The organism is Peribacillus sp. FSL K6-5616 (assembly GCF_038008245.1).
Lineage (GTDB): Bacteria > Bacillota > Bacilli > Bacillales > DSM-1321 > Peribacillus > Peribacillus frigoritolerans.
Genome location: NZ_JBBOYT010000001.1, coordinates 1 through 115,343, shown reverse-complemented (window position 1 = coordinate 115,343; position 115,343 = coordinate 1). Strand labels below are relative to the sequence as shown.

Annotated in this window: 109 protein-coding genes, 1 pseudogene, 3 riboswitches and 1 other annotated feature; of the genes and pseudogenes, 38 read left to right on the top strand and 72 right to left on the bottom strand. The window is 41.2% G+C overall.

The window, feature by feature from the left end; translation table 11 throughout:
- Positions 1 to 334: 334 nt before the first annotated feature.
- Complete coding sequence (gene rpoN, locus MHB45_RS00550) at positions 335 to 1,690, top strand: RNA polymerase factor sigma-54 (RefSeq protein WP_048685054.1); 1,356 nt, start codon at positions 335 to 337, stop codon at positions 1,688 to 1,690.
- Positions 1,691 to 1,809: 119 nt separating this feature from the next.
- Here rpoN and bluB read toward each other — a convergent pair whose 3' ends face one another.
- The 3 genes from bluB to dacB form a co-directional block, all read right to left on the bottom strand.
- The gene (gene bluB, locus MHB45_RS00545; protein WP_048685051.1) at positions 1,810 to 2,451 is read right to left on the bottom strand and encodes a 5,6-dimethylbenzimidazole synthase; all 642 of its coding nucleotides are present in this window, start codon (positions 2,449 to 2,451) and stop codon (positions 1,810 to 1,812) included.
- Positions 2,452 to 2,542: 91 nt separating this feature from the next.
- Positions 2,543 to 3,154: a uridine kinase family protein gene (locus MHB45_RS00540; RefSeq protein WP_048685048.1), complete on the bottom strand. Its 612-nt coding sequence runs from the start codon at positions 3,152 to 3,154 to the stop codon at positions 2,543 to 2,545.
- 464 nt (positions 3,155 to 3,618) lie between these two features.
- Positions 3,619 to 5,040, bottom strand: coding sequence for a D-alanyl-D-alanine carboxypeptidase/D-alanyl-D-alanine endopeptidase (gene dacB, locus MHB45_RS00535; RefSeq protein ID WP_081088502.1), 1,422 nt, complete (start codon positions 5,038 to 5,040; stop codon positions 3,619 to 3,621).
- A 304-nt stretch (positions 5,041 to 5,344) separates the two neighbouring features.
- Between dacB and MHB45_RS00530 the strand changes: the two genes are divergently transcribed.
- The 4 genes from MHB45_RS00530 to MHB45_RS00515 all read left to right on the top strand — a co-directional run bounded on the left by MHB45_RS00530 (position 5,345) and on the right by MHB45_RS00515 (position 9,499).
- On the top strand, positions 5,345 to 5,839 hold the full coding sequence (locus MHB45_RS00530; RefSeq protein ID WP_034305830.1) for a PH domain-containing protein: 495 nt from the start codon (positions 5,345 to 5,347) through the stop codon (positions 5,837 to 5,839).
- A complete protein-coding gene (locus MHB45_RS00525; RefSeq protein ID WP_048685042.1) occupies positions 5,839 to 7,305 on the top strand; it encodes a PH domain-containing protein in 1,467 nt (488 codons plus the stop codon). Before MHB45_RS00530 ends, MHB45_RS00525 begins: the two co-directional genes overlap by 1 nt.
- Before the next feature lie 199 nt (positions 7,306 to 7,504).
- Complete coding sequence (locus MHB45_RS00520; protein WP_072272362.1) at positions 7,505 to 8,917, top strand: methyl-accepting chemotaxis protein; 1,413 nt, start codon at positions 7,505 to 7,507, stop codon at positions 8,915 to 8,917.
- Positions 8,918 to 8,920: 3 nt separating this feature from the next.
- A complete protein-coding gene (locus MHB45_RS00515) occupies positions 8,921 to 9,499 on the top strand; it encodes a methyl-accepting chemotaxis protein (protein WP_072272361.1) in 579 nt (192 codons plus the stop codon).
- Between the two features lie 50 nt (positions 9,500 to 9,549).
- On the opposite strand, the gene MHB45_RS00510 is transcribed toward MHB45_RS00515, so the two are convergent.
- On the bottom strand, positions 9,550 to 10,056 hold the full coding sequence (locus MHB45_RS00510) for a general stress protein (protein ID WP_048685038.1): 507 nt from the start codon (positions 10,054 to 10,056) through the stop codon (positions 9,550 to 9,552).
- 163 nt (positions 10,057 to 10,219) lie between these two features.
- Here MHB45_RS00510 and MHB45_RS00505 point away from each other — a divergent pair, with 163 nt between their 5' ends.
- The 5 genes from MHB45_RS00505 (at position 10,220) to MHB45_RS00485 (ending at position 16,670) form a co-directional block, all read left to right on the top strand.
- Positions 10,220 to 11,284 (top strand): M20 family metallopeptidase, encoded by a 1,065-nt coding sequence (locus tag MHB45_RS00505; RefSeq protein ID WP_048685036.1) that lies wholly within the window; start codon positions 10,220 to 10,222, stop codon positions 11,282 to 11,284.
- 645 nt (positions 11,285 to 11,929) lie between these two features.
- Positions 11,930 to 12,487, top strand: coding sequence for a 3D domain-containing protein (locus MHB45_RS00500; protein ID WP_048685034.1), 558 nt, complete (start codon positions 11,930 to 11,932; stop codon positions 12,485 to 12,487).
- A 147-nt stretch (positions 12,488 to 12,634) separates the two neighbouring features.
- Positions 12,635 to 13,555: a ketopantoate reductase family protein gene (locus MHB45_RS00495; protein WP_309247756.1), complete on the top strand. Its 921-nt coding sequence runs from the start codon at positions 12,635 to 12,637 to the stop codon at positions 13,553 to 13,555.
- Positions 13,556 to 13,774: 219 nt separating this feature from the next.
- Positions 13,775 to 15,043, top strand: a complete 1,269-nt coding sequence (locus MHB45_RS00490; RefSeq protein ID WP_048685030.1) for a dicarboxylate/amino acid:cation symporter — start codon at positions 13,775 to 13,777, stop codon at positions 15,041 to 15,043.
- 208 nt (positions 15,044 to 15,251) lie between these two features.
- Complete coding sequence (locus MHB45_RS00485; protein WP_048685027.1) at positions 15,252 to 16,670, top strand: NAD-dependent succinate-semialdehyde dehydrogenase; 1,419 nt, start codon at positions 15,252 to 15,254, stop codon at positions 16,668 to 16,670.
- Between the two features lie 41 nt (positions 16,671 to 16,711).
- Here the strand turns inward: MHB45_RS00485 and MHB45_RS00480 are convergent, their stop codons facing one another.
- From MHB45_RS00480 to MHB45_RS00440, 9 genes are all read right to left on the bottom strand, one after another.
- A complete protein-coding gene (locus MHB45_RS00480) occupies positions 16,712 to 17,818 on the bottom strand; it encodes an AI-2E family transporter (protein WP_034305852.1) in 1,107 nt (368 codons plus the stop codon).
- A 387-nt stretch (positions 17,819 to 18,205) separates the two neighbouring features.
- Entirely contained in the window at positions 18,206 to 19,732 is a 1,527-nt protein-coding gene (locus MHB45_RS00475) for an acetyl-CoA hydrolase/transferase family protein (RefSeq protein ID WP_048685023.1), read from the bottom strand.
- Between the two features lie 130 nt (positions 19,733 to 19,862).
- Entirely contained in the window at positions 19,863 to 20,513 is a 651-nt protein-coding gene (locus MHB45_RS00470; RefSeq protein ID WP_048685020.1) for a LytTR family DNA-binding domain-containing protein, read from the bottom strand.
- 571 nt (positions 20,514 to 21,084) lie between these two features.
- A complete protein-coding gene (locus MHB45_RS00465; RefSeq protein WP_048685015.1) occupies positions 21,085 to 21,447 on the bottom strand; it encodes a P-II family nitrogen regulator in 363 nt (120 codons plus the stop codon).
- A gap of 15 nt (positions 21,448 to 21,462) precedes the next feature.
- On the bottom strand, positions 21,463 to 22,677 hold the full coding sequence (locus MHB45_RS00460; RefSeq protein WP_048685013.1) for an ammonium transporter: 1,215 nt from the start codon (positions 22,675 to 22,677) through the stop codon (positions 21,463 to 21,465).
- A 297-nt stretch (positions 22,678 to 22,974) separates the two neighbouring features.
- Positions 22,975 to 23,178: a YbdD/YjiX family protein gene (locus MHB45_RS00455; protein ID WP_048685010.1), complete on the bottom strand. Its 204-nt coding sequence runs from the start codon at positions 23,176 to 23,178 to the stop codon at positions 22,975 to 22,977.
- 13 nt (positions 23,179 to 23,191) lie between these two features.
- A complete protein-coding gene (locus MHB45_RS00450) occupies positions 23,192 to 25,246 on the bottom strand; it encodes a carbon starvation CstA family protein (RefSeq protein ID WP_048685007.1) in 2,055 nt (684 codons plus the stop codon).
- A 376-nt stretch (positions 25,247 to 25,622) separates the two neighbouring features.
- The gene (locus MHB45_RS00445; RefSeq protein WP_237766583.1) at positions 25,623 to 27,413 is read right to left on the bottom strand and encodes an ABC transporter ATP-binding protein; all 1,791 of its coding nucleotides are present in this window, start codon (positions 27,411 to 27,413) and stop codon (positions 25,623 to 25,625) included.
- Positions 27,388 to 29,136, bottom strand: a complete 1,749-nt coding sequence (locus MHB45_RS00440; protein WP_072272357.1) for an ABC transporter ATP-binding protein — start codon at positions 29,134 to 29,136, stop codon at positions 27,388 to 27,390. The genes MHB45_RS00445 and MHB45_RS00440 overlap by 26 nt, the downstream gene beginning before the upstream one ends.
- Before the next feature lie 446 nt (positions 29,137 to 29,582).
- Between MHB45_RS00440 and MHB45_RS00435 the strand changes: the two genes are divergently transcribed.
- Positions 29,583 to 30,143: a nitroreductase family protein gene (locus MHB45_RS00435; RefSeq protein ID WP_072272356.1), complete on the top strand. Its 561-nt coding sequence runs from the start codon at positions 29,583 to 29,585 to the stop codon at positions 30,141 to 30,143.
- A gap of 596 nt (positions 30,144 to 30,739) precedes the next feature.
- On the opposite strand, the gene MHB45_RS00430 is transcribed toward MHB45_RS00435, so the two are convergent.
- Positions 30,740 to 32,086: an aspartate kinase gene (locus tag MHB45_RS00430; RefSeq protein ID WP_048684996.1), complete on the bottom strand. Its 1,347-nt coding sequence runs from the start codon at positions 32,084 to 32,086 to the stop codon at positions 30,740 to 30,742.
- A 203-nt stretch (positions 32,087 to 32,289) separates the two neighbouring features.
- The gene (queF, locus tag MHB45_RS00425) at positions 32,290 to 32,790 is read right to left on the bottom strand and encodes a preQ(1) synthase (RefSeq protein WP_072272355.1); all 501 of its coding nucleotides are present in this window, start codon (positions 32,788 to 32,790) and stop codon (positions 32,290 to 32,292) included.
- 104 nt (positions 32,791 to 32,894) lie between these two features.
- Positions 32,895 to 32,940: riboswitch (PreQ1 riboswitch) on the bottom strand.
- A gap of 130 nt (positions 32,941 to 33,070) precedes the next feature.
- Here queF and MHB45_RS00420 point away from each other — a divergent pair.
- Positions 33,071 to 33,928 carry an EamA family transporter gene (locus MHB45_RS00420; protein ID WP_226990471.1) on the top strand — a complete coding sequence of 286 codons (858 nt, stop codon included), beginning with the start codon at positions 33,071 to 33,073 and terminating at the stop codon, positions 33,926 to 33,928.
- Positions 33,929 to 34,023: 95 nt separating this feature from the next.
- Positions 34,024 to 34,311, top strand: a complete 288-nt coding sequence (locus MHB45_RS00415) for a BA3454 family stress response protein (protein ID WP_072272354.1) — start codon at positions 34,024 to 34,026, stop codon at positions 34,309 to 34,311.
- 482 nt (positions 34,312 to 34,793) lie between these two features.
- Here MHB45_RS00415 and MHB45_RS00410 read toward each other — a convergent pair whose 3' ends face one another.
- The 8 genes from MHB45_RS00410 to MHB45_RS00375 all read right to left on the bottom strand — a co-directional run bounded on the left by MHB45_RS00410 (position 34,794) and on the right by MHB45_RS00375 (position 43,173).
- Positions 34,794 to 35,243 (bottom strand): YfmQ family protein, encoded by a 450-nt coding sequence (locus tag MHB45_RS00410; protein WP_048684984.1) that lies wholly within the window; start codon positions 35,241 to 35,243, stop codon positions 34,794 to 34,796.
- A 299-nt stretch (positions 35,244 to 35,542) separates the two neighbouring features.
- Positions 35,543 to 35,827 carry a cytochrome aa3 quinol oxidase subunit IV gene (qoxD, locus tag MHB45_RS00405; RefSeq protein WP_048684982.1) on the bottom strand — a complete coding sequence of 95 codons (285 nt, stop codon included), beginning with the start codon at positions 35,825 to 35,827 and terminating at the stop codon, positions 35,543 to 35,545.
- 1 nt (position 35,828) lies between these two features.
- Entirely contained in the window at positions 35,829 to 36,425 is a 597-nt protein-coding gene (gene qoxC / locus MHB45_RS00400) for a cytochrome aa3 quinol oxidase subunit III (RefSeq protein WP_048684979.1), read from the bottom strand.
- Positions 36,425 to 38,371: a cytochrome aa3 quinol oxidase subunit I gene (qoxB, locus tag MHB45_RS00395; protein WP_048684976.1), complete on the bottom strand. Its 1,947-nt coding sequence runs from the start codon at positions 38,369 to 38,371 to the stop codon at positions 36,425 to 36,427. Before qoxB ends, qoxC begins: the two co-directional genes overlap by 1 nt.
- Before the next feature lie 74 nt (positions 38,372 to 38,445).
- A complete protein-coding gene (qoxA, locus tag MHB45_RS00390; protein ID WP_072272352.1) occupies positions 38,446 to 39,375 on the bottom strand; it encodes a cytochrome aa3 quinol oxidase subunit II in 930 nt (309 codons plus the stop codon).
- A gap of 1,121 nt (positions 39,376 to 40,496) precedes the next feature.
- A complete protein-coding gene (locus MHB45_RS00385) occupies positions 40,497 to 40,811 on the bottom strand; it encodes a hypothetical protein (protein ID WP_048684972.1) in 315 nt (104 codons plus the stop codon).
- A gap of 255 nt (positions 40,812 to 41,066) precedes the next feature.
- Complete coding sequence (locus MHB45_RS00380; protein ID WP_072272351.1) at positions 41,067 to 42,302, bottom strand: S1C family serine protease; 1,236 nt, start codon at positions 42,300 to 42,302, stop codon at positions 41,067 to 41,069.
- Between the two features lie 190 nt (positions 42,303 to 42,492).
- On the bottom strand, positions 42,493 to 43,173 hold the full coding sequence (locus MHB45_RS00375) for a hypothetical protein (RefSeq protein ID WP_048684969.1): 681 nt from the start codon (positions 43,171 to 43,173) through the stop codon (positions 42,493 to 42,495).
- Positions 43,174 to 43,362: 189 nt separating this feature from the next.
- On the opposite strand from MHB45_RS00375, the gene MHB45_RS00370 reads away from it, so the two are divergent.
- Positions 43,363 to 43,719: a hypothetical protein gene (locus MHB45_RS00370; protein WP_048684962.1), complete on the top strand. Its 357-nt coding sequence runs from the start codon at positions 43,363 to 43,365 to the stop codon at positions 43,717 to 43,719.
- A gap of 109 nt (positions 43,720 to 43,828) precedes the next feature.
- On the opposite strand, the gene MHB45_RS00365 is transcribed toward MHB45_RS00370, so the two are convergent.
- A complete protein-coding gene (locus MHB45_RS00365; RefSeq protein WP_072272349.1) occupies positions 43,829 to 44,281 on the bottom strand; it encodes a helix-turn-helix domain-containing protein in 453 nt (150 codons plus the stop codon).
- Between the two features lie 698 nt (positions 44,282 to 44,979).
- Between MHB45_RS00365 and MHB45_RS00360 the strand changes: the two genes are divergently transcribed.
- Entirely contained in the window at positions 44,980 to 46,197 is a 1,218-nt protein-coding gene (locus tag MHB45_RS00360; protein ID WP_072272348.1) for an IS110 family transposase, read from the top strand.
- A 369-nt stretch (positions 46,198 to 46,566) separates the two neighbouring features.
- Here the strand turns inward: MHB45_RS00360 and MHB45_RS00355 are convergent, their stop codons facing one another.
- Positions 46,567 to 47,550: a ketoacyl-ACP synthase III gene (locus MHB45_RS00355; protein WP_048685547.1), complete on the bottom strand. Its 984-nt coding sequence runs from the start codon at positions 47,548 to 47,550 to the stop codon at positions 46,567 to 46,569.
- 284 nt (positions 47,551 to 47,834) lie between these two features.
- Positions 47,835 to 48,185 (bottom strand): winged helix-turn-helix transcriptional regulator, encoded by a 351-nt coding sequence (locus MHB45_RS00350; protein WP_034305903.1) that lies wholly within the window; start codon positions 48,183 to 48,185, stop codon positions 47,835 to 47,837.
- A gap of 124 nt (positions 48,186 to 48,309) precedes the next feature.
- Here MHB45_RS00350 and MHB45_RS00345 point away from each other — a divergent pair, with 124 nt between their 5' ends.
- Entirely contained in the window at positions 48,310 to 48,933 is a 624-nt protein-coding gene (locus MHB45_RS00345) for a nitroreductase family protein (protein WP_048685545.1), read from the top strand.
- Between the two features lie 82 nt (positions 48,934 to 49,015).
- Here the strand turns inward: MHB45_RS00345 and MHB45_RS00340 are convergent.
- Positions 49,016 to 49,353 (bottom strand): annotated as a pseudogene (locus MHB45_RS00340) (ABC transporter permease); the annotation flags it as partial.
- A gap of 353 nt (positions 49,354 to 49,706) precedes the next feature.
- Here MHB45_RS00340 and MHB45_RS00335 point away from each other — a divergent pair.
- On the top strand, positions 49,707 to 50,237 hold the full coding sequence (locus MHB45_RS00335; protein WP_048685539.1) for an NAD(P)H-dependent oxidoreductase: 531 nt from the start codon (positions 49,707 to 49,709) through the stop codon (positions 50,235 to 50,237).
- 71 nt (positions 50,238 to 50,308) lie between these two features.
- On the opposite strand, the gene MHB45_RS00330 is transcribed toward MHB45_RS00335, so the two are convergent.
- The 6 genes from MHB45_RS00330 to MHB45_RS00305 form a co-directional block, all read right to left on the bottom strand.
- Positions 50,309 to 50,668 (bottom strand): winged helix-turn-helix transcriptional regulator, encoded by a 360-nt coding sequence (locus MHB45_RS00330; RefSeq protein ID WP_034305910.1) that lies wholly within the window; start codon positions 50,666 to 50,668, stop codon positions 50,309 to 50,311.
- 283 nt (positions 50,669 to 50,951) lie between these two features.
- Positions 50,952 to 51,956 carry an ABC transporter permease gene (locus MHB45_RS00325; protein WP_048685534.1) on the bottom strand — a complete coding sequence of 335 codons (1,005 nt, stop codon included), beginning with the start codon at positions 51,954 to 51,956 and terminating at the stop codon, positions 50,952 to 50,954.
- A 1-nt stretch (position 51,957) separates the two neighbouring features.
- The gene (locus MHB45_RS00320; RefSeq protein WP_048685532.1) at positions 51,958 to 53,460 is read right to left on the bottom strand and encodes a sugar ABC transporter ATP-binding protein; all 1,503 of its coding nucleotides are present in this window, start codon (positions 53,458 to 53,460) and stop codon (positions 51,958 to 51,960) included.
- A 56-nt stretch (positions 53,461 to 53,516) separates the two neighbouring features.
- On the bottom strand, positions 53,517 to 54,629 hold the full coding sequence (locus MHB45_RS00315; protein ID WP_048685529.1) for a sugar ABC transporter substrate-binding protein: 1,113 nt from the start codon (positions 54,627 to 54,629) through the stop codon (positions 53,517 to 53,519).
- A 115-nt stretch (positions 54,630 to 54,744) separates the two neighbouring features.
- A riboswitch (SAM riboswitch) is annotated at positions 54,745 to 54,850 on the bottom strand.
- Positions 54,851 to 54,944: 94 nt separating this feature from the next.
- On the bottom strand, positions 54,945 to 57,686 hold the full coding sequence (locus tag MHB45_RS00310; RefSeq protein ID WP_340907182.1) for a GTPase domain-containing protein: 2,742 nt from the start codon (positions 57,684 to 57,686) through the stop codon (positions 54,945 to 54,947).
- A 495-nt stretch (positions 57,687 to 58,181) separates the two neighbouring features.
- Entirely contained in the window at positions 58,182 to 58,355 is a 174-nt protein-coding gene (locus tag MHB45_RS00305; protein ID WP_164468807.1) for a hypothetical protein, read from the bottom strand.
- Positions 58,356 to 58,561: 206 nt separating this feature from the next.
- Positions 58,562 to 58,808 (top strand) — a binding site (T-box leader).
- Positions 58,809 to 58,906: 98 nt separating this feature from the next.
- Between MHB45_RS00305 and brnQ the strand changes: the two genes are divergently transcribed.
- From brnQ to rluF, 4 genes are all read left to right on the top strand, one after another.
- Entirely contained in the window at positions 58,907 to 60,238 is a 1,332-nt protein-coding gene (gene brnQ, locus MHB45_RS00300) for a branched-chain amino acid transport system II carrier protein (RefSeq protein ID WP_072272347.1), read from the top strand.
- Positions 60,239 to 60,360: 122 nt separating this feature from the next.
- Positions 60,361 to 61,293, top strand: a complete 933-nt coding sequence (locus tag MHB45_RS00295; protein WP_048685523.1) for an aldo/keto reductase — start codon at positions 60,361 to 60,363, stop codon at positions 61,291 to 61,293.
- Between the two features lie 129 nt (positions 61,294 to 61,422).
- Positions 61,423 to 62,322 (top strand): DMT family transporter, encoded by a 900-nt coding sequence (locus tag MHB45_RS00290; protein WP_048685520.1) that lies wholly within the window; start codon positions 61,423 to 61,425, stop codon positions 62,320 to 62,322.
- Positions 62,323 to 62,439: 117 nt separating this feature from the next.
- Complete coding sequence (gene rluF, locus MHB45_RS00285) at positions 62,440 to 63,147, top strand: 23S rRNA pseudouridine(2604) synthase RluF (protein WP_034305927.1); 708 nt, start codon at positions 62,440 to 62,442, stop codon at positions 63,145 to 63,147.
- A 449-nt stretch (positions 63,148 to 63,596) separates the two neighbouring features.
- Here the strand turns inward: rluF and MHB45_RS00280 are convergent, their stop codons facing one another.
- The 4 genes from MHB45_RS00280 to MHB45_RS00265 all read right to left on the bottom strand — a co-directional run bounded on the left by MHB45_RS00280 (position 63,597) and on the right by MHB45_RS00265 (position 66,046).
- Positions 63,597 to 64,346 carry an ABC transporter permease gene (locus MHB45_RS00280; RefSeq protein WP_340907177.1) on the bottom strand — a complete coding sequence of 250 codons (750 nt, stop codon included), beginning with the start codon at positions 64,344 to 64,346 and terminating at the stop codon, positions 63,597 to 63,599.
- Positions 64,347 to 65,108: an ABC transporter ATP-binding protein gene (locus tag MHB45_RS00275; RefSeq protein ID WP_072272346.1), complete on the bottom strand. Its 762-nt coding sequence runs from the start codon at positions 65,106 to 65,108 to the stop codon at positions 64,347 to 64,349.
- Positions 65,109 to 65,306: 198 nt separating this feature from the next.
- Positions 65,307 to 65,660, bottom strand: coding sequence for a DUF1048 domain-containing protein (locus MHB45_RS00270; protein ID WP_034305937.1), 354 nt, complete (start codon positions 65,658 to 65,660; stop codon positions 65,307 to 65,309).
- 65 nt (positions 65,661 to 65,725) lie between these two features.
- Positions 65,726 to 66,046, bottom strand: a complete 321-nt coding sequence (locus MHB45_RS00265; protein WP_016131412.1) for a PadR family transcriptional regulator — start codon at positions 66,044 to 66,046, stop codon at positions 65,726 to 65,728.
- A gap of 245 nt (positions 66,047 to 66,291) precedes the next feature.
- Between MHB45_RS00265 and MHB45_RS00260 the strand changes: the two genes are divergently transcribed.
- On the top strand, positions 66,292 to 66,564 hold the full coding sequence (locus tag MHB45_RS00260) for a hypothetical protein (RefSeq protein WP_161922012.1): 273 nt from the start codon (positions 66,292 to 66,294) through the stop codon (positions 66,562 to 66,564).
- Positions 66,565 to 66,586: 22 nt separating this feature from the next.
- Here MHB45_RS00260 and MHB45_RS00255 read toward each other — a convergent pair whose 3' ends face one another.
- From MHB45_RS00255 to MHB45_RS00210, 10 genes are all read right to left on the bottom strand, one after another.
- Positions 66,587 to 67,555, bottom strand: coding sequence for a sugar phosphate isomerase/epimerase family protein (locus MHB45_RS00255; RefSeq protein WP_048686708.1), 969 nt, complete (start codon positions 67,553 to 67,555; stop codon positions 66,587 to 66,589).
- Positions 67,556 to 67,576: 21 nt separating this feature from the next.
- A complete protein-coding gene (locus MHB45_RS00250; protein ID WP_034305944.1) occupies positions 67,577 to 68,617 on the bottom strand; it encodes a Gfo/Idh/MocA family protein in 1,041 nt (346 codons plus the stop codon).
- 17 nt (positions 68,618 to 68,634) lie between these two features.
- A complete protein-coding gene (locus tag MHB45_RS00245; RefSeq protein WP_048686706.1) occupies positions 68,635 to 69,657 on the bottom strand; it encodes a Gfo/Idh/MocA family protein in 1,023 nt (340 codons plus the stop codon).
- 13 nt (positions 69,658 to 69,670) lie between these two features.
- Positions 69,671 to 70,399 carry a ThuA domain-containing protein gene (locus MHB45_RS00240; protein WP_034305948.1) on the bottom strand — a complete coding sequence of 243 codons (729 nt, stop codon included), beginning with the start codon at positions 70,397 to 70,399 and terminating at the stop codon, positions 69,671 to 69,673.
- 218 nt (positions 70,400 to 70,617) lie between these two features.
- Positions 70,618 to 71,652: a LacI family DNA-binding transcriptional regulator gene (locus MHB45_RS00235; protein ID WP_034306559.1), complete on the bottom strand. Its 1,035-nt coding sequence runs from the start codon at positions 71,650 to 71,652 to the stop codon at positions 70,618 to 70,620.
- Positions 71,653 to 71,709: 57 nt separating this feature from the next.
- Positions 71,710 to 72,528 (bottom strand): carbohydrate ABC transporter permease, encoded by an 819-nt coding sequence (locus tag MHB45_RS00230; protein WP_034305951.1) that lies wholly within the window; start codon positions 72,526 to 72,528, stop codon positions 71,710 to 71,712.
- Positions 72,528 to 73,388, bottom strand: coding sequence for a carbohydrate ABC transporter permease (locus tag MHB45_RS00225; protein WP_034305954.1), 861 nt, complete (start codon positions 73,386 to 73,388; stop codon positions 72,528 to 72,530). Before MHB45_RS00225 ends, MHB45_RS00230 begins: the two co-directional genes overlap by 1 nt.
- Before the next feature lie 148 nt (positions 73,389 to 73,536).
- Positions 73,537 to 74,826: an ABC transporter substrate-binding protein gene (locus MHB45_RS00220; RefSeq protein WP_048686702.1), complete on the bottom strand. Its 1,290-nt coding sequence runs from the start codon at positions 74,824 to 74,826 to the stop codon at positions 73,537 to 73,539.
- Between the two features lie 359 nt (positions 74,827 to 75,185).
- Positions 75,186 to 75,371 carry a hypothetical protein gene (locus MHB45_RS00215; protein WP_034305959.1) on the bottom strand — a complete coding sequence of 62 codons (186 nt, stop codon included), beginning with the start codon at positions 75,369 to 75,371 and terminating at the stop codon, positions 75,186 to 75,188.
- A 154-nt stretch (positions 75,372 to 75,525) separates the two neighbouring features.
- Entirely contained in the window at positions 75,526 to 76,365 is an 840-nt protein-coding gene (locus MHB45_RS00210) for a YitT family protein (protein ID WP_034305961.1), read from the bottom strand.
- Positions 76,366 to 76,789: 424 nt separating this feature from the next.
- Between MHB45_RS00210 and bioF the strand changes: the two genes are divergently transcribed.
- The 3 genes from bioF to bioC are packed head-to-tail and all read left to right on the top strand — an operon-like array spanning position 76,790 to position 79,546.
- The gene (gene bioF, locus MHB45_RS00205; RefSeq protein WP_053087430.1) at positions 76,790 to 77,989 is read left to right on the top strand and encodes an 8-amino-7-oxononanoate synthase; all 1,200 of its coding nucleotides are present in this window, start codon (positions 76,790 to 76,792) and stop codon (positions 77,987 to 77,989) included.
- The gene (locus tag MHB45_RS00200; protein WP_072272345.1) at positions 77,986 to 78,735 is read left to right on the top strand and encodes an alpha/beta hydrolase; all 750 of its coding nucleotides are present in this window, start codon (positions 77,986 to 77,988) and stop codon (positions 78,733 to 78,735) included. Before bioF ends, MHB45_RS00200 begins: the two co-directional genes overlap by 4 nt.
- Positions 78,725 to 79,546 carry a malonyl-ACP O-methyltransferase BioC gene (gene bioC / locus MHB45_RS00195; RefSeq protein WP_072272344.1) on the top strand — a complete coding sequence of 274 codons (822 nt, stop codon included), beginning with the start codon at positions 78,725 to 78,727 and terminating at the stop codon, positions 79,544 to 79,546. The genes MHB45_RS00200 and bioC overlap by 11 nt, the downstream gene beginning before the upstream one ends.
- Before the next feature lie 177 nt (positions 79,547 to 79,723).
- Here bioC and MHB45_RS00190 read toward each other — a convergent pair whose 3' ends face one another.
- The 4 genes from MHB45_RS00190 to MHB45_RS00175 form a co-directional block, all read right to left on the bottom strand.
- Positions 79,724 to 80,401, bottom strand: coding sequence for an ABC transporter ATP-binding protein (locus tag MHB45_RS00190; RefSeq protein WP_072272343.1), 678 nt, complete (start codon positions 80,399 to 80,401; stop codon positions 79,724 to 79,726).
- Positions 80,398 to 81,504 carry an ABC transporter permease gene (locus MHB45_RS00185; protein WP_072272342.1) on the bottom strand — a complete coding sequence of 369 codons (1,107 nt, stop codon included), beginning with the start codon at positions 81,502 to 81,504 and terminating at the stop codon, positions 80,398 to 80,400. Before MHB45_RS00185 ends, MHB45_RS00190 begins: the two co-directional genes overlap by 4 nt.
- A 98-nt stretch (positions 81,505 to 81,602) precedes the next feature.
- Entirely contained in the window at positions 81,603 to 82,982 is a 1,380-nt protein-coding gene (locus MHB45_RS00180; protein ID WP_072272341.1) for a sensor histidine kinase, read from the bottom strand.
- Complete coding sequence (locus MHB45_RS00175; RefSeq protein WP_072272340.1) at positions 82,979 to 83,656, bottom strand: response regulator transcription factor; 678 nt, start codon at positions 83,654 to 83,656, stop codon at positions 82,979 to 82,981. Before MHB45_RS00175 ends, MHB45_RS00180 begins: the two co-directional genes overlap by 4 nt.
- Before the next feature lie 320 nt (positions 83,657 to 83,976).
- On the opposite strand from MHB45_RS00175, the gene MHB45_RS00170 reads away from it, so the two are divergent.
- From MHB45_RS00170 to MHB45_RS00160, 3 genes are all read left to right on the top strand, one after another.
- Positions 83,977 to 84,954, top strand: coding sequence for a bile acid:sodium symporter family protein (locus MHB45_RS00170; protein WP_053533624.1), 978 nt, complete (start codon positions 83,977 to 83,979; stop codon positions 84,952 to 84,954).
- A gap of 336 nt (positions 84,955 to 85,290) precedes the next feature.
- Positions 85,291 to 85,431, top strand: coding sequence for a hypothetical protein (locus MHB45_RS00165; protein WP_161922013.1), 141 nt, complete (start codon positions 85,291 to 85,293; stop codon positions 85,429 to 85,431).
- A 352-nt stretch (positions 85,432 to 85,783) separates the two neighbouring features.
- Positions 85,784 to 87,040 carry a DUF445 domain-containing protein gene (locus MHB45_RS00160; RefSeq protein WP_142953045.1) on the top strand — a complete coding sequence of 419 codons (1,257 nt, stop codon included), beginning with the start codon at positions 85,784 to 85,786 and terminating at the stop codon, positions 87,038 to 87,040.
- A gap of 516 nt (positions 87,041 to 87,556) precedes the next feature.
- Here the strand turns inward: MHB45_RS00160 and MHB45_RS00155 are convergent.
- The 11 genes from MHB45_RS00155 to MHB45_RS00105 form a co-directional block, all read right to left on the bottom strand.
- A complete protein-coding gene (locus MHB45_RS00155) occupies positions 87,557 to 87,937 on the bottom strand; it encodes a hypothetical protein (RefSeq protein WP_072272338.1) in 381 nt (126 codons plus the stop codon).
- Positions 87,938 to 87,964: 27 nt separating this feature from the next.
- Positions 87,965 to 88,240 (bottom strand): hypothetical protein, encoded by a 276-nt coding sequence (locus tag MHB45_RS00150; protein WP_072272337.1) that lies wholly within the window; start codon positions 88,238 to 88,240, stop codon positions 87,965 to 87,967.
- Between the two features lie 107 nt (positions 88,241 to 88,347).
- Entirely contained in the window at positions 88,348 to 88,737 is a 390-nt protein-coding gene (locus MHB45_RS00145) for a hypothetical protein (protein WP_072272336.1), read from the bottom strand.
- A 73-nt stretch (positions 88,738 to 88,810) separates the two neighbouring features.
- Positions 88,811 to 88,990: a hypothetical protein gene (locus MHB45_RS00140; RefSeq protein ID WP_072272335.1), complete on the bottom strand. Its 180-nt coding sequence runs from the start codon at positions 88,988 to 88,990 to the stop codon at positions 88,811 to 88,813.
- Positions 88,991 to 89,359: 369 nt separating this feature from the next.
- Complete coding sequence (locus MHB45_RS00135; protein ID WP_237766581.1) at positions 89,360 to 89,473, bottom strand: Imm3 family immunity protein; 114 nt, start codon at positions 89,471 to 89,473, stop codon at positions 89,360 to 89,362.
- A gap of 27 nt (positions 89,474 to 89,500) precedes the next feature.
- Complete coding sequence (locus tag MHB45_RS00130) at positions 89,501 to 89,776, bottom strand: deaminase domain-containing protein (RefSeq protein ID WP_081088500.1); 276 nt, start codon at positions 89,774 to 89,776, stop codon at positions 89,501 to 89,503.
- A gap of 258 nt (positions 89,777 to 90,034) precedes the next feature.
- Positions 90,035 to 90,505, bottom strand: a complete 471-nt coding sequence (locus tag MHB45_RS00125; protein ID WP_048678695.1) for a hypothetical protein — start codon at positions 90,503 to 90,505, stop codon at positions 90,035 to 90,037.
- A gap of 12 nt (positions 90,506 to 90,517) precedes the next feature.
- Positions 90,518 to 92,410, bottom strand: coding sequence for a ribonuclease YeeF family protein (locus MHB45_RS00120; RefSeq protein ID WP_053111012.1), 1,893 nt, complete (start codon positions 92,408 to 92,410; stop codon positions 90,518 to 90,520).
- On the bottom strand, positions 92,407 to 92,694 hold the full coding sequence (locus MHB45_RS00115) for a YwqI/YxiC family protein (RefSeq protein ID WP_034306007.1): 288 nt from the start codon (positions 92,692 to 92,694) through the stop codon (positions 92,407 to 92,409). Before MHB45_RS00115 ends, MHB45_RS00120 begins: the two co-directional genes overlap by 4 nt.
- Positions 92,694 to 93,119: a YwqH-like family protein gene (locus MHB45_RS00110; protein ID WP_048686212.1), complete on the bottom strand. Its 426-nt coding sequence runs from the start codon at positions 93,117 to 93,119 to the stop codon at positions 92,694 to 92,696. Before MHB45_RS00110 ends, MHB45_RS00115 begins: the two co-directional genes overlap by 1 nt.
- Positions 93,120 to 93,356: 237 nt before the next feature.
- Positions 93,357 to 94,760 carry a M28 family peptidase gene (locus MHB45_RS00105; RefSeq protein ID WP_072272333.1) on the bottom strand — a complete coding sequence of 468 codons (1,404 nt, stop codon included), beginning with the start codon at positions 94,758 to 94,760 and terminating at the stop codon, positions 93,357 to 93,359.
- Positions 94,761 to 95,031: 271 nt separating this feature from the next.
- On the opposite strand from MHB45_RS00105, the gene MHB45_RS00100 reads away from it, so the two are divergent.
- Genes MHB45_RS00100 through MHB45_RS00090 form a run of 3 tightly spaced genes read left to right on the top strand, consistent with a single transcriptional unit; the run spans position 95,032 to position 99,238 of the window.
- Entirely contained in the window at positions 95,032 to 96,180 is a 1,149-nt protein-coding gene (locus tag MHB45_RS00100; RefSeq protein ID WP_048686208.1) for an iron-containing alcohol dehydrogenase, read from the top strand.
- 12 nt (positions 96,181 to 96,192) lie between these two features.
- The gene (locus MHB45_RS00095; protein ID WP_072272332.1) at positions 96,193 to 97,806 is read left to right on the top strand and encodes a GAF domain-containing sensor histidine kinase; all 1,614 of its coding nucleotides are present in this window, start codon (positions 96,193 to 96,195) and stop codon (positions 97,804 to 97,806) included.
- A 4-nt stretch (positions 97,807 to 97,810) separates the two neighbouring features.
- Positions 97,811 to 99,238 carry a sigma-54-dependent transcriptional regulator gene (locus tag MHB45_RS00090; protein WP_072272331.1) on the top strand — a complete coding sequence of 476 codons (1,428 nt, stop codon included), beginning with the start codon at positions 97,811 to 97,813 and terminating at the stop codon, positions 99,236 to 99,238.
- Between the two features lie 42 nt (positions 99,239 to 99,280).
- On the opposite strand, the gene adhP is transcribed toward MHB45_RS00090, so the two are convergent.
- A complete protein-coding gene (adhP, locus tag MHB45_RS00085; protein WP_048686219.1) occupies positions 99,281 to 100,294 on the bottom strand; it encodes an alcohol dehydrogenase AdhP in 1,014 nt (337 codons plus the stop codon).
- Positions 100,295 to 100,599: 305 nt separating this feature from the next.
- Here adhP and MHB45_RS00080 point away from each other — a divergent pair, with 305 nt between their 5' ends.
- On the top strand, positions 100,600 to 100,899 hold the full coding sequence (locus MHB45_RS00080) for a DUF3892 domain-containing protein (RefSeq protein WP_034306021.1): 300 nt from the start codon (positions 100,600 to 100,602) through the stop codon (positions 100,897 to 100,899).
- 83 nt (positions 100,900 to 100,982) lie between these two features.
- Here the strand turns inward: MHB45_RS00080 and MHB45_RS00075 are convergent, their stop codons facing one another.
- Together MHB45_RS00075 and MHB45_RS00070 are read right to left on the bottom strand one after the other, a co-directional pair.
- The gene (locus tag MHB45_RS00075) at positions 100,983 to 101,795 is read right to left on the bottom strand and encodes a hypothetical protein (RefSeq protein ID WP_048686200.1); all 813 of its coding nucleotides are present in this window, start codon (positions 101,793 to 101,795) and stop codon (positions 100,983 to 100,985) included.
- Between the two features lie 109 nt (positions 101,796 to 101,904).
- Positions 101,905 to 102,426: a YbaK/EbsC family protein gene (locus MHB45_RS00070; protein WP_048686199.1), complete on the bottom strand. Its 522-nt coding sequence runs from the start codon at positions 102,424 to 102,426 to the stop codon at positions 101,905 to 101,907.
- A gap of 172 nt (positions 102,427 to 102,598) precedes the next feature.
- A riboswitch (PreQ1 riboswitch) is annotated at positions 102,599 to 102,643 on the top strand.
- A gap of 6 nt (positions 102,644 to 102,649) precedes the next feature.
- On the opposite strand from MHB45_RS00070, the gene MHB45_RS00065 reads away from it, so the two are divergent.
- The 3 genes from MHB45_RS00065 to MHB45_RS00055 all read left to right on the top strand — a co-directional run bounded on the left by MHB45_RS00065 (position 102,650) and on the right by MHB45_RS00055 (position 105,658).
- Positions 102,650 to 103,135 (top strand): QueT transporter family protein, encoded by a 486-nt coding sequence (locus MHB45_RS00065; RefSeq protein WP_048686195.1) that lies wholly within the window; start codon positions 102,650 to 102,652, stop codon positions 103,133 to 103,135.
- 123 nt (positions 103,136 to 103,258) lie between these two features.
- Positions 103,259 to 103,915, top strand: coding sequence for a TVP38/TMEM64 family protein (locus MHB45_RS00060; protein ID WP_048686193.1), 657 nt, complete (start codon positions 103,259 to 103,261; stop codon positions 103,913 to 103,915).
- A 117-nt stretch (positions 103,916 to 104,032) separates the two neighbouring features.
- Positions 104,033 to 105,658, top strand: coding sequence for a PAS domain-containing sensor histidine kinase (locus tag MHB45_RS00055; RefSeq protein ID WP_048686191.1), 1,626 nt, complete (start codon positions 104,033 to 104,035; stop codon positions 105,656 to 105,658).
- Between the two features lie 59 nt (positions 105,659 to 105,717).
- Here MHB45_RS00055 and MHB45_RS00050 read toward each other — a convergent pair whose 3' ends face one another.
- On the bottom strand, positions 105,718 to 107,208 hold the full coding sequence (locus MHB45_RS00050) for a cadherin-like beta sandwich domain-containing protein (protein WP_340908151.1): 1,491 nt from the start codon (positions 107,206 to 107,208) through the stop codon (positions 105,718 to 105,720).
- A 306-nt stretch (positions 107,209 to 107,514) separates the two neighbouring features.
- Between MHB45_RS00050 and MHB45_RS00045 the strand changes: the two genes are divergently transcribed.
- Positions 107,515 to 109,149, top strand: a complete 1,635-nt coding sequence (locus MHB45_RS00045) for a copper resistance CopC/CopD family protein (protein ID WP_072272329.1) — start codon at positions 107,515 to 107,517, stop codon at positions 109,147 to 109,149.
- 19 nt (positions 109,150 to 109,168) lie between these two features.
- A complete protein-coding gene (locus MHB45_RS00040; RefSeq protein WP_072272328.1) occupies positions 109,169 to 109,831 on the top strand; it encodes a YcnI family copper-binding membrane protein in 663 nt (220 codons plus the stop codon).
- 42 nt (positions 109,832 to 109,873) lie between these two features.
- Here MHB45_RS00040 and MHB45_RS00035 read toward each other — a convergent pair whose 3' ends face one another.
- From MHB45_RS00035 to MHB45_RS00015, 5 genes are all read right to left on the bottom strand, one after another.
- Positions 109,874 to 110,872: a S8 family peptidase gene (locus MHB45_RS00035; RefSeq protein WP_034306043.1), complete on the bottom strand. Its 999-nt coding sequence runs from the start codon at positions 110,870 to 110,872 to the stop codon at positions 109,874 to 109,876.
- Between the two features lie 326 nt (positions 110,873 to 111,198).
- Entirely contained in the window at positions 111,199 to 111,705 is a 507-nt protein-coding gene (locus MHB45_RS00030; RefSeq protein WP_034306044.1) for an SEC-C metal-binding domain-containing protein, read from the bottom strand.
- A gap of 191 nt (positions 111,706 to 111,896) precedes the next feature.
- Entirely contained in the window at positions 111,897 to 112,466 is a 570-nt protein-coding gene (locus MHB45_RS00025) for a nitroreductase family protein (protein WP_072272327.1), read from the bottom strand.
- Positions 112,467 to 112,477: 11 nt separating this feature from the next.
- Positions 112,478 to 113,650 (bottom strand): toxic anion resistance protein, encoded by a 1,173-nt coding sequence (locus MHB45_RS00020; protein ID WP_048686182.1) that lies wholly within the window; start codon positions 113,648 to 113,650, stop codon positions 112,478 to 112,480.
- Positions 113,647 to 114,303 (bottom strand): 5-bromo-4-chloroindolyl phosphate hydrolysis family protein, encoded by a 657-nt coding sequence (locus MHB45_RS00015; RefSeq protein WP_340907166.1) that lies wholly within the window; start codon positions 114,301 to 114,303, stop codon positions 113,647 to 113,649. The genes MHB45_RS00020 and MHB45_RS00015 overlap by 4 nt, the downstream gene beginning before the upstream one ends.
- A gap of 354 nt (positions 114,304 to 114,657) precedes the next feature.
- Between MHB45_RS00015 and MHB45_RS00010 the strand changes: the two genes are divergently transcribed.
- Positions 114,658 to 114,990, top strand: a complete 333-nt coding sequence (locus MHB45_RS00010; RefSeq protein ID WP_034306570.1) for a hypothetical protein — start codon at positions 114,658 to 114,660, stop codon at positions 114,988 to 114,990.
- A gap of 112 nt (positions 114,991 to 115,102) precedes the next feature.
- On the opposite strand, the gene MHB45_RS00005 is transcribed toward MHB45_RS00010, so the two are convergent.
- Positions 115,103 to 115,343 (bottom strand): hypothetical protein (locus MHB45_RS00005; RefSeq protein ID WP_340907165.1); only part of this gene is annotated, 241 nt, incomplete at its 5' end.

Sequence of the window (115,343 nt, the reverse complement as noted above, 5' to 3'; positions counted from 1 at the left end):
TTTATATTTATAGATGTAGCAAGAAGCATGCCAAATTATATGAGCCTTATATTAAAGGTATTCAAGTTAAAATGATTCATATATAAATCAATAGAAGCACGTGTTGATTCACATATAAATCATTTGATTCACATTCGAATCAATCAACTCCCATTCATTAGATTAACTACTGAATGACAAGCATTTTTTCGAATCCCCCTCTTTATTTCTATTTGATGTTACAAAACCTGACACATAATGTTGAATTTTCGGAAGATTTGTATTATTATCATGTTAATATTTTTTCATTAATTTTGAGCCGCTATGTTAATCTAAATGAAAGAAGTTGATATATATGCAGGTAGGATTTGAACTGTACCAAAAACAAACCTTGAAGTTGTCATTAACCCCTGAATTACAGCAATCGATCAATATCCTTCAATATTCCACCCATGAACTGATAGATTTCCTGAACCGGCAGGCTTACGAAAATCCCGTTCTCGAAATTAGCTTTAAAGAACCCCTCGCATCACTAAGTATTCATACTAAAATAAATTCTCAGATACGTGGTTCTTCCTCTAAAAGTAAAGGTTTCAACGGAGACAATGATTACAACCCTATCAACAATCATTCAGTCAGCACAGAAACACTTGAAAGGCATTTACTGGAACAATTGAGTTTACTAAGTTCATTGAATGCATTTGAAAAGAAGATTCTCCAATTTTTGATTGGAAACTTAAATGATTATGGATTTCTAGAATTGGATGTCCATTGGACTGCTTCGCATTTTTCCGTACCCGTGGAAGAAATCGAAAATATGATTCAAATATTGCAATCCCTTGACCCAATTGGAGTCGGTGCTAAAGATCTGACCGATTGTTTACTCATTCAGCTGCGTGAGCATGAGAATCACAATGAATTGGCGTATAAGATCGTTAAAAAGCACTTAGAAGATTTAGCAGAAAAACGCTACAGGAAAATTGCCGCCCTTCACCAAGTGACCGTTCAGGAAGTACAAGAGGCCTCGGATTTCATCCGTACGTTAAACCCGCGTCCTGTCAGTCACTTTTCCGATGATATGACTCATTACATCGTTCCGGACGTTTACGTGGAAAAAGATAAAGAAGGTTTTCTGATAACGGTCAACGATAGCTGTAAACCTAAACTTTCCATCAATCCTTACTACAAGAACCACGTCGCCATCCATTCTGTAAATCCAGCTAAAGATTATATAAAAGGGCACATAAATGATGCCCAATTACTGTTAAAAGGGCTCGAACAAAGGCAAATGACGCTTTACAAAGTGACCGCGTCAATCGTAGAGGAGCAGCATGAGTTTTTCATGAAGGGAATTACGGGATTAAAACCTATGACACTGAAGGACATTTCGGAAAAACTTCAGCTTCATGAATCAACGATCAGCAGGGCGACGAGCAATAAATATATCCAGACGCCGCATGGCCTCTTTAAACTAAGGAACTTCTTTACTAGAGGGTTACACCGCGTGAACAGCCCAGCAACCGAATCATCGACCACCATCAAAGAAAAAATAAAGGTCCTGATTGCCGATGAAGATAAAATAAAGCCTTTTTCAGATCAGAAGCTTTGTCAAATATTCGAAAATGAAGGGACGAAGATCTCCCGCCGCACTATTGCAAAATACCGTGAAGACCTCGGTATACCGGGATCTTCAAAACGGCGCAGATTTTAAAATCAAACCGAATTTTTAAAAAGACTCTTACAATGGAGTATCTATTGTAAGAGCCTTCTATATTTTCCACCCCTGAACCAGGGGCTTAATAAACAGTTTTGGAGTCATAATATATCGGTTTATTTATTCCCCCATTTATCCTCGAAAATAAGTTCATCCATCAGCCTTCTTTTTTCCCAATTGGCAAGTTCAAGAATGGGTTTATCCGGATATTGATCCGTATAGCCAATCGACAGGAGTGCAACAGGTTCTATATGCGGCGGAATCTCCAAAATATCACGAATATCATTTTTCTTGTAAAAGCTTACCCATCCCATTGCCAATCCTTCCGCATAGGCAGCCAGCCACATATTTTGAATGGCGCAGGCAGTGGATAGGATATCGGTTTCCGGAATGGAGTTCCTCCCTAAAACATGGGAGCCTCCCCGTGTCGGGTCGCATGTAACACAAATGGTATATGGTGCTTCTTTTAACCCTTCCACTTTCAAACTAAGAAACTTATTTTCTTTACCTCCTTCATAATGAATAGCGAGGGCCCTTCTTTCTTTATCCGCTGCCCATGCCAAACTGTCCTTGGTTTCCTGAGACGAAATCACGATGAAACTCCAAGGCTGCATGAATCCTACAGACGGCGCATGATGTGCAGCATCCAAAATTCTGCGGAGTATATCCTTTGAAATGGGCTTTGGTAAAAAACTCCTGATATCCCTGCGGTTATAAATGGCTTTATATACGGCAGCTTGTTCTTCATTAGTAAACATAGTTTCCCCCCTGTTTCCGGCTCCCCGGAAATTCATCTAAACATACAATATATTTTATAGGTAAACCCTTACAATTAAAATATCCTCTGGCTCAGCTCATTCCGTCCACAACAAGATCCGCTCTTTCTTGAGGCCTTTGCACACCCACATAGAGATCTTCATGAACCATCCAATTATCCTCCCACATTTGACGCGCATCTTCACCATCCCGCTCAAGGCCACGTTTCAAACGCTGATCACGGGGACATTCCACCCAAATCGTGAAATCATGGTACCCTGCCAATTCTTTACGGATAGAATACGTTCCTTCTATAATGACAAGGCCCCCAGCAGGAACTTCATGCCATTCGGCCATAGTGTCCGTTTCCCAATCATACCTTTGATATCTTGCTTCTTTCCCCTTTGTAAGCGGTTTTAGGATTTGGTTACAAACCCGTTCCCAATCATAATCCGCCCCGATAGGCTTTTGGGATGGAGACAGTTGAACCCTTTCCGATGACGGCAAATAAAAATCATCCATATGAACGGCCACGCTACCTGGACATTCTGCTTGGATACGGGCAGCGAGTGTACTTTTTCCAGATCCGCCCCGGCCATCTATGGCCAATATATAGAGTGAGCGTTTTTTGGAAATTTCGTGAATTTCAGCTATAAGACTGCTGATCGTATACTGTCCATTGAGTGTTGGAAAGTTTATAAGCATTCCCCCCTATACTACTTATTTCTATTAATCCTCCCTTAAACTCCTTCCTTGAGGGGATAATTTAAAAAAATAAGCTGAAGGTGCTGGCATTGAATAAAATCCAATTTGCCCCCAGCTTCATGTCTGTTAAAGAAACAGAGAAGGAAAGGCCCCTTTCCCTCCACTTCATGGAGAAACTGTCTACGATCAAACGGCTAGGACTTTCCATGTAACGGACTTGAAAACTTCTTGTTATAGACATATATATATCGGAGAAAGGCCTTCGAAGGTTCGAATGCCGACTTGATGCAATGTTATATAATGACCATCGATTTGAATACGCCATTCGGATCTGCGATCGAAACCTGATCGGGTCAGCAAATAAAATGGCTTATCGGCATTATGCTGCCAATTCGGACTTGCCGAAGAAAATGATTTGGCTTTTCCTCGCAGATCCTGAACTTCAACTTAGCTTTCCATGGATACTAATGGCCGCTTCCCAATAGGTTTTCCTGTTCTGCGAGCATTACGGCTATCTTATCCTGGATTGCCGTAATGCCTTTTTCTTCTACAAAATTATTAAGGATGATTGAAAATATGATTTTTTCCCCTCTTTTGGTCGTCACATAACCTGATAAGGAGCTCGTACCTGAAATTGTCCCTGTTTTCGCGCGGACATTCCCGGCTGCAAGTGTCCCTTTCATCCTCTTTCTAAGCGTACCGCCCACCATCCGATTTTCGTTGCCTGCAATCGGTAAAGCATTCAAGTAAGCAGGAAACCACGTTTTTTCCTGAATGGCATACAGCAGCTTCGTTATTTCATTCGCTGGAATCATATTGACTTGGGAAATTCCAGACCCATCACGCATCATGATCGTTTGCATATCAAGACCCATGCTCTTCAGCTGATTTCGAGCAACCTTCAAACCATCCTTCCAGCTTCCCTCCCCCTCTGCCTCTTTGCCCATTTCCTTCACCAACACCTCGGCATGGCTGTTATTGCTCAATTTCATGAAAGGAATAAGCAGCTGTGAAAGCGGCATGGACTGATGAGTGGCAATCATGTCCGCTCCTACTGGCGTTTTCTTTTTTTTCCTTTTTCCCAACACTTTAATTCCATGTTTCTTCATTGATTTTTCAAATAGGCTCAAGGCATATTCTGTGGGATCTTCCACCGAGATCCACTCTTTGGTCACCCCGGCATCTTCCGGAATGGTCCCGGTGACCGTAATGACTTGTGTGCCATGAGACCGTTCGATTTCAATTTTATTATTAGCATCTGCCAATACAGTTTTCGTTTTGTTGATGACCTTCACGTGATCGGTTTCAGGCTCCAGCTTTACCGTTGCCCTCTTTCCAACCTTTTCCCCAGGGGCTATCTCCACGATGACGGTACCGGTATCGTAATCTTCATTCGGGGAAGCAGTTAAAGCCGAAACGGCTGCACCGTAATATTCCTGTTCATCGCTCCAAACCAAGTCTTGGGAATAACGAACATCATCATACCAAGAATCGTCCCCTATAAGATCCCCATGAACGAACTTAACGTGCCTTTGCTTCAGTGAAGCTGCCAGCTCATCAAAATCCTTTTCCAATAATGTGGGATCCCCTTTTCCCTTCAGGTATACATTGCCCTGCAGAACTTGGCCAACCTGCACTCCTTTTATGTATAGTTCCGTTTGAAAAGCATGATCTTCCCCTAAAGTTTCCAACGCAGCTGCTGCTGTCAAAAGCTTAAGATTCGAAGCAGGCCGCAATCTCGTTTGCGATCCCCGTTCATAAATCATTTCCCCCGTTTCAGCTGAACGGATGGAAATTCCCGTCAACGCCCCAGCCAATCCTGGCGATTGCTCCAATATTCGTTGAATTTCCTGCCCTAGGTTTCCATCATCATTCGCAGCCTGCATCGATTCTCCATTAAAAAAACAAATCAAAAACAGGAAGAATATAAAACTCAACTTCCTTTTATACGTCAAACCTATCACTCCCACTCTAGAAACTCACCACTTCTATCTTGTCCATTATTCGGTCATATAAAAAGAAAAGATCCACTAGAAAACTCCTTATTTATACATACTCGGGAAACTGCAGGATTATTCGCCCGCCACTCCATGGTATGCGGCTGCATAATTTCTATACATATACCTTTAATAGGGAACTTTTTTGCAAGATAATCCGTATAAGTATAAAGACATAGTAAGGAGTGAATATATGTATTCCAAGATACAGCCACCAACGAAGAAAATATCCAAAGAATCAGTGAAGGTGTGGCGGATGACTGAAGCCATTACCAATCTCATTATCCTCGCCGTCCTTGGCATCCTATTATTTGTTGATGATTATTTCACTTGGAAAGAATGGATTGGATGGATTTTAAACGGACTTATCGTATTATCTTTTTTCCATGCTATCTGGTCCATCTTCATTGAACCGATACTTTTGCAAAAGTATTGGCGTTACGACGTGAACGAAGAATTCATTCAAACAAAACGGGGAGCCTGGAGTGAAACGCATGAACTCATTCCGATGACGAAGGTTCAATCCGTCAAATTGAACCAAGGACCGTTTTTGCGAAAATACAACCTTTATTCCCTAAGCATCGGAACAATGGGCGACTCTCATGACATACCAGCCATCCCCGAGAAAGAGGCGTATGAATTACGAGATAAAATTGCCCATTTCGCAAAAATTAAGGAAGTGGATTAATGATGGAAGAACACGCAAAACGATTACACCCTATCAAAATCCCTTTCGAATTTTGGAAATTGCTGAAAGGAAATGTATTTTTCATAATCATGCTTTATGTCCTGAATTTCGGTTCTGAAAAGATGTATATGAAGGTACTCCAAATCGGCTTTCTAGTTTATTTGGTTTGGAAAGTCATTTCTGTCATCCTTAAATGGTATACATACAAATACCAAATCAAAGAAGGTACCTTATACATTACTTCAGGGCTTGTCTCGAAATCGTATCGAACTGTCCCGCTTCATAAGGTTCAGAATGTCCAGCAACGCACGACGTTATTTCATAAGATTTTCAGATTGACCTCTTTAACATTCGAAACGGGGATGACTGGTGATCAGGGTAGCGTACCTTTCGAGATGATTTCCCGAAAAGAGGCCGAACGGCTTGAGGGGGAATATGCTTCAAAACAGGAAATTCCGGTTAATGATATTCCCGAAGAACGAATTGCTGAGGATATGGAACCAGCCATTGAAAAAACGATCCATTTCACTCCAAGCAAACATGATGTGCTGAAAGCTTCCTTTACATCACTCAGTTTCCTGGCTCTTATCCCGATATTGGCTACGTTATATAATACACTCGATGATTTTATCGATTTGGAGAACGCCGAAGGGTTTCTTGCCAAGTTATTGGATACATGGTGGATCATTACCATCGTTATTGCAGGCCTCATATGTGTCGCCGTTGCCTTCGGAATCGTTTCCACATTCGTTAGATATGGAAAATATGAAATTTCATCCGATCACGAGCGCATATATATCAAGAAAGGTGTACTGGACGAATCTGCTTTTTCCATTCGGAAAGAAAAGGTACAAGCAGTCGAAATCACCCAAACAATCATTAAAAGAGTGCTGGGGTTGGCAGAAGTGAAACTGATCAGTGCAGGAAGCACCGGTGATGAAGAGCTGGAAACGAACACCCTCTATCCTTTTTTATCAATTGAACGGGCATATGGGATGGTAGAAGAGATTTTACCCGCTTACAAAGTGGAACGATCAATGAGGTCACTATCGAAACAGGCCTTCAAAATCCGAATGCTGCGGCCCAGCTTTTTCTGGATTCTCACAACATTGGCGATTTATTATTTCAAACCCTCCCTATGGTATATCTCGCTGATTCTACTCGTCCTCATTTATATATTGAGAATAATGGATTACAAAAATAGCCGTTACTTGTTAAATGATGAGTTCATTCAGTTCAAATCCGGAAGTTTGGAAACATCACTATTCATTACCAAAAGAAGCAAGGTCATTCAAATTGAGGTGGAACGTTCGAAGCTGCAAAAGCTTTTCGGGCTTGCCACAATTGAAACGATCAACCGCTCCAAGCCTGTACACCATACAAAGCTCCAAGATGTATCCGTTGAATATGCAGACGAATTTTACACATGGTATATGGACAGGACAAAAAATATCCAATTCGAATAGTATTCAATGAATGAAAGAGTTGACCATGGCAGTCAGCTCTTTTTTTATCCACTATATTCCACCCCCTTCCCACCTTTGCACTTCACGACAAAATTAATATTGGAATTTTCTAACTTGTCCCTTCAAAAAAAGCGAAAGAAGACCGAAATATCAAATAGAAGTCAAAATTAATTAGAAGTATATAAGGAGAATTTTAAAGATGAAAAGACTGACAGACTGGTATTTTAATTCGCTAAAAAAACAAATATTGATTCCCTTTTTAGCTTTGATCATGATAAGCGGAATGGCCATTTCCTACATGAGCTATAAAAATAGTATCGAGTTGACGACCCAGGAAATTACCGGATCGACGGAAGAACAAGTCAAGTCAATGAACGATTCTTTCGAGACCTTCTTTCAAAAAACGGAAAACCAATTGGATAGATTCAGTAAATATCCTATTATGATTTCTTATGATAAGAACCTCGAATCCATAATGGATGAATTTTCTTATACGCAAACCAGTAACTCTGAAATAAATGGTATATATCTCGGCACAGAGAAGGATGGAAAAGCACTTATATTCCCAGAAACTGAATTGCCGGCTGACTACGACCCACGACAGAGGGATTGGTATCAATCCGCATTAAAACAAAAAAACAAGACCATTTGGACGGAACCTTATACTGATCAGGCTACGAATGAACTTGTCATTACGGCAGCAAAAGCCATATATGATGATCGTGATGAATTAATAGGCGTGCTAGGTGTCGACATCTCCATCGATACAGTGATCACGATGGTCAATCAAACGAAATTCGGCGAAACGGGCTATACGGTTTTGCTGGATCAGAAAGGGTCATTCGTTACACATCCAGACAAGGAAAAAATTCAACAGGATATATCAAAGGAAAATATTTTCAAAAAAATGAAAGGTGAATCCGGATCAATGATCGAGGAATTTGAAGGGCAAAGCCGAATCGTCGGATACGCCACAAATCCTACCACCGGATGGAGAATAGCAGGGGTAATGGAGGAAAATGAAGTGAAAGTCCGGGCAAGCCCGATGATAATCGATAATGTCATCACACTATTGATTGTCTTTACCGTCACTGCACTATCTGCCATCTTCATCACCCGTTCTTTAACGAATCCCATTAAAAAGCTGCAGGAATCCATACGGAAAATGGCTGACGGCGATTTCACCTCCTGGAATTCCATTTCCAGAAAAGATGAGATTGGCCAACTTGCAGAAGACACCAGCTTAATGACCAGGAATATGAGTCATATGTTAGGGGTTGTCAACAACCTTTCCGATAAAGTATCGGATTCCTCCATGACGCTAGTGGCCAGTGCCGATGAAAATTCGGCGGCAGCTAACGAAGTGGCCATGACGATGGAACAAATAGCAGCCGGTGCCATAGACCAAATCGAAGTCGGGCACAATAACGAAATGGCCGTAAAGCTATTGGCTGACAAAATCAATGATCTTGAGGCGCAAACGGGAAAAATGGCCACGGAATCCGAAAATATGTTCAAGGCTTCCGAAAACGGAATCACTCAAGTACAAGGCCTGAAACAACAATTCAATGAAACGTCCCAGATATCCAATAAGATGAGCACGGCAGTCTAATCATTGGATGCACGATCCAATGATATCAGTGCGATCGTAAAAACCATAAGCGGGATTGCAGGACAAACGAATTTACTCGCCCTGAATGCTGCCATCGAAGCAGCGAGGGCTGGTGAACACGGAAAAGGGTTTGCAGTTGTTGCCGATGAAGTGAAGAAATTGGCCGAACAAACGGAAAAATCACTGAAAGAAATCTCCGAAATCATTCAAGCCATGCAAACAGATACAACCAATACCGTTCTTTTGATTGATCAAGTCAATCAAAAAATCCATCTTCAGGATACTTCTGTAACGGATACGGAAAATGCTTTCAGTCACATTGCATCCATCATCACGACCACATTCAGCAATTTTGACGAAATAAAAGAAATGATGAACGATATGGTAAACGAGGTCACACGGATGGCGGGCAATGCAGAAAAATTAAATTCAATCAGTCAGGAAACTGCGGCAGGAACTGAAGAAGTATCAGCTTCCGCAGAACAAACGAATGCTTCCATGGAACAATTAAATGCCCTGGCTAGTGAATTGGATGCCCTATCCCAGGAAATGCACAAAGAAATAAAGAAATTCACATTCTAATCAAAAAAAGGACGGCCCCCTAAGGGATCCGTCCTTTTTAAAATGACGACTTATAGAGTTCTTCTGCCATTCGTCAGCGTTTCATCGGTTTCGGTTATTCCCGAGTAAGAAGAACTGGATTTTCTAGCATCCGAATCGACTAACACAAGCAATTTGCCGCTCTTTACATCCGCTTCATAACGATTCGCTTCGTCTTCAGGTATGCCCATTCCGATTAATGTACCGGCCAATCCTCCTGTTCCAGCGCCTACAGCCGCTCCGGCTAATGTTGCAGCAAGCGGTCCTGCAGCCAGTACCGGCCCGATTCCCGGAATCGCCAACGCACCCACACCTGCCAATAATCCGGCAGCACCGCCCAAAATACCGCCAGTCGCCGCACCAGCTGCGAGCCCCTCTTCAACTTTTGTACCCGTTTCTTCATTCACTGCATTTAATTCTTCTTTATCTTTAGCTACCACTGAAATATCTTCACGATTATACCCTTGGGCCTGTAATGACTCAACAGCCTTTATGGCTTCTTCTCCAGTTTCATATACACCAATTATACGTTTATCCATATCTATCATCCTCCTTAAAGAATGTAAATTGTCGCTCCCCCTTTACATACCCCAGGGGATGAAAGTGCTAAACGTTATTTAACAGGAAAATATTTTCGAGTTAACCCTTATTCAGAAAGGGTATATATAATAGTAGTATGCATATTTTTAGGAGGTTTTCTTTTTGCTCATCGAGTTACTTAAAGATTTAGTATCTATCGACAGTTCATCGAAAGAAGGAGCCAACCAAGCGGTAGATTACTGTGCGGACTGGCTTAAAGATCAAGGACTTACCGTGAATGTGATTGTAAATAACGGTTATAAAATGCTTGTTAGCGAGATTGGCAGCGGAGATAAAACCCTAATTTGGAATGGCCATGTCGATGTTGTCAGCGGTACGCCGGATCAATTCTTCCCTGAGGTTCATGAAGGAAATTTATATGGACGCGGAACAGCCGATATGAAAGCTGGAGTTGCAGGGATGATGTGTGCATTTACCGAACTGAAAGATAAGGACTTAGGTTTAAAAATCCAGCTACAGATCGTATCGGATGAAGAGATTGGCGGGTTGAACTGTTCCGGATATTTAGCGAAACATGGTTATCGGGGGGACTTTGTAATCTGTGCTGAACCGACGCAACTGGGAATCGGACTCCAGGCAAAGGGTGCCCTTCGTCTCGATATTGAAGTATCCGGCAAATCTGCACACGGAAGCCGTCCATGGGAAGGCGTGAATGCAATTGAAAAGGCCTATGATCTCTATCAAAAAATAAAGGAACTTCCTTTCACCCGGGATCATACTCCCCTTTACTCTTCCCCTTCACTTAACCTAGCAAAAATAAAAGGCGGGGATGTCTATAATAAGGTACCGGATGCTTGTTTGCTAAGTCTTGATATTCGCTATCTTCCTACGCAAACAATGGAAGAAATCATTGCTCAGATCGAAAGTGTGACAGGAAATAATGTTCACCTTAATATGTACAGTAAACCTGTAAAAACCGAAGAATCAGACCCATTCATCACTTTGCTCCGACCGATTATCGAAAGAAACACCAAGCAAGATGCTGTCATTTTTGGACAACATGGCTCTGCAGATACCGTCTTTTTTGCGGCATATGATATCCCAGCGATTGAATTCGGACCAAAAGGCGAGAACTGGCATGGAGATAGGGAATGCGTCAATCTTGAATCAGTAGCAGTCTACCAAAAAATGCTGGTCGATTTCGCTTCTGAATTTATTTTACATTAATCCAAATCATGAAAAAAGCCGGCATCATATAGACAAAAGGAAGTCTATCTACATTTTAAAAACAAAGTTGATTGAAACGAAAGGTGCGAGACTCCTGCGGGAAAAGCGCGTCCAAGGGAGACCCCACAGGCGCAAAGGCGCCGAGGAGGCTCCCGGACCGCCCGCGGAAAGCGAGTGCCTGGAGTGGAAATCAATGTTCGAATTTTAACAAGCTCTCAAAAAAACTTAGACAAACTCGATTTTCATCGATTTTGTCTAAGTTTGAGCCGGCATCACATAGATGTCGGCTTTTTTCATGTTCCGAATATCCTCTCCCACTAAAATAAACAGCATTCAATCGTCTATTATTACGTTGTTTTTTTACAAAATATACAGGACTTTAAAACCAGGGATTTCACATCCATATATTACCTCATTAAACAGGATACGCCATTACATCAACACTATTTAACAAAAATACGCTTATACTGACATAATAAATAATATATTCACATTTAACAGATAAGTACTTTTGACCTAGTTTATATTACATTTATTTATCAAGGGAAACCTTTTTGTAACACAATTACTATTCCACCGAAACATTATTGTCATAAAGACCTGTTATTCTAAGTCTACGATTTAAAACAAAGGAGACTATTCATTTTGAAAAAAATACTACTTCCACTATTCACTGCTTTCTTTTTGGTATTTAGTTTTTCCGGAGTTTCATCGGCTGCTACTACTACATACAAAGTTAAAAGCGGCGACACACTATGGGGTATCGCCAATAAACATAATATAACAGTCAATCAACTCAAAAGTTGGAACAACCTGAAAAAAGATAACATCCATCCAAAACAAGTTTTAAAGGTCAAGAAAACATCGACCTCTGCTAAAGCTAAAGCAAAAACAACATCATCATCCAAGAAATATAAAACGATCACGGTGAAGGCAACAGCTTACACTGCGAACTGCAAAGGCTGCAGCGGGATTACAGCATCTGGTCTTAACTTAAAGAAAAACCCTAACGTAAAAGCCATCTCGGTCGACCCTAAGGTCATTCCACTAGGAACAAAAGTTCATGTAGAAGGATACGGGGATGCCATTGCGGCAGATAAAGGCGGCGCAATCAAAGGAAATAAAATTGACGTCTTCTACTCTTCTCACTCAAAAGCTATCAATTGGGGCAGAAAAACCGTTAAAGTAAAAATCTATAAATAATGATAAGCACCAGCCTGAAAGTTTTCAGGCTGGTCTTTTGTTTTTCCCATTCTTACAAACATCTAAACAACCAGTTGACCTTCAAACGGAAATATTTACTGAAATTTCAGTCAATGTTATGATTAGTACATCTTAATCAAAAGAGAGGTGTGCGCTTTGAATATTGTCATTATAGGGGCCGGGGCACTCGGCTCCTACTTTGGGGGCAGGTTGCAGCAGGCCGGACAGGATGTTCAATACCTTGTCCGAAAAAACCGCGCCGAACAATTGAAGGAAAACGGGATCAGCATAACCAGCCCACATGGAAACTACCAATTCAACGACCTTCATATCACAGAGAATGTAAATGATATCGAAAAGGTCGACCTCGTGATTCTCGCCGTAAAAGGCCAGCATCTGCAAGGCACTCTTACAGATTTAAAGGTCCTTGTTGAAAAGGGCGCAAAGGTCCTCCCGCTTTTGAATGGATTGGAGCATATATCCATTTTACAGGAGGCGCTGGGCGATGAAGCCGTTTTGGGAGGAAGTGCCTTCATCATCGCCACCCTTGATGAAAAAGGTCATGTCATTCACTCCAATGAAAATCACGATTTAATCTATGGCACGCTTCATCCGTCACAAAAAAAGATTTGTGATGAATTCGAACAGGCGGCGGGATCAGCTATCATGAAGGTAAGCAGAACGGAAAACATATTGATCAGGATGTGGATCAAATACATGTTCATCACCGCATTTTCCGGTGTGACAACAGCATCGAACCTCCCTATCGGCACGATACGGAGATACCCGGAAACCAATGGATTGCTAGAAAAGGTCCTTGTTGAAATGAAGGAGCTTGCAAATGCTTATGACGTCGGAATTACTGTGGAGAATATTGCTCAAGCGTTGGAAAACATGGCAGGCTTACCTGATGAATCCACCTCTTCGATGCATCAGGACCGCCGGAAGGGCCTAACCCTCGAAGTGGAACATTTACAGGGCGGTGCACTGCGCCTAGCCGACAAGGTCGGTTTGAAACTTCCTGTGATTGGAACCCTATATGCACTAATAAAACCATTTGAAAATTGATTTTCGCCAATACCGGTGCTCCACCGGTATTTTTTTACGGCTTAGTAATCTCTCTATATCCTAATCTTCACTTTTAATTCCTCTTCAGTTATTCAAAATCCCCAAGACCAAAAAGAACAAAAAGAAAACAATATCACCAAAAGAATAATCTGATTCTTTCTTCTGTTACACTATTATCAAGTTAAGAAAGCGCTATCATATAACAAAGGAGAATGCCCCTTGAAAATATTAAAAAATTTAACAGTTCAGGTCATCATCGGTATCATTCTGGGTATAGCAGTCGGTTTCTTCTTCCCTGCTTTCGGTGAACAACTGAAGATATTGGCTGATTTATTTATTAAAATGATTAAAATGGTCATCGCACCAATCATCTTCTTAACCGTCGTAATCGGAATTGGCGGTATGGGTGATATGAAAAAGGTTGGCCGCATCGGCGGTAAGGCCCTGCTTTATTTTGAAATCGTCACCACTTTCGCACTTGCCATCGGAATCATCGTGGTCAATCTGCTGGGACCTGGTAAAGGCTTTAACATCGATTCAGTCGAGGGCGGAGATGTATCACAATATACGACAGCCGCTTCCGAAACGGAACATGGCGCCGTTGCTTTCATTTCTAATATCATTCCTGATAATGCCGTTGCCGCACTGGCTGGCGGAGACTTACTCCCTATTCTATTCTTTGCCGTATTATTCGGATTATCAATGGCGGCAATGGGACCGAGAGTGCAGCCAGTCGTTTCTTTCTTTCAGCATATTGCCGACATTTTCTTCGGCATCGTCGGTATGATCATGAAAGTTTCTCCATTGGCCGCATTTGGAGCAATGGCTTATACAATCGGTAAGTTTGGCCTTGGTTCTTTAACCTCGTTAGGACAATTAATGGGCAGTGTTTATATCACAATGGCACTTTTCATCGTTCTTATCCTTGGCTCGATTGCAAAAATGTATGGCTTTAATATTTTCAAGTTCATTGCCTATATAAAAGAAGAGATCCTCTTAGTTTTAGGAACTTCTTCATCGGAATCCGCCCTGCCAAGCGTGATGAAAAAACTCGAAAAATACGGTTGCTCAAAATCGGTAGTCGGTTTGGTTGTCCCAACCGGTTATTCTTTCAACCTTGATGGCACATCCATCTACTTATCCATGGCAGCGATTTTCATCGCCCAAGCCTATGGTGTCGATTTAAGCATCTGGCAGGAGTTGACCCTTCTAGGAATCTTGATGTTAACATCCAAAGGTGCTGCCGGTGTAACGGGATCCGGGTTCATCACACTTGCTGCAACATTAGCTGCCTTCCCAATGATTCCAGTTGAAGGAATGGCATTACTGCTTGGGGTCGACCGCTTCATGTCAGAAGCACGCGCCATCACCAATCTAATCGGTAACAGTGTCGCTACAGTGGTCATTTCTAAATCAGAAGGTGAATTCAATCCAAACCAAGCCATCTCAGGTGATATGAGTGAAGTGGCTGTCTCATCGGAAAAATAATTGAACCTTGAATGAAGAGGTGTGCAACTTGCACCTCTTTTTTGTGTATTTCTCCCTTTCTAGCAATGAAAGCCATTTTTCTATAAATAGCCAATCAAATAAATTTCAGAATCACTGAAAAGTGTTTATACTTTTATGTAACAGGTAAAAGTATAAAGTTTAAAGTTTTAGTAGTTTGATGGATTTAACCAAATTAGGAGGTTTTATCATGAAGGATTACGGATTATTTATTAACGGTGAGTGGTCGGATTTTGGATTGGATAAAATTGAAGTGAGAAACCCGGCAACGGATGAAGTCGTTGCCACCGTACCTAAAGGCGGTGCAACTGAAGCGGCGAAGGCTGCAGATGCCGCATATGAAGCCTTTACGGGCTGGGCTGCACTCTCAGTCTACGAACGCGCTGAACTAATTTGGAAGTGGCATCGATTGATTGATGATCATAAAGAAGAACTGGCAAAAATCATGACTGAAGAGCAAGGAAAGCCCCTTAAAGAAGCTCTTGGTGAAATGACATATGCCAATGGCTTTTTATCTTGGTTTGCCGAAGAAGGAAAAAGGGTATACGGCGAAACGATTCCTGCTTCCGTGTCCAATAAGCGGCTTTTTGTGACTAAACAGCCTGTCGGAGTTGTAGCTGTCATTACGCCTTGGAACTTTCCTGCAGCCATGATTACAAGAAAAGTGGCACCAGCGCTTGCCGTCGGCTGCACAGTCGTCATTAAACCGGCAAACCTTACTCCCATAACAGCTTTAAAAATGGCTGAATTAGCTGAAGAAGCCGGCATTCCAAAAGGAGTCATCAACGTCGTGACAGGAAAATCCTCAGAAATCGGCGAAACTTGGCTTCAAGATACGAGGGTTCGTAAATTGACGTTTACCGGTTCTACAGAAGTCGGCAAAACCCTGATGAGGGGCTCAGCAGACACGGTAAAGAAAATCTCGCTTGAACTCGGAGGTCACGCACCAGCAATCGTTCTTGAGGATGCCGACCTTAATAAAGCGGTTGATGGCATCATCAGTTCAAAATTCCGTAACGCAGGACAAACATGCGTCTGTTCAAATCGCATTTATGTCCACGAAGCCATTCAAGAGGCCTTCATCGAAAAGCTCGTTGCCAAGGTCAAGGAACTAAAGGTAGGAAATGGACTGGAAGATGGCGTCGATATCGGTCCGCTTATCGATCAAAATGCAGTGGATAAGGTTCAAAAACAAATTGATGAAGCAATCAGCAGCGGCGCTAAGCTCGAAGCTGGCGGCAAATCAATAAGCGGCCTTTTTCTTGAACCGACCGTATTGTCCAACATTGATGACAGCATGCTCTGCATGAAGGAAGAAACATTTGGTCCACTAGCTCCCATTGCCTCCTTTAAGACTGATGAAGAGGCAATCAAGAGGGCAAATGACTCCATCTTCGGTTTGGCAGCTTACGTCTTCACTGAAAACATCACAAAGGGCATCAAATTCACCGAGGCACTTGAATTCGGTATTGTTGGCTTGAACGATGGACTTCCTTCCGTTCCGCAAGCTCCATTTGGCGGATTCAAGCAAAGCGGACTCGGCCGTGAAGGCGGACACCAGGGCATCGAAGAATTCTTGGAAGTAAAATATATTTCCTTAGGCTTGTGACCAGAAAACGGGCCCGACTCAATTGAGTCGGGCCCGTTTTTTCATTCCAATATATCTTCTTCAAGCTTTTCCTCTTTTCGGATCCTGATGAATTTAACGATATTCAATACTATCGTTTTAACAACCGAGTAGGTCGGAACGGCCAAAATCATGCCGATGATACCGGCAATGTTTCCGGCCACGAGCAATAGGATGATGATGGTCAGCGGATGTGTGTTCAATTTTTTCCCGATGACTAGCGGTGAAATGAAATTACCATCCAATTGCTGAATGACCGTTACCACCAGAATGACCAATAATGCCTCTGTCGGTGAATGAATCAATGCCACAATGACAGCAGGAGCGGCTCCGATAAACGGGCCTACATATGGAATGATATTGGTTACAGCACCAATCAGCGCGAATAAGAACGCGTAAGGCAAACCAATGATCAAATACCCGATGAACGTTCCGATCCCGACAAACATGCAAACAAGAATCTGCCCTTGTATGTATGTAGTAAGCGTCCCGCCAGTTTCCTGAAGTACTGTTAAAGCTGGTTTTCTATAGCGAACCGGTACGAATTTCATAATGGCGGCCGGAAGCTTATCTCCATCCTTCAACATATAAAACAGGATGAAAGGAACCGTTACGACCACTAAAGTAATATTCGTCACCACGCTGAAAACGGAAGTTAAACTGTTCGTTATATTACTAGGTAAGTTGGTCAAATATTTTTGCAGCGAATCCCCTACTTCTTGCAGAGGTACATAATCTTGTTCCACCGTCCATAAAAACCATTTTGACTCCGCAGAATCTTCAATGAACTTCCTTGTTTGATTGAAATAATCCGGAAGGTTATTGATTAAGTCCGTAACCTGTTTGGAAAGTGACGGGCCAACCAGACCGACCAGTAAACTAATCAACCCAAGGAAAAATACGTAAAGCAATAAAATCGCCAATCCCCTTGGCATTCTCCTTTTAACGAGGAAATCAACGGTAGGGTTGAACAAAAAGTAGAGAAAACCCGAAATCAAGATTGGAAAGAACAATGTAGATGTAAAAATGACTATTGGTTCAAAAAGAAAAGAAATCTTTGTACCAACATAAAAAAGTAAAGACAATAGTAATAACTCTAACGTCCAAAAATGCAGTTTTTGCTTGAACAAATTATCTCCTCCACTATAAGCAATTCTATATAACTCCCTATTTCTAAGGAAACAACATCATGAATGTGAAAAATTCTATGTATGATAATCTTTCATTGTTAGCAGTTTACCATATTTCTATAACTTGAATGAATAATTATATACAAAAATAAAAGAAAAAAGCCTAAAGATACAGTTCCCTATCCATTTGATGGTTAAGCATCATTTTACATTTTAAATCTGTTATAAAAAAGAAACGATAGGAAACATCATACCTATTACTTAGGAGAAATAATCTATTTACCTTTCAATATTCCATTGATGTGACGAAAGATTCATGGGGTTTCACCCTATATGGAAACGGACCCAAATAAAAAAACCCCGCTGTATTGGCGGGGTTTTTGAGTCTTATTTTTGATCTTGAAGAACCGCTTCAAGCATCGTACCGTTTTTAGCTAGGTTCGTATGCCATGAAAATGCTTTTTCAAGTATGTGCGGAGTTTGATGCCCGCCCGTTTGCGCAACAGCTTCAGTGAAGTATGCACGAAGCTGTGGACGGTAGTCAGGATGAGCACAGTTTTCTATGATTAACTCTACGCGCTCTTTTGGTGCCAAGCCACGTAAATCAGCGATCCCTTGCTCTGTCACTAATACATCCACATCATGTTCAGTATGATCCACATGAGAAACGAAAGGAACGATACTGGAAATTTTGCCGCCTTTTGCATATGATTTCGTTACGAAAATGCCTAGGCGTGAATTACGGGCAAAATCTCCTGATCCGCCAATTCCATTCATCATTCTTGTCCCAGAAACATGTGTCGAGTTTACATTACCATAGATATCACACTCTAACGCTGTATTGATTGAAATCAAGCCCAAACGACGGATGATTTCAGGATGGTTAGATATTTCTTGTGGACGAAGAACCAGTTTATCACGGTATTTTTCAAGCTCACCGTAAACTTGTTTCCCTTTTTCTTCAGCTAATGTAATCGAACACCCTGAAGCGAATTTAACCTTTCCAGCATCGATTAAATCAAATACCGCATCTTGCAGCACTTCTGAATAAACTTCCAAATCTTTAAATTCAGAATCAAGGAAGCCAGCGAATACTGCATTTGCCACTGAACCTACACCCGACTGAAGCGGAGCAAGGCTTTCAGTTAAACGGCCAGCCTTGATTTCTCCACGAAGGAAGTTAATGAGGTGGTTGGCGATTGTTGCAGTTTCTTCATCCGGCGGCACGATTGTAGAAGGTGCATCAAGATCTGTAGAAACGACGATTCCCATTACTTTTTCAGGATCAACCGCAATGCCGATCGATCCAAGGCGATCACTTGCTTTAGTCATAGGAATCGGTTCGCGTTCCCCTTGTTTAGCCGGTGTATATATATCATGCATCCCTTCCAATCCTTCTGGATGGGATACGTTCAATTCAATGATCACATGTTTAGCTTCTTGAACGAATATGGCTGAGTTGCCTACAGAAGTTGTCGGGATGATCAATCCATCTTCCGTAATCGCCAATGCTTCGATGATTGCAAAATCTATCGGTCCGACAATGCCTTGACGAACTTGTTCAGCTGTATGAGATAAATGCTGATCCACATAAGTTACTTCATCGGCATTGATTTTATTGCGAATGCCTTTATCCGCTTGGAACGGCAAACGTTTATTTATGATACCTGCTTCCGCCATATGTTGGTCGACTTCCGGTCCTAATGAGGCACCAGTATAAACGTCAACTTTGAATTTTTCAGTTTTAGCTCTTTCAACTAGAGCCATCGGAATAACTTTAGCATCACCAGCACGGGTAAATCCACTCATTCCGAGTTTCATCCCATCTTTAATCCATGAAGCTGCTTCTTCCGCTGTAACTACTTTCCCCTTAAATTGTTCGTTGCGAATTTTTTTGAAAACGCTTTCGTTCATACAAAAGACCCCCATTTTTCGCTTTTCTTACACTTAATTTTACCAATCCTGTGTAATCGTCACATTCATTTTCGAATGAAAAGCCTTAAATTGGGCATAAACCAGCATTTCTTTCACACAAAGGAGAATCCTAAAACCCCAAAGCCCTCCTAAATTGACTTGCATATGTTTGACTGACCTGGATTTTGGAGTTGTCTTTCATTATCAATAAAAATGTAGAATGGAAATCAGGAAGGATCTCTTGTATATAGTTGATATTGACGATGTACGAACGGTGCACACGAATGAATAAATCACTAGGTAAAATGAATTCCAATTCACTTAAATTCATTTTATGAAATCCACTCACACGTTCGGACTGAATTTTAGTTTTCCTATTTTGAGCTTCCAGATACATAATTTCAACATATGGAAGCGGTATCCAGCGGTCATCTGTTTTAATGGTCAGGAATGATGTCGGTAAAATTAATGGCTTTGACGGCAAGATGGCCGTTACCGCCCCTAAAGGATTGCCCTCGTCCATGATAGGAACACTCAGCCCATAGTAAGGTACGCCAAATACATTACTTTCAACTTGCACCCCTATTTTTTTACGGACGCTCAGCGCTTTATATGTCGCCGTATTTTCACTGATTAAATCACCTGGTTTTATTCTTAAGTCCACTTGTTTGCTCGGTTGATAATAAATGTATTTTTCGGAATCAGCCACAGAAATTGAAGCATCCTTCGGAACAAACTCCCTGATGATATTTAAAACGGATTCGACCGTAAATTGATCCATTTCCTTTCACCTCTTAAAAGAACATATTAATAATTTCCCTATTATTAAGCAGGGGCATTCATGAAGTAATTCATAGTTTTTTGGTAAATTTACATTTTTTTGAATTTTCTTTTCGGAAAATTAAAGAAAAATTGAAGTAACTAAGCGAAAAGCGTCGAAAAAAGCAAAAAAATCGTATTTAAATTTATATCCTTATTCATTATAGTTGGAATGCTCCGCGATTTCCATGGGGGATTCAAGAAAAAAGGTTTCCTTAATATACTAATATTTAAATGTCACAATCCAGCTGGACATCAAACAAAAAAAGCCGCTCTCCCCTAGGATAACGGCTGAAAGGTTATTTTTTTGAACGGGGATTTTGAAACGTGGATTTTAATCGGAGTGATAAAATCTCTTCTAAATTTTTCAGTGGCAATTCCAATAAAAAGGGTCTGTCATCAGGTTGATATACATCCTCTGAAATGAGCGTATTAACGATCTTCTGTTTTTTTGCATTAACAATTCGGACCAGTCTCCCCATTTTCAGCTCCCTTTCTTTTATCTTCTGTATCCGGCGGAATTGATCACAGCATCAGATGTCATTCTTTAACGCATCATGACCTTCTTTACCGGTACGGATATTCACAACATTCGCCAATTCATATATGAAGATTTTACCGTCACCCGGTTTACCGGTACTCAAGAATTTCCTTGCTACATCCACAACATCCTGAACTGGCACTTCACACACGACAATTTCGATTTTCATTCGATCATGCAATGACATTTCACGATTTCTGCCTCTATATGTTTCCACATAACTTTTCTGAAGACCCGTTCCTTTTACTTCCGATACTGTCATTCCGCTTACCCCTATTTTTGCAAGTTCCGCTTTGAATTGTTCAAATTGTATAGGACGTGTAATGATTTCTATTTTCGTTAAAATCTCGGACATATGAGCACCCCCCTTTTAAATGGATTCGTGATAAGCTTTTTCTCCATGAAGTGTAAGATCAAGCCCCATTGACTCATCTTCTTCACTGACACGCAACGGTACGAAAAGGTTAATGGCTTTAGCAACGATATAAGTGACCACGGCAACGAAGATATAGGTCGCAATGATCGCTACAAGCTGCTTCCATAACAAGTTGAAATCTCCATAGAATAAACCATTTGCACCGCTTTCGTTTACGGAAGTTGTCGCGAACAAACCTGTAGCGATGCCACCCCATGTCCCGCCGATTCCATGTAACCCGAAAGCATCAAGCGCATCGTCGTAACCCAGTTTATTCTTCAGGAAGAATACGCCCCAGAAACAAACGGCACCGCCGATGACACCGATGATGATTGATGAAGCGGGCGTTACGAATCCGCAAGCAGGTGTAATGGCCACCAAGCCAGAAATGGCTCCGGATACTGCACCCAGCAATGTTGCCTTTTTATTAGCCATATACTCGACGATCAGCCATCCAATGATACCAGCAGCTGCTGCAACAGCTGTATTAACGAATACATTCATCGCCACTTCATTGATTGTCAGTGCGCTTCCGACGTTGAAGCCATACCAACCGAACCAAATTAATGATCCTCCAAGAAATGTTAAAGGAAGATTATGCGGTGCACTGTCCCGCGACTCTTTCCTTTTACCTAACATGATTGCTAATACCAAACCTGCAACCCCTGAAGATATATGAACAACGTTGCCACCTGCAAAGTCAAGTGTACCCAGTTCCGCTAACCAGCCTCCACCCCATACCCAGTGTGCAACGGGAGCATATACGAATAGGGACCATAAGATCGTAAAAATCAGGAATGCTGAAAACTTCATCCGTTCGGCAATGCCACCCGCAATGATCGAGACCGTTAAAACGGCAAAAGTCATTTGGAATAACATGAACAAACTATGGGGAATTGTTTCGCTGTAAGGTCCAGGTGCAAAACCCACATCCTTTAAACCAACCCAGTCCAGACCGCCCAGAAGTGAATTACCAGGTGAAAATGATAATGAATACCCAATCAGCACCCAAAGAATAGAAATGACAGCCAGAGGCATATAACTATGCATTGCCGTATTCAAGACATTTTTACTTTTTACCATCCCTCCATAAAATAAGGCAATCCCTGGTGTCATTAGCCAAACCATCATCGTCGCCAAAAACATGAATACCGAATCTGCCATTTGCATACTGTTTTTTCCCCCTTATTTTTTATATATGTTATGTTTACTAACACTATTATGTTATATTTTTTATCATATACTTAATTTTCTAATAATTCAACTTATTTTTTGTATTTTCCATAAAAATGTTAGATTATATAACATCAATAAGAATAAAGGACCAGTAAATGTTTTTTTGTTTAATAGTCACTTTTCCACATCTTCACGACTCCATGGCTGTTACATTTCACCCTCCACTTATTCCCCCTCGAAAAAACCATTAAAAAAGGGCCCTCCTATTGAGGACCCTTCAATAAATATTCATTAACAGCAACGGGACACTTTCCCACCCTTTGCGTTATACCGTTCATCCTGTGCTTCGCAGAAAAATTCTTTCCTGGTTTTCACGGGATCTCCAGGATGATGCTTTCTCATATGTGCCACATACGTATCATAACTTGGCACGCCGACGAGCAAACTGACGAATTGCTTTCTGTAGCTGAGAATTGTCATTATTCTTTTCAACATCGCTTTCCCTCCCTTATGACGACCTTGATACATAAGGCGTTTCATGTAAATCTATTTTCTGGTTCTTCAAGACTTTTATCCATAACCTAATGGCAGAAATCAGGACCGTGATCACCACGATCATGAAGATGGCACATAGGGCAGCATCCACATAATCATTGACGATAACCCGCTTCATCTCGGCCAGATTGGCTGCCGGAGCAAGAACTTCCCCGCTATCATAAGCCGCTTTAAATTTATCCTTATGTGCTAAAAAGCCAATTGCCGGGTTTTCGTGGAACAGCTTTTGCCACCCTGCCGTCATGGTCACTATCAACAAGAATGTAGTGGGCACAAGAGTGACCCATGTGTACGCTTTTTTGCCCATTTTGAAAAGGACCGTCGTCCCAAGCAGCAATGCAATGGCGGAAAGCATCTGATTCGCAATTCCAAACAATGGCCAAAGGGTATTGATTCCGCCAAGAGGATCAATGACCCCTTGATAAAGGAAGTACCCCCAACCGATTACACAAATGGCAGTCGCAATAATATTGGGCAGCCATTTATTCGTTTCGGCAAATGGTTTGTAAAAGGTGCCGATGATATCCTGTATCATAAAACGTCCCACCCTGGTTCCTGCATCAATGGTGGTCAATATGAACAATGCCTCGAACAGTATCGCGAAATGATACCAGAACGCCATCAGGGACGCCCCCCCAATCACTTGCGAGAAGATATGGGCCATGCCGATTGCAAAGGTTGGAGCCCCTCCAGTACGGGATATAATGGTCTCTTCCCCAACATCGGCTGCAAGGCCGGTAATCATCTCAGGTGTCACAAGGAAACCCCAATCTGATATCGTGGCAGCCACTTGCGCTGGTTCCGTTCCCACAACGGCCCCCGGGCTGTTAATGGCAAAATAGATGCCTGGCGTCAATACACAGGCGGCAATCATCGCCATGATGGCTACAAAGGATTCAGTCAACATCGCCCCGTATCCGATTGGACGTGCATGCGATTCGCGTTCAATCATTTTAGGAGTCGTACCTGAGGAAACGAGTGCATGGAATCCCGATACCGCTCCACAAGCGATCGTAATGAATAGGAACGGGAATAAATTGCCGGAAAATACAGGTCCCGTTCCATCGATGAATTGAGTGACGGCAGGCATTTCAAGGCTCGGCATGACAATAAAGATACCTAGTGCAAGTCCGATGATCGTACCGATTTTCAAGAATGTACTTAAATAATCACGCGGTGCCAATAACATCCATACAGGCAAAACGGAGGCAACGAAACCATAGACAATCAACATGATGGCAATCGTTTCCCCGCTGAAAGTGAACATTGGCGCCAATGTTGCACTCTCGGCTACAAAGCGGCCGAAATATAACGCGAGCATCAAAAGTATGATTCCGATAATCGACCCTTCACCAACCCGTCCCGGCCTTATATAACGCATGTAAATGCCCATCAGGACTGCAATCGGTATGGTCGAGGCAATCGTGAACATTCCCCACGGACTGCCCACCAGCGCTTTTACGACAACCAGGGCAAGTACCGCCAGTAAAATGATCATGATACCGAGGATACCGATCATCGCTATCAAGCCTGTAATCGGTCCAATCTCCTCTTTGATCATCTCTCCCAAAGATTTGCCGTTACGGCGCATCGAACCGAAAAGAATGATGAAATCCTGTACGGCACCAGCCAAAACAACTCCGACTACAAGCCATAGCGTCCCTGGCAAATATCCCATCTGCGCTGCAAGGATGGGGCCTACGAGAGGTCCAGCTCCGGCAATTGCTGCAAAGTGGTGGCCAAACAACACCCATTTGTTTGTAGGTACATAATCTTTCCCATCATTATTCGCTTCCGATGGAGTCTGGCGATTGTCATCTAGCTCAAACACTTTCCGTGCAATGAATTTACTATAAAAGCGGTATGCAATTGAATAAACACAGAGTGCCGCAGTAACAATCCACATGGCATTGATGCTTTCCCCCCGGTTTAGCGCGACGAAACCAAAACTCACCGCACCCAATGCAGATATAATCCCCCAAAGAATAACAGACTTAAGCGCTTTCATTTTTTTCCATCTCCTCTCTATCGATCTAGTGTACAACTATAAAAAACCTTCATTTATAAGGGGCCAGGGCAGTATTTCTCCCCGTACCCATTAAATTTAAAGAATTTTATATATATTCTGAATTATATGTTACCGTAAGGTTTTTTAGCAATAGCAATTTAGTCAATTTGTAATGTATTTTCCATTATTTTGTCGATAATTCCCTCCTTTCCCACTTTGGTGGAATCAATGATTTCCATGCTTTATAAAAATCGTATTGTGTGAACGCATTTTTAGAAGGTTCATCATTAAATGAACGGGATGCAATCCCCAAGTTTATGATGCTCATTATGGGACCAACACAAAAAATGCGCGCCGGATGGCCCACATTTTTTCTTTATCCTATCTGATTTTCCCTTAATGAGCTGCGGTTTAGATCGTAATAAAAACCCCTCTGCCGCAACAATTCATCATGGGATCCTTTTTCAATGATCCTTCCTTCATCAAGTACGAGGATTTGATCACTTTGCTGAATTGTATTCAATCTGTGGGCAATGACAAAACTTGTCCTTCCCTCCATCAAGCGCTGTAATGCTTCCTGGATTTTAAGCTCGGTTATCGTATCTATGCTACTTGTCGCTTCATCCAAAATCAATAAAACGGGATCCGCTAAAATAGCCCTGGCAATCGATATTAGCTGGCGCTGCCCCTGACTTATTCCACTGCCATCTTGATTCAAGATGGTATCGTATCGATCTGGCAGTTTCATGATAAAGGAATGGGCATTGGCAAGCTTGGCTGCATTCACCACTTCTTCATCTTCCGCCTCCAGCCGGCCGTAGCGGATATTTTCACGAATCGTACCTTGAAACAAGAAGGAATCCTGTAAAACGAAGCCCATATGCTTACGGAGACTGGACCTCGTCACCTGTTGGATATCCTGGCCGTCAATCAATATCCGGCCACTGTTCGGCTCGTAAAAACGGGCAAGAAGATTAATGATCGTGGTCTTACCTGCCCCCGTGGGACCTACAAGCGCGATGGTCTCCCCTTTTTTTGCATGGAAACTAACATCATATATCGTTTGCCCTTCATCATTATACGAAAAGGAAACACCCTCAAAGTCCACCTCACCGCGTACTTCACGAAGTTCAGAAGCCTGTTTCTCATCCACTTCTTCTTCTTTTTCATCAAGTATGGCGAAAACCCGTTCAGCACCGGCAACAGCTGAGAGGAGTGTATTGAATTGGTTAGCCAGGTCATTGAGCGGACGGGTGAATTGCCTTGAGTACTCTGTGAAAATGACAATGACCCCGATGGAAACCGTACCTATGCCACTCAGCGCCAAAAACCCGCCGACAGCGGCTATTACCGTGAAACTTAAGTTGTTCAGTAAATTCATCAGTTTTGGGATCAGCCCTGAGTATGATTGTGATAGGAATCCGGCTTTCTTTAAATTTTCACTCCGGATGATAAAATCACGGATCACTTTATCTTCCTGTGAAAAAGCCTTTACGATCCGTTGTCCGGAAATCGTTTCTTCTATAAACCCATTCAGTTCTCCAAGGTTCTTCTGCTGTGCTTTAAACAGCTTTCCCGTCCTGTTCGTTATCCACCTCAGGCCGAAGAACATGAGAGGAACGATGAATAAGGTTAAAATAGTTAATAAAGGGCTCAAATACAGCATGACTCCGATCGTCCCGACAAGTGTCAGCACACTTGAAAAGATCTGGATGACGGAACTATTCAAAGTGGAACTGACATTTTCAATATCATTCGTGACCCTACTCATCAACTCCCCGTGCTGACGCCGATCAAAAAAGGGAATGGACAACTGGTGAAGCTTTTTGAATAGTTGATTGCGCATCGCATAAACCGTATCCTGTGCAATTCCGATTATCCAATAATTCTGAAGCCACATGGAAAGGGAATAAAATATGTAGACTCCGAGAAGCCCTAAAAGAAGGCTGATCAGCCCCCCGCTATCCCTTGTGACAATATAATCATCAATGGCCATCCCAACAAGAAAGGGTCCAAGCAATCCCAAAACCGAGCTTATCAGTACCATGAAAAGGACACAAAATAGCAGGCTTTTATTCGTTGCCAAGTAGGGAATGATCCTTTTTACCGTATTCCAGGAGTTGACCGGTTTAGACTTTGCCTTATCGGGAGATATTCTTCGACTCAAGCGAAATCCCCTCCTCCCCAAACTGTGAGCGAACGATTTTTCGATAAAGATCGCTTGTTTGCATCAAATCCTGATGTTTCCCCAGCGCAAGGACTTGACCGCTTTCCAGCAACAAGATTTTGTCAGCCTCCATGGCTGTACTGATTTTTTGTGTAATGATGAGCGTTGTGCATGTATAGTCCTTTAAAGCGGCAAGCAATTTACTTTCCGTCTTCAAATCCAGGGCACTTGTACTATCATCCAGAAGGAGAATCTTCGGTTTGCGCACCAATGCTCTTGCAATCGATAAGCGCTGCTTTTGCCCTCCCGAAAGGTTCACTCCTTTTTGCCCCAACTGGGTTTCATATTGCTTCGGAAGTTTCATTACGGTCTCATGGACCTGAGCATGCATGGCCGCAGCCATGATTTCCTCCACCGAGGCACCCTCTTTTCCCCAAGCGACATTATTTTTTATGGTCCCCGAAAAAAGCAGGGCCTCTTGCGGTACATAGCCGATCCTGTTCCGCAGCGAATTCAAGGGAATATCTTTCAGATCCTGGCCATCAATTTGAATGGAGCCGCTTTCAACTTCATATAATCTCGGAATCAGCTGAAACAGTGATGTTTTCCCTGATCCTGTCGCTCCTATGATGGCAAGCGATTCTCCCGGATCGATGGAGAAGGTCAGGTTTTTCAATATCGGGGTTTCGGTTCCAGGATAGCGGAAAGATACATCCAGAAACTTAATGCCTCCCCCATTGACGGCCCCACTCTTGCTTTCCGCCTTACCTTCATCAATATCTATCGGGGTTTCAAATATTTCCGTCACACGTTCCGCTGAAGCCTTCGCACGGGAAATGACCATGATCAGCCATGAAAAAACGGAAAGGGATGCCGCGATCCTCGTGGCATAGTTGACAATCGCCACAACTTCCCCTACCTGTATATCTCCCGTTGTTATAAATTCACTTCCAAGCCAGAGAATGATCAGAATCGCCACATTCATGACAAGCATCAGCACAGGCATCGTCGTTTCAATTAAACGAAGGGAAGACACAGTCTTTCTTTTCAACTCTTCATTCGCATCGTCAAATCGGCCGATTTCATGCTCCTTACGAAGAAAAGCTTTGATCAAGCGCATGCCTATCAGGTTTTCCCTCATGACTCCATTGACATTATCGAGTTTTTTCTGGACGAGCTTAAACAGATTAGCCGCCCGCTTCATAACCCATCCCAAGAAGAAAACCAGAACCGGAATTGAAATGACCAATACGAGGGATAATTTCAAATCGACCGCAATAGCCATGATCGCTCCGCCGATTACGATCAACGGCGCCCTTGCCATGATACGCAAGCCCATAAAAATCGTATTTTGAAGTTGGGTCACATCATTCGTCATCCTTGTGATCAACGAGGAAGTCGGGATATTATTCAAGTTCGCAAAAGAAAACGCCTGTATTTTACCAAAAAGGCTTTTCCTGACATCATGTCCAAAGCTTTGACTTACATGTGATGCCGTAAATGAATTAACGATCCCGCCAAGAAATGAAAAAACGGAAAGTCCAACCATGACACTTCCCCATTTAATCACCACCGATAAATCTTTCTGCAAAATGCCATCATCAATGATTTTTGCTATAAATAGAGGTTGTAATAGCTCTACCCCGAGCTCGACAATCATTAAGGATAAAGCAAGAATGATCAAAAGCCAGTATGGCTTAAGAAATGAGGACAATTTTTTCATCTATGACACCTTCGATTCTCCGTATGTAAATAGCATCTTTTCATCCTCTCATTATACATTTTTATACAGATTTTTTAAAAGATTTTAACCGTTTTAAAGCATTGGTAAATATCTTGAATTTTTTTATAAATACCCTTGACAAATAACAGGAAATAAGCGAAAATTCTAATTGATAATGATTTTCAATTTCATTATCGATCTCTGAAATTTGATAAGCAATTACGATATTCTCTTATCGTACCCTTTTGATATTGTACATAGATACAATGTCGCCCCGGCTTCTCTGTGCCTAGTAAAATTATATGCTCATTAGCGAATGCAAGTCACTAGAATATTGCCCCCTCTTTATTCAAGTAATTTATTCACATTGGAAGCATATTAGGCAGCCGGGGATTATTTTTTTCAACTATTAAACTTACATATATGATTAAAGGAGCAGGATGATCATGATACTAGAAGATATCATTAAAGAACGGCGCAGCATCAAACGATTTAAGGACATTCCTGTCCCTATTGATACCATCCAATCATTATTGGAAACTTCGACATGGGCACCGAACCATAAAATGACCCAGCCATGGCGCTTCGTCGTGGTGCATGGTGATAGCCGTTTAAAACTCGCAGAAGCAACACGTGCATTCATGGAAGGCAAAGAGAAGGACCCTGAAAAGAAAAAAGCAGCCGGACAGCGAGGATATAATAAACTCATAGGTGTACCAATGTTTGTCGCAGTGATCATGGAAGAGAATCCGAATCCCATGACACGTGAAGAAGATTATGCGGCTACAAGTGCCTTGATCCAGAATTTCAGCCTGCTTGCCTGGGAACAGGGAATCGGGATGATATGGGAAACATACGGCATGATACACAGCATGGAGTTTCGTGAAGCTTTGGGCGTGAAACCAGGCGAGAAGATCGTCGGCAGCCTTCACGTTGGCTATCCCGATATGATCCCTGCCCCGCGTCCAAGGAACGCGATCGATCAACTCCTGACCATTATGGACTAACATAAAAGGAAAGCCTCCAATCTTCCAGTTGGAGTCTCAGACTGTAGACAAACTCGATGAAAACCGGGTTTTCTACAGTTTTTTTATGCTTTTACAATTTGAACGTTGATTTCCCCTCAAGGCACTCGCTTTCCGCGGGCGGTCCGCCCTCGGCTTACGCCTGCGGTGTCTTAGACGCGCGCTTTTCCCACAGGAGCCTCGTGCCTTACAATCCAATCACATATAGTTAGAACTTATTCCTACATTCTTTTTTGTATTATATAGAAGTATTTAACTAGGTGATAAGGATGCTTTCTATTCTATTCAGCAAGATCATTTATAATATGGTGTAAGATATGTATGAGGTTGGCCCCCCCTTTTTATCCACTTCAAGAGCGTCAACTCCGTTCTCCTCCAATTGCATTTGCCACTTGTCATATGGGTATTAAATTAAAACAGACGCACTGAACCCTGCAGCGCGTCTGTTAGCTTGTAATGATTATCCCCACACGGTCATTGCCACTACCATAAAGAACCAGATAAAAAGGTATGTATAGTGATTAAAAGATTAATCGCAAAAAACCCCCTTCTAAAAGGAGGTCCCTAAACGCTCATACTCAAAAGAACTCGTGATATAATGCCTGAATTGCCGTCTCTTCGTTGTGCCCTTTCACACCGAACATCATGCTTACCTCCGAAGAGCCCTGGTTGATCATCTCAATATTCACCTTTGCTTCGGCCAAGGCTTTTGACGCTCTTGCCGTTGTACCGACATTATGGCGCATTCCTTCCCCTACAACCATGATCAAGGCAAGATCATGCTCCACATTCACTTCATCGGCATGAAGCTCTTTCTTGATTCGGGAAATGATTTTCTTCTCGGCATCCCCTTTCATCTGGTCCTGCCTAAGAATAAGCGTCACATCATCGATGCCTGATGGAATATGCTCATATGAAACTCCATAATCCTCGAGGATGTGCAGCAGTTTCCGGCCAAAACCAACTTCCCGGTTCATCAAATATTTGCTAATGTAAATACTGCAAAATCCTTTATCACTCGCAATCCCAATAACCGGCCCGTTCGTATTATCCCGTGCATTCACAATGCGGGTCCCTTGTGCCGCCGGATTGTTCGTATTCTGGATATGGACAGGTATTCCCGCACGGAATGCAGGAATCAGCGCCTCATCATGAAATACCGAGAAACCTGCATAAGAAAGCTCACGCATCTCACGATAGGTCAGTTCCCGGATTCCCTTCGGATTGGAAACCACATTTGGATTCACCGCATAAACGGCATCCACGTCCGTAAAGTTCTCATACAAATCAGCTTTGACCCCATTCGCAAGAATCGAACCCGTAATATCGGAACCGCTTCTTGAGAAGGTTAACACATCACCATCTAATGTATATCCGAAGAATCCTGGGAATACAACGATTCCTGGCTCATCACGCAGAGCATATAACCGATCATAAGACTCTGGCAGCACCCTGGTAAATCCACCTTCATCCGTTACGATCAAGCCTGCCTTCTTCGGATTGATATACTGTGCCTCCACTCCAAGGCTTTGGAAATAACCTGCGACCAGCTTCGCATTATTATCCTCGCCACCGGCCTTCAAGGCATCCAGATAGCGCTTCGGGTTAGATTGATCTGCATGCAGCAGTGCCATTAAATTTTCATGAATCCCTGTGATGACACTCTCGGATATATCCAACTCTTCAGCAATGCTCGCATAGCGGGATACAACATCTTCTATCAAATGCTCTCCGTTATCCCCGCGCAGCTGCTGTTCCGCAGCTTCAATCAATAAATCCGTCACCTTTATATCATCGGAATTGCGTTTTCCTGGAGCGGAAACGACCACAATCTTCCTCTCTGGATCAGAAACAACAATTTCGAATACCTTCCTCAACTGTTCACCTGACGCAAGTGAACTTCCACCAAACTTTGCAACTTTCATCTCGACATCCCCTATTTTCGTAAATATTCTGTCAAAATTAACTCTCCCTATTATTACGCTTTTTCTCGAAACAATCAAGTGGAAATTCCATTATAGAAGGACATTTGTGCTTTTAAAAAGGACAGAATGACAGAACCACTGATCGAAATCAGCTATAAACTAAAAAAAGGACAACGGGCATATGCCCATTGTCTCTCCATTCTTTAGCGATTATCCACGGTTTCCGGGTATAAGTCATGATTCATCAAGCGGTAATTCGCCATTTCCTCATACTTCGTACCTAGTTTCCCATAATTCGTGTAAGGGTCGATGGAAATTCCGCCCCTTGGTGTAAACTTGCCCCATACTTCAATATATTTAGGGTCCATCAATTCGATTAAATCATTCATGATGATGTTCATGCAATCTTCATGGAAATCACCATGATTGCGGAAGCTGAATAAATAAAGTTTCAAAGACTTGCTTTCCACCATTTTCACACTGGGAATATAGCTGATGTAAATGGTAGCAAAGTCCGGCTGGCCCGTGATCGGACATAAACTAGTGAATTCCGGGCAATTGAATTTGACGAAATAATCCCGGTTCGGATGCTTGTTATCGAATGATTCAAGGATTTCAGGAGCATAGTCGAATGTATATTTTGTTCCTTGATTCCCAAGCAGTGTGATATCTTTTTTTAATTCTTCTTCTTTTCTTCCAGACATGAAAAGTCCTCCTAATCCCACATTTCAGGGAGATTCATAAAATGGGCCTCTATATAACAAAAACCATATCTCCTCAAAGATATGGTTGATTCGCGAAAAATATCAAAGCCATAGTTTTTTTAAGAGGGTGATGCTATGAACCTCTCCCGTTTATCGGGAAATATTTTAAAATTGTCATAGTAAATATAGAAAAAATAATCTAATCTGTCAATCATACATTTTAAATTTGGTTTGATTCTTGATGGCATTCAGCTTAAAATGTAGAAGAAGTTTATCCTACATGAAGGAAGAGATTAAGTCAATGTGGATTTTTGCAGCACTCATCACGAGTTTATGTTTCGGAATCAATAACAGCATTTTTAAATGGAGCAGCGGAAAAGGGTATTCCAAGATACATATCCAATTTTTCTTTTATTTTTCAGCATTTATTTTGTCCATTGTTTATGGAGTATTAATGGATGGTTTACAGATGAACTGGCTGTCCATCATGCTTGGTGCAGCAATTGGTGTACTGAACGCCAATGGTAACATCCAGATGGCAAGCGCCTTTGAAAAGGGTCCGGCAAGCTTGACATCTCCATTAATCGCAGCGAATGCCATATTCCCCATTCTCTGTGCAGCTTTAATTTTCCACGAACATATTTCTTCCTTGCAGTGGAGTGGAATCGCCTGCATGTTTATCGCTACATTAGTCATCCAATATACACCTAATGCAAAAGGTAATCATCAATATGTCCCATGGATGATGCACACATTACTCTCCATCTTATCTTTTGGTGTGCTCGGCATTCTTATGACGACATCAACACGTCTTCATTTAAACTCCCTTGATATCCTTGTATCAATGTATGGAGGCGGAATGCTTTATCTTCTTTCGGCTCTAGCCTTTAAAAAAGAAAAAATCAAGCTAAAGGAAGTCAAAATCGGTTCCTTAGTAGGCTTTTTAAGCATGATAGGCTATGGATGTTATTTCTTTGCTTTGAATACCGGCATCGCAAGCATCATTTTCCCTGTCGTCAGCCTGAACTGTTTGGTTGTCGTATTCGCTGGATGTTATATATTCAAGGAAAAACTAAAAACCTATCAAATTGCCGGTGTTCTTGCAGCATTAATCGGTATTATTTTAACTAAAATATGAATATAGTTCGTATAATAAAAACGACCTGGCTGTCATGTATATAAGCCAGGTCGTTTTTTATTTAACCGGAAAATGGAGAAGGTCAAAAAAAAGTATTGACACCTCCTGAAAAATATCAGATAATTTTGAATATTAACTTTCTCGATTTTACTGCTTTTGAAATGTTTGATTATCCTTCTGCCACGGGTATAAAAGAAATAGGTACAACCACCTCATTTAATTCTGAATCAGGAAAGGAAAGATGCATAATGGTAAAAGTTACAGTAACAGTTGATTTCCAAGGAAAATCTTATCAAACTAACGTCCTAACTAAACCGGGTACTGATCATGAAGTAATTTTACAACAAGCCCTTCATCAAGTTGAAAAACAATGGAAAGCATAAAAAAGCAGGCATCGCAATAGATACCTGCTTTTTTTTACCTTAAATACTATCCAAAATACTTTTCATATGCACGATTAACGACCCTCTTACAGCAATTCCCTCCTACTTAAAAACACATTTAATTGTTTTTTCAAAAGACACTAAAATCAAGATGCCAGTTTTTGCACTAAAATTTTTATAATGAAAAATATCTAATTGAAATGTAATTATATTAAAAGCCTTATAAAAAAAGACGGTCTTTTTAAGGCGCGTCTCAGCTGTAGACAATTTAACCGTTAATTCCACTCCAGGCACTCGCTTTCCGCGGGCGGTCCAGGAGCCTCCTCGGCGCCTTTGCGCCTGCGGGGTCTCCCTTGGACTCGCTTTTCCCGCAGGAGTCCCGCATCTTCCGTTCCAATCAACTTTGTTTTAAAATTTAGTTAGAACCCTTTTGTTTGCAAACTCAAAGACGGTCTTTTAAGGACCGTCTTTTTAATGTTCTATTAAACTAAATTTCTTATTAATGGCATGGAACGTTCTTGGAGGCTATCGGAAAACAGACTATAAGAAATGAGCTTCTTCTTGTACTGTTTAACTACATCCACGCGGTCGCTGTAAATATATACAAATAACCTAACATCCTTTTTGCCTCTTTTAGTATCAATGACCAATGGAGTCCCGCTGTTCTCTGGATGTAAAAACAATTGCTCGTTCCCTGGGAATATATGATTTTTCTTCAAAAACCTAGCGTTATTAAAATAATTAATAACTTGAATTTTTTCTTCACCTTCCAAACGTTTTCCGTCAAAGGTTACGATCGCATTCCCGCCACTAATTTCTGCGTGTATTTTAAATTTGCTGATAATCCAATTAACTGCATCGGTTGGAAGACAGGAAACCAATATTTTTAACAGACTTAAGATAATTGTCAAAATCAAAACCGGCAAAGTCAATTCATCATCTCCGCTACATTTATAAATTAATTCTTATATAACTTATTATATCAAAAGGTGCTGACCGTTTTTCTTAGTAGATGTGTCCGTTCTATTAACGTTTCACTTTAGTAAAACATTTCACTTAAAAGCACGGGCGCGCTTCGAAAGTGTAAATATAATGTTGCGAAATGGTTATACTAAACAATATGGTTTCGATCACATCCTTGTTATCAAACTTCCATGAGTGAAATGGATAGAACGGTATAAAAAACAAAAAAACTGGGCGTCATCAAGACGCCCAGTTTTTCCGGAATCGATTATTGATATCCCCAAATCATTGTTAGCATTGTACCGAAAATTGTAACCAATGCAACGAACAATCCGTAATAAACGTTTGTATAAATCGATGCTTTATCTTCAGACTCACCTGCGTGCATGAACATAACTAATTGAAGTGCAGCTTGCATGAAAGCTGTAACAAGAAGGATGATCATAGCCATTTTCAGTGAGAGATCAAACATAATAACTGATAGTGCGACCAAAGTCAGGACTAGTGAAAAGGCAAATCCCATAACTTGGCCCCGTGGGAATAATTCTTTCATATTACATCATTCCTTTCAGGTAGACGAAACTGAAGATGAAAATCCAGACAACGTCTAAGAAATGCCAGTAAAGTGAAAAGATGAAAGCCTTGTTTGTTGTTTCTGGAGTCATACCGCGCTTTTTGATCTGCATGATGATGAAGGTTCCCCAGAATAAACCAAGTGTAACGTGAGCTCCATGCGTACCTAGTAATGTAAACAAACTAGATAAGAAAGCACTTGTTTGAATGGTTGCTCCTTCATGTACATACTCCACGAATTCATAAATTTCGACTCCCAAGAAGCCTAAACCAAGAATAAGGGTGATGATGAAGAAACCAATCGTTGCTTTCTGCCTTCCAAGTCTCATTGCATTGATTCCAAGACCAATGGTAAAACTACTGGTTAAAAGAAAGATTGTTTGAAACATCAGGGTTGGGAGTTTAAAAAGATGTTCCCCTGTTGGACCATTTCCAGTTCCATCAACTAATACAAAATAAGTGGCGAACAGTGTAGCGAAAAGAGCTATTTCTGCTCCTAGGAAAATCCAGAATCCAAAAATCTTTAAGCGATTTTCTTCCGTGCTATATTCTAGTGGCAGCGAGTTATCTATTTTCATTACTTAGCACCTCGCAATTTATTTTCAGTTTCTTCGATCTCTTCAACAGAGATATAACGTCCGTGATCTTTTTCGAATGAACGGTGAATCATACAAGCAAAGATACCGATCGTTGCAATGATTGCAATGATCCACATGCTGAATACCATCGCAAAGCCCCAAACGAAGAAGATACAGCTCATGATAAACGGCACACCACTGTTATTTGGCATATGGATCTTTTCTACTTTACCGCCAAATAATTTAAAGCCTTTTTTCTTTGCATCCCAGAATGCTTCTGTAGAATCAACTGTTGGCACAACTGCAAAGTTATATTCAGGGATTGGAGTATGTGTAGCCCACTCTAGAGAACGCGCATCCCATGGATCGTTTGAAATATTTCTTGACGCATAACGAGTGCTCCAATAGATATTGTACACAATAAGTGCAAAACCTATTGCCAAGCCAATCGCTCCAACGAACGAGAGCATATTCAATGGACCATACCCTGTTGATTCAGAGTACGTATACATACGACGTGCCTGCCCATCTAAACCAGTGATGAACATCGGGAAGAAGGTTACATTAAAGCCGATTGTAATGAACCAGAACGACCATTTCCCAATTTTTTCGCTCAACATGAAACCGAACATTTTTGGCCACCAATACGTGAAACCAGCTAGTACGGCAAATACAGTACCAGGGATTAAAACGTAGTGGAAGTGAGCTACTAAGAACATTGTATTATGGTATTGGTAGTCAGCACTTGCCATTGCAAGCATTACCCCTGTTACCCCACCGAGTGTGAAAATCGGAATGAAAGCTAAAGAGTAAAGCATTGGAACAGTAAATACGATTTTACCTTTCCAAAGTGTGAACAACCAGTTGAAAATCTTAACACCAGTCGGGACGGCAATTGCCATCGTGGTAATCGAGAAGATACCATTAACCATCGCACCGTGACCCATTGTATAGAAATGGTGAGCCCATACAATGAAAGACAGAGTAGAAATAGCTACCATGGAGATAACCATCGAATTATACCCGTACAGGTTACGACGTGCAAATGTCGAAATGATTTCACTGTAAATACCGAAAGCAGGAAGAATTACTATATAAACTTCAGGATGTCCCCAAACCCAGAACAAGTTAGCCCAAAGCATATCGCTACCGCCATTGGCCATCGTAAAGAATTGAGTTCCGAATAGACGATCCATTGTCATCAACGCAAGTGCCACTGTCAATACAGGGAAAGCGAAAACGATAATGAAGTTAGTGATCAAGATAGACCATGTGAACATTGGCATTTTCATTAAGTTCATGCCAGGTGCTCTCATTTTCAAGATTGTTACGATAAAGTTGATACCAGTCAGTAATGTACCGATACCTGCTATTTGAAGTGCAATCGCGTAATAGTTCGAACCTACTGATTCACTGAAATCGTTACTTGCCAGCGGGAAGTAAGATGTCCAGCCTGCATCAGGGGAACCACCGACTACGAAAGAGATGTTAAATAGCATTGCCCCCATGAAGAATAACCAGAAGCTTACTGCGTTCAGACGTGGAAATGCTACGTCACGCGCTCCAATTTGTAATGGTGTAACAATGTTCATTAACCCAATGATAAATGGCATAGCCATGAACAGGATCATGACGACCCCGTGTGTTGTAAATACCTCATTATAATGCTGTCCATCCAAAAGACCGTTATCTGGAATAGCCGTTTGAGCACGCATCATAAGAGCATCGACGCCACCACGGAAGAGCATAAGCAGTGCTGCCAAGATGTACATGATACCAATACGTTTATGGTCAACCGTTGTTAACCACTCACGCCATAAGTAACCCCATTTTTTAAAATAGGTAATTCCGGCAACAACCGCAATCATGGTTAAACCAATCGCAACCATGGATGCATAAATCGCAGGACTTGGATGAGGTACGGCAAATCGATCAAAGTAATCCATACTTTTGTGACTCCTTTCAGGAAAATATTCCTTATCTTGTAAACCTAGTTGTTTTATCGAACGAAAATTAATTCTTAGTGATCATGATTCATGTTGCTGTGTTCTGAATGTTCCTCGTGTGAATCCTTGGAATCATGTTCTTCAGTATCAGAAGATCCGTGGTCATGACCAGCATTTTCCCCTTCAGGAGCTGGTGAAAACTCTAAGTGAGTTCCAGTGTAAGTGGATTGTCCCACATGACCAGGTTTTAATAATTCATTGAATTTTTCCTCAGTAATCGGTTTAGCAGTAGCTTTAATTTCATCTACCCACTTATCGTATTCTTCTGCAGAAAGTACATTAACGTTGAACGTTTGCTGAGCAAAACCTGAACCACTGAAGTTTGAATTTCGACCCATATACTCTCCTGGTACATCAGCTGCTAAGTGCAACGTGTTAACCATGTCCGACATCGCGTATTTTTGTCCTCCAAGTTGCGGAATCCAGAAACTTGAGATTGGACCGAATGAGTAAAGTTTAAATTCAATTGGTCGGTTAGTAGGTAAAAACAGATAGTTGACTGTTTCGATATCTTCTTCCGGATAACTAAAATGCCACTTCCAGTTGGAAGATGAAGCGTAAATAATTAAAGGCTCTTGATCTCCGTATCCTTTAGGTGTTGCCTCAACTTCATTTGTTGTTTTAACAGTAACAACGGATAGGAAAGCGACGATTAAAATTGGGATCGCAACCCAAATTATTTCAAGAACCTTACTTCCTTCAATATGAGGCGGTTCATAATCATCACGTTGTTTGGAAGCACGATATTTCATTATCATGAAAATATACAGTACCATAACGACAAGGACGACAAAGGCCATTGTCCATATCGAAATCATAATAACATCTGCTTGTGTTGCAGCTACTGGCCCTTTAGGGTCCAAGACCATTAATGGGTTATCGCAACCGGTTAGCACAGTGGCAATAGTAAAAAGTATAGTTAATAGAGCCCATTTTATTTTCATAGTACTACCCCTTTCTTACATAATAAAATTCCAATTGGTAATTATTCGGACAAAGTGTTACCATGTTCACAAACCCCGACATACCAATATTAATCCCAAGTCTAAAAAAAGACAATACAAAGTGACATCTGTCACATAAAGTTCATTAAAGAGCAGTAAGAAGATGGTAAATGAACGGAAATGTTCGAAAATCTTCAGCAAATGAAATATAATAATTGTTTAATAACATACCTATGGAAATTCACTTATCAGTACAGGATTGCATATATTACCGATCCACTATCCGTTTATTATTACTCTAATATAATGAAATGAAAATTCCTCATTATACTCACCGTGTATATTGCCTCAACCCCACTCAAGAATATGAATGATATTACCTATCCTGTCAAGTAGGTGTTTATCGTTGGAAAACATGATTTAAAACGGATTTTTTAAACCCGGCCATGGAAGTTGGTAAATGATAACCGCACTGGATACGATGTTGAATCCAGGCCTCAAAACTCTTAGGATCCAACACTGGTCAATATTATATATATATAAGGAAACCATGAGTGTGTAATTGGGCTCTTTCCCCTCACAATACTCATTGCCCTCAGTATTCCTAAACAGGCTTTAGCAGTAGTCATGGATGAAATAATTCAGGGGTCGGTCAAACTTGTTGCAACTGTTCATGTTTATCAGTCAGCAGGATAGGACTGAAACCATTATTGGAAAAGGACATTTGGCGGTTCATTCAACTCCTCCTTTGAAGCCCACGACTTCCTTATTGCATCTTCAAGTAAAAGTACAAAAAAAAACCACAAAAAAAGGACTTTGAAAAAATGTCCTTTTCTCGTGGATATAGTTCAAAATGTAAAGTTAGAACTTCCTGAATACGGGCAGTTCTGTTTGGATATCCAAGCACATCGTATGCATTCAATGAAAGGGTTCCTTAAAATATTTTAATACATAACGAGTGCCGTGTATTGTATTAAAATTTAATCGTTACAAATGATATGAAAGCGCATTCGATGATTGGAATCAAATTGGCTCCCTGATAAACGAATCAGCTAGTTTTGTTCAAACATGTTAGTGAACCTGATGATAGTGAGCCAGTTCATTACGCTATATTCTCGGTTTTAGTTACTGAATTCCGTACTTCTTTTTGTATGAGTTTTAGCCTTTGATTTCATTTTTATGATTTTAGTCGTTTCCGGTTCAATTCTTTCACCTTTATGTGTATTCATTACCATTTCTTCTGTCAGGACAAAAAATATACCAACTAGAAAAATGGCAGCTGCACTTAGTGTGATGGCGATTCCAACAACGGTAAATATATAATCCTTATTGTAATCGCTTACAAAAAAACTTAAAGCAAAAATAATAAATCCGATTACACAACCTGTGCCCGATACCCATTTCACTGCATCTAACATCTTCTGATTAGCTTCCATAATTTCATCCCCTTTCTTTCTATTTTATGACATTTCACAAATTTGTCAAATCTTTTCTATTTTTTAACATATTAACGATGAAAACCTTGACAAATAGAAGCCGCTACCATTCACTCTTAGGCATTCAAGCCTATATGAAAAATATGTAAAACAGTGCAAATACACTATCTATTTTTCCGTTATTAACCTTTTGTATACTATTAAAAACTTCTAAATAAAAGGCCCCTGATGAATGATCAGGTGCCTTATCTCTTTCTATGGTTTTTGCAAGGTTATCGTTACCGTTTTCTCTTCAGTACCTCGATATACTTTAATTTTTACTTTATCGCCGATTTTCTTATCTGTATATAAGTATTTCCTTAATGCTGCGGCAGTATTTATTTTCGTTCCATCAATATCAACAATGATATCCTGTTGCTTAAGCCCTCCGTTCGCCGCAGCCGAGCCCGCTTCTATACTCGTCACCATTACGCCGGATTCTGCAGCTTCTGGAACATTTTGAATGTAATATTGCGGCAGTTCATCTATACTGGCCAAGCTGACTCCTAAATACGGACGCGTGATTTTTCCATTTTCAATCAGTTCCGTAACAATCGGAATCACATCATTACTTGGTATGGCAAACCCTAAGCCTTCCACGCCGTTTTCGGAAATCTTCAGACTGTTTATACCGATCACTTCCCCAGCGGTGTTGATCAATGCACCGCCGCTATTACCAGGGTTGATCGCTGCATCTGTTTGAAGGACATCTAGTGCCCACTCCCCGTCCGAGGTATCGACTGAAATGGTGCGTCCGGTCGCACTTACGATTCCTTGTGTAACCGATCGTGAAAAATCAAGTCCAAGTGGGTTGCCAATTGCCAATACTTCTTCACCTGGACGCATGCTATCAGAATTCCCGAATTTAATTCCCTCCGGTGCTTTCGAGGAATCAATTGTCAAAACCGCCAAATCCGTCAAAGCATCAGCCCCGACAACAGCTGCCGTTGCCTTTTGTCCGTCATACAATGAAATTTCGACTTCCTTAGCACCTTCAATAACATGATTGTTCGTGATGATATAGGCTTTCCCATCAACTTTTTTATAAATGACCCCTGAGCCAGTTCCGCTCTCTACCGTTTCGCTCTCCGTGCTTTGCCGCTGGTACGGGTTCTGGCTTTGCATCTCCTGTAAATTCACGACCCCTACAATCGATTTGGATGCTGATTCGACCATCTCTGCCCTATCATTTGAATCCGTACTTGCCGATAACTTTTCCGCCGTGACACTTTTATCCTTTTCAACACTGTCCGTTTGCTGTATTCCTGCCGTTTCGGCTGACTCATTCACTGAACTTTTCCCTTGATCTATAAAGTCTCCGCCAAATAAAAATACAGACGATGTAACCATAGAAGCAACCGTTCCGGAAACAAGGCTAGTTATCCAGAGAGACTTACCCTTTTTCCGTTCTGCCTTGACTCTGACTTGCTCCTCACCATTATAATTCTCCATCTTTATCCCTCCTATGATTGTCCTTTACTTGCCTCAATCATAAACAGGAAATATTAAAAAATTCTTAAGAAAATAAAGAATTAGGCTGTCTTTTAACAAAAATCATAAAATTTTATCGAATCCTGTATGTTTCCGCACCACAAAATAAAAAAGGCCAAACAGGGGCCTTAAATTCGACTATTCAGTTATCCTACATGACTTCATAAACTTCTTTGGTCTCCTTATTCACGCCATACCAGCCCCAAGTGGTTTTGTGGCCGCTTTTCTGACTAGGATCATCTACCTCGAAAACATGAAAAATATAATCTCCCTTTTCGGCATCATGATCATATTCGATTTGTAAATGTGAAAAATTTTCCATATCCACGTAATCCTTCACAAGCTTCTCCGCCTGAGATTTACTTAAGGCACGATCCGAATCCTTGCTTCCTTCTTTGCCTTTTGTATCCGTTGCCGCCTCATCTTCTGCTTTGAATCCTTCCTCAGTAGTTTCCTCCGCCGGTTTCGCTTCATCATTTCCCACTACTGCTTCTATCGTGGCTGAGTCTGAAACCGGGTGCATTTCCTCAGCCTTTGAAACCATTTGTTTGCCTTCCCGATATTTTGCTTTATATGTGGTTGCTTCTTCAAAATCTTTTTTGGCCGATTCAAAATCCTGTTCGTCGTATTTCTTCATTCCACTCGCCAGCAAACCGGAAAGATCCATTAGCTCCCTTGATTTAGGTGTTTTTCCTTCTTTATAAGCTAATTCAAATGCCTCGTGGGCTTCTAAATAATTTTCCTCATTCAACTGACTTTTCCCTAAATCCATGTTGGAGTCATAATTCCTTGTTACGCAGCCTGAAGCAATCAACACAAAAAAAACAACCATGATTGACCTCTTCACTATATCACCACTCCATTTACCATATTATTCTGTAAATCCATCTTAAACCATTTGATAAGGAATCCGATACCTTTATTTCCTATCTTTTTCATTAAGGAAATGTTTACTTTCATGATTAACTTTTTACAAATAGTGGTACAGAATAGATAAACGCTTGAAAGGGTGATGTGCAGAATGATACAGGAAAAACAGACCTACCATGTCGATTTGGTCAGCGGCGACGTACTCGGACAAAAACTTGAAGAGAATCCGAGCTTCACTGTACACGCAACTGATGAGGAACTTGCAGAATTGAAACAATGCTTGGAGGAACACCGGACAGATGACCTGGAGGCATATGCCCGATCACATGTGCCCTACCTTCTCTATCATCATGACCGGGCAAATGATAAATACGATGCAGCCATGAAAAGGCTTTATGCCCTCATTTATAAATTAGGGGATGAAACGGCACGAAATCATATTGAAGAAATTGGCATATTGAAAGATAACAAATTCGAGGGAAATGAAGAAGTGCAAAAGTTCAAATAAGAAATAGGAACAGAACCCGAAATTCAAAGGTTCTGTTCTTTTATGATCAAGTTTACAAAAGGGTTTCATTCCCTTGGGAATCACTATGCATTTTTAGAAGAGAGAATTTTCAATCCACATATTTATCCTTCAAATAATCCGAACCGATGCCGCCAATAACCATCAAAGCTAATGGTAAAAAATTCGATACAACTGGCATGCTTTTTAAAATGGTAATATCGGTGCCAGCAAATTTGTTAAGACCAAAAATAATTAATTTAGACACTAATAAAAATGCTCCTATTACTAACACGATATCAAAAAACATTTTCCTTTTTGGAAATGCTAACTGCTTACTTTCCCGTATTATTTTTTCTTTCAATTCCTCGTCACTCCTTAATAATTCATCTACCGTAATCTGAAATAAATCACTCAGATTAATGAGTACCTCAATACTTGGGTAATTTTTTCCCGTTTCCCATTTGGACACAGATTGGCGACTCACATGAATCTTCTCTGCAAGATCATTTTGTGACCAATTTCTTTTTTCCCGTTCTTTTTTTAATCGTTCGCTAAAAATCATAATAAGTTCATCGCCTTTCCTTCTCCTAGTATTGTGAGATGAATCGTGCAAAGTAAAGATAGTAATGAGCGCAATACTATGCAACCTATGAGTGACACCGAGGAATACCTTGATATACCAGGGTTTTCGTTTAATTTTATGGAACTGCTGCAGAAAGAAAAAACATGAAAACTTCCAGTTGATTTCAGAAATCCGCTCCCTTTCCGCCGACTGTCTGCCAAGCCTCCTCGGCGCAAGCGCCTCCGGGGTCTCGGCTAGACAGTTATTCGGCAGGAGTGTCGCAAATTTCTTCAATCTAATGAGGGTTTCATAAAACAATAAAACATTAATAAGTATAACCTATTTAGTTTTAAAATCATGGTTCGGGATGTACCCTCTAGAAGCCTTTGATCTGACCCAATAAAGTTAGAATATATCCATTATTACAATCATCAGCTGATCATAGTAAAATTAAAACATACTAAGATTAGTAGTGCGGACCAAGGCATTGGTCCACACTACTATTTTTTATATAGTAGAAATGAAGAATAGGTCGATCATGCCTTAGGATCTAGAATCCGTAATTAAAACGGACCTTCTTCATTTACCTTATTTGAATCAGGTTTTAGTATGTTGGATCCTAGAGATCGTGTATAAGAAATTAGAGTCGATAAGTGTAAGATGAAGGCTTCAATTTAAGAAAATTGTAGGAGGATAACATGAAACATGTAATTGCCTTTGACGTGAGTATGGGAAAGAGTTACATGGTCATTTATAATGGCTTGAAAAAATGTATTTATGAAGCTGAAATTAAACACACTAAACCTGAGTTTGAAAAGTTAAGAGCTCGGATTGATGAATTAATCGAAGGATATGAGGACCAACCTTATATTGTGTTCGAATCAACTGGTGTCTATTCTCGGCAATTGGAACGCTTTATGCGTGATAACTATTATTCCTACTGCCTTTTAAACCCTCTAGAGGCTAAAAAGCAATGTGATGCCTTAAGGATTCATAAAACTGATAAAAGTGATGCCCATCAATTGGCTTTAACTCACTTCTCTGTCTCCCGAAGGGAGACAAACGGGACAGACACCCTGTTTCAACAGTTGAAGTCACTTTCGAGATTTTACAGTGAGCTTGATGATGAATTATCGGTAACTCGTAGTCGCATGCATAAAGTCATTCAGTTGACCTTTCCTGAACTGGAAAAACTCTTCACCATTAAATCTGATTTATTTCTAAACATTGTCCAATTGTTTCCACATCCAGATTTTGTTCAGGGACTTTCAAAAACAATTATTAAAAATAAAATACGTGCCAATACAAATAAAAATATCTCGGGAGCGATGGCAGAAAAGAAAGCAATCGCACTAATTGAGGCGTCCCAGCAGTCCTATCCAGCTGTTTCTTCATCGGATGTTTTGTGTGAGCAACAACGGTCATACGCTAGACGTTATCAAGAACTTCTCCAACAGAAGGAACAATGTATTAATGATATGGTCCAATTAGCAGAAAAACGCAGCGAATACAAGGTGATCTTGAGTTTTCCAGGCATTGGCCCCAATACAGCAGTTCGCTTAATAGCAGAAATCGGAGACATCCACCGTTTTGAGAATAACAAACAATTAAATGCTTATGCGGGTATTGACATACGCCGATTCCAATCAGGAAAAACCTATTTTAAGGACAAAATTAATAAGCGTGGTAATAAACACTTACGAAAACTGCTGTTCCTAATAATTCAGAACATGATTAAACAGAGACGTTACGGACGGAATCATATCGTTGAGTATTACGACAAATTAAAAACGCAACCCTATAACAAATGTCATAAAGTTGCGTCCATCGCCTGTGTGAATAAGCTTTTGAAGAACATCTTCTTTCTTATTTCACACAATATGAACTATGATTACGGGTTGGCCTCCAAATCATAGTTTTATAAATAATAACATAATCAAATGACCTAGTAAAAAAATCCAAGTTGGCTAGGTCTATTTTGTATACATATATTTAACAATTCGTCACCCAATTATTATTAGTAACCCTGAACACTCTGTACATTCTAAATACTAATAAATTAATTCAAACAAAGACATTGACTAATCGTAAGAAAGGCATGAGCCCGGTAGATAAACCGGGTTCATGCCCTCTAAATGCCTAACATTTTGGTACACTTCAGTTCAAAGGTTCTGTTTTTGAAAAAGGATGTTGGGACATACCTCTGGAGAGTCATACCATAAGAAGGAAGCCAATCGGAGGCCTTCTTAAAGTGCAAACTCAATTATTAGTTGTAGAAAATAGCTTTATAGGGTCCAATCGATAAGCAATCCAGCTTGAGCTAATCCACCGCCGAAACCATATAATAAAACCTTCTCACCACCAAGGAGCTTCCCTTCTTTTATCCCTATTTCCAAAGCTAATGGAATTGTTGCTGAAGAAGTATTTCCATACTCCACTAGGCTATATAAAGTTCGTTCGATTGGAAAGCCGCTTCTTTCACATATTGACTCGATCATTCTTAAATTTGCACTATGCGGCACGAACCAATCAACATCATTCAATTGATATTCAGCATTTTTCATCACAGTTTGCATTCCTTTTGGAACGGTCGTGACAGCCCATTTATAAACCTCACGTCCATTTTGTACAAGGTTGCCGCTATCATTTAAGTCTTCACCATTTATGCGTGTCGATAGGTTTGTACTATATAAATGTTTTCCGCCTTCACCCTCCGAATATAAATGTGAAGAAAGAAAACTTGGCTGTTTTTCATCATATTCTACAAGAACTGCTCCTCCGCCATCTCCAAATAAAATACAAGTGGCTCGATCTTCATAGTCCATAAGTTTTGATAAAGTATCCGCTCCAATAACTAGGATTTTCTTATTTAATCCCGATGTTACTAGTCCATTAGCTACATGCAGCCCATAAGTAAATCCTGCACAGGCAGCGTTTAAATCAATAGCTCCAGTATTCTTAATGCCTAGCTTTGCTTGGACTAAAGATGCTACACTTGGAGTGTTGAAATCAGGAGTAAAGGTACAGACAATGATCATATCAACATCTTCGACAGATTTATCATACCGTTCCATTAGATCCTTTACAGCTTTATAACCGATATCACTAGTAAACTCCTCTTCATGTGCAATTCTTCGTTCTTTAATACCGGTACGTTTAACAATCCATTCATCATTGGTTTCAACCATTTTTTCTAAGTCTTTATTTGTTAACCTTTTTTCAGGAACATACGAACCTATCGCAGTAATACGTGCTTTGGATTTGAACATAGAATAGCCACCTCGTGTGTATGAATTGCATCATTTTATAACTTGATATTAACACCTGGTACTAATTATAAAGCAAAAAAAATCTTATGCAACTAACCGTTACATTAAAAAAGAGCGGGGCGGGGCAAAGCAGCTTTAAAGTAAAGCACCTGTTAGTTTAATACAATCTTTAGAGAGAATGCCAAAAGTCATCTTCAAGACATTTCCTCTAATAATATTAAATTCTGCTTGCCTTACTGAACTTGTCAAAAAAATCCACACTCCTTAGTTGAAGCAGATCTTACTTATTTATGATGACGACAGATTTGATCTTGCCTTTCGAGGTTTTGTTCGACTGCATATGTAGTGCCCCATTCACACATTGTATTTAATACAGGTACAAATGATTGACCTAACTCAGTTAAACTATATTCTACTTTTGGTGGTACTACTTTATATACTTCTCTTCGGACAAGCCCATCTCTTTCCAGCTGCTTTAATTGGTCGGTCAAGACTTTCTGGGTTATGGCCGGTATTAGAATATAAAACTCTTTTGTCCTCATTGGTTTTTGACTCAGAAAAAAGAGAATTAAGCATTTCCACTTTCCTCCTACAGTATTCATGAAAATATTTATTCCCGTATTTAGACTCTTCATTCCTCATTCCTCCTGAATAGGCACATAAAGGTGGCTATGCCACATTATTGTGCGTTATTTTCTTCTACATCATGGGTCCATTATCTCTGATTATAAAGCAAATATAACATTGGGAGTGAACACGATGAGTGTAAGAGAGACTATAGAAAAAAGACGTTCCGTAAGGCAGTATGATCCCCATTATAAAATTAGTCCAGAAACGTTGGCGACACTTATTGAAGGAGCCAGTAAATCGCCTAACGGAAACAATATTCAAGCAACACGATACCTGGTTATAGATGAACCATATTTAAAGAATTTGTTACTGCCCATCGCTTTTAATCAACAACAGGTAATTGAAGCCTCAGTACTGGTTGTTATACTAGGTGATTATCAAGCATTTGAAAAAGAAAATATCATAATGATACATGAGGATGAATTTCAAAAAGGTTATTTTGACGCATCAGTAAGAGATTATCTAACAAACGCGGCAATCAATTATTATCTAAATAAATCAAAAGAAGATTTAAAGGTTGAATTAATAAGAGACGCAAGCCTGGCGTCAATGTCGTTAGTTTTATTGGCGAACGAGGCAGGTCTTGAAACCATTACAATGTCCGGGTATGATTCCGAACAATTAAAGTCAGCCTTAAACATTTCCGATAGGTATTTAGATGTTATGCTTATTGCCATGGGGAAAGGAATGAAAGAAGGTCACAAAACAGTAAGACACGATGTTAACAAAGTCATTTATAAAAACAAAATATAGTGAGTGTATTGGAAAGAGGGTTAAAAAGAACCCTCTTCCTCTTTCTTCTTAATCTTTCGTAAAACTTTAGTGTTTTAGCTAGCTTGTAGTAGGTTACCGCGAGCGCAAGGGCAAGAACTGTTCCTTTGACGATATCCATCGCATAATACGGAACGGACATCCATGATCAGCCCATTTTGAAGGATTCCGATCAGGACTGCACCGATGAAGGTTTCAAAGGCATTCGGTTTTCCCGCTCCTAAAACGGAGGAACCCAATGAAGGCTGCCGCGACGGTATTAATAGCGGGATCCTGAATTGATTTCCGATTTCATGCCCCTTAAAGCAAGGACAATTCCCCCGATTGCAGCAAATAAAGCTGAAATAGATAGATATTAACTGATATCCCGGAAATTCTAGCCGCTTCCTTATTTCCCCCAATCTAAAAAGGAATCAATCACATCTCTTACAAATTCCCATTCCAGGCGCTTTTGTTTAAAGCCTTCTTCACCCACTGATGTAAGTCTGTAATATTTTCTTCACAAACAATTTTTGGCTAATTCAAAGCCGTACATATCCCTCCTATGTAAAAGTGACAGGATGAGCGGGTCTATCTGACCTTTTAAGTTTCCCTTATTAACATCTTCCTCATATTGGAATTTACAGATTGTTTTTTTAGTTATACCTGATTTAACACTCTCCTTTAGGTAAGTACCTATACTAAAAGTGCATACTTACGTACTTGCAGAGTGCAATTTATACTTAAAATAAATAATAATTAAGGAGGAGAAATCTTTGAAAACTCTTGTTATCATAGCACACCCCAGTCTAGAAACATCCCTCATAAATAAGCGATGGGTAGAAGCGCTAAGGAAATATCCGGAAAAGTATACAGTACACGAATTGTATAAGGTTTACCCTGACGGAAACATTAATGCGGAAAAAGAACAGCAATTAATCGAATCGCATAGTAATCTTGTTTTACAGTTCCCTTTTTATTGGTTTAATTGTCCGCCTCTCCTAAAAAGATGGCTTGACGATATTTTTACTTATGGTTGGGCTTATGGTTCAAATGGAGGGGATAAATTAAAGAATCGCAAAGCTGCTTTAGCTGTATCTGCCGGAATTAACAAAGAGGATTATAGTGAAGAAGGAAGATATCGCTATACACTTGAACATTTATTATCTCCCTTTGAAACTACCTTCCTTTACTGCAATGCAGATTATCGTTCATTCTTTGCGTTTTATGGTGCTGAAAATGAGCCATCCGTGAGCGAATTGGAAAAAAGCGCACAAGATTATTTGAATTTTGTCGATAACCTTTAATAGGCAGTTCATTAAAGAAGTATTTCCTTGTCAGGGAAATACTTCTTTTGATTTAATCAAAATAGCTACACCTACTGCTGTTTAGTCTCCTGAACTGGCAAACTGTTTTTCTCTCCCCACTCGCACATCATATTTAACAATGGGATGAGAGATAGACCACGTTCAGATAATGAATATTCTACTTTTGGAGGTATTTGGGGGAATTCCTTGCGTATGATAAGGCCGTCTGCCTCCAACTCTTTTAACATGATGCTTAGCGTTTTAAAGGAAATGGTACCGATACTTCGCTTCAGCTGATTATGACGCATGACCTTATTTTCAGACAGCCAATACATTATGATCATTTTATATTTGCCGCCTATCAAGGACAGCGTATATCCAAAGCCAGTTTCATTCGGTTTCACACCTGCCGGAACACAGGTTTCGCGCATAAGTCTACACTCTCCTTTAGATAAGTATATGATATGAATGTTCTTACTTTACAATAGATCATTATCAATCTTATTAAAAGGTAAATAAGGTTCCTATAAAAATTACAATTGCGGTCAATCTTTATACTCCAACAATGAGGGTTCAAAAAGTGCTCCTGCCACCATTTTAGCGTAAGTAAAATAATGACGATCTCCTTAACCCATCCCTTTTTAAAAAGGAAAAATCCTGTTGCATTACAACAGGATTTTTTTGGATTTTTGTAGAGTAACGCACGAATACATTTTAATGTTTTTGCTTGTAATAGGTTACCGCGAGCGCAAGGGCCAGCACTGTTCCTTTGACGATATCCATCGCGTAATACGGAACGGACATCATGATCAGCCCATTTTGAAGGATTCCGATCAGGACTGCACCGATGAAGGTTCCAAAGGCATTCGGTTTTCCCGCTCCTAAAACGGAGGAACCAATGAAGGCTGCTGCAACGGCATCCATTAAATAGGGGGATCCTGAATTGATTTCCGATGTCATGACCCTTGAAGCAAGGACAATTCCCCCGATTGCAGCAAATAGAGCTGAAATCAGATAGGCAAGTATTTTGTATTTATTAACCGATATCCCAGAAAGTCTCGCTGCTTCCTTATTCCCCCCAATAATGTACATATAACGACCGTGCTTCGTATAAGTCAAAAAGATATGGGTCGCTATCACAATGACGGCCATGATCAGGATTATCCATGGTACTTGGCCAATTTTGGCGAAAAACGGGCTGATCAGTCCTGTTGCGAATGTCCCGTCGGGCATGACCATATTTTGCGAAACCGTGGCCCCTTTTGTATAAGTAAGGGCAATTCCCTGAATAATGAACATGGTAGCCAATGTCATCAGCATGTCGGGAATTCTTAATTTAACGATCATGAATGAATTCAAAGCCCCTACGAAAAGTGAGGCACCGACCGCAGCTAATATGGCGATGAATGTATCCTGGGAAAACCAGACAAACATCGAGATGACGATGGCATTGGCCAATGATGCGACGGAGCCCACGGAAAGGTCGAAGCCATCCACGGTCAGTGATATCGTAATGCCGATCGCAATGATGGTCACGATTGAAATGGAACGCAGGATGTTTATCAGGTTAGACGTTTGGATGAAAGATGGATTGGATACGGCGAAAATTCCAATCAGAATGATAATCGTCAATATTGTGCCGTATTTATAGAAAAAGTCGAATAGTTCCACCTTTTTCTTCGCTTTCGCTGTCTGTGTAACAGGAATGGGTATGCTCATCCTATTTACCTCCTGTTGAATAGAATAGTAGTTCTTCTTCATTCGTTTTGCTTGTTTCTAATTCGATGACAGTGCTCCCGTCATATAACACATAGGTCCGGTTGGTAATGCCCATGATTTCGGAAAGCTCGGAGGATGCATAAATGATCGCTTTTCCATTCCTTGCAAGCTTTGCAATCAATTCGAATATATCCTTCTTGGCTCCGACATCGACCCCTTTCGTTGGTTCATCGAATATGTATACATCCGCATCTGCCATAAGCCATTTTCCAATGGCAACTTTTTGCTGGTTACCACCGGATAGGTTTTCGACCTTCACTTCCCCTGAAGGAGTTTTAATGCCGAGACTTGCGATCGTTTCCTTCGCCTTTTCCTTTTCCGCCTTACGATCGACGATACTGAATGTTTTGCAGAATTTTCCGAGACTGGCTGCAGTCAAGTTTGCCGAGACTGATTCCTGTACAAGGACCCCTTCTTTCCTGCGTTCCTCAGGTACAAGTGCCAGCCCGCTTTTTACTGCTTCATGCGGTGATTTCAGAGAAAGCTTTCGACCATTCAGGATGACTTCACCCGCTGTGATGGACGTATGACCGAAAAGGGTTTTACATAGCTCCGTTTTCCCAGCCCCGACCAACCCAGCCAAGCCGATTATCTCGCCTGCTTTAATATTCAGACTGACATTCTTAACTTTCTCGGCATCTGACAATCCGTTCACTTCCAGAATTACGTCTCCAATCGAAGCATTCACTTCAGGAAACTGTTCATCCATGGTTTTCCCGAGCATGTTCTCTACCACTTCGGTACGGGTTATGTCCTCGATTTTTCGACAAGTGACACGCTCCCCATTCCTCATGATCGTAATTTCCTCACAGATTTCAAAAATCTCAGGCAGACGATGTGAAATGAAAATGATTGCCACGCCTTTTTGCTTTAATTCATTTACAATTCGAAAAAGTTCCGTCGTCTCCGTATGACTTAACGGAGCAGTTGGCTCGTCGAGAATCAGGAATTTGCATTCTGTCGAAACGGCTCTTGCTATCAGGACCATCTGTTTTTCAGCCAAGGTAAGATCTCTAACCAGCTTTTTCGAAGGGACATGAATTTTCATATCTTCAAGAATAGAAGTGGCTTTGTTGTGCAGTTCTTTCCATTGTACCCTTTGTTTTTTCCCCATGTTTTGGACCATATCATTCAACATTACATTTTCCCCAACTGTTAAATAAGGGATGAGGGCGGTATCCACTTCCTGATAAACTATTTGAATGCCCTGTTCCTGAGCAGCTTTTGGCGAGCGGATATCCCGCTTCATCCCATCAATAAAAATGTCACCTGAATAATGAACATGGGCTCCCGATAAAACTTTCATTAACGTCGATTTCCCTGCTCCGTTTGCACCGACCAATGCGTGGGCTGTTCCTGATTGTACGGAAAAATCAACATCACTCAGCGCCTTCACCCCCGGAAATTCAATCGAAATCTTCTTCATTTCTAGTTGCTTGCCCATGTCCATTCCCCCTTATAGAACAGACACTCCCTTCGCTGGAAAGAGAGTGTCTCTTTTTATTTTTTATAATGATCTTTCAAAACCTTCATCCAATCTTCTTCAAATTCCGTCGATACACCCCAGCCATCGACAATATCAGACAGGTTTGCCATGTTTACCGCTTCTTTTGAAGCTTGGATTTGCTTTTGCGAAATAAGTGATGCCTCCAAATCATATGTTTGCGGCGTTTCTTCGCCAGCTAATTTTTTAGCCAATATCCTCATATTCACTGCACCGATCAACTTGGGATCGACTGCTGCCGTGTAGGACCATGAGCTATCAGCCGATTGGATCTCTTGGAGATCTGCATTCGAAACATCAATTCCATATATCTTCACTTCATCGCGGCCCGCTTCTTTAATCGCCCGGGCTGCACCGATAGCAAAGGCATCCCATGTTGCGAAAATGGCGTCCAATTTACCTTTAGGGTATTTATTCAGCATTGCAGCTACAGCATTTTGTGTCTGCACCGAAGTATCAGCGGATGCCACTCCGAATCTTTCGACTTCTTTAATCCCAGGATTTTCTTTTAATTTTTCCTGATAAACTGCATTTCTTCTTACCATTGGAGGAAAGCCATCCACCCAAAGATATGCAATTGCCGCTTCACCTTTCTGTTCTTTTATCAGTTTATCGAAAGCCAGTGTTGCCAGCGCTTCATCATCTTGTGAAGTTAATGTCACGCCCTCTATTTTAGATAGGTCGCTTATTGAATCGAATGTGACAACGCTTTTACCTGCATCAACCAACTTCTGAACGTCATTTACAGTTGCGGCATCATCACCATGTGAAATGATATAGCCGTCGTAATCTTCCTCCAAAGCTTGTGCTATCGCATCATGGAATTTAGCCGTATCACCATTGGCTGTGTACGTATCCACTTGAAACCCCAGTGCTTCTCCTTCTTCTTTCGCCCCCGCCAGGTATTGGGCAGTATGATCATCACCGCCAATTTTACGGATCACCTTGATTTTGGCTCCATCGCCATCAGCAAATCTCTCCGGGACATTTTCAAATGATACTTTTTCTTCTTTCTTCGATTCTGTGGAACTCTGCCCTGCAGAGCAACCCGTTAAAAGCAAAGCCGAAGCGATGGCAGAAATGAATATCCCTTTAATAGACCTTCTCATCTTGTTTCCCTCCATGTTTTCTCATTAGTCTTATCAGATAAGTCGGTGTAAATCCCAAAATAAAAACCTCTCTAATATAGAGAGGTTTAATCGGCTGTTTTGCAGACTTGTCCCTCTCTTATCTGTCAAAACATTTCTGTTTTGCAGGATTTAGCACCAATTCCTAATGGAACGGTTGCTGGGCATCTTAGGGCCAGTCCCTCCGCCACTCTTGATAAGAGATATATTGTGTTACGTTTTCGTAATTATCACTTTATAGGGATATAGTCGTAAAGTCAATAGATTTTTGAATATTTGAAATGTTTCCCGTTATTTTTATTTTCTTTGAAGCTGGGCTAGACGCTTTTTCTCGATTTTTTCAAGCCTCTCCAACTGCCTTAATTTCACTTCGAACAACGTGATCGGATCACGGTAAACTTCCGGATTTTCTTTCATATGCTCCAATGCAGCCTGGTAGTCTTTTATTTCAGTCTGCGTCTGCTCTATCGTTTTTTGAAGTAAGGCAAATGAACTGCGATAGAAAAGTGAGATGTCCCGATCCAATGATTTTTCAAACAATCCAAATTGGGTTAGGAAACGTTCCGTGATCATTTCGGCAACATCCAGGTAATCTTCACTTTCCAGGTATTTCTTGTAACGATTGTACATATTGGCCTTATTTTGCGGTATCGCCCCAAATAGCTTCCCTGCTCCTTTAAGCAGCAATTGTGATGGAGTCCTGCGCAAAAGGATATTAACGTTTTCGATGCGGATACTGCTTGTCATCCGGTCGGCATCACGGCGCCAGTCATCCAACACCCTGAAGTCACCTGCCAGTGTAATCCGTTCTTCTTTGTATAATTCATTGAATCCGGCACTCATCTCATCCATGAACTGCTGGCTTTGTGAGAACTCCATTTGGGAACTGGCAATCCAGTCTTGAAGAGAACGGTAATATTGAGGCATGATCTTGTCAGAAATGAAGTTTTGAATCCGCTCATTCATTTCCTGGTTTAACTGTACATGGACCTGACTGAAATCACTGCTTTCCGTTAACGATTTAGAGCAATCCCTCAGTAATTCAGGAATTTTTGAATAAAGCTGACTTTTCACTTCGTCCTTAAGCGAACGATACGACCTTATGATATTTTCACTTTTTTCTTTTTCCAGATCAGCCAGTTGATTGACCGCTCCATTCAGTTTGACTTCCATCTGCTCATTCCAAGAGATGGAATGCTCGCATTTCCGCTCATTGGCTGTCCGTTTTTCTAATAGATAAGATAAAGTTTTACGAATGAATGCCAGGATTTTTTCAGATCTTCTTTCCTTCCAATTATCATCTTGATAATTCGATTGAAGGAAGGCTGAAAGGTCCTTCAATTGCTGCCTGCTGTCATAATGTTTGGAGAAAGCGAACACTTTCGCATTCGGGAAATATGCATTCACTTTATCCCATGTTTCGTCTTCCATCCGGACTGCGACCTGATCACTGTATATCGTATCCATTTTATTTAATAGGAAATGGATCGGCAGTTTCGGAGCCATCATTTGAATTTCCAATAACAGATCCCTTTCGCTGCCGGTGAAAGGAGCCCGGGCGTCAAGAACGAACATCAGGCCATCACTGCCATGTAAATAGCCTTGGAAATCGGATTCCACGCTTTGTTCCCCATGGAACCCCGGTGTATCCAATAACCGCAGATGATTATTTCTTAGGTAGTCACTGATGATTGTCACATCGACAATAGTCCCGCGCTGACGGCGTGTTTCATCCAAATCAGTTAGCTCCTCGACAACTTTGCTATCTGTATCGGTAATTTCAAGGATTTCCAAATCATCCCCATCTTTGACACTTACTAGGGAAGAGTGGTCCTCAGCAGCAATGCTCTCGCCAACGATTGACTGAATAAAGGATGTCTTGCCATTTCCTGTACTTCCTGCAAGAAGGAGATTGAAATTCCTGGTATCCTTAAGCCCCTCCACCATCCATTTAAGCTTATTGCCAACCCTTAAATCATTATCTTCAGCCCACTGGATAATGGAATTGAACAGTTTCTCTCCCGCTTCCAGTCCGCCTCCCAATTTAGGCGATTTCGAAAGCAGGCTCTCTGCATCCTGAATGACCAGCGCATTGACCGTATCCGGGAAGATTTCATTCCAGGACAACGTGGATGCCGCCGCAAACAGCGAAAGCTCCCCGTCTGCGATTTTGAGCCAGTTTTCCAGCAACCTTGGCACGACAGGACTTAATTCTTTGATTAGATGCGTTCCTTCTAACAGACCTGCATACGCATCCCTGTAATAGACGGAAAGCTCATCCCATACATCCGCATGGTTCAATTCGATGGTATCTATCAAATTATTAATCACTCTTAACCATTCGAAATAAGAATCCGTATATTTATAATTTTTCCAAAGGGCAACCGTCATTTTCTCGAAACGTTCCTGGTCGAGTGTGTATAGCGAACCAAGGACAGTTGAGAAATAATCCGGCTCCATCGATTGGGCAACACCCTGCTGGATATACGTTTTCAGCACATCGAACCAGCCCATTGACTCTGTACGGATACTTTCATTCGCCGCTAATACCACCGCACTGTTCCAATCCTTTTGCTCTTCAAAAAAGGCGCGTGCGATTTCCGTGACATTCGGGTAGTCCGGTTGAAACTCGACTGCTTCTTTCACGACTTTGGAAGCCAAATCATTTCTCGATTCCACTATGTACAGGGAAAACAGCTGCAAAAGAACTTCTGTTTTCAAGACAGCTTCATCCGTATCGACGGATTTATAGATATCCTCTGCGGTTGAATACATTTCCAATTCAAAATACGCATCAGCGATGTTTTTCTTCGCCCATGAACCAAGTTCCCCTTCTATGTTTTCCCATTTAAAAATGGCTGCTTCATAGTCATGGTGCTGAAAATATACCTCTCCTTGAGCAAATCTAATTGCGGTTAAATCGGATCTTTCCTTTTTTTGTTCCACGAGAAACATTTCACCCAAAGCTTGAATGGGGTGCTTCCTTGTATCCTCAAGCATCGTTTCATAATATTTTTTTCCGATCAGACGTTCGTCCATCTTTATTCCTCCGATATATTTCATATTTTCAATTAAAGGATAATCACTGATTCTATTAGACTTATAGCAGACCTAATTTTCAATTTATAGGTTCCTTTAGTTAAAAAATCATTTACAAAACCTTAAAATGTTATTTTAGCAAAACAATATGGTAACAACATGTCACCACTCTTACAATTTTAAAACAGAAACAACTGGAACTGTAATGTTTTTAATAAACCGATACAAAGATGTCATTTCCATTTTCGAGAAAATATGTTTTTCTAGTCTAACCACATATCAGCTAGAAGTGAGCGAACCATTCTTCATCCCTCTAAATGACCAGAAGCCCAGACCTCCAACTTACCTATAAACGGTAAAAAACAAAATCGCCCTGCCTCTTCCATTACTTAATCACCAATTTTGCATTCATATAAAAAAGCAGTACCCTCATTCATAAAAGGTAACTGCTCAATGATAAGCTCCGAACAGTACTTGTCCTTTGACGAATTAGGATTATACCCCTGTACGCTTACGTTGGTTATTCGGCTTTTTGGTCAACTGGCTTTTAAGCTGTTTCGTTTTCTTCACAACGCCTGTTTCCAGTTTATCTTTACTTGATCCCGCTTGCTTTTGAGCCAGTTTTTGTTTGACTGCATCCGCCAGGCTTAATTTTTTGTTTTCAGACATACTGTTGTCTCCTTTAGTGTTCTGCTTCTATTATAATATAGTTGCGATTAGAAAGATAATAGGGAGTAATATCCTATTCTTCTTCAAAAAACACTCTTAATAAAGGAGGTTTCGCCAAATGGGGACTAATTTCCTGCTCCTTTAAAAGGATTAATGATAAATTATGTTGACTTCATAATCAGAATTTGCTAAATTATCTTTATATTATAAAATCTATGAAGAGAAAGAGTAAGATGAGAACCCTGTTCCACAGAGAGTCGACATGTGGTGGAAGTCGATGTCCAAGGCCTATCCGAAAATCATCTCTGAGATGCAAAGCTGAAAATGCAGTAGGCTTTGACGGGTTTCCGCCGTTACAATGGATCACGTATGAATTCGTACGTTGACTGAGTGCCGCAGCTTCTTTGAAGTGCGGAATATGGGTGGTAACGCGAGCACAAACTCGTCCCTGATTTTTCAGGGGCGAGTTTTTTATTTGCACAAAACACTTTAATTAGCCTTTTTCAGGCCAGTCGGCGGGAGTTATCATTTTAAAAAAAGGAGAAATCACCATGAAAAAAACAGACACATTATTTATCGGCCTTATGCTTTTCTCAATGTTCTTCGGAGCCGGGAATCTCATATTCCCTCCATTTTTAGGAGCATCTTCTGGAACTTCTTTCTGGCCAGCCATTGCCGGTTTTGTCGCCACCGGAGTCGGCCTGCCAATTTTGGTGCTTCTTGCAGTCTCACTTGTTAAAGGCGGGGCACAAACCATCGGTGCCCGAGTACATCCCCTATTCAGCACGTTGTTCATGGTCGTAATCTATTTAAGCATCGGGCCGTTTCTGGCCATTCCGCGGAATGCGAATGTTGCCTATGAAATGGGCTTCAAGCCGTATCTTGGCGACTCTGTGGATCAACCACTATTTCTATTCATGTTCACAACCATATTTTTCATCATCGTTTATGCCATTTCATTGAACCCGGAAAAAATGGAAACCTTCATGGGACGCTGGATCACGCCCGTTCTACTTTTGTCCATGGTCATTCTCTGTGTCGTTGGGTTCGTAAAGCTTGATGCTCCTTTCCAAGCTCCAACCGAAGCATATGCTGCAGGAGCCTTTTCAAAAGGGTTCATCGAAGGCTACAACACGATGGATGCTCTAGCTGCCTTGGCCTTTGGGATCGTCATCCTTACTTCAATCCAGCAAAGGGGGATTTCCGAACGAAAACAATTGACGAGATATACAGTAAAAGCGGGTCTCATCGCTGGCGTTTTGCTTTCTTTAGTTTATATCTCCTTAGGTGTAATGGGAGCACGCATGGCGGCCGGTGGGTCATTCGAAAACGGAACGGATATCCTCACTGTCGCATCCACCCTTTTACTAGGAACCGGCGGGAAGGTCCTTCTTGGCATCATTTTCACTTTGGCATGCTTCACCACCGTTGTCGGGTTGACGACTGCTTGCGGACAGTATTTCTCAAAACTTTTCCCAAGGCTGAAATATAAAACCGTCATTCTGATTGTAACAATCGTCGGTTTCATCCTTTCAAATATGGGTCTGAATCAAATTCTGAAAGTATCGGTACCATTCCTTGTGATGGCTTATCCGCTAACGATCGTCCTGATTGTCCTGACATTCTTCAGCCGCCATTTCAAAAACCAGAAGAAGGTTTATCGCAGTGCAATGACTTTCACAGGAGTTTTCGCCTTGATGGATGGGCTGAATGCTTTCGGCTTACAATTAGGACCCGTACAAACCTTGACTGATGTCCTTCCCCTTTCCGCTTACGGCATGGAGTGGGTCATCCCTGCTCTCGTCGGTACAGCCCTTGGCATTCTGCTCAGTCAGATCGGACAAACAGCTCCAGCTGAGGAGATGGAAATCGAAACGTTATAATAATGAAGTAAGCAGGTGATTTTACCGGTCATCTGCTTATTTTGTACACACCTTCATTGCTTTATTTTGGAAATCGGCAACGACTTTTTGTTATGATGGGGTCAAAGGAGATGATAAGTAATATGTCTAAGCAAACCCGTATTGGTAAAACAGATCTGTATGTAAACCCGATTGGCCTTGGCACGAATGCAATTGGCGGACATAACCTTTTCCCTAATCTAAGTGAGGATACAGGAAGGGATGTTTTGAGAACGGCATTGGAAGAAGGAATCAACTTTTGGGATACAGCTTACATTTACGGTCCTGAACGTTCAGAAGAACTTATCGGTGAAATCCTAAAAGAGAGTCGCAAACGCGAAGACATAGTCCTTGCCACCAAAGGGGCACACAAATTTGTCGATGGGAGCATCGTTTTTGATAACTCTCCCGCTTTTCTGAAAAATGCCGTGGACTCGAGTCTAAAAAGGCTCCAAACAGACTACATCGACTTATTCTATATCCATTTCCCTGATGGTGATACCCCTAAAGATGAAGCAGTAGGTGCCTTAAAGGAATTGAAGGATGCAGGCAAGATAAAGTCAATCGGCGTCTCTAACTTTTCGTTCGAACAATTGAAGGAAGCGAATAAAGACGGCTATGTCGATGTCCTGCAATCCGAGTACAATCTATTCAAACGGGAGGCAGAACAAGACCTGCTGCCATATACAGCCGAAAATAATATTTCCTTCATTCCTTATTTCCCCCTTGCTTCCGGTTTGCTCGGCGGCAAATATAATCAAGAATCAACATTCGATGACGGCCGGGCAAAAAGTCCGCTTTTCCAAGGACAAGCCTTTGTAAGCAACCTGCAAAAAGTGGAAGAAGTACGGGCGATTGCCAAAAGGAAGCATACCGATGTCGCCGATGTCGTACTAGCTTGGTATTTAACTAGGCACTCGATAGATGTACTGATTCCCGGAGCGAAGAAACCGGAACAGGTCACACGCAACCTACAAGCCTTGGACGTCGATCTAACCATGGATGAAATCGCCGAAATCAGTGCCATTTTCGCTTAATATAGATGTGTGAAAAGGCTGTTCAGCTCAAGTTGAACGGCCTTTTTATCCTGGCCCCATATATTGCTTTGGCACCCCCATTTTGCTATATTTAGTGAATATTCCATAAATTGAGGAAGAGGCAGTCAGATGAAAAAATCTATTGTTATTTTATTTCTTATCTTGGCAAATTTGTTCTGGGCCGGTAATTATATATTCGGAAAGTACGTTGTGACCGAACTTTCCCCGATCCAACTAACATTTACGCGATGGCTAATCGCCGTTTTCTTATTGTTTCCTTTAGCGCAATGGATTGAAAAGCCAGACTGGAAGAGTGTATGGAAAGCCTGGAAATTGTTATTAGTCATGGGTGTGCTCGGGATCATCAGTTATAATTTTTTCCTTTATTGGGCTCTGACCTATACAACTTCCATGAATGCCGCTCTTGTCAATTCCATGAACCCTGCATTAATTGTTCTTTTTTCCGCTTTGCTGTTAAAGGAGAAAATTTCATCCCTCCATTCACTCGGACTTATCATATCTTTATTCGGCGTTTTATTGGTCTTGACAAAAGGACACCTTCTGGATATATTCCAGCTCACTTATAATAAAGGCGACCTATTGATGATCCTGGCTATTCTCGTTTGGACCTTCTATTCTATAATCGGGAAAAAATTGAAAAACATTCCGATCATCTCAGCCACTGCCGTTTCCGTATTTCTCGGATTGATTCTCATTGCTCCATTTGCCATTGGCTCGGGAATGAACCTTGATTTAAGCAGTAAAGCCATCATCGGTCTCTTATATATCGGGATTTTCCCTTCTGTCGGGTCATTTATTTTCTGGAATATTTCCCTTCGTCATATCAATGCCGGCCAGGCTGGGATTTATCTAAATCTAATTGCAGTATTTACAGCCATTCTTAACCTTATTTTGGGTCATGCGATTACGACCATCCAAACCCTCGGTGGCCTCCTTGTTTTCCTCGGGGTCTACCTGACAAGCAAAAAGAAAAAAGCAGATCCGTCAGCTGTCACGAAGAACATGTAAAGGGCATCCACAGTGATACTCATCAACGAACGCTTTCTTCTCTTTTCCCCTTGTCTATGCACCATGATTTACGTTATCCTTTAAAGAAGAAAATCTGAATGTAAAGGTGTGCTTTAGTTGAGGATCAATAAATTTATCAGTGAATCCGGAATTACCTCGCGACGAGGCGCAGACAAATGGATAGCCGAGGGACGTGTGACGATTAATGGCACTGTAGCTGAGCTCGGCAGTCAAGCTGAACCCGGCGATGATGTCCGGGTGGACGGCAAGCCGATAAAAGTCGAACAGCAAAATGTCTATATTGCACTGAATAAACCGATAGGGATTACAAGTACGACCGAAAAACACATAAAAGGGAACATCGTTGATTTTGTAAATCATCCGCTTCGTATTTTTCATATCGGACGGCTGGACAAAGACTCAAGCGGCCTGATCCTTCTTACAAATGACGGAGATATCGTTAATGAAATCCTTCGTGCAGAAAACAAGCATGAAAAAGAATACATCGTAACCGTAGATAAGCCACTTACCGCTTCCTTCATTAAAGATATGTCATCCGGAGTGGAGATTTTGGATACAAAAACACTTCCTTGTAAAGTTGAGCAGTTGACCAAATACACATTTAACATCACTTTAATGCAAGGGCTGAACAGGCAAATCCGCCGTATGTGTTCCGCACTAGGTTATGAAGTCCGTGATTTACATCGAATCCGGATCATGAACATCCATCTGGACGGACTGGCGATCGGACAATGGCGCGATCTGACCGAGGATGAATTGACGGAACTATTTAAGGAATTGGATTATTCCCCTAGGAAAAGATGATAATGAAGATGCCCCCAGAATTCCGGGGGCATCGCTTTTTAATTTCAGGAGAATTTCCTGCAATCATTTTACTTTTATTCGTAGTTTTGCTGATTTACTCGTGAGTTTTACGCTTTTACTCGTGAATTTTGTACTTTTACTCGTGAGTTCCACGCATTTTTTGATAATGAAAGGAATTGGTTTTGTTTCTGAATCTATTTCCTGTCAATTACATCTACGTGCTTTATTCTTTTCATTTCTCCTCTGCGAATGAACACTACCCTTTTGCTGTAAATTCTTCTAAAGCAAGTATGGCAAATCTCATTATGGGTTAAGTGGCCGTCACCAATCATACCAATTTTAAGGTTTCCATGATTTCATCGATGGTTGCCCCGGCATTTAAGCAGTCTTCCATGTGCTTCATTCATCGCATAAGCTGACTTGAAATGACCAATCCGATAATGGTGTACTTACCCGAACTGGCGTTTAAATACTTTACTGGCGAAAAAGTAAGCGATGACCATGATGCCGACGCACCAGGCAAGCGCAATCCAGATATCGTTCCCAACAGACCCTTCATACAAAAGGGCACGAATCGCATTCACGATTGAAGTCACTGGCTGGTTCTCGGCGAACGCACGGACAATTTTAGGCATGGTTTCGGTGGGGACAAAGGCCGAACTGATAAACGGCAGGAAAATCAGCGGGTACGAGTAGGCTGTCGCCCCTTCCAAAGACCCCGCTGTCAATCCAGGAATGACCGCCAGCCATGTCAGCGCCAGCGTAAACAGCACGATTATCCCAGCTACCGCTAGCCAATCCAGGATATCAGCGCTGGAACGGAAGCCCATCAAGAGTGCGACGAGGATAACCACGACGACAGTAAGCAAATTGGATACAAGCGAGGTCAACACGTGAGCCCACAATACCGACGAGCGCTTGATGGGCATGGTAATGAAACGCGCCATCAACCCGCTCTTTACATCCGTAAACAGCCGTAAGGAAGTGTAAGCGACGCCGGATGCGATAGCCATCAGCAAGATTCCCGGCAATAAATAATTGACGTAGTTGTCCGTGCCTGCCTCTATGGCGCCGCCAAATACGTAGACAAACAGCAGCATCATCATAATCGGCGTAATCGCCACCGTGATAATTGTATCCGGGCTGCGCATGATGTTGCGCATTAAACGCCCTAGTAATACCCCTGTTTTGTTATTCATTTACAACTCCTCCTTTTTGCCGATGATTGCGAGGAAAATTTCCTCCAATGTCGGCTGCTTCTCGATGTACTCTACCTTTGCTGGCGGGAACATCTCCTTGAGTTCGGTAAGGGTCCCGGTCGAGAGGATCTTTCCGCCATGCAGGATGGCGATACGGTCCGCCAGTTGTTCGGCTTCCTCAAGGTACTGGGTCGTCAGCAGAATTGTCGTGCCTCCTCCAGCTAGCTCCTTAACTGTATCCCAGACTTCAATCCGCGCTTCGGGGTCAAGCCCTGTCGTCGGTTCGTCGAGAAAAATGACTGCTGGCGTCCCGATCAGGCTCATGGCGATGTCAAGCCGGCGCTTCATCCCGCCGGAATATTTATCCGCCCGGCGGTTGGCCGCATCGGTCAGGCTGAATCTCGCAAGCAGATTGTCGGCGACTTGAGCGGGATTGGAAACTCCCCGCAGCTTGGCGATCATCAGCAGGTTTTCCCGCCCGGTGAGCATGCCGTCTAAAGCTGCAAACTGCCCTGTCAGGCTGATGCTCTGGCGAACATGATCCGGTTCACGTTGAACGTCAAAGCCGCAAATACCTACTTCGCCGCCATCGGACTTCATCAGAGTCGAGAGGATGTTGACCGTCGTCGTCTTGCCCGCTCCATTTGAGCCCAGCAGTGCGAAAATTTCGCCACGCCGCACCTCAAAATCCACCCCCTTTAAGACTTCATTGTCTTTAAATGACTTTTTTAACCCTTTTACTGAAATCACTGCATTGCTCATATTTTTTTCCTCCTTTTAATAGCGCAGTAATGCCGCTTGTAAGATTCGTATTTATCCTTCCGAGCGCCTAGCGGAACTAAATTGCCTATAGTTCTCTATTTAGTCTGACTGATAATCTGTATGACTTACTACCGAGTTAAAATATAACTGAATAGCGAAGGTGGCATTTCACATTTGTAACCAGCTATTCAGTCGGAATTATTTATTGAATTTATTTTTTCCCAATCGCTTCATGATACTGTCATTCAAATCCTCACGATACTTGGCGAAATAGGTTCTAGCATTTGCCACTAGTTCGTCGGCAAAGGATGCCACATCGTCCCCAGTGATTTCCAGCACTTGCCTGCCTTCCGCAGCACCGGCTTCGAACAACTCGATTAATTCATACTGCATGTGCAGCATATCCATCCCGTTGCCCGCTGAGAAATTCCACATATAGTTTTGAATTTTCTTAAATACAAATTGGTAGTCCTCTGGCAGAGCTTCAACCCGTGCCATCATCATTTTATACTCTTTTTTATCACCAATCATTTTTTTGAATAATTCCATCATGTTATTTTTCCTCCTTTTTTATAAACAAGACACTCCAAAAATAGCGTACGGAATATCTTATGAAGCTAGATTGACTTTAAGACATTGATTTTTGATGATACAAAATCCCATTTTTTCCAAAACAATTCAAGTTCCTGGCGTCCAGCCTCATTAAGTGAGTAAAACTTGCGGGGCGGCCCCATATCTGACGGTTTCTTCTCTATGTTCACCAGTTTTTTCTTTTCTAATCGCACGAGGATGGTATAGACCGTCCCTTCCACGACTTCAGTAAACCCAAGCTCATTCAGGCGGCGGGTAATCTCGTAGCCATAGGTTTCATGGCGGCTGATGATTTCCAGCACGCAGCCTTCCAGCGAACCCTTCAGCATTTCAGTTAAATTTTCCATGTTCAGCCTCCTCTATTTGTGACTTATATTATAGCGTAGTTCCGAGGGGAATTTTTATCCTGAATAGCTTTTGGGAAATCACGCTATTTAGTATTACTTATTACAACTAAACTGTAACACTGAGTAGCGAAGGTGTCAACTTTTTTTCTTAAAAATATTCCTGCAACTTCACTACTCGGTGATATCGGTATCTTGCGTTACTTACTACAAGGTATGTTGTAACACGCAGTAGAGTGACTGTCAAATTGATTTTTTTAAAAAACCAGCTCTCTCCATTGGATACATCCGACGTAAATTATGCTGTTTTACTCGTGAATTTCACTTGTACCTGTGAGTTTCATGCTTTTATCCGTGAGTTTCACGCTTTTACTCGTGAGTTTCGCACTTTTACTCGTGAATTCCGCACTTATACTCGTGAATTATGCTGTTTTACTCGTGAATTTCACGCTTTTACTCGTGAATTCCACTTATCCACTTTTGCACGAGTAAGGGCGAAAATAAAAAGCAACCTGCATTAGGCTGCTCGTTATCGGCTCTAAATTATACCCACCATAAATCAGTTGGACTTTCGTTGATGAGTACAGTTTTCAGATTGGTTACGGCCCGTTGGAATCCTTCTTCAACTGACATCAGCGGATCTTCGTGTTCGATGCTGACGACGTAATCGTAACCGTATGTGCGAAGGGCGCTCATGATGTCAGACCACTCTTGCAGGCTGTGGCCGCATCCTACAGAGCGGAAGTTCCAGGCACGGCTCTGGATATTGCCATAAGGCTGCATGTCGGTCAATCCATACATATTGATGTTATCCTGATCCAGGTATGTGTCTTTTGCGTGGAAGTGGTAGATTGCTCCCGCTTTCCCTAGGATTTTGATGGCTCCTACTGGTTCGATGCCCTGCCACCAAAGATGGCTTGGATCAAGGTTGGCGCCTATCGCATCAGATGTAGCTTCCCGCAGTTTTAACAGGGTGTAGGGTGTGTGGACGAGAAAGCCCCCATGCAGTTCAAGGCCGATTTTTATATTGTGTTCATCGGCAATGGCGGCCACTTTCCTCCAATAAGGGATCAATTTTTCTTCCCATTGCCATTTCAGCACATCTGTATACTCATTCGGCCATGGGGCGACGGGCCAGTTTGGATATTTAGCTCCTTCGTGATCACCCGCTGTACCAGAAAAGGTATTGACGACCGGGACGTTCAGTAAGGATGCAAGCTTGATTGTTTTGATAAGTGTTTCATCACTTTCTTTAGCGAAGGCTTCATCAGGAGAGATTGGATTGCCATGGCAGCTGAATGCACTGATCGTTAACCCTCTTGTTTGAACGGCTTCGAGGTATTTTTGGCGCTTTTCTTCACTTTCGAGCAGTTCATCGAGTGGACAATGGATATTCCCTGGATACCCGCCTGTACCGATTTCAACTGTTTTTAATCCGGAATCCGCGACATAATCAAGCATATCCTCGAATGATTTTTGAGCAAATAGCACTGTAAAGATCCCTAATTTCACATGCCCCACCTCACCTTTTCATTAATTTATGCTCATGACCTTCCCACTTGCCGAGCTTTGATAGATGGCTTCGATTATTTTCGAAACTTTCATGGCTTCCGATGGTTTTACCAATGGTTCTGCCAACCCCAGGCAGCTGTTAATAAAGTTCTCTGCCTGTTGCAGGTCTGGTGTATCCTCTCCTGGCATCCATACTGCCTCACTGTTTAAAAGCATGCCGTGCTTAGCCTGATTCAAGACCAGCGGGAACACATCAAGACCGCCCTGCGTTCCCGATAAACTCAAAACAGTTGCTTCTTCACGGATATTCGCGGCCCAAGATGTTTCGAATAATAGAGATGCTCCGTTGGCAAATTTGATATATGCCGTGGCATGGTCATCCACTTCAAATACCGAGGCATCGAAATTGCCCCATAAATTGACCTGATCGACACCCTTACTGACATAATTATATGTCGAACCTACGATTTCAATCGGTTCTGGGTCATCCATCAGCCATAATGCCAAATCGAGCAAATGGCAGCCGTAATCGATCACGCTTCCCCCGCCTTGCAATTCCTTGCTTGTAAAAACTCCCCAGCCAGGGACTTTGCGCCGCCTGATTGCCTGTACACGCGCTACATAAGGTTCACCGATTTCACCGGCCTGAATCATTTTCTTTGCAGCCTGGGCTTCCTTCATGAAGCGGTAATGATAGGCAGTCGATAACACTTTACCGGATATGTTTGCAGCCTCGGTTATCGCTAAACATTCCTCGGTTGTAATGGCCATCGGCTTTTCGCATAACACATGTACACCCGCTTGAAGGGCAGCAATGGAAATCTCCGCGTGAAACTTGTTTGGCGTTGCGATTGTAACAGCATCCACTTCAGCAAACATTTCTTCATAATTGGTGAATACCTTTTCGATATGAAATTCCCGCGCCACTTCCCGCGCCTTCATTTCATCTATATCCTGAATGGCGTATAAAACCACTTTATCTTGAAATTTTTGAAAAGCTGGGATATGCCTTTTTTGGGCAATTCCGCCAGCACCGATAATACCCATTTTTAATTTGTACATGATGACTTTTAACCCCTTTATAAGCGGATGATTTTTCGGGATGCATTTGATTCCATCGCGCCAAGAATGACTTTTAATGACTTTAATCCTTCAACTCCTGAGACAAGAGGCTCCTCATTGTCCACCACACATTTTACAAAGTGGCTGATCACTTCGGAATCATGCTGTCCTTCTGAGTCATTAGTCTGGATGCTTCCTAATTGGATGGTTTCTGTCTTTCCATTATCATGATGGATGATCAGTGAGTATTTCGGATCGTCTTCAAGGCGCAATACCGCTTTTTCCGCATAAATGACCGTAGCATTGTCTTCTTTTGCATAAGACCAGCTGGCGGTAAGAGTTCCGATGATACCGTTCTCCGTCCGGAGGATACAGGCCGCACTGTCATCAACGTCTGTGTTTTTCTTGGCAGTCGTTTCCACAAAGGCTCCCACTTCAACAAATTCTTCTCCAAGGATATACCGTAATAAATCAGCTTTATGAACCCCTAAATCGCCCATTGCACCAATGACCGCCTGATCCTTTTTAAAAAACCAGCTTTCCAGTCCGTCCACGCTCCATGTTTCCGGCCCGGAATGTCCAAAAGCCGTCCGGAAGCTATAGACCTTCCCTACCTCCCCGCTCTCAATAAGCTGTTTCGCTTTTTGATGAGAGGGAACAAATCGCTGATTATGACCAATCATTAGTATTTTGCCGCTTTTCGCTGCTGCTTCATTCATTTTTTCAGCGTCTGCTAAAGAAGTAGCCATTGGTTTCTCACATAGGACATGCTTACCCGCTTCCAAGGCCGCAACCGTGATGCGTGCATGCAGGTAATTCGGTGTACATACACTGATCGCTTCAATCTCCTCATTCTTCAAAAGTTCTATATAATCAGTATATGCTTGCGCTCCATACCTTTGTGCTGCTGCATTCGCCCGGTCCGGCACAATATCACAAACGGCAATGATCTCCGTTTCCTGATGTGATTCATACTCCGGAAAATGCCTATTTTTTGCGATACTCCCGCATCCAATGACTCCTACCTTCACTATGCCCATTTTGTTCTCTCCTTCACTTCAGCTCTTTGGATGAGATGGATTCCAACGGTTCGGCTTTACCATAGTTCGTTGCGATTCCAAATTCCGGCTTGACCCAATCAACGGCATTTTTAATCACACGTTGAATCTCCGGATTATGGTAGGTAGGATATGTTTCATGTCCTGGACGGAAATAGAAAATCCTCCCTTTACCCCGCTGATACGTGCAACCGCTTCTGAATATCTCCCCGCCTTCAAACCAACTGACGAATATTAATTGATCTGGTGCAGGAATATCAAAATGTTCCCCGTACATCTCTTCCTTTTCAAGCTCGATATATTCTCCGATTCCATCAACAATAGGGTGACTCGGATCGACTACCCAAAGCCGTTCCCTTTCATCCGCCACCCGCCATTTCAAATCACAAGTCGTTCCCATCAATCGTTTGAAGATCTTTGAAAAATGACCAGAATGGAGGACGATGAGACCCATTCCCTCGAGTACTCGCTTGTGAACCCTTGCAATGATTTCATCCTGAACTTCATCATGTGCAACATGACCCCACCAAAGCAGTACATCGGTTCGTTCCAGTACTTCCTCGGTTAATCCGTGCTCTTCTTCATCGAGAGTAGCGGTCCTCACCTCGACCTGTTCACTTTGTAAAAAGCCGGCAATTGCACCATGGATGCCATCCGGATATACTTTTGCTACTTCAGGCTTTGTTTTCTCGTGGCGAAACTCATTCCATACAAGGACTCTCATGAACAACCTCCTCCATTCAAGAATCACAACTTGTTTTGATGTTTAACTATTACCTCTTTATTCAAAACGCAAACGTTTGCGTTAGGGATGATCAAAATATAAGAACATACTTATCGACCTTAGAAAGTATGAATTTTCAAAAATAATAGTGATAATCTATATTGTAAATTTATGTTAGCAAAAATCAAGCTTTAATTGGTAAAACATTTCTACAATTTTCATTTAATTTCCTTTTCAGCAACAAAATGCGACTCCCGCTTTATGATTTTGGTAGGAATGCTGATGCTCTTTTCCATCATTTCCGGATTCGCAATAAGATCGAACACGCATTTTGCGGCTTCATACCCTAACTGATACGTATGGATATCAACCGTTGTCAGCGGGGTACTTAAAAATTCTATGAATTCTGAGTGGTTAAAACAGACGACGCTTATTTGCTGCGGCACTTTCAAGTTCTTTTCGGCTAACACTCCAAGTAAGAGCACACCCAATAAAAGATCCATAACCAAAAAAGCGGTTGGTGCCTCCTTCAATTCCAGCAATTCGTCAATCGCCTTTATTCCATCCGTTCGATTTAAAGGAATCAATTTGATATATTCCTGTCGCACATCCACCCCGGCCTGTTCCATCGCTTGTTGAAAGCCTGTCAAGCGGTCCTGGATCACTTCAAACTCGGGGCTGCCTCCTAAAAAGGCGATTCGCTCATGTCCAAGATTGATTACAAACTCCGATACTTCCCTGGCCGCTTGAACATTATCGTTATCAATGAATGTGATACCGCTCATGTTCGTACTTGGCTTCCCGATCAAAACGAACGGGAAGCCCTGCTTCAATAAATACGGCACCACTTTATCGTCCTTTTTAGAGTACAAAACAATCATGCCATCCACTCTTCTGCCCTGGACCATTTTCACGACATCCTCAAAGATGGCATCCTCCGTCTCGCCGGTAGTCAGGGAAAGACTGTACCCTTCTTTATTACAGAAATCCCCGATGCCCCGGATCACTTCGGGAAAAAAGGGATTATAAAGTGATTCCCTTGCCGAACTTTTCATGACGATCCCAATGGCCTTAGTTGACTTCGTGACTAAGTTCCGGGCATTTTCATTCATATGATAGCCCATTTCCTTTAATACCTTGCGTACCTTGCGCTTGGTCTTTTCACTGATTGTCGGGCTGTTATGGATTACACGCGATACCGTTGATGGAGCGACATTTGCTTTTTTGGCAACGTCTTTTATAGTAACAGACAAATTCATCAACACTCCCCGTTCACCGCACATGGTTTAATATTCCCTATATTTAAATAGTTATTTAACGGCTCCATCTGCAATTCCTTTAATAATTTGCCTCTGAGCAAAAAAGTACGCAATGATGACTGGAATGATGGATAAAGTAAGTCCAGCCAAGGCGAGATGCCATTGCTTCGTATATTGTCCGAAGAAGAAGAATAATTTAAGTGGAATGGTCTCCGATCCCGCGCCGCCAATAACAAGGGATGGCAGCAAATAGTCGTTCCATATCCAAATGACATTCAAGATCCCAACTGTAATGGACATCGGCTTTAATAGTGGAAATATGATATACCAAAATACTTGAAATCGGTTTGCACCATCAATCTTTGCTGCCTCATCAAGTGAGAGGGGAATCCCTTTTAAGGTACCATGATATAGGAATATGGATAGACTGCAGCCAAAACCTAAATACATGAAAATCAGTCCAGCCTTGTTCAGCATCCCAAGCTGTCCGAATTGGGCAACGAGCGGTATCATCACAGACTGAAACGGGATCAGCATGGCTGCTACAAACACAAAGAAAAGCAGGGAACTTATTTTACTTTTGTTTCGGGAAAGAGCGTATGCTGCCATCGCAGAAAAGATGATGATGATGACTACACTGACGCCCGATATCAATAAAGAATTGAATAAAGTCCGGAGGAAATCCAATTGCTCGAAAGCTTGAGTGAAGTTTTCCAATGTCCAGGTTTCAGGCAGTCCCAATGTATCGGCAAATATATCCCGTTTCATTTTAAAAGCATTGACAAGCATTAAATAAAACGGAGTGAGCCATAATATGGCCAAAATGAATCCGATGAATCCAATCAGCCACAATTTCCATTTTCCCTTCATTACAGCTCAACCTCCCGTTTTTTATTGAAATAGACTTGTGTCAGCGAAACGACCGCCACGATTACGAAAAAGATAACGGCTTTTGCCTGTGCATATGCCATATCGTTTTCGGTGAAGGCGGATTTTACAATGTTCATCGCAACCATTTCAGTTGAATTATAGGGAGCTCCATTCGTCAAAGAAAGGTTTTGATCATAGATCTTGAACGAGTGGGAAAGCGTCAAAAACAAACTGACGGTAAAAGCAGGTGCCACTAGCGGAAAAGTTATATGTCGAAAACGCTGGAAGCTGTTCGCTCCGTCAATTTTTGCCGCTTCGATCAAGTCTTCAGGAACAGCCTGCAGATAGGCAATATAAATGATCATGATATATCCGGCCATCTGCCAAGACGTTAAAATGATCAATCCCCAAAATCCTGTATCAGTCGTTGATAACCACCCATTAAATGCTTCGATCCCCGTTAAATCACCAATCGCACCAAAGACCTTAATAAAAATGAACTGCCAAATAAAGCCGAGTATCAAGCCGCCAATTAAATTGGGCATAAAGAAAACTGTCCGCAATATGTTGCTTGATTTAATTTTCGAAGTCACGATGAGGGCCAAACTTAATCCGATGATATTGATTACCACAATTGCCGCTACGGAAAATTTAATCGTGAACCAAAATGTATCAAGGAACCCTTTATCCGTAAACAAGTCTATATAATTTTTAAAACCGATGAAATCCGGTGTCCCTAAACCGTTCCAATTCGTAAAGGAATAATAAAATCCGTAGATGAGTGGCACGATCACAACCAAAATGAGTGCAGCAAGAACAGGTGTCAAAAACAGCCAATATGCGGCATCCCGATTTCTCAACGAAACCGACCTCCTTGAAATGATTTAATAGTTAATGGGTTAGATCATGACTGGGTTATTTGATGAATCCCTTAGCGGCTTTTCTATAATAAGGAACAACCAATCGACACGTTTTTCTTGCCGATTGGTCACTTGCATTTCCCAACTCTTATTTGCTATGAATCTTCTCCCAATTTTCAATGTTCTGTTGGACAAGTTCCTCCCAAGTCAATTTACCAGTTACGTATTTTTGGACACTTGCACCAAGATCATCATTCCAACCGACCGGATATCCATTAAACACCCACCCAATCGTATTTCCTTCTTGGGAGTATTTATAAATTTCTTTTGAAATTGGATCGGCAATTTTTTCTACATCATATCCTTCATAAGCAGGGATGAATTTAAAATCTTCCAAAACGGCTTTTTTCCCTGCTTCGGATGTATACATCCAGTCGAGGAACTTCTTCGCTGCTTCCTGTACCTTTTCATCCGATTTCTTGTTCACTGCCCAATAGTTCGGTACACCGACCGGCATTCCTGCATTGTCTCCATTTGGAATCGGGATGATGCCAATTCCCTTTTCAGCTAACTCAGGATCCATATCATAGACTGTGTTATACACCCAGTTACCTTGCTGAATGATCGCAACCTTTTCAAGCGAGAACAGCTCCTCCACTTGTTGGGAGTAATCAAGACTTGCTGTCGGCTGGACGGAATACTCATTTTGGATATCGACCAATTGTTTAAACTTGTCACCATCCGTGAATTTAACCGTTGGTGCCTTACTTGCTTCCAACACATTCCCATCAAACTCCGGAGATAAGAATACATTGGATAAATGGTTTCCTGTCACCCACTTCTCTTTGACCGGATAAGCGAAAACTGCATCGATTTTCAATTTGTCTTTTTGTGAATCGATTTTCTTAACTGCCGCCTCTAAGGCTTCATAACTTGTAATTTCATCAGGATTGATTCCGGCTTCTTTAAATATCCGTTTGTTATAAATCAAGCCGTATCCTTCCTGGTTAAATGGAAGTCCAAGGACTTGCCCGTCCTCTTCCACGCCATCCAAAGTACCGTCAAGTGCTGCAGCAGCAGCCTTCGTGTCCTTTAAATCTGTTAATCTATCTTTATATTGTGCGACATCTACCGGTCCGCCAATGTTAAACACCGCTGGCTCCTCACCTGAAGCGAACTTTGCCGTAATGGCTGATTTATAATCATTTCCGCCGCCGACTGTCGATACCTTGATCTTCACATTTGGATTTTCTTTTTCATATTGTTTTGCCAATGTCTCGAATTGCGACTTGAATTCTACCTTGAATTGAAATATATCCAGCGTCACGACATCCTTTGAGTCGCTGTTTCCGCCAGTTGAAGAAGAGCATCCAGCCAAAATCACACTAAAAATCAATAAAACAGTAAGAATTCCCCCGTACCATTTTTTACGCTTCATGCCTACCCACTCTCCCTTTTTCTCATAATATTCATGCAATTTTAAGAAAACGTTTGCATAAAATTAGTAAAATAAAAGCCATTCATTCTATAAAATTCATAGTCTATCGTACTTCTTTTACATCACCTCCTCACAAAAACATTGCAAACGTTTACATTTATGCGCTTTATATTACCACCAAATTCCATACTTTACAATAAAATTGTAGTATATTGTAAAAAAAGGATGTTAAGAACTCTCTTAATCTAATTATATGATTCAGAAACCTTTGATTATTCCTTTATCCGATTATTTATTGTACGGGCATTTTCATTCCCGGCATTATACGAAAAAAGGGAAACCCGTCGGTCCCCCTCTTTTCACTTCAATATCATCTTCACATTGGAAGGACCGTATTCATCCTTCAATTCATAATATTTATCGCTTGCTTGTCCAAATTCCTTAAACACACCGCTAATGATCAATTCATTCGTTTCCTTATCAACGACACTATACTTGATATTGCTTTTCCCAAACTTTCTGTCATCCACTTTTAAAAGGATCATCTTGGACACCTCCACATTTAATGGCTGCACTCCTCAGGGTGTGTGGTTTCTTACTTACATAATATAACAAATTATTCAGAATTTATAGATTTTTCGCCATGCAAAATAAAAAAGCCTAATTAGGCCTTTTCATTTCGCTTATACATTATTACCATCAGGACTTCGAGATATCCAGGAAACCTTCACCGAATACGTCCCGAACATCATGTATGGCTATAAAAGCATTGCTATCCGTTGACTGCACTATTCTCTTTAACTTTAGTACCTCTTGCTTACTTATAACGATATATAAAATATCCTTGGATTCTTTTGTATAGTATCCATGACCACTAAAAACAGTGACCCCCCGGTCCATCAATTCGGTTACTTGTTTTGCAATCTGGTCCGCTTCTTTTGAAATGATGGTGATCGCTTTTTTCGGATTCAATCCCTCAATGATGAATTCCATCGTTTTTGTTCCAATATAAAGCATTAGTATAGTGAGCATCAGACCTTCTGCGCCAATGATGAAATAAGATGAGAACGCAACGATTAAATCGAAAAACAGAAGTCCGTAGCTTAAGCTCCATCCCAAATACTTATTCGTAATTCGGGCAAGGATCGTCGTACCGGCAGTAGTTCCTCCAACACGAATGATCATGCCAATACCTGCACCGGCAAAAACCCCGCCAAATATCGCATTGATGACCAATTCATCTGAAGATATCGTCCAGCTTTCCGTTAAATGAAGGAAAAGTGAATTAAATGCAACGGCTACGATTGTATATACCGTTGTCATTTTCGACAAAAATTTATAACCGACAATGAGCAGGACAGCGTTAATGATCAAACTTAACAGCCCTGGTGACCATTCAAAAAGATAAAACAGAATGATGGTTATCCCCGTGACTCCTCCCTCACCAAGCTCATTGGGAATGACGAAAAGATTTATTGCCAAAGCGAAAATAAAAGCTCCTATTAATATAAAGAAAACATCCAAAGAAATCTTTTTCATATTTATACCTTCCTTTATGTAATGGTTAATGTGAATTCTGTTAAATTTCACTGCTCTATAGTAACATGGAATTTCATTTAATCCTTCAAAGATTTCAAGGTTTAACAAAAAGACTACCTTGAAAGTTAGATTATCTTCAATGAACGAGCTTAATACATAAAGGCACCAATTTCATTAAGTTCTTTTATACATTAGCTTAACAAAACCGCCTCCCGATTCCCCTTAAACTTATTTTTTATGGTTAGATTCATATCTAAATAATCAACCAGCCTTTTCCGACCCTTGAATTCTCCCAGATTAATGGATCATTACTTTATTCTCATGCTCCTTTTCAAAGCTTGACAGTTTCATTGAGTCATGATTAGAATATTTTATATGTTAACCTATATTAATTTTAGTTAACATATAAAAAAGGAGAATGTCCATGCACAGTGAAAAACGTTTACCTTGTTGGGAAGAAAAAATAAAAAAAGAACTGGCTCATTTAGAAGAGATTTCGCAAAAGCGTGAACTCGTATCAACCGAATGTGCCGAGCAGCCTTGGCTTACGATCAACGGGTGCAGGATGCTTAATCTAGCTTCTAATAACTATTTAGGATATGCAGGAGATGAGCGGCTGAAAAAGGCTATGGTTGATGCCGTACATACATATGGTGCAGGAGCAACGGCTTCACGTTTAATTGTTGGCAATCATCCTCTTTACGAGCAGGCGGAACAAGCTCTTATCAATTGGAAGAAGGCCGAAGCAGGACTCATCATCAACAGTGGATATAACGCGAACCTTGGAATAATCTCCACCCTGCTGTCCCGTAACGATATTATTTATAGCGATAAATTGAATCATGCAAGCATTGTCGATGGAGCTCTTTTAAGCAGAGCAAAGCATATACGCTATCGTCATAATGATTTAGATCATTTAGAAGCATTTTTGAAAAAATCACCGATTGAAGCACGTAAATTAATCGTGACGGATACGGTCTTCAGCATGGATGGTGACTTCGCTTATCTTGAAGACCTAGTTCGGTTAAAGGAACGTTATAACGCAATGTTAATGACAGATGAAGCACATGGAAGCGGCATTTACGGTAAAAACGGTGAAGGCTATGCCGGTCATCTCCATCTTCAAAATAAAATAGATATCCAAATGGGAACATTCAGTAAAGCGCTTGGTTCATTCGGGGCATATGTTGTCGGGAAAGAATGGCTCATCGACTATTTAAAAAATCGCATGCGCGGATTCATCTATTCAACTGCACTTCCCCCTGCCATACTCGGTGCTATTAAAACAGCGATTGAACTTGTACAGCAAGAACCGGAACGCCGCTCACTGCTCCAAACACATTCAGAATACTTTAGAGAAGAACTCACAAATTACGGGTTTAACATTTGCGGAAGCCGATCACAAATTGTTCCTATCGTCATCGGGGAAAACGAAAAAGCGATGGAATTTGCTGCACGTTTGCAAAAAGAAGGAATTGCCGCTATTGCTGTCAGGCCGCCGACCGTTCCTGAAAATGAAGCGAGAATCCGGTTTACCGTAACGGCTCTCCACGATAAAAAAGATCTTGATTGGGCAGTTCAAAAAGTTTCGATCATTGGAAAAGAAATGGGTGTTGTTGAATGAAGCAGACTAATTTAGTCGTGCTTCCTGGCTGGGGAATGGAAAAAGAGGCGTTTCAACCGTTAATCAAACCGCTGTCAGAACTATTTCACCTTTCATTTATAGATTGGAGAGATATGAAGGCACTAAATGACTTTGAAGAACGGGTCATAAACACAATCGCTTCCATCAATGGTCCTGTTTATTTATTGGGCTGGTCATTAGGATCACTAGTATCACTTGAACTTTCAAGTTCTTTTCGAGAAAGAATAAAAGGTTTTATCCTTTTTGGCGCAACAAGTCGGTTCACTACAGGAGAAAATTATTCATTTGGCTGGGATCCGCGAATGGTCGAGCGCATGAAGAAACAACTGTCGCGCAATAAAGAGAAGACTTTGACTTCCTTCTATGAAGCGATGTTTTCCGATGCTGAAAAAGAAGCAGGTTTTTATCATCAATTCACCAAGACCATTCAAAGCGAGTTTCATGGAGATGATGTGTTTTCGCTTCTGATTGGTTTGGATTATTTACTTCAGAAAGATGCTCGAGCAAGACTCGACCGGATTGAAGCCCCCTTTTTAATGCTTCATGGGAGGGAAGACAAAATTTGTCCAATTGAAGCTTCATCTTTCATTAAAGAGAATTTGGGTGGGAAAGCCGAGGTTCGTATTATCGAAGGTGCTGGTCATATTCCATTTTTCACAAAACCAGAGGAATGTATGGAGCATATAAAAACATTTATTCAAAAGGAGTACGTTCATGATAGATAAACGATTGTTAAGCAAGCGATTCAGTGAACACGCGCAAACATATGATGCGTATGCCAATGTTCAAAAAAACATGGCAAAGCAATTAGTGGATTTGCTTCCTCAAAAAAACACCAATCATAAAATCAATATTCTTGAAATCGGCTGCGGCACCGGTTACTTAACCAGGTTACTCGTCAAAACATTTCCTAATGCCGCCATTACGGCTGTTGATTTGGCACCCGGTATGGTTGAAGTGGCAAAAGGATTGACAAAGGAAGACCGTGTTACATTTTTATGTACGGACATCGAAGAAATGGCGCTAAATGAAAATTACGACTTGATTATTTCCAATGCAACGTTTCAATGGCTGAATGATATTCCTGCAACCCTTGAAAAACTTTTTACACGATTAACGGCGGAAGGAAGCCTGATATTTTCAACGTTCGGAATAGATACCTTTCAAGAGCTTCATAGATCATATGAACAAGCGAAAGAAAAGCTTCAACTTTCCATGGATAGTTCACCAGGCCAAACGTTTTACACTCTGGAAGAATTATCCCAAGTTTGCGAAGCAGCAATCCCCTATTCAGCAGCAGCTCCAATCGAGATTACAAAAATAGAACAGCTTGAACTGGAGTACTTTCAGACAGTACGTGAATTTTTCACTTCAATCAAAAAGATTGGCGCTGCTAACAGCAACAAAGAAAACTACTGCCAGCGCCCTTCCTTTTTTCGAGAGTTAATCAACATATACGACACAGAATACCGAAATGATTCAGGTGTGAAAGCAACCTATCACTGCTTGTTCTTTAAAATAATAAAACATGATTAATCCGAAGATAACCATCTGGGATACAAGCAAAATATTATACATAATCGCAAATCGTTTATATAAAGTAACGACTAGTATTCCATCCGCTTACTGTCGGTTAACTATCCCCTTCAAGCAATTCAGTCCGCCGCCACTCCTAATTCCTTTGGAGAGGCGGCGGACTTTTTACGTATAACTTCATCCCAATACCTTGCCATCCGTAATATTGACCACTCGATCACATAAATCCAACATTCTTTCATCATGCGTTACCATGATGGCCGCTTTATTTCTTGATTTCACCTCATGTGCAAGCATTTCAACAACATCCCTGCCTCTTTTGGAATCAAGACTTGCGGTCGGTTCATCCGCTAAAATGATTTCTGGATCATTCATCAGCGAACGGGCGATGGCTACACGCTGCCGTTCACCGCCCGACAGTGCTTCTGGCAGGTGACCTGCCCGATGGCCAAGTCCAAGGTGGCTAAGCAATTCGTCCGCTTTTTTCACAGTTGTTTTATCTCGCTTGCCGATCAATTCAGAAAGCAGCAGAAGCTGATCTCGTACGGAGAGATATGGCACAAGATTCGACGATTGGAATACAAACCCGATCTTTTCAAGGCGCACCCGAGTCAATTCTTTTGGGGAGAGTGTTGTTATATCCTCACCATTCAGCAGTAAGCGGCCTTTGCTCGGGGATAGTAACGCACCTGCTATTGAAAGGAAAGTACTTTTTCCAGAGCCCGAAGGACCCACAATCGCGACGAATTCCCCCGCTCTCACATTCAGGGAAATATCATCAAGGGCTATTACCTTATTATCGCCTTCCCCATAAACCTTACTGACGTTTTCAAATAATAGTTTATCCCCCATCATGAAACCCTCCCTATTGCTTCGATCGCATCTATCTTCGCTACTCGGTATAGTGATAGCAGCGAACCCAATACGGATACAGCCAAAAGTAACACGGAATATTTAATGACCAAATCGGCACTCAATTCAAAGGGCATTCCTTCTGGCATGATTAAAGTGACGCCGTATGTCAGGGCAACACTGATGGCTATGCATGTCACGGCAAGCAGCATTACTTGACCAACGATGCTCTTTGCCAGGTAGCCCGTATTGGCCCCGAGTGCTTTAAGGACTCCAAATTGATTCGTCTTCTGCAAAGTAATCACATAAAAGAATACGGCCAAAACGAAAGCTGCAATGACAAACAAAAAGGCAATCATCATCGTCAATGTACCCTGTTCCTCTTTGAACCCTGGTATACTCTGAAGTGATTCTTCTTTCGAAATGAGCGTTACGCCTTCAGGCAATGATTCACGTACATTCTCTTCTGACTTCGAATCCATTTGCACGGCTATTGTGCTGATTGAGTCTTTACCTTGATTTTTCAATCCAGGATTAATCTCCTGCCACCCCTTAACATTCATGTAAACTGCCGGTGTATGGCTGTATGACTGCTTTTCAGTAAAACCAACAATGGTGAAAACCTTACCTGATAGGTCATCTTTAAGTGAATCACCCAATTTATAACCCACTTCTTTTAAAGAACGATCTGCAACGACTTCACCTTGTTTCTTATTTTCATAGCTCTTTCCTTCTATGACCTTCGGTGCTAGTATCCCACTCGCATCGGTCGCAAAAATCGTGACATCCGTTTTCTCCGAAGAGCTGACTTTATTCAATGTGATCATCATTTGCCCAAGTCCTTCGGCTGCTTTAACATCCGATATAGCCCGGATTTCATCCAGCTTTTCCATCGATATGATCGATCGATTCAATTTATTTTTAGAGTCATGCTCCATAACGAAATAGTCAGCCTTCATGTTTTGTATGGATGAGGCATTATCTGAAGAAAGTCCATTAGCTAATCCTGAAATGATAAAGACAAGCAAAGCGACCAATATCATGATCAGTCCAATCAGCAGATAACGTAATTTGGAATGCTTTAGTTCACGTATTGCCAAAAACATCATTTCATCTCCCATTACTTTTGTTTACCGATCAAGTCCTGTTTGATCGGTATAACCCGATTGTAAACAATCAATATGAATGGAAGATGAACAACTGATTACATAAGGGGCAGCCGTATATAAAAGGTGGTCCCTTTACCAAGTTCGCTTTGAACTTCGATCGTTCCCCCATGAAGTTCAACCGTCTTCTTCGTAATCGAAAGGCCTAATCCGCTGCCTGTTTCACTCCGGTTCCTCACTTTGTCGACTTTATAAAAGCGATCAAGTATATAAGGAAGGTCTTCTTCTGGAATTCCGATGCCCGTATCCGCGATCATCACTTCAACAGTACTGTCTATTCTTTTAATCCGAATATCGATCGAACTGCCGCTTTCCGAGTATTTAATGCTATTGGTTATCAAATTCGTCCAAACTTGGTTTAAAAGCTTTTCATCTGCAGAAATGACGGTTGACGGCAAATCCATTTCGATCACCATATCCTTTTCCCGCCAATTCCATTCCAGCATGAACAACACCTGCCGGATTTGCTGCGCTAAATCGAAATTTGACCGCTGCAGCGGATCATCTACTTTATCCAACGAAGCAAGCATGAGCAGCTGTTTGCTTAACGACGACATGCGCCTGCTTTCTTTTTCAATGATGGACAAGTACTGATTTCTTTGTTCTTTTGTTAATTCCTCCGATTGAAGGGTTTGGGAAAAACCTTGGATGGATGCAAGCGGAGATTGAATTTCATGAGATACATTCGATACGAACTCCTGCCTCATATCATCCAACCGCTGTATGCTATGAGTCATTTTCGAGAAGTGCTGTGCCAAGTCCCCTATTTCATCGCTTCGGGAGACATTCAATTCACTACTATAATCCCCATCTGCGATTCTTTTTGTAGCCTCCGTTAATTTCGTAATCGGCTTAACGATGAAACGCGTATTAATGATCACAAATAAAAAACTGAGAAGGAGCGTCAGTACGAGCAAAACTGCAAGGAAAAAGCGAAATTCGCCAAACTGCAGCTCTATATTGGGTCTTACAAACAATGCATGCTTTTCGCCATTCACGGTCATCGGGATCCCAATGCTATTAATTAATACATCTTCAAAAAAACCCGTAATAAATAACCCATTATTATAATTGGCGATACCTTGATAGGTATTCCCATTCAAAACTCCGGAAATCGTGTCGCGGTCCAAATTCGTTTCCCGAAACGGCTCACCATATAAAGTTCCTTTACCCTGCTCATTAAATAGATACATTTGATAGTGCAATCCTGCAATATGATTTAAATACGCATCAATATCCTGATCAGGATTCTCCTCATATAAAGAGACGATCTCATTTGCGACTTTGCTTATCTTCTCACCATTGTTGTGTTTTTGAACCTTATGATAATAGACATTGGAAATTAAAAAAGCGATGACACTGGCAAGCACCATGATCAAAATGGTTTGAATAACTATCCTGAAATAAAGTGTTTTCACTTCTTGTTGACCTCCAGTTTATAACCTAAGCCACGGACAGTCGTTATGACAAAGTCATCTGTCCGGCCGGCAAAACGTTCCCTCAACCGTTTAATATGGACATCAACCGTTCGATCATCCCCTGCAAAATCAGCACCCCAAACCAGTTCAATAAGCTGCTCACGCGTAAAGACCTGATCAGGAAAACTCCCCAGCTGGGCCAGCAGCTCAAATTCCTTAAGGGGCAGGAGCAGCGTATTCCCCTTTATTCGCACTTCGTAACTTTTACGGTCAATCACCGTTTGATTCAATGAGATGGATTCAGAATTCACCATACGGTATCTTCGCAATAGCGCTTTTATCCGAAATAGAAGCTCCCTTGGCTCAAACGGCTTCACGAGGTAATCATCCGTACCCGCAAAGTACCCCTTTTCCTTATCGATAAGTTGATCTTTAGCTGTCAATAAAATGACGGGCAGATCATATTGATCCCGGATTTCCTTACAAAGATCCAGTCCGTTTTTATACGGCATCATTATATCGACAACAGCCAGATGGATCCGTTCCTTCTCCAGTAACAAGGAAGCTTCATTACCGTCCTTCGCTTCCGATACCGTGTACCCTTCCTTTTCCAAGTGAAATTTAAGCAACTCCCGAATATGCCGATCATCATCCGCAATTAATATATGTATCAAAGAAACCACATCTCCACTTCTTTTATAGCCCTGGCTAAACATACAATAGCAATAATTAAACCTGTAAAACAACAAATACTAATTCAATTTCCAGTTCCTTATAAACTAGTTTGCCACTAATATACAGCACCCTCTTATTTTTTTAAAAAAATAAAGTCAAAAGCGGACAGAATCTAAAAACCCTGTCCGCTTTTTTCCTATAGTGAATCGTCATATTCACACTAGTTCAGCCCTATTGATATTTTTATTGCCCAAAATGGTTTTAAATATTCTGAATATAAATTATAATTGTTTTATTTTAAAACATCTAGGAGGTCACTATGGGAGTAGTAGAGAAAATCAGCGGATTTGCTGGTAAAACGTTTACCTTATGGGTCATTTTATTTGCAGTTATTGCGTATATCTTACCTAATCAGTTTATATGGATTGGAGACTATATTGTTCCATTACTAGGAATTGTCATGTTTGGCATGGGACTTACATTATCAGCAGCGGATTTTAAAGAAGTATTCCGACGGCCAAAAGAGGTCGCACTAGGGGTAGCAGGTCATTTTATCATTATGCCCTTATTGGCATTCGGATTAGCAATAGGGTTCGATTTGCCCAAAGAAGTCGCTGTTGGTGTTATTTTGGTAGGATGTTGCCCTAGTGGAACGGCTTCAAATGTCATGGTGTTTCTTGCGAGAGGAAATGTTGCGCTTGCAGTTGCCATTGCTTCTGTTTCCACTATTCTAGCGCCTATCGTAACGCCCCTGCTTATTCTGCTCTTGGCAAGTAAATGGGTCAACATCAGTATTGGGTCATTATTCTTTTCGATCATTCAAGTGGTGATTATCCCACTGATACTAGGATTTCTTGTTAAAAAGTTTTTCGGCAAACAGGCAGAGGCCGGTGCAAAGGCTTTACCTCTAGTATCTGTCATTTCCATCGTTCTGATCGTATCTGCCGTAGTAGCTGGCAGCCAAGATCAGCTGGCTAAAACAGGTTTGCTGATTTTTGCAGTAGTCGTTCTTCATAATGTTCTTGGTTTTTTACTCGGCTTCTTCTTTGCTCGTTTATGCGGGATGGATTTAGCTAAACAGAAAGCTGTTGCAATGGAGGTCGGTATGCAGAACTCTGGTTTAGGTGTAGCCATAGCAACAGCCCACTTCTCGCCTTTGGCCGCTGTTCCAAGTGCCATTTTCAGTGTTTGGCATAACATATCAGGTTCCGTTCTGGCCTATATCTTCAGTCTCATGAAAGATAAAAAAAATGTAGGCACCGATAAAAATAATTCGATAAAAACAGACGCATCATAATATGTTGGAGATGAACAAAAAAATGCTTTTCAGTAAATGAATAAAAAAAGCCGATTGAGTGAATCGGCTCAGACTGTAGACAAGCTCGATGAAAATCGAGTTTGTCTATTTTTATGGCTTGTACAATTTGGACGTTGATTGGAACGTAGGGCACTCGCTTTCCGCGGGCGGTCGGGGAGCCTCCTCGGCTATCGCCTGCGGGGTCTCCCCTAGACGCGCTTTTCCCGCAGGAGTCTCGTACCTTTCGTTCCAATCAACTTTGTCTTACCTTTTAGATAGAACACTTTTGCCTGGAGTCATTTTTGTTTTAAAGTAGCAGTATTAAAACTTGAGGTGATGAGGAGGCTTTCTAAACATGATTCTATTCAGCGAGATCAACTTGAAATGATTACTTTAGATCAACTGGTGCCACCGAACCATTTGGTTCGTAAAATGGAGGCTGCCATTAATTTAAAGAAGATGGCCAATTGGGCATGACGAGGTCCAAAAATGGCCTAACATGTGGGCTCGTAGAGCCGCAATCTCTTAACCTTAGGAGAAAATTCAAAGGGAATTTCAAAAGGGGTTCAGAATTTTTTAATTCCGAACCCCTTTTGTCTACAAACTGAGCCGATTGAGTGAATCGGCTTTTTTTGTGCATTTATCATCAGAATATTGAACATTAAAGGGAAAATGACAATATTCAATGCCCAAAAATAATGAACTTACTGCCTTGTTGTGGTTATTTTTTTGTACTACCTGCTATACTACTAGATGAAAGTAAGTTATAAAATTTGCTAATGATTCGGATTATAGTAATTGACTATCATTTTAAGGATGAGGGAATATAATGTCACCAAAAATAAAATCTTCAAGAAAAATAGCTAGATATTCACTAATTATCATGGGGGCGGGTTATATTGCAACCACTCCATTTCAAGGTACATTGCCTTTAGATTTATTACATGGAGGGTTTGAGGCTGGTTTAGTCGGCGGATTGGCAGATTGGTTTGCAGTCACTGCATTATTCCGCCATCCGCTTGGATTGCCAATCCCCCATACAGCGCTTTTGCCCAACAATCGTAAAAGAATGACAAATGCACTTGTTTCGATGCTAAAAAACGACTGGCTTTCTAAGGAAAGTATTCAGGACAAAGTAAAACATATTCCTTTTACTGAAAAATTGCTCCCTATTTTAGGAAAAGAGATTCAAAGTGATACTTTTAGAAAAGTCCTGATTAAACTGATCAAGCAAATGATTGGTCATATAGATATAGAAAAGATTACACCTTTCGTTGCAAAAAAAATTAAAGCATCACTTTCCAGCATAGACATGAGCAAGATTCTACATTTAGTAAGTTCAGAGTTACTTAACGAAGAGTTTGATAAGAAGGCTTTGGATCATGTTTTGAAAAAAGCTGAAGATTGGTTAGGAAAAAAAGAAACCAGTCACCGACTTGGCACTGTTTCCATGGATGTACTCAGCAAGATTGAACTGGAAGGTATGCTTCAGTTCGCCGTTAAATCCATTCAAAGTCTACTTAACGAAGAGAAACTTGGGAATATCATCCAAAACCTTTTATTAAGTGTCGTAAATAATTTACAAAACGAGAAAGAACCAAATAGAGAGGCTTTAATCTTATATATCAGGAAAGAGATACAAGGCATTAACCATAACCGGGAACTGTTGGAAGGAGTTGAAAAATGGAAAAAACAACTTCTGACAAAATGGGAGCCTGAGGCGACAATAGAGGGAAGCCTAAAACAAATTCAACAAGAAGCATTGGATTTCGTCGAAGAAGAACATTTCATGGATACTTACCTGACTCCAATGATTCATCATATACTGGACAATATTAAGGAAAATAGCACCCGCATCGATCAATGGATACAGAAACAAATTACTGTTCTCATTGAAAATAATCATACTCAGATCGGCAATCTTGTACAAGAAAATTTAGATAAGCTAGACAACGAAACGCTGATTGATATGATGGAAAACGGTGTAGGAAAAGACTTACAATGGATTCGCGTGAATGGGGCGGTCTGCGGTTTTATCATAGGGCTTATCCTAACAGGTGCACAGGCTTTGATTAGGCTATTATAATCCAGGCACCTTCGGTTGATTCGTTTTTCTGAAAATGAAGAGATAAACAAAAAGCCAGCCAAGGTTTTCATGAAACACCTCGGCTAGCTTTTCCTTTTTCATATTAACATGTTTGCATCAATAGACTTAGATTACAGGTACACATATAAATCAAAGTTCCACTTAAAGCAGGGCTTCAATTAACTAAGGATTGGATTGCTGATCACTAAGCCAGCAATCAATATGATCCAAATTAAAAATCAGCAAATTATTCATGGGTCTGAGATGGGGGATCTTTTTATTCAATATTAGATCATTGATTTCCTTCGGTAATTGGATAATTTACCGACTCAAGGTAAATCATCAAACTTTTTATACTATAGGCCTTCCTCATATAATCACCTCCCACCAAATTCTTCTTATTCAACATAAAGAAAACTTAGTGCTAGATATTAAATGAAAGACCGCTTAATTCTTAATACCCACTTTTTGAAGAAATAATCGCTTTTACTTTATGTAGGGCTTTAAATCAGGAAATTAATCTAATGAATAAGGTTTCCTCTCATCGATTATCTCAACTTCATCCCATTCCACAGATTTGGAGTACATATATTTATCTGTTCGTTCAAACCCCATCTTTTTAGCAAGTTCAGTGTTTGTTGTAGCCAACAATACTTTTCCAGTTCTTCTTTCTTCAGATGCTGGAAACACCTCTCCCTTATATATTGCCTTTGAATTTATCTTAAATAAATCTACCTCTTCTACAGAAACATTTTTTATATAGATATTTTCATCTAAATGTTTGAAACCTTGAGTTAGATCAGCATATTTATTACTTATTAACCTTATAGACTTATCTTCCAGTAGACTAAAACTATACTCGCTACCATTATGTATTGCATACTTTCCTTTTCTCATCATAGGTTCCTCCATTTTCAAACTTTATCAAGCATGGAATAATTCTCTATTTAATTTTTCAGCTTTATGTAATTCTCCTAATAACGGATTTAGATAGTCATTATAACTATCCATATAAGCCCTTACGCCGCCAATAATATTCACTTCTCTTATATCTTCATTATTCTCCATTACATCCAATGCATTCTTATATCTAATATATATAAGTTGAAAAACGCCGCTAGTAATTTCATTACTATAATCTTTTTCAAGATTATTTATCACAACTTTTAATTGATCGATTAACTGCTTTTTCTTATCCATTTCATCTTCCTATCTACTCGCCTATAAAGGAGACCCTTAACAAAACAGTTCCAAAGCTCATTAGAGGGGATAGTACAATAAATATAATCGCGTTTGAAATGAAGAAATTAATCTAATGAATAAGGTTTCCTCTCCTCGATTATCTCGACTTCATCCCATTCCACAGATTTGGAGTACATATATTTATCTGTCCGTTCAAACCCCATCCTTTTAGCAAGTTCAGTGTTTGTTGTAGCCAACAATACTTTTCCGGTTTTTCTTTCTTGTGATGCTGGAAACACCTCTTCCTTATATACAGCATAGGGATTAATAGAATATAATTCTTTAACTTCATTTACACCTACTATTTTCGTGTAAATATTTTTTTTATAATAAGTAAAGCCATTCTCCATAACTTTTTTATCATTGCTAATTAATTCAATAGCTTCCACTGTATCAGATTCTATGAATCTATACTCTCTCCCATTATAGATTGTATACTCACCTTTTCTTATCATTTTCCCACTCCATTATTTAATTTTCCATCACCAATAATAAACTGCTTCGCTTCCCGTTTAACATAAAGGACTTTTATAGGGCGTTTCTTATTCTTATATGACGGGTTTTACTGTACATTCTCATTGCTTTGTCTCCTCTTATCCTCTCGATAAAATCCTGTAAGGCTTCACTTTCTTCTCTGTATATTTTCTCCCCTGTTTTTGTTGCTCTCGTCGTTTGCGTATACCCTCCACTCATGACCATCTTTTTCAAGAACTACTTCACCTTCATTGGAATTCTTCTTACAAAAAAACGATAATTTTCTAATTCTTCATTTTGAATTATTTTCTTAGCATCATCTATATTCATACTACTATATTCATACTATCCTCCTAAGTAGAAAAAAGTACGGAAGTTCTTATTTTATTCTACCTCCTGTTGATCCAAAACTTTCCGCAGTTTCCTATTTTCGGGAACTTGGACACCAAGTATGTCGCCAATATTACCGCCATACAGACTTGGTAATACTCATTTCTTTATAGCTAAACTCATAAAATTCTTGTTATCGTCTTCCCATCTGTCTACCATTCTTCTGCCTGCCATTCATTCCACTTATAAGCATTTCCTATCGTTTTACTATGTTCAGCTTTTTTTCGTCCTTGCAATTGCATATTCATGTCCTCTATTTAGGGATAAAAAGTCATTATAGTCCTCATTAATTACCTCGAATATTTCATTGTACTCCCAATCTTCCACTGAAATCCCTCCTATAAAAATTGATTTTTATGGTTTAATTCTTTCCCCATTGTTGTGTATAACTTCTAAACTTATATTAGGGTATTTAGCTGAAAATTCCGCAATAATTCTATTGCAACTTGCACTAGTATCTAATTCAGTAAATAATTTTATATCCCCAGAAACCTGAGTATTATCACCTAATCTAAAAGAAATATCATTTAGAGTTTTATATTCTGTATCAGAATCTCTCATATAAGCCTTACCATCTTGACCAGCAGCTTCAGATGCCTTAAAAATAGGCGTATCAGGGTGTAAAGAAATATCAGGAACGAAACCGTCTTATTTTAAGATGATATGTATCTGTCTTATAACCCAGTAATAATCACTATTTATAAAAGCGATCTTTTGAATGAGTCCTGCATCGACAGAACCGCCTTTTCCAAATTGAGATTATCAGCTATACCATTCCCCTATAATATTAAAGACCTTAACAAAAATTTGTTAAGGTCTTCTTAAGTAGCTCAGTCTTTATATTCGTTTATTACAATGAATAAATAATTTCCAGCCCCAAAGGCATAATTAATTATCCAACTTCATTATATAGTCTCTAACTTCTACCCTTGGAATAATATTCCTTCTTTCAGGTAAATCTTCAAATATTAATATTGGTTTTTTCACCTCAATAATCGACTCTATGTCGTCAAGAGGCACGTCCTTTTTAAAAACAAATTGCTCTTGCTTTTCGAATCCATAGCAGGCTACATCATTACTATCCATACTAAATAATGAAATCTCATTTTCATCCAAGATATGCCCGCCCAATGAATAAGGACTAAACTCTTTCCCCTTATAAGTCACTAAAAAATCTAGCTCATAAGCAAAATTCACTTCTTCTATAGCTACCACCTTGATATATAGATTAGGATGTTTATTCCCCCCTAAATCAATAAGTTCTTGAAATCCTGGATCTGGTGTATTACTTCTCAGCCTTAACATGTCATTTCGAATATTCAAGTGATAATCCTTTTGATTATATGTTGCATATTTCAAATTTTATTCACCTCATTTTCTAGGTATCCATTCCATAATATCTCCATCAAATATAAAACTCATTTGTTTTTCACCAGTAGTTGCATCCTTAATATCAAGTATGTCACCATCTTCAAATTGTCTAGGTGTATGATAATATTCTGGTAATACAACTTCTTTGCTGCCAGTAAACCCTCTACCTGTATATGGATAAGATTCAGGAGTTGGATCCCAATTCGGGATTGAAACTTTACTTGGGTCATTTAACCGATATTCAAACACACCATAAAATCTATCGGGTCCTCCAATAGATTGTGAAATTCCATCTACACCATTTGTAACTTTATAGGCCGTATTGTTATAATCCAATCTTGCTCCTTCATAATGATCATGTAAAGTCTTTAATTTTATAGAATCATCTTTAACTGCAGTAAAGCCTCTAACACCATTATAATCAGGATCATATAAGTATTTATAAATATCCCTTTGTGGAATAGTTTTAGCCATTATTGTCCCTATAGATGGAATGCCTATTTGATTCCTAATTGAAGCCACAATATCTTTTTCTGTTAAATTTAATACTCTATCGGGATGTAATAACTTTATAAAATCATCGACTTCATAACCATTTTCATTTACTACCTTTTTTATACCATCACTTGTTTTTGAAATTACTTTTGTGGTAGATAAGCTATTCTTCAATTTAAACTTATGATCCACATACTTCGCCGCACCTGCCACACCGCCGATGCCAAGTGCCATCAAAAGCCCGTTCTGGCGCTGTTCCTCGGTTAGCTGGTTGCCGAACATGTCTTTGCCTGTGGCCGCTTCACCAAGGCCGTTGGCTGCGAGGAGTCCGTATATTCCGTATTCGGTTTTCTGGAGGAGGCTAAAGCCTTTTGTCGTTTTATAGGCATCGAGCGCGTGGTCTGCTGCGTTGAGCCCTTTCGCCGTTTTGTAGATGGCGCTGCCGCCTTTGATGGCCCGGCCGGCCCAGCCGACGACGGGGATGAATCCAGCGGCGGCCATGGCGCCGGCGGCGATTCGTTCGGCATCGGACAGCTTGCGGCCCGTTACTGGATCGACTCCGGTCGAGGCCCTGATTGAATCATAATAACCCGTGAATTCCCCTGTAAAGGTTTTTGTCGTATCCCAGGCCTTTTCGTACCATGGACGGTTTTCGAGCTCTTCCATTTCCTGTTCGATTTTCCGGGCTTCTGCTTGTTCCTTTTTGAAGGTCTGATAGTCTTTCATCTGACCGGCGACTTCATCCTTTACTTGATAGACGTCACTGCTCTTGAATGCCGATTGGTTGAATGTCATCGGCGATATGTTGCCGTCCTGTTTGGTGGCATCAAGCAAGGCACGGAAGAGGCCAACGGCCACGTTTTCCTGCCCGATGGACACATCATATTCCTCGACCAATTGCCGGTCGACATTCTCGACCTTTGTCACGGTGTCATCCAGCCTGTGCCCGGCCAGCGTGATTTTTTCATTAAAGTCCTTTTGGTCGAACATATCAAGGGGCAGGATATCGTCAATGCTATTCAGGATCCTTTGAAGGTCGTTCGCTTGTTCATCGACAAGCGACTTCGCTTGGTTGATGCCGTTTGAGACTTCGCCATCTAAAAAGGGGACCTCGACCACCGTATTTCCGGAGAGGTCCGCTTCTTCCAGACTGGCCGGTATGCCTTCCAAAAAACTGATCTGGGTCGTGAATAGTTCCATCCAGGCGTCCGCCACCTCGATTTGTGCTTCATAGAAGCTTTTGATGGCGGTAGCACCGGCTCCCTGGAACTCGTCATCCAGGCCGACGATGCCCTGAAATTCCTTTTTCAGGGCTGTGACTTCCTTCTTTAGTTCTTCATATTGCTTGGCGCGCGACTTGGTTGCGGCCGTCAATGTCTCGGCTTCATATATCTTCATCGCTGATACCCATGTGAAGACGTATGGGCGATGGCTTCATCCTGTTCTTTTAATAAGTCAATGTTGGCACGGGTATCTTCCACATTTTTCTGGACGATTTTGATATATTGCTCAAAGACCTTCTCCAGGTTCGTTTCGCGATCGATCCATTTCGATGTGAATTCCAATTTATTGTTGCCAAGCTCGCCTGCCGGCAAATTTCCAAGCGTGACTGTACCAAGTGCCGTCTTCACTTGATCGACTTGCTTCGTTACGGCAGGATGATTCAGTTTGATTGTCGTCATTAAAACAACCACCCTTTTAAATATGATATTTTGCTTTCCAATTGATCTATGACGGCTTCTCCTTTGCCTAAAAGAACATCCGCCTCATGTGCTATCGTACCTGCTGCACTCAGAGCCTTTTTCTCTATATTAAGCATCATGATTTTACCGTCGATTTTCTCTTGATAGTCATCATAATCATCATGAATGATCGTTGACATTGCCTTGTATGCATCACTGCGGGCATCTTGAAAGTCTTCTGCACGGTTTCCCGTCCAGCTTTTTGCCAAGTCCGGATTTTTAATTTTAGCTATTTCCCCAAGACAAACATTCTGTTCTTCTTTGATTTGTCTTTTTGCCTGCTCCAAACGATTGATTTTTTCATTCACATCGGAAGTTTTACTAGAGAGGGCAGAGTGAATTTCACTCAATGAATTTGCATACACCTAAAAAATCACCTCAAACATACTATTCTCATTATGTAGACTGTCATATTTTTCATTATTTTTTTATTATAAGGATTATAGTCTTAGAGTTAAATAGGGATAAATAAGCTATTTATGCTAAAGAATTAGGGAATTCAGCCCGCGCGCTCCAATTCCTGATTAGACTTTTTACCCCTACATTTCCATTTTTAAACATAAAGAAAGGGTGCAGGCTGCACCCTCTGAATATTTACTGCATTATTTGAATTCCTTTTCGCCAAATAAATGCGGAACTTTCACCTTTTTCCCTTTTTTATGATTGAAATCAGGTTTTTTAGCTTCGATTTTTGCTTGGTCATAAACAGCTGTGCCGACAATTTCAGCAACATCTTGAAGTTTTTCTTTTGAGATTTTATCAATGGTATCATCAGGAGTATGATACCAAGGTTCTGATGGACTGTGGATGAATAAAGCAGCGGGTATTCCAGCCTCAGCAAATGACACATGGTCACTTCTGCAGCCTTGTCCATATGGAGTCGGCTCACCATTCAGTCTTGTACTTGATGCCTGGGCCAGCTCGGTTACAAGGTTCATTTCTCCATCATTAGTCAAAATGACCAAATCTCCGGCATCCCTGCTTCCTACCATATCCAGATTGAAATTGGCAATGGTCCGCTTGATATCATCATCAGGAAGATTGTCCACATAATGCTGCGAACCCAACAATCCATTTTCCTCTGCCCCAAAGGTGACGAAGCGAATTTCCGTATCTGTAGGAAGATTCTTCAGAACACGGGCAAGTTCAAGGGTGACGGATGTTCCAGATGCATCATCATTCGCTCCGGGTGCCCCCGCGACGGAATCATGATGTCCGGTGATATAAATGAGATCGCTCTTTTTTGCTTTATTGTTCTTTGTTGCTTTTTTCGTTGCCACTACATTATAAGAGGTTTTTTCTCCTGAATGGGCTCCTTCAATTTTTAATGATGCTGTCAATTTGACTCCATCATTCAATTTTTCCAAAAGGGCTTCTCCATCCTTTTTGGTGATCGTGACGGATGGAATAAACCTGTCATTATCCTCTCCGAGTGTCCCGTTTAATTCCCCATCTGCATTATTGAATAGGATGACTCCCGCTGCCCCTTTTTCCGCTGCATTCAATACTTTCTCTGCAAAAGTGAGGTTCCCTCTTTGTATAAGGGCAATCTTCCCTGCAACATCGGTTTCCTCAAGCTCTTCTTTTGTTCCTAAACCGGCATATACAACGTCACCGGATAGGTCCCCATTAACTGAATAGGTTAAATGGTTTGCTTGGATTTCCCCATCAAATCCGGCAACGGATAGCTCGACCAGATTTGGGTCTGTATAAGATAAAAAACTGAACTCTTCGATATCGGCTTTATAGCCATAAGATTGGAATTGCTTTTTGATGAATTGGACGGCTTTATACTCAGAATCCGTACCGGCCACCCGAGGTGTTTGTGAGAGGTATTCAATATTCTTGTAGATATTATCGGCATCGATTCTTTTAATGACTTGCTTGTCCGTGGATGGCTTAGATATCACCGGCGATGAATGCGGTGCTGCTAAAGCGGTGGTTGTCCCCGCTGTCCCGAGTGTCAATGCTGTAATTAATGTTAACGACAGAAATTGTTTTTTCATAGATTGCCTCCCAGTTTAATAGTTTCTACCATTATTTTACAATATATAGAAAATACTAACTAGGTAGGTTTATCCCTATTCAAGCATGTCTAAAGTACCGATTTTACAAATACAAGAAATTATCAGGTGATTTGACCTGTACCAAAAGTCTTTATCCATTCGATACTTTGTCATAATATATAAAAATACCTGTAATCCAAACAGGATTTTCGCACTTTTTCGGGAAAATAATACAGAAGATATTGAATTTTCACAGGGAGAAGGCGCAAAGATGTCGATAACTAAATTCGTGATGCCGGAAGTGATTTTCGGTAAAGGTTCGATTGAACAAGCTGGCGAGGCCTGCTTGCGGCTGGGTGCCAAAAAGGCGCTGATCGTAAGCGACTCCGGGGTGGCCAATGCTGGCTGGTTGGATAAAGTCATTGAATCCTGCCAAGATGCAGGCCTTGCTTTTGCTACCTTCATTGAAATGACGACCAATCCGAAGGACAGGGAGATCGAAGCTGGCTGTTTGACATTTAAAGAACAAGAATGTGATGCCATCATCGGTTTGGGCGGAGGCAGTGCTTTGGATGTTGCCAAAGGGGTAGCCCTTTTAGTAACGAATGGCGGCATCATCAGTGATTATGAAGGTGTTGATAAAGTCCACTCTCCCCTCCCGCCCATGGTGATGATCATGACCACTGCAGGATCGGGTTCGGAAGTATCCCAGTTTTCGGTGATCGTCGATTCATTCCGCGAGAAAAAAATGACGATCATTTCAAAATCACTCGTCCCCGATATTGCAATAGTCGATCCTGCCACCTTAACCACCTTGGGACCGGATTTGACCGCAGCTACCGGAATGGATGTTTTAACCCACGCCATTGAATCCTATATTTCAATCGCTGCGACACCTTTGACCGATGTACAAGCTAAAAACGCGCTTTCCATCGTTTCCCGCCACTTACGCCCCTCTGTTGCATCCAGGCATAATGAGGAAGCAAAAAAGGCGATGGCGATGGCGAGCCTGCAGGCTGGACTGGCTTTTTCCAATGCCATTTTGGGAGCTGCCCATGCCATTTCACATGCCATAGGCGGCAAGTACCTCCTTCCGCATGGGGAAATTAATGCGATACTCCTCCCCCATGTCATGGATTTCAATCGAATTGCCTCACCAAGGCGATTCAGCGAGATTGCAGACATCATGGGCATCGATACACGGGCATTGTCGGAGCAGCAAGCAGGGATGGCTGCCATTCACTTCGTAAGGGAATTATCCCGGGATATAGGGGCTCCCAAGAGTTTAAGTGATGTCGGCATTACGAAAGAAATGATAGATCCGATAGGGATGACGGCTCTAGAGGATGCCTGCATGATCACAAACCCCCGTGATATGTCATTAGAACAGATTAATCAGCTGCTTCTTACAGCCCTATAAGAGGTGAAAAGCATGAACAAACATGAATTGATAGATTTAATGACAGGCGTTAAATCTTCAAAGAAAACATATTACACGGCACTTAAGAAAACCGTGGATCAGCTGAAGAAGAAGAATATGCAGCTTGAAATCATGAATGACATCACAAAAAATATGAATATGGAAATCGACATCCAAGAGATTCTCCGAAATGTTATTGAAAAACTTAAGCAGCTCATTACCTTCGATGACAGTCATTTTGTCATATTGTATGAGGAAGAACCTGCCCTGCTTCACATCTGCCCTAATGGTCACTGCGATCTTGAAATGGATCCCAAAAACCTGTTACACCCTTTTCAGGAATTCTCATCGGCCTTGAAAGAAAAGCAGCCGATTCAGGTGGAAGTTAACCAGTTACCGGACTTCCCAGAAAAGGATCGTCTATTATCCCTTGAGATCGAATCACTTCTATTAGTCCCTTTATACGGAAAAAGTAAAAAAATCGGAATTTGGACTTTCGGCAGGAAGAAAAAGAAAACATGGCATGAAGCTGAACTCGAATTTCTTGAGCAACTATCCAATCAGCTTGCGTTAACTTTGGAGAATGCCCAGCTTTATAAGGAAGTTCTTCATTCCAAACAGGAGTGGGAGGATACTTTCAAGGCAGTTGAAGATATGATCATCGTCTTCGATCACAAAGGAACGGTCTATCAATCCAATGATTCAGCCAGGGGCTTTTCCAACTTGGTTCCTTTAATTGAAAAATCGCAAAATCTGATTCAGGATACCTTTTCATTTAATAAGCCAGGGTTTCAGGAAATACTCCTTCAGCATGATACCATCTTGGAAATGCATGCTTACCCGATTCAGAATAAGGAGCATCAAGTATATGGGGTCATTGCTTATTATAAAAATGTCACCGAAAGAAGACAGATCGAAGTCCAGCTATTACATGCCGGTAAACTTGGGGCGATTGGTGAAATGGCAGCTGGGATTGCCCATGAGTTGAACAGCCCATTAACGGCCATTCTTGGTAACTCGCAACTTTTATTACGGAAAACCCCACAGGACAATCCGGATTATATGCTATTGGACGACATTAAGATTTGCGGGGACCGATGCAGGCAAATCGTGAAAAGCCTGCTTACCTTTTCTAGGCAGGATGAGTATAGGTTCCACTATTACTCTATTAACGAGGCCATTCACCAGGTTCTGAACCTATTGAAGTTCCAACTTGGGAAGAAGCAAATCTCCCTCCATCTTAGCCTTCAGGAAGATCTTCCTTTCATAAAGGGCAGCCAGCCGCAGATCGAACAGATCATCATCAACTTGCTATTGAATGCCAAGGATGCATTGGATGAGTCCGCGCAAACGGAAAAATCGATCGCGATCGCTACCTATTCAGAAAACAAGTTCATGGTGGTTCAGGTGACTGATAACGGAACAGGGATTGAAAAAGAACGCCTGCCCTTCATATTCCATCCCTTTCATACGACTAAAGACCGTGAAAAAGGTACAGGTTTGGGGCTGTCTGTAAGCCTTGGCATCGCCAAGGACCATGGCGGAAAGATCGACGTTTTGAGCACACCAGGACAAGGAAGCACTTTTTTTCTGAGGCTTCCCTTACAAGGAGAGGAAAGGGGATGATAAGGTGATTCATTTACTTGTGGTAGACGATGAGAAAGAGGTTGGGACATTTCTATCCCGCCTTTTTACGATGAAAGGTTACCTCGTACAAGTGGTGAATAGCGGGAAGGAGTTTCATGAGATCGACTGGAATCAGCAGCGATTTGATGTCGCAATGATAGATTTGAAGCTTCCGGATTGCGATGGACTTTCCCTCCTGCAGCATCTAAAACAACTGCAGCCGCGTTGCAAGGTACTGATCATGACCGGATACAGCACCGTCAAGACCGCTGTTGATGCCATGAAACTCGGAGCGAGTGATTACATGGAAAAACCCTTCGTGGATATTGAAGTACTGGAAAGGCAGATTGACAACCTATTGAATGAAAATGAAGCTTTGAACCAGCATTTCATCCATAAGCTTGCCGAGGATTCAGGACTCATTGTCGGTGAAAGTCCTTTAATGAAGAATTTGATTGAAACGGCCTTCAAGGTTGCCCAAAAATCTGTCAATGTATTAATCGAAGGAGAAACCGGAAGCGGGAAAGAAGTGCTTTCACGCTTCATCCACATAGCCAGCCCCCGAAACCATGAACCTTTTATCGGCATCAATTGCGGAGCGATCTCTGAATCCCTGCTTGAAAGCGAATTATTCGGTCATGAAAAGGGCGCTTTCACCGGAGCGACCCAGCTGCGAAAGGGTTTTTTCGAAATTGCTGGGAACGGGACGCTTTTCCTTGATGAAATTGCGGATGCAAGTCCGGCCATTCAAGTCAAATTGCTTCGGGTTTTGGAAACGCGGGAATTCATGCGGGTTGGCAGCAGCGTGACATTACGGACGAACGCCCGGTTAGTGGCGGCCTCCAATGAAAACCTGCAGCAGGCAGTGGACAAGAATAAATTTCGGGAAGACCTATTTTACCGACTGAACGTCGTGACTCTGGATATCCCGCCATTAAGGAGCCGAAAAGAGGATATTCCGTTGCTTGTCCGTCACTTGGTTGAGAGAAATGGTCATGGAGATATCTCATTTTCCAATGAAGCCATTGAAAAATTACAGCAATACAACTGGCCAGGCAACATACGCGAACTATCTAATGTGGTCATGCGCACGCTAACTCTTGCAGACAATAAGTCAGTAATAACCGCCAATGATATCTCACTATCCAACAGCCAGATCACACCTGACAAAAATGTGTTACCAGAGATACAGTCAACAGAAAACCTTCTTGAAGAGTGGCGAAAAAAGCTGGTGGCTGATTTTAATGAGAAGGATGAACTGATGCTTGAAGAAATCCTTACGGAAATCAAACAGCTTCAATCAACAATTGGAAAGGAGCTCGTCATGCAGGCACTGCAAAAAACCTACGGCAACCGGAATGAAGCTGCCAAACGCTTGCAAATATCCATAAGGAAATTGCGTTATATATTAAATGAAAAGAGCCAGACATAATAAAAAGGAGGATGCCCCGTTCCAGGGCTTCCTCCTCTGTTCCTATTCTAGCGTCAATACGATGCGGCCGTTGATTTCTCCGTTTTCCATCATTGAAAACACGTCATTGATTTCATCAAGCTTTCTTGTTTCAATATTCGTTCTGACTTTACCCTCAGCCGCAAATTGAACAGCTTCCTGTAAATCTTTTCTCGTCCCGACGATGGACCCTTTTACAGTCACCCCATTTAACACTGTATCAAAAATCGGGATTGGAAGTTCATCATTCGGCAATCCGACTACAACAAGTGTGCCGCCCCTCTTGACTGAACTGTAAGCCTGTTCGAATGCTTTTTTCGTAACCGCCACAGAAATGGATGCCTGCACGCCGCCAACCTTATCCTTAATGGCCTGTACAGGATCGGTCTTAAGCCCATTAACCGTGTAATCCGCCCCCAGTTCCGTTGCCAGATCAAGCTTATCATCTTGAATATCGACAGCAATGACATTAAAGCCCATCGCTTTTGCGTATTGCAGGGCAACATGTCCCAATCCGCCAATTCCATAAACCGCTACCCAATCACCAGGTTTTGCTTCTGATACCTTAAGCGCCTTATAAGTCGTTACACCTGCACAGAAAATCGGTGATACCTCCGCAAAGTCAAGCCCTTCAGGAACCTTCACCACATATTTGGCTGGTGCTTTACAATATTCCGCATACCCTCCGTCCACGGAATATCCTGCATTCAATTGATCCAAGCAAAGCGTTTCCCTGCCGGTCAGACAATATTCACAATCGCCGCAGGCCGAATAAAGCCAAGGGATCCCAACACGGTCACCCACTTTCAAGGAAGTTACGCCTTCCGCCACCTTTTCTATAATGCCCACACCCTCATGTCCCGGGATAAGTGGAAGCTTGGGTTTTACCGGCCAATCACCATGTGCGGCATGTAAATCGGTATGACACACGCCACAGGCTTTAATTTTCACTAATATCTCACCATATTCCAATTCCGGGATCGGTACTTCCTTTATCTCAAGTTTTTGGTTAAATTCATTGACGACCGCCGCCTTCATTGTCTTGACCTGTTGTTTTGCATTTACAGTGCTTGCCCCTTGTTTTACATTCATGATTACTATTCCTCCCTTAATCTAGTGGATATTATTTCTTGCTACTGCTTACACCAACTACTTAAACTTGCACTACTTAAAATAGTTGCAAGTGCCATGCCACTGCAAAAAGGCCAAGACGACAGCATTCACACAAAAAAAGTGCCGAAAGATCGGCCCATTTGGACGAATTAACGGCCCAAGTTGGACGAAATCCGGTTTGTATATTGCAGGAAAAATGGTTCACCCTATAAATAGGAGGTGTCTAAAACATGGACCAATTTGAAGAAGCCTATGAGTCATATAAACAGCAGGGAACACCGCAAGCAAACCAAAGTGATTCAGCAGCAGGAAAAGAGGAAATCATCGCCGTAAGGAAAAATGAAGAGGACAATATTATCGCCATCAAGACGGACTCCGGCCGCGAACTCGACTACCCCACAGCCCTTGCGGAAGCCAAAGCTGGCAACCTGGCCAACGTTGACGTCTTTCATAAATATGGACGTGACATATTACGGAGTGAGCCCGATGGGATAAAAGAAAATAACCTGGATCAACTGCCGGAGTTTTGAGTTTTTCGGGGAGACTGCCTGATACGGGCAGTTTTTTTCTATCTGGATGCGCAAAAAAAAGAACCAGCATGATTAGCCGGATCTTATTTTTCATAAGGATAGGATTCAGAGATTTCGAGCAGTCGGCCGCAGGACTCGACAACCTCGATGATTTCCATCCATGACATGTCCAGACCCAGTTCATTAGCATGGGAAATCTTATCCCGTAATTTTCGGATGGCATTCGCATCCTTCCTCCCTTTACTTTTCGAAGGGATTTGGAAGAAGTGCCTCAATTCTTTATCTTTATGTATAATATCGAATTTATCACTGATTTGCAGGCACTCTATTATATTGATATCCTCATTTTTATCGATTCTCCTTTTATATAATTCGGTTGCCTTTTCTAAACGGTCTTCGCTGATCATTGGATACCAGCTGCCATCGCCGAATCTATCCAGGATGATATCGCTCATCCTCATTTCCAATAAGGTAATATATCCGAATATCAGCATCCTGATCGGAGGCTTTTGGAGGTCGGCATGGGTAATCAACATTTTAATTGAATTATTCTCTAGTACGAACACCCTTGTCTTATTCTTAAAAATATGGAGAAGCTGGATCAAAGGGGTTGAATTCGAAACCATTTCCCTTGGTGAGAAGTTTCTCATATATTCAGAAATACTTCCCTCACCTAGTTCTTGCCTTTCGATATATCCGATGATTTCCCCTTGATCTTGGACTGCCAATATATCAAAATTCTTTTTTTTCATTGCTTTCTGGATATCCAGCGCCAGATCGTTTTTATGGCAAAACACAAGCTCCTGGGCAATGCTCTTAACCGTTATATTTTCTTCATAAAGAGTTTTAAGACTCAGATAGCTGCTATTGCTTTTTCTTTCGCTTCCATTTAACATCTTTCAACCTCCGATCAGGAACACTTTCTGCCCATTTTCCGCTTTAATAATAGAAATGCATGCGGCCCCCCGCAAATAAAATTCACTTTAGTGGACTCCATCCCATTCATCAAATGCCATCAACTGCATTTCCTGCCGCCGTTTCCACATTCCCTTTTTCTTCCCACCCCTTACAAACATCCACCCAATCCTTGGCACCTGAATATTCAAATAATTCAGCGAGTGTAAGTTCTATTGCAGAGTTTGAACTGCCGCAAGCCGGAAACAATGACTCGAAGCGCTTCATCGATACATCAAGAAAAACAGCTAAATCGTTTGCCAGGCCAAACGGGCAAACGCCTCCGATTGCATGGCCGGTCTGTGCAAGCACTTCATCAGGTGAAAGCATTCGTGCCTTGAAACCGAACGTCTGACGAAATTTCTTATTATCCACTTTCGCGTCCCCTGCGGCAACGACCAAAATCGCGTGTTCACCCTCCCCTTTAAAGGAAAGGGTCTTGGCAATCCGCGCTGGGATAACACCGATGGTTTCCGCTGCCTCAATCACCGTTGCACTAGATGATTCGAACTCCTTTACGTCGCCTTCCCGATTCCATTGTTTAAAATGGCTTTTGACACTTTCGATCGACATATTAATATTCACTCCTTTTTATGTACATATTGAAATAATATCATCCTTCATTGCAAAAATTCAAAATCCAATTGTGCTGCTTCATCTGATTGGAAACCTATAAATTAAAACCATTCTTTACAAATTGACGAAACAAGCTTACATGGGATACTATTAATCATCGGGTAAACGCCTGCACGTGGTTCGTAACCATCCCACGATAAAAAACTAGGGAGAGAGTAAAATGAATGTTCGTACACTCGTGATAAACGGGTTATTGGCTGCCTTGTATGTGGCGGTCTCATTGGTGTTTAAACCAATAGCTTTTGAGATGTTCCAATTCCGTGTACCGGAAATGTTGAATCATCTGATTGTATTCAATAAAAAATATATCTACGGTATCGTTGGAGGAGTCTTCATATCGAATCTGCTCTTTTCGCCGATGGTGCCATATGATTTGATTTTTGGGGTGGGGCAATCCCTGCTCGCCTTATTGCTTGTCATTTATGTTTCTCGTTTCATAAAAGGCATTAAAGGACGTATGATCGCTACGATTATCTTTTTCACGTTCACAATGTTTTTAATTGCAATTGAACTGAACCTTGCCTTTGGTTTGCCATTCTGGCTAAGCTGGATGACTACAGCTGTCGGTGAGTTCGTTGTCCTTTTGATTGGCGCGCCAATCATTTATGGAATGAACAAAAGAATTCAGTTTGAAAAGTGGCTTTAAAAGGAATCTTCGCGCCGTTAAGCCACTATAATGGAAAAGAGCTGTCTGCATGATGCGGCAGCTCTTTTTTTTCACCATTGAACTCGAAAATGATAAACTATTAGTAAGAATGGTGGTGGCCCTTTGAAAAAAGTCCTGACCATAATCGGTCTACTTGTAATCGCAATTTTTATATACTCTAATGCAGAACTGTTCACTTTGGTTTGGAAAAGTGATTTGGATTCTGTGATTGGCATATTGAAGGAAAATCTTTTGCTTACATTTATTGTGACATTCGTATTGATGTTTGTACAAAATTCTTTTACAATCATCCCCTTAATTTTGCTCCTGACCATCAATGTCACGATATTCGGATTCATATATGGCTATCTATGGAGTTGGTTTACAAGTGTTGTTGCCTCAGGATTCATTTTTTATGCAGCAAGAAACTGGTTTCAGGAGCTTCTTTTAAAGAAGATTGGTGAAAAGTGGCAAGAATCTGTAGTGGAGCATGGCTTCATGTACGTGTTTACAGGCAGGATTTTCCCGCTTATCCCCACAAGCTTAATTAACTTGGCAGCCGGAGTCAGCACCGTCACTTTCAAAGACTTTTTATTGGCGACGGCACTTGGCAACCTTATATACTTTTTCTTCCTATCACTGATTCCCTATGGGCTGCTATCTGTTGAAATGAACCAATATACGCTAGCTGCTCTTGCACTCCTCTTCTTACTATTCTTCATGATCTATAAGCGTGCAAAAAAGAAGAAGAAACTAACCTTCTTCAGAAAAAACAGGTGACCACATTGGCCCCTGTTTTTTTTATTTAGAGATTCTGCATATATTTTTTTCCGATAGTTTGTTAAAATGTGTATGTAATTTTACCTTTGAAATGTCTTAAAATCAGGGAGAATCTCCATGTCCAAACGCTCCATCTTAGCAATATATATCCTATCCGGGATTCTTACATTAGTCGTATTCGACTATTTTTTAACTACAAATATCCATAATAAAGAGGTCTTCATTCAACTCCAAAGGGCGGAAGGCATTGTTTTCCTTTTATCAATAGGCTTAATTCTATATCTTTATTTAGCTAAAAAGGAAGAATTCAAACGATTAAAAGAGGCGGAACAACGTCGGCGCACACTCATCAATTCAATGGTGGATTTCGTTAACTTCAAGGATGGGGATGGCCGATGGCTTGAATCCAATACCTTCGGGCTGCAATTATTTCAATTGGAGCATGTAGATTATAAGGGAAAAAGAGACAGTGAGCTCGCAGAATACACCGAATTTTATAAAGAATCGTTGATCTACTGTGAAATTTCCGATGAAGAAACGTGGGTAAAGGGGGAAATTACTAGGTGCGAGGAAATCATCCCTCTTCCCGATGGCAATCACAAGACCTTTGATACGATTAAAGTTCCCCTGTTCAATGAAGATGGTTCACGTAAAGGCTTAGTCGTCATTGGCAGGGATATATCTGAAAGAGTTGTCGCGGAGAATCAATTATTTGATAGCGAACAACGCTATAAATCATTGTTTGAGCACAACCCTTATCCAATGCTGATGCTTGATTTAAATGGAATGATCACGACCGTGAATCCAAGGTTTGAAACGGTAACAGGCTTTCAACAGGAAGAAATACATGGCGCTTCATTCATTAATTTGAATTTTTCAGCAGAAGACGCGGAATTGATCCGTACATCATGCCAATATGTCATGGAAAACCAAAAGGGGATCAAAAAAGGGAAAGATATAGAATTCCTGACGAAGTACGGGAAGTCCATCTTACTTTCTTGTACGTTTGTCCCGATGATGGTTGGCGAGGATTTAGTCGGAATCATTACTTATGCTAAAGAAGTCACTCAAATTCGAGAAACCGAAGCACGCTTAAGAAGAACCGAAAAATTATCGATAGTCGGCGAACTTGCCGCAAGTGTAGCCCACGAGGTACGAAATCCGCTGACTTCTTTAAAAGGTTTCGTCCAGCTGCTTAAAAAGAGCGACCATCCCTATGAACAATACTACACGATCATGTTGAGTGAATTGGACCGGATCAATCTTATTGTAAGCGAGTTACTCGTTCTGGCAAAACCACAGGAACTTCCATTCAGCAAACATCAAATCATCGACCTGATGAATGATGTCAAAACCTTGTTGAAACCAGAGGCGGACTCGTACCCCACCCAAATATCAATATCTGTCAAAAATGAAATACCGCTTCTATTATGTGAGGGAAACCAATTAAAACAAGTTTTCATAAACATGCTCAAGAATTCCATGGAGGCATCCGCCGACCACATTTGGATTGATTTCGAACGAATGAACAATAACCTTTCCATCACCATCAAAGATAATGGAAGCGGAATAGAAAAAAACCGCATAAAACATCTTGGAGAGCCTTTCTATTCTTCAAAAGAAAAAGGAACCGGATTAGGACTGACAGTCAGTTGCCGAATCATTGAGGCGCATCGGGGAAAGGTCCGGTTTAACAGTGAACTGAACCAAGGAACCGAGGTCCAAATCATTCTGCCCATATAAATATGAATTTCGAGGACAAGCCTGAACCTTGTCCTTTTTTTGCAGGATTCAAAACCATCCTATTTTAACAGGGAGGTGAAGAAATCCTTTATATTCCCAAAGAATGACACCGTCTCAACAGGTTGTTTCCCATTAATCTGGCCTCCTGAATCATTGGATGTTTCGCTCTCCGTCATACCAGCTGTATTCGTTTGCGCTGCCTCAACTTCCCCCTCTTTTGATTTGACATCATCCACGGTTTCTTCCTCATCCATTTTAACATCGATATCCTTTTCGAAAACAAGGACGTAAGTACGACGCTCCCCATCCTTTGAAACAGTAACGGAAATGGCCGTTTTCGCTTTATCCTTGATCTTCACTTTTGCACTGCTCGCACCGTCATATTCAATTGTTGCTCCGCTGGCATTTGTCGTTGCATTCATTTCGACTGAAGAAATATCATTATTGACCTCGATATGATAGGTATGCTCATTAGATTCAAAAGATTTGTTCCATACGCCGGATGATACCCTCAGGCTGTTCAACACTGGTCCATTATTGCCTTCCTCGCCTAAAGAATCTGCGGACGTTACTTTCTCAACAGAATCCGTTTTCACTTTTTGTGTTGAAATACTTTCTTGCTGTGTATTCGTTACTTGACTGACACCACTGCTTGGCTTTTGATTATTGGAGGATTCCGCTGATGTTAAAGATGTTTTACTCCCCTTATCCGAGGATCCTGCTGATGGTAAAGATGATTTATTCCCCTTATCCGAGGAAGGTTGGGCTTTACTCGTTCCTGTTGAGGGCTCCTTTTGAACTTCATCCTCTTTTGGAGCAGCTTTCGATTCCGTTTCCTTTGCTGCGGCTGCAGCCCGTGTAATCGTAAGTGTATATGTTTTTTCATCACCATTTTCTGCTGTAACGGTTATCTTCACCATTGTCTTACCGACTGGAAGGGTAACCTTTACACCTGCACTGGTTGCATCCTTTCCATTTACCTTTACAATTGCCTTACTGTCACTCAATGTCGGAGTTACCGTAACCGACTGGACTTCATTTTCAACTGAAGCATGATAAGCTGTCACTTTAGAATCGAATGTTAATGAGCCTTTTGATAATCCAATCGATGTTAAAAGGTTATCATCACTTTCATGTTTTTCGACCTTTAGAGTATAGGTTACGGTTTCATTTTCCCCATCGCTGATGGTGATAACAAACGTATTCATGCCAGTTTGAAGAGTTAAATCCTTCAATTTACCATCTGTCATTTTGACACCATTCACATATATGGCTGCATTCTCGTTAGGGCTTGCTGCAAGCAAGGTGATCTTTTCCACATCATTCCCCACCGTTGAACTATAGTCGTGTACATCTTCTGTAAATTTTTGATCCAGTGCCATACCCTCAATCTCTAGCTTTGAAAGACTATTTACCGTTTGTGCCTCTTTCAAAATGACAGAAGGGCCTTCCGCAGCTTCTGCCGCTGGCATATAAGTGGATGTTCCCATCCCTACAAGGGAACCAACCAAGATCACCTTCACACTTGTTTCTTTTAATCCCTTCTTCATCAAAACCTATCCCTCCAAATTCCTTAAACTGATAGGCTTAGATTACTAAAGGAACCTTAATTATTTCTTAATGGAGTTTATATCAAAAGGAGGATACCTATTTGGTATAACTTTATGCAAAGTGGAATTCCCACCACTTATTTATGGCTATACTGGAGTGGAAGGCAAAACTAAAACTTATTGTTCTCATTTTCTAGCGAACCTCTTAAACTGCCTTTAGATAACTAAATTATTTTCACTGTTTTTTCACATTTTCCTTTTATAATGGGCTTACATAATCGGATGAAAGGATGATGGCACACCAAGATGAAAAAATATTTATGGCTGGTAGTCAGCCTATTCAGTTTGCTTTTATACCCGGCAATGGCTTCCGGTCATGCTACAGTAATCAGCTCTAATCCTAGCCCGAATGAAGCGATGGATACTCTTCCTGAAAAGATCACCATTCAATTCAGCGAGAATATACAACCAGCTTTTCATTCGCTTGAGGTATTCAGCCAAGATGGAGACAAAATTCAAACTCAAGACAGTACAATCTCTGAACAGAGTGAAAAAATACTGGAAGCTAAGTGGAAGGGCACGATCGATGAAGGGATTTACTATATTAAATGGAGAGTGGTTTCGAGTGATGGCCATCCCATTGAAGGAACAATTCCCTTTCAATTCGGAGATTCGGCCGGCCTATCAGATCAAAATAATTCCGAAGTGAATGAAAGTTTTCCGAATTCCATCAACGTTATGCTGCAAAGTCTACAATACATATGCTTCGCTGCCCTTACCGGAATCCTTTTTTTCAGATTATCGCTAATGAAGGATTCTCGACTTTTTGAAGCCAGCAGAAGAACCCGTCTATACCTTTGGCTTTCATATTCTGGTTTAGCATTTTCCATCTTCTGCAGTCTGCCTTTAAGAGTTACGATCGATGCTGGGGTAGGTTGGACCGATGCATTTAATGTTAGTTATATAAAGGAAGTATTGAATGCTACAAACTTTGGAACGATCTGGATCATGGAAATTCTAATATTGCTGCTTCTATTTTTAGTAATTTATTTCATGCTCGAGAACTCATTGAATAAATCACTACCTATCATTTCATTCATCATAATTGCCAGCTTGATGATTTGTAAGGCTTTCACCGGACATACAGCAGCCGTTCCCAATCAGGCTCTGGCCGTTTTGATGGATTTCCTTCATTTATTGTCCATGGCTTTATGGCTCGGCGGCCTTATGGCCTTATTGGTGATTTTACCTGGGCTTGCAGATCGGCAGGCAGTCCAAGAAGATAAGAAAACCTTTTACTGGTCGATCATTCAAAGGTTTTCCAAATGGGCATTTCTGTTTGTAATCATCCTGATTATTAGCGGAATATATAGCAGTTTACAGCATGTACCAACTATCCATTCAATGTTTAACACAACATATGGCCAATTGTTACTAGCGAAAATCGGTCTCATGTTAATCATGATCGTTTTAGGCGGCTTTCATTTTCTCAGAGGGAAAAAGCAAACGAAAAAACTTGGTTATAGTGTGGGAATGGAGTTTGGTTTAGGAATCGTCATCCTTCTCATTGCAGCTTTATTGACAAATGTCCAAACTGCCATGTCTTCTCCCGGCCCCATTGAAAAAACGGTACGGACTGAAGAAAATAACGAGGTTACATTAATGGTGACGCCAAATGAAGTCGGGGATAACCTGATTCAAGTAAATCTATCCAATGAAGGCAAGCCAATTGCTGAAATAGAGCAGCTTACGATCACGATGCAGCCATTGGATACGCCACGCGGTGAAATAAAGCTGCAAATGAAGGAGAAACAAACAGGGACATTTACATCAAAGTCTATATTAACCATGCCAGGAAAGTGGAATATCCATGTTCATGGATTGACTGAAAGCCTGGATTCAATCAATGCTGATTTTATAATTTTCATAGGGAATTCATAACTAGGAGGGATTTATACAAATGAAAAACATTTCAAAGCTACTTATTTTTACATTTGCTGCATTATTCATTTTTTCCGGTTCAGCATATGCTCACGTTACGGTCAAGCCTAGTTCATCTGCACCTGAGGCGTGGGAAACTTATACAATTAAAGTACCCGTAGAAAAAGAAACTGCCACTACAAAGGTGACTTTAAAAGTACCTGAAGGGGTTACTTTTGAAAGCTATCAGCCTGTACCGGGATGGAAAGTAACGACAGAAGGTGACAAAGATGGGCATGTAAAAACGGTAACTTGGGCCGCAACTGACAAAGGAATAGCTGCTGGACAATTCCAGCAATTCTCTTTCGTAGCACAAAATCCCAAAGAAGAAACGAAAGTTGCCTGGGATGCATTTCAATATTACGAAGATGGTGAAATTGTTGAATGGAGCGGTGAAGAAGGCTCAGACCTACCGCATTCTGTAACGGAAATCTCGGTTGCACCCAAGGCTGATGCAGAACCTGCGGACCATGGTCACGAAGATGAAGCTGACACTAATGATTCCACGACACCTGAAAATTCAAAGGATGCAGCAACAACAGAAGGTGATGGCAACCAAACGCTGATCATTACCCTGGCTGTCATATCATTAATTCTTTCCATTGTAGCGCTTTTTGCAGCTCTAAGGAAAAATAAAAAATAATCATTATGGAAGGTGCCCCAAAAATTGAGGCACCTTTTTTCTCTAATATTCCATGACCACCGATTTACTCGGTAACTTAAGATTTTCTGATTCTATCGTAATCTTAATCGATTTTTCAGCTCTTTGTTCCGTAATCGTTAAGTTAAGCAGTCCATTTCCCTGCGCTTTTTTGCTTATTCCCAGATCTTCCGTACTTTTCACCAGCTGTGCATATAATTCCGCTTCAGTTAAATTGCGCTCAAATTCTTTTTCAGCAATCACTTTCAAGAGCGCTGCCGCACCGCTTACATGAGGCGTAGCCATTGACGTTCCGCTCAACCGGGCATATTTATTTCCTGGATACGTAGAGAGAATATCAACCCCTGGCGCCACCAAGTCAATTTCATCATTCGTATTTGAAAAATCCGCTAAATTTCTGCTTAAATCCACAGCCCCCACTTCCACTACCTCGGGATATGCTCCTGGATAATCCAATTCATCCGTTTCATGACGCCCATCACCGCTATTTCCAGCTGCACAAACAACAAGGATATCGTTCTGAAGGGCCTTTTGAATGAGTTTGTGTTCAGTCTCATCGGGAGGTCCGCCAAGCGAAAGTGAAATAACCGAAACCTTTTCTTCATTTGGTCCCCGCCAATTGATGGCATACTCTAGAGCACCATTAATCCAATCAATGTCGCCTTGTCCTTGACCATTTAGGGCCTTTAACGCTAATATGCTTGCTTTCGGAGCCACTCCCACTACACCAGCATTATTAATGGCAGCAACAACCGTACCGCTAACATGTGTCCCATGTCCGTTATCATCTTGATAATCCCCGGTATTGGTAAAATCCTTCCCGCCAATGATTCTTTCCTTGAGGTCTGGATGTCCCTTGTCAATGCCTGTATCAATGACGGCAACTACCACGCCCTCACCATAACTGCTTTTTTCCCAAATTGCCGGTGCTTTCACAAGCTCGACACCCTCAGGAATCTTCTCTTTCACCGTTTCCATTACTTCAAGAACTTTGTAAGGTATTAATCTTTTTTCTCTTGTCATTTGATTACCCCTTCCTTCGTTCAATAAGTTAAACTGCCATCAGTGCAGGGATTTTCATCCCGTCTGGTTGCCGTCTACCGTTGAAAGAGATGAGATCAAAAAACTCTTCTCTCTTATATATACCAGATTTATGAAAATAAAAAAGAAGTTTTTGGAAAATTCCGTCTAAATGACTACTTTTTATTTCTTTTAGTGTAATTATCTGGTACTCTCTCATTATAGAACAAATGTTCGTTTAATACTACACTTTTTTCTCATTTTTTTCCCAAGCACGCACTTTTCCAATAAAAAAGAAGCGACTCCGAATCGAGTCAGCTTCCAAGATGTTAAGCTGCACCGCAGCATTTTTTGTATTTTTTCCCGCTTCCGCATGGACAAGGCTCATTTCTGCCAATGACCGGTTCTGCATGAACATGCGGCATTTTAGCCGCCTTTGCACTTTCCGTGATAATTTGCGTGCCTTTTTCCTTCATTTGCTGATACCGCTGTTTAAATAACTCCATTACATCTTTACTGTACTTCAGCGTATCTTCCGCGATATCCATCGCCTTTTGCTTCGAAATATTATAATCCTCCAGGACGAATTGATTATCCCCGAAAGAAACCCTCACTCCAAAATGCTGTCCCGCCTGTTTATTGCCTTTAAGCTCCTCAACGAATTCAAGGTATACTTCCTGGCAATCACAAGTCTGATGCATGCAATAATAATCATATATCCAATACGATTTATCTTCGTATTTACTCTTTAAAGCAATGCCATCCTCAACGCCAAACACATCCAAATATTTTATCGCTTTTCCATCGAGTATCTCAAATGGATCAATCGTTCTCATCTATAGACACATCCTAATTCATCAAAATTTATTCTTCCTTTGTATTGTACAACCTAATTCATCAATCGTCACTTGAAACGAAGGCTGACAAAGTCAAATCCCTTTCAGTAAAAGCATAATTAAGGAAGCCTTTTTGAAGGCAATAAAAAAAAGCTGCATCAGTGTCTATAAACTGATGCAGCCCCTAATCCTCAACCGATCCATGTGGTCAATTCATCAATCGGTGTTTTCTTAGCAGATTTCGGCTCCATGTCAGGATAACCCAAGTATATGAAAGCCAATACCTCTCCCTTAGAGGATAAATTGAAAAATTCACGGACCTTGTCATGATAAGTTATTTTCCCCGTTCTCCATACTGCTCCCAAACCTAGAGAATGTGCTGCAAGAAGCATATTTTGGATGGCACTGTTCACAGCCGCATATTCTTCTGCCACGAGGACATTATTCTTATCACTAGGCTCTATGCCCACTGCGATGATGACTGGAGCCCTTAATGGATTCTTTTTTTGCCTTTCGAGCTTGCTGATTAAACTTTCGGGGGTATCATCAGCATTTTCGATTCTTGTTATTTCTTCGAATACCTGCCCAAGTTTATTTCTTCCTTCCCCTGTCAAAACAAAAAAACGCCAAGGCTCCGTCCGATGATGATTGGGTGCATATGTTCCGGCTTCAATGATTTGCTCGATCATTTCTTTAGGAACCGGATCTTGCTTAACGATTCCAATGCTTCTTCTCGTTTTTATAGCCTCGATAGTCTCCATATTATCTCCCCTTATCCCTTTATCTCTAATAGCTTCTGTTTCAGTTCATTTTCCATTGACGCCAATTCCTGTTCAGCTTGACGGCGTTTATGCCTGCCTTCTTCTTGAATCCGCATGGTCTCCTCAAGCGTGGATATCAAGTTGGCTTGAGTTTTCTTTAATGTTTCTATATCGACAAGTCCGCGCTCATTTTCTTTTGCGGTTTCAATGGTATTCGTTTTCAGCATCTCGGAGTTCTTCAATAACAAGTCATTTGTAGTCTTGGAAACCTGTTTTTGTGCTTCTACAGCATGCCTTTGCCTGATTAGGGTCAGTGCAATCGCAACCTGGTTTTTCCAAAGTGGAATGGCTGTCATGATCGAAGATTGGATTTTTTCGACTAGTGCCTGATTCGTGTTTTGGATCAGCCTGATTTGCGGTGCGCTTTGGATCGTGATTTCACGGCTCAACTTCAAATCATGAAGCCTTTTATCCAACCGTTCAGCAAATTGCAGCATATCATTTACTTCTTGAAACTTCATTTGATCATTACTTGATTCAGCGGACTTCCTTAGCTCCGGAATCGTTTTCTCATGGATTTCTTCGAGTTTGATTTCCCCAGCTGCAATATAGACATTCAATGCCTGGAAATATTCCTTATTCGTTTCATATAGCTTTTCGAGAATTACGATATCCGATAACAGGATATTCTTGCTCCGATCGAGTTTTACACTGATTCGGTCGATTTGGGCACCGGTTTTTTGATACTTGGATAGCACCTCCTGTACAGATCCCGAGAGCTTCCCGAACATACGCGCAAAAAATGAGGGCTTATCCGGTTTTAACTCATCCGGGCTGAGTTCGTTTAACTTTTTCATTAAATCATTGATAATGCTGCCCACTTCACCCACATCTTTTTTCTGGACATGCTCAAGCATGGAATTAGAAAAGGTCAGGAGCTTTGATTGGGCGGGTGTACCATAGGATATCATTGCCTGATGATTCGTTGGGTCGATTTGTTCGGCAAGCTGATAAGCCTTTGCCCTGTTCTCTTCAGGAATGACATCAATCAGTTTAACCGGTTTCGCTTCCTGGGAAGATACTTTCTCAAGCTCCTGCACCCCATCAAATGGATTGGCTAAAAGGTCATCGATCAAACTGGCGTTATTCGTTTTATTCAACAGGTTTGGATCATTGTTATTCATTTTAACCTCCTGTTTTCATCAATTACTTGTGACTCTTTTCTAGTTTTAATGGATTGCTTAGCAACATCCAATTCGAAGTTAAGGTTATCGATATCATCGGCAATCACTTTATATAAATCCTTTTCTATCGTATTAGTGAGTTCCTTTAAAGTTTTACGAGTCTCCGTTAAGGAAAGTTCGAGTTCCCTATTCTTTTTTGGCTGCTGTGCTAGAAAAACATATTTCTCCGCAAGCTCCATGGCAGAATCCAGATGCGAGTAATAAAACTGTTCTGCCTGATAAAACCGCTTCGGTTCTTTTTTTGTCAGACTGTATATTTTCCTGATCATTTTAATCATCTCTTTCCTCTGTTTAAAAGAAGAGATATGCCTGACCGAGATTAGTGCTTTTTGCACCCTCCATATCTTCGGTTTTGCTTCGATTAAATTTTTCTTTATATATTGATATTCTTTTCTCGTCAATTCATGTTTTTTGAGGTATCTTGATGAAAAATATACGGAACTCAGCCAGTATGCAAGTCCCCCTCCTGCTAAAGATATGACAACGGACAGGGCAAACGGTTGATTCAATACGAAATAGCTAACCATCCAAACCGGCAAAACCATTGGAAATGCAATCAATATCGGAACAAAATCAGCAAGAAATCGATTCATTATCATTACACTCCTGACTTACACTCTTTTCTTTATATACGGATTATCCTTGGAATTGGTTTCAAGATGAAAAAAAGAATTTCTCCTATCCTAAACGATATAGGAACCGGATGGTTTCTGCAAATTTATTGAAATTTTTTCTGTGAATTGCCTCTTCTTCCCATTCATATGGGCTAACGCCTAGTCACTTCACCGGAACTGACATAAGTTATAGGGTATCCATCCTGATTTTAAAAAGGAGAGTTGACCATGAATTCATACGGATTTTATCCTTATCCACAACAAAATGGAAATCATCAGTACTTTGAACCAAATTTCAACCCATACTTCCAACAGCCTGAACGATTTGATTATATGCCACAGCAAGATTGGAACTTTCAGCAGGTACAAGAAAATCCATATAGCCAGGTGCCAGACCAATTCGATATTGAAAGGCAGCCTCAACAACTTGAAAGAAGAATCCGGGAACTTGAGCGTCAAAACGAGCGTCAAACGAGGGAACTCAATCGGCAGAACCAAGAAATCACGCGGATAAATCGTGAAGTGAACCGCATTAACCAGGAAATCACCAGGCTAAGTCAAGCGGACCAGCGACATACGAATAGGTTAAACAGACTGAATCAAAGACTTCGGGCCGTGGAAAGAAACCTTAACATCCCCTTCACCGCAACAGATGATGGTTTTTAATGAAGGAAAGGCAGGAGCTCATTGCGAGCTCCCGCTTTTTCATTTGAGATTTAATCAAACGATTGATTAATCTTCAAAGGTTCACCAAACCCTTGTCCAGGGTTACAAAGCTTTACGATTTCACTATTGTTTTCGCCGCCTTACATGTGAATCCTGCTACTTGCTTAAAAAAGTAGTTACAATACTGATCTGCAAAATAAAAAATAGGAATCAGCCATATTCCCGCGGAATTCATCAAGTTATTTATAAGAAAATGACTGTTTTCACATACTTTGTTGCTATTTACCAAGTAGTGAGGTGTGGTTGATTTCCCCTCCAGATGCTCGCTTTCCGCGGGGCGGGCGGTGAGCCTC

Excerpts from the sequence above, each read along its gene's own strand:
- qoxB (WP_048684976.1), bottom strand. The coding sequence starts at position 38,371 with ATGGATTACTTTGATCGATTTGCCGTACCTCATCCAAGTCCTGCGATT.
- MHB45_RS00370 (WP_048684962.1), top strand. The coding sequence starts at position 43,363 with ATGATACAGGAAAAACAGACCTACCATGTCGATTTGGTCAGCGGCGAC.
- MHB45_RS00240 (WP_034305948.1), bottom strand. The coding sequence starts at position 70,399 with ATGAGAGTCCTTGTATGGAATGAGTTTCGCCACGAGAAAACAAAGCCT.
- bluB (WP_048685051.1), bottom strand. The coding sequence starts at position 2,451 with ATGTTTACTAATGAAGAACAAGCTGCCGTATATAAAGCCATTTATAAC.
- rpoN (WP_048685054.1), top strand. The coding sequence starts at position 335 with ATGCAGGTAGGATTTGAACTGTACCAAAAACAAACCTTGAAGTTGTCA.
- MHB45_RS00270 (WP_034305937.1), bottom strand. The coding sequence starts at position 65,660 with ATGATGGAATTATTCAAAAAAATGATTGGTGATAAAAAAGAGTATAAA.
- MHB45_RS00220 (WP_048686702.1), bottom strand. The coding sequence starts at position 74,826 with ATGAAGCGTAAAAAATGGTACGGGGGAATTCTTACTGTTTTATTGATT.
- MHB45_RS00540 (WP_048685048.1), bottom strand. The coding sequence starts at position 3,154 with ATGCTTATAAACTTTCCAACACTCAATGGACAGTATACGATCAGCAGT.
- MHB45_RS00420 (WP_226990471.1), top strand. The coding sequence starts at position 33,071 with ATGAAGGAAGAGATTAAGTCAATGTGGATTTTTGCAGCACTCATCACG.
- MHB45_RS00020 (WP_048686182.1), bottom strand. The coding sequence starts at position 113,650 with ATGAATAACAATGATCCAAACCTGTTGAATAAAACGAATAACGCCAGT.
- MHB45_RS00230 (WP_034305951.1), bottom strand. The coding sequence starts at position 72,528 with ATGAAGGGAAAATGGAAATTGTGGCTGATTGGATTCATCGGATTCATT.
- MHB45_RS00070 (WP_048686199.1), bottom strand. The coding sequence starts at position 102,426 with ATGTCGATCGAAAGTGTCAAAAGCCATTTTAAACAATGGAATCGGGAA.
- MHB45_RS00355 (WP_048685547.1), bottom strand. The coding sequence starts at position 47,550 with ATGTTCAAATCCAAAGCACGTATTACTGCGATAGGTTCGTATGTTCCT.
- MHB45_RS00295 (WP_048685523.1), top strand. The coding sequence starts at position 60,361 with ATGTCTAAGCAAACCCGTATTGGTAAAACAGATCTGTATGTAAACCCG.
- MHB45_RS00105 (WP_072272333.1), bottom strand. The coding sequence starts at position 94,760 with ATGAAAAAACAATTTCTGTCGTTAACATTAATTACAGCATTGACACTC.
- MHB45_RS00170 (WP_053533624.1), top strand. The coding sequence starts at position 83,977 with ATGGGAGTAGTAGAGAAAATCAGCGGATTTGCTGGTAAAACGTTTACC.
- brnQ (WP_072272347.1), top strand. The coding sequence starts at position 58,907 with ATGAAAAAAACAGACACATTATTTATCGGCCTTATGCTTTTCTCAATG.
- MHB45_RS00450 (WP_048685007.1), bottom strand. The coding sequence starts at position 25,246 with ATGAAAGCGCTTAAGTCTGTTATTCTTTGGGGGATTATATCTGCATTG.
- MHB45_RS00380 (WP_072272351.1), bottom strand. The coding sequence starts at position 42,302 with ATGGAGAATTATAATGGTGAGGAGCAAGTCAGAGTCAAGGCAGAACGG.
- MHB45_RS00530 (WP_034305830.1), top strand. The coding sequence starts at position 5,345 with ATGTATTCCAAGATACAGCCACCAACGAAGAAAATATCCAAAGAATCA.
- MHB45_RS00245 (WP_048686706.1), bottom strand. The coding sequence starts at position 69,657 with ATGGGCATAGTGAAGGTAGGAGTCATTGGATGCGGGAGTATCGCAAAA.
- MHB45_RS00385 (WP_048684972.1), bottom strand. The coding sequence starts at position 40,811 with ATGGAAGCTAATCAGAAGATGTTAGATGCAGTGAAATGGGTATCGGGC.
- MHB45_RS00280 (WP_340907177.1), bottom strand. The coding sequence starts at position 64,346 with ATGAATAACAAAACAGGGGTATTACTAGGGCGTTTAATGCGCAACATC.
- MHB45_RS00160 (WP_142953045.1), top strand. The coding sequence starts at position 85,784 with ATGTCACCAAAAATAAAATCTTCAAGAAAAATAGCTAGATATTCACTA.
- MHB45_RS00185 (WP_072272342.1), bottom strand. The coding sequence starts at position 81,504 with ATGTTTTTGGCAATACGTGAACTAAAGCATTCCAAATTACGTTATCTG.
- MHB45_RS00460 (WP_048685013.1), bottom strand. The coding sequence starts at position 22,677 with ATGCAAATGGCAGATTCGGTATTCATGTTTTTGGCGACGATGATGGTT.
- bioF (WP_053087430.1), top strand. The coding sequence starts at position 76,790 with ATGCACAGTGAAAAACGTTTACCTTGTTGGGAAGAAAAAATAAAAAAA.
- MHB45_RS00520 (WP_072272362.1), top strand. The coding sequence starts at position 7,505 with ATGAAAAGACTGACAGACTGGTATTTTAATTCGCTAAAAAAACAAATA.
- qoxA (WP_072272352.1), bottom strand. The coding sequence starts at position 39,375 with ATGAAAATAAAATGGGCTCTATTAACTATACTTTTTACTATTGCCACT.
- qoxD (WP_048684982.1), bottom strand. The coding sequence starts at position 35,827 with ATGAAAGAATTATTCCCACGGGGCCAAGTTATGGGATTTGCCTTTTCA.
- MHB45_RS00120 (WP_053111012.1), bottom strand. The coding sequence starts at position 92,410 with ATGAAGATATATGAAGCCGAGACATTGACGGCCGCAACCAAGTCGCGC.
- MHB45_RS00145 (WP_072272336.1), bottom strand. The coding sequence starts at position 88,737 with ATGATAAGAAAAGGTGAGTATACAATCTATAATGGGAGAGAGTATAGA.
- MHB45_RS00045 (WP_072272329.1), top strand. The coding sequence starts at position 107,515 with ATGAAAAAATATTTATGGCTGGTAGTCAGCCTATTCAGTTTGCTTTTA.
- MHB45_RS00155 (WP_072272338.1), bottom strand. The coding sequence starts at position 87,937 with ATGAGAAAAGGAAAGTATGCAATACATAATGGTAGCGAGTATAGTTTT.
- bioC (WP_072272344.1), top strand. The coding sequence starts at position 78,725 with ATGATAGATAAACGATTGTTAAGCAAGCGATTCAGTGAACACGCGCAA.
- MHB45_RS00075 (WP_048686200.1), bottom strand. The coding sequence starts at position 101,795 with ATGTTAAATGGAAGCGAAAGAAAAAGCAATAGCAGCTATCTGAGTCTT.
- MHB45_RS00065 (WP_048686195.1), top strand. The coding sequence starts at position 102,650 with ATGAATGTTCGTACACTCGTGATAAACGGGTTATTGGCTGCCTTGTAT.
- MHB45_RS00015 (WP_340907166.1), bottom strand. The coding sequence starts at position 114,303 with ATGAATCGATTTCTTGCTGATTTTGTTCCGATATTGATTGCATTTCCA.
- MHB45_RS00455 (WP_048685010.1), bottom strand. The coding sequence starts at position 23,178 with ATGTTGAAAAGAATAATGACAATTCTCAGCTACAGAAAGCAATTCGTC.
- MHB45_RS00165 (WP_161922013.1), top strand. The coding sequence starts at position 85,291 with ATGAGGAGGCTTTCTAAACATGATTCTATTCAGCGAGATCAACTTGAA.
- MHB45_RS00525 (WP_048685042.1), top strand. The coding sequence starts at position 5,839 with ATGATGGAAGAACACGCAAAACGATTACACCCTATCAAAATCCCTTTC.
- MHB45_RS00435 (WP_072272356.1), top strand. The coding sequence starts at position 29,583 with ATGATACTAGAAGATATCATTAAAGAACGGCGCAGCATCAAACGATTT.
- MHB45_RS00200 (WP_072272345.1), top strand. The coding sequence starts at position 77,986 with ATGAAGCAGACTAATTTAGTCGTGCTTCCTGGCTGGGGAATGGAAAAA.
- MHB45_RS00030 (WP_034306044.1), bottom strand. The coding sequence starts at position 111,705 with ATGAGAACGATTGATCCATTTGAGATACTCGATGGAAAAGCGATAAAA.
- MHB45_RS00190 (WP_072272343.1), bottom strand. The coding sequence starts at position 80,401 with ATGATGGGGGATAAACTATTATTTGAAAACGTCAGTAAGGTTTATGGG.
- MHB45_RS00095 (WP_072272332.1), top strand. The coding sequence starts at position 96,193 with ATGAACAAACATGAATTGATAGATTTAATGACAGGCGTTAAATCTTCA.
- MHB45_RS00325 (WP_048685534.1), bottom strand. The coding sequence starts at position 51,956 with ATGAGCATACCCATTCCTGTTACACAGACAGCGAAAGCGAAGAAAAAG.
- MHB45_RS00215 (WP_034305959.1), bottom strand. The coding sequence starts at position 75,371 with ATGATCCTTTTAAAAGTGGATGACAGAAAGTTTGGGAAAAGCAATATC.
- MHB45_RS00465 (WP_048685015.1), bottom strand. The coding sequence starts at position 21,447 with ATGTCCGAGATTTTAACGAAAATAGAAATCATTACACGTCCTATACAA.
- MHB45_RS00320 (WP_048685532.1), bottom strand. The coding sequence starts at position 53,460 with ATGGGCAAGCAACTAGAAATGAAGAAGATTTCGATTGAATTTCCGGGG.
- MHB45_RS00510 (WP_048685038.1), bottom strand. The coding sequence starts at position 10,056 with ATGGATAAACGTATAATTGGTGTATATGAAACTGGAGAAGAAGCCATA.
- MHB45_RS00055 (WP_048686191.1), top strand. The coding sequence starts at position 104,033 with ATGTCCAAACGCTCCATCTTAGCAATATATATCCTATCCGGGATTCTT.
- MHB45_RS00360 (WP_072272348.1), top strand. The coding sequence starts at position 44,980 with ATGAAACATGTAATTGCCTTTGACGTGAGTATGGGAAAGAGTTACATG.
- MHB45_RS00345 (WP_048685545.1), top strand. The coding sequence starts at position 48,310 with ATGAGTGTAAGAGAGACTATAGAAAAAAGACGTTCCGTAAGGCAGTAT.
- MHB45_RS00475 (WP_048685023.1), bottom strand. The coding sequence starts at position 19,732 with ATGAACGAAAGCGTTTTCAAAAAAATTCGCAACGAACAATTTAAGGGG.
- MHB45_RS00375 (WP_048684969.1), bottom strand. The coding sequence starts at position 43,173 with ATGGTTGTTTTTTTTGTGTTGATTGCTTCAGGCTGCGTAACAAGGAAT.
- adhP (WP_048686219.1), bottom strand. The coding sequence starts at position 100,294 with ATGAAGGCGGCGGTCGTCAATGAATTTAACCAAAAACTTGAGATAAAG.
- MHB45_RS00265 (WP_016131412.1), bottom strand. The coding sequence starts at position 66,046 with ATGGAAAATTTAACTGAAATGCTGAAGGGTTCGCTGGAAGGCTGCGTG.
- MHB45_RS00040 (WP_072272328.1), top strand. The coding sequence starts at position 109,169 with ATGAAAAACATTTCAAAGCTACTTATTTTTACATTTGCTGCATTATTC.
- MHB45_RS00210 (WP_034305961.1), bottom strand. The coding sequence starts at position 76,365 with ATGAAAAAGATTTCTTTGGATGTTTTCTTTATATTAATAGGAGCTTTT.
- MHB45_RS00305 (WP_164468807.1), bottom strand. The coding sequence starts at position 58,355 with ATGTCTGAAAACAAAAAATTAAGCCTGGCGGATGCAGTCAAACAAAAA.
- MHB45_RS00440 (WP_072272357.1), bottom strand. The coding sequence starts at position 29,136 with ATGAAAAAATTGTCCTCATTTCTTAAGCCATACTGGCTTTTGATCATT.
- dacB (WP_081088502.1), bottom strand. The coding sequence starts at position 5,040 with ATGCAGGCTGCGAATGATGATGGAAACCTAGGGCAGGAAATTCAACGA.
- MHB45_RS00250 (WP_034305944.1), bottom strand. The coding sequence starts at position 68,617 with ATGTACAAATTAAAAATGGGTATTATCGGTGCTGGCGGAATTGCCCAA.
- MHB45_RS00050 (WP_340908151.1), bottom strand. The coding sequence starts at position 107,208 with ATGAAGAAGGGATTAAAAGAAACAAGTGTGAAGGTGATCTTGGTTGGT.
- MHB45_RS00330 (WP_034305910.1), bottom strand. The coding sequence starts at position 50,668 with ATGCGCGAAACCTGTGTTCCGGCAGGTGTGAAACCGAATGAAACTGGC.
- MHB45_RS00115 (WP_034306007.1), bottom strand. The coding sequence starts at position 92,694 with ATGACGACAATCAAACTGAATCATCCTGCCGTAACGAAGCAAGTCGAT.
- MHB45_RS00315 (WP_048685529.1), bottom strand. The coding sequence starts at position 54,629 with ATGAGAAGGTCTATTAAAGGGATATTCATTTCTGCCATCGCTTCGGCT.
- MHB45_RS00275 (WP_072272346.1), bottom strand. The coding sequence starts at position 65,108 with ATGAGCAATGCAGTGATTTCAGTAAAAGGGTTAAAAAAGTCATTTAAA.
- MHB45_RS00350 (WP_034305903.1), bottom strand. The coding sequence starts at position 48,185 with ATGAAGAGTCTAAATACGGGAATAAATATTTTCATGAATACTGTAGGA.
- MHB45_RS00025 (WP_072272327.1), bottom strand. The coding sequence starts at position 112,466 with ATGGAGACTATCGAGGCTATAAAAACGAGAAGAAGCATTGGAATCGTT.
- MHB45_RS00150 (WP_072272337.1), bottom strand. The coding sequence starts at position 88,240 with ATGGATAAGAAAAAGCAGTTAATCGATCAATTAAAAGTTGTGATAAAT.
- MHB45_RS00035 (WP_034306043.1), bottom strand. The coding sequence starts at position 110,872 with ATGACAAGAGAAAAAAGATTAATACCTTACAAAGTTCTTGAAGTAATG.
- queF (WP_072272355.1), bottom strand. The coding sequence starts at position 32,790 with ATGTCTGGAAGAAAAGAAGAAGAATTAAAAAAAGATATCACACTGCTT.
- MHB45_RS00470 (WP_048685020.1), bottom strand. The coding sequence starts at position 20,513 with ATGGATCAATTTACGGTCGAATCCGTTTTAAATATCATCAGGGAGTTT.
- MHB45_RS00080 (WP_034306021.1), top strand. The coding sequence starts at position 100,600 with ATGGACCAATTTGAAGAAGCCTATGAGTCATATAAACAGCAGGGAACA.
- MHB45_RS00290 (WP_048685520.1), top strand. The coding sequence starts at position 61,423 with ATGAAAAAATCTATTGTTATTTTATTTCTTATCTTGGCAAATTTGTTC.
- MHB45_RS00310 (WP_340907182.1), bottom strand. The coding sequence starts at position 57,686 with ATGGACGAACGTCTGATCGGAAAAAAATATTATGAAACGATGCTTGAG.
- MHB45_RS00485 (WP_048685027.1), top strand. The coding sequence starts at position 15,252 with ATGAAGGATTACGGATTATTTATTAACGGTGAGTGGTCGGATTTTGGA.
- qoxC (WP_048684979.1), bottom strand. The coding sequence starts at position 36,425 with ATGAAAATAGATAACTCGCTGCCACTAGAATATAGCACGGAAGAAAAT.
- MHB45_RS00010 (WP_034306570.1), top strand. The coding sequence starts at position 114,658 with ATGCCACAGCAAGATTGGAACTTTCAGCAGGTACAAGAAAATCCATAT.
- MHB45_RS00430 (WP_048684996.1), bottom strand. The coding sequence starts at position 32,086 with ATGAAAGTTGCAAAGTTTGGTGGAAGTTCACTTGCGTCAGGTGAACAG.
- MHB45_RS00365 (WP_072272349.1), bottom strand. The coding sequence starts at position 44,281 with ATGATTTTTAGCGAACGATTAAAAAAAGAACGGGAAAAAAGAAATTGG.
- MHB45_RS00100 (WP_048686208.1), top strand. The coding sequence starts at position 95,032 with ATGTCGATAACTAAATTCGTGATGCCGGAAGTGATTTTCGGTAAAGGT.